The following is a 115,343-nucleotide window of genomic DNA, read 5'->3' on the forward strand; positions in this document are numbered from 1 at the left end:
GTTAGCGCCGCAGCGCAGAGTGAGATCGATGACATGCTGGAGATTTCCTCCGCCTCCGGTGATAATCCGCACTCGGGGCATTAGACAGAGCAAGCCGGCAGCGGGACCCGCTGCCGGCCTCTTTATTTATATAACAAGTAAGAAGGCATAACCGTTTCCACTTGGGTATAATGAATGCACGAACTACTAACCAGTCCACGAAAAGGGTGAACGGCTTGTCCAAATCTCAAATACTTATAGTAGACGACGAATGGAATATGCGGAATTTGCTGCGTATATATCTGCTGAACGAGGGCTTCACCACCAGGGAAGCGGCCACGGGGCAGGAAGCCATCCGTATGGCGGGGCAGCATGAGTTTGATCTGATTCTGCTCGATGTGATGATGCCTGACATGGATGGCTGGCAGGTCTGCCGTGTGATCCGGGAGCAGAGTCATATCCCCATCCTGATGCTTACCGCGCGTTCGGAGATTAAGGATAAGGTGCAGGGTCTTGGCATCGGCGCAGATGATTATCTGACCAAGCCGTTTGAGCCGGAGGAGCTGCTGGCCCGGATACATTCGCTGCTTCGCCGTTCTGCACTGACGCAGTCACTGGCGCCCCGGGAAGAAGTACTGGAGTACCCCGATTTGCGGATTTACCCGGAGGCACGCGAGGTGCGTGTGCAGGGCCAGAACGTTGATTTTACGTTAAAAGAGTTCGATCTCCTGGTCTTGCTGGCGCGCAGCGGACAACGGGTATTCACCCGCGATGAGCTGGTCGAACGGCTGTGGGGCAACGATTACGGCGGTGAAACCCGGGTCATCGACACCCACATCAAGAATATCCGCGAAAAGATGCAGAGAGCGGGCCTGGCGTATAATCCGGTGCAAACGGTATGGGGCCTCGGATATAAATTCCAGGTGACGGGTAGTCCGGATGAAACATAATATCATCGGCTCCAAGCTTGGGCTGGTCATTATGTCCGTATTCCTGATCGTGCTGCTGTCGCTGGGCATGGTGATCGACAGGATGTTCACCAGCTTCTATTACAACGAAATGCAGACGGAAACGGAGGAGCTGGCCTCCCATTTCACGGTCATGGCCCAGTCCAAGGAGTCCACGACCAGCCAGATGATGACGACGTTTGCTGAATTCTCCAATGTTAGTATATTTAACATTCTTCCTGATGGCCGTACGAATCTGCATTCAGGCGTTCACGATTCTGCGGACCGGGCGTTCATCCGGACCGGGGATCTTACAGACATTTTTACCGGCAAAACAGTCAGCTTCCTGTACAAAGATCCAGCGGGGCACCGGTATTTCGTCACAGGACAACCTATCACAGGAGAGGATGGGGTCAGTTCGGCGTTGTATGTAATGTCCTCTACCACGAGTATGGAAGAATCGCTGGCTTCGGTGCGCAATATTCTGCTGCTCGCGGGGATTGGCGCGTTCCTTTTGGCGCTCGGCATCACCTGGATCATTGCCGTGGTCCTGTCCCGTCCGCTTCTGCAGATGCAGAGAGCCACCCGCAAGATCGCCGCCGGTGAACTGGAGACACGCCTTACCATCCGCGGCAAGGATGAGATTGGTTTCCTCGCAGGAGCCATTAACGATCTGGCCGTTGACCTGCAGCGTTACAGGGATACCCGCCAGGAATTTCTGGCCAATATCTCGCATGAGCTGCGGACACCGATTACTTATCTGCAGGGGTATGCCAAGGTAGTGAAGAGCGGGTTATATGAGACGGAGGAAGAGAAGGGGCTGTATCTCGACATCATCGATCAGGAAGCGCACCGGCTGCAGCACCTGGTCGATGACTTGTTCGAGCTGGCGAAGATGGAAGAGGGCAGAATTCCGCTGAACCTGGAACAGGTCAATCTCAGACAGATCGTGGATCAGGCGGTCCGCAGGGTGGAATTACCGGCGAAGGAGAAAGGTCTGCTGCTGACAGCTTCGTACGATGACGGGCAGGAGGTAAGAGTATTAGGCGATGGCAAACGGATGGAGCAAATCGTGATGAATCTGCTGGAGAATGCTGTCCGCTATACCGAAAAGGGACAGATCAGGGTGAATCTAAGATTCACTCCGGTCTCAGCAATATTTGTTGTAGAGGATACGGGAATCGGTATTCCGGAGGCGGAGCTTCCCTTTATTTTTGACCGGTTTTACCGGGTAGAGAAATCCCGCTCGCGGCAATACGGAGGCTCCGGCCTCGGACTTTCCATTGTGAATAAGCTGGTCGAGCTGCTCGGCGGTACGATTGTGTTTACAAGTAAGGTGGGCGCAGGAACACGCTGTGAGGTTGCTTTTAAGAGATAACTAAGAATGTTTTAGACTTATACCTTGCAGGATGTAATCCCAATTCGCATAATCATTCATATCACCGGGCACTTCCAGAACGCAGACATTGCCGATGCCCCATTCCGCTTCTCTTGTTGCACTAAGGCCGGGTATAGGATTAAGGATGAGGATTGTGAATTTCTTGTTGTTTAAAAGTTTTGATAATATCATATGCAGCTCCAGCACCTGTTCAGCGCTTGCAAACCATCTGACAAATAAACTATCGTCGCTGCTGAGCAGACTGTTCCAGAACCGGCCGATCCGGTATTCCAGCTTCAGCCTGTAAGCGGGATAGGAAGCGCTCCAGCCCTGACCTGTAATAATCGGGAAATCGTGGGCGGAGATGATGTTATACAAAGAGTCTCGTATGAAATAAGATGGTGACAGATTGTTCCTGGAATGATCCAAATACACGGGATCTCCATCATCCAGTAAAAAATGGGTCTCATCCAGCGGATGCAGATTTTTGAAATCCATAAAGTTCCTGAACTCATTCTTTAGAAGCCGGTTAATGTCGGTCAGTGAATACGAAATCATCCAATCTAGAGGCATTGAGAATTTCCGAAGGCCGTATCTCTTCAGGTTAATTGCTGGCGCACAAGATGAACCTAAGCTGACGATCAGTCCATAGTCCTTTTTGACGTCTTGTAATTTCATGAATTCACCCATCTCTATCCAGTCTCCATCGTTAGTAAATCATATACGCGATGCTCCGGGATTGATTGGACGGATGAGACAAAATTCAGCGGCGCACATGCTTCGGATAGCTGAGAGGCGACCTCTTTCTGCCGGGTTTGTGCGTAATGAACAAAAAGGTGCCCGGGCAGCTATTTCTATAGCCTCCCCGGACACCTGTCAATCTTTTATATACTTAGGTGACTCAACTCTTAGTGGTTCATTCCAGCCATTCCGCCCATAATTTCTGGATTCACCATCCCGAAGATCATGGCGATGTGGGCAACAACGAGGAAGCCGCTGATCAGCAGGAAATGCAGCTTAAGCTTGCTCTCTTCACTGCGTTTGCGGGCGATGAGACCGAGATCCAGCAGGGCCAGAGGCAGCAGGAAGATGACTCCGCTCAGATAAAAGCTTACCGCAACCACATCCACCCAGGTGTGCCATTCACCATTTGCGGTGAGCGGGATGAAGGCGGTAGGGAACAAGTACAGGAAAACTCCGGTGAAATAAAGTCCGGCAAGAATGCTGCATACCCGGTTGAACGCTCGGAGCGGCCCGTTCAGCTTCTTGGTGAACAGAATAATAAACTCCGTAACCGTAATCGTCTCGGCAAAAATCACGGGAATCGCCATAAAAAGAATCAGATTCCACGGCTGATTGTCCGCCAGCAGGGACATATAATGCGTCATGTTCATGTTACATCCTCCAGGTTCAAATATAGCTTACATAGTGATGTTAGTAGATAAGTGTGTGGAAAGTATGAAGAAAGGAAGGTATGATGGACAAAGTTAAACAGGAAGGGAGCACGAATTTGAAGTGAAGGACGCGTTGCATCATATCTTATTTGATCTGGACGGCACATTAACCGACCCCAAAGAAGGCATCACCAAGTGCGTGGAATATGCGCTAAATAAATTAGATATTGAGGTGGAGCATTCCGACCTGCTGATCCCGTATATCGGGCCGCCGCTCTATGATTCTTTTGTTCACATCCAGGGTCTGACACATGAAGCTGCCCTGCAAGGTGTGGACTTCTACCGGGAGCGTTACCGGACGCTCGGCATGTTCGAGAACAGTGTGATTCCAGGGGTTCCGGAGTTACTGGAGAACCTGCGGAATCAGGGGTTCAGCCTGTATGTGGCGACATCCAAACCCACGGTCTTTGCTGAGGAAATTCTCCGCCATTACAAGCTGGATCACTTCTTCAGGTTCACCGCTGGCAGCAATCTGGACGGGACACGCTCGAAGAAGCGCGAGGTGATCCAGTATGTGCTGGACCAGAATGATATTCCTGCCACACAGGCGCTGATGATCGGGGACCGGGAGCATGATATTATCGGGGCGAAGGCCTGCGGTGTGCCCTCCATTGGCGTGTTATTCGGCTACGGTTCGGAGGAGGAGTTATCGGCTGCCGGAGCGGATTATATTGCTGCTACGGTTGAAGAAGCAGATATGATTATTTCGCGGATTTCCAGTGAATGATATTAACGGATAGACTGCCGGGGGACAGCGGCATTCAACTATTTTTTCACCGCAGTATTGACTTTTAGCGAAGGCATTCTGTATTATGTAACCAGCAACACCATATCTAAGGCAATGACCAGAGACAGGATATCCTCCCAGGACTGACCAGAGAGAGAAGTGCAAGGTGAGAGCTTCTTACAGAGACCAGCCGGATGTTACCCCTTTGCAGCCGTGACACTGAACCCTCCTGCTGTTAGTGAGGCTGTAAATGCCACCGCCCCATCCCCGTTAACGGATGCCATGAGGATTGTGCTTATCACGTTTCCGCCGAACAGCCGGGGGTCCGTAGATACATAGTCGAATTAGGGTGGAACCACGAGCTTAGACGCACTCGTCCCTTTCCGGGATGAGATGCGTTTTTTTGCGTTCAAATCACACTAACAGAAACCTGAAGAAATGGAGGCCACAATCATGGAGATTCAAGTGAAACTGCCGGATGGAACAATTAGGAGGTATTCGCGTAACACCACAGTTGCGCAGGTTGCGGAGTCAATCAGTGCCAGTCTGAAGAAGAATGCGGTAGCCGGTAAAATCGACGGCAGGCTCGTTGACCTTGATCACCCGGTTGAACAGGATAGCCTCGTTGAAATTATAATGGCGGACAGCAGTGAGGGTCTAATGATCCACAGACATAGTACTGCTCATCTGATGGCCCAGGCTGTCAAACGGATCTACGGGGATCAGAATGTTAAATTGGGTATCGGTCCGGTCATAGAGGATGGATTCTATTACGATATTGATATAGCACGGCCGTTGTCCGTAGAGGATTTGGGTGCGATTGAGCGGGAAATGGAGAAGATAATCGGAGAAAATCTGCCGATTCTGCGCCGGGTTGTCAGCAGAAGTGAAGCGATGGAACGGTTCCGGCAGCTGGAGGAGCCCCTTAAGCTTGAACTGCTCCGTGACCTGCCGGAGGATGCAGTGATCAGCTTGTATGAGCAAGGTGAATTCACTGATCTGTGCCGGGGGCCGCATTTGCCGTCTACTGGGCGGATCAAGGCCTTCAAGCTGCTTAGCGTAGCGGGAGCCTACTGGCGCGGGGATTCAGATAATCAGGTGCTCCAGCGGATATACGGAACTTCATTCTTCAAGAAATCCCAGCTGGAGGAGCATCTCCACATGCTGGAGGAAGCGAAGAAGCGTGACCACCGCAAGCTGGGCAAGGAACTTGGGTTGTTCATGTTCTCCGAAGAAGCGCCGGGCATGCCGTTCTATCTGCCGAAGGGCATGATCATCCGTACAGAGCTGGAGAACTTCTCGCGTGAATTGCAGAGGTATAGTGGTTACGATGAGGTCCGCTCACCCCTGATGATGAACAGAAGGCTATGGGAGCAATCCGGACACTGGGATCATTATAAAGACGAGATGTATTTCACAAAAGTGGATGAAACAGATTTTGCGCTCAAACCGATGAACTGCCCCGGACATATGCTGATCTACAAGAACAGCCTTCGTTCCTACCGGGAGCTGCCGATCCGGATTGCTGAATATGGCCAGGTCCACCGCCATGAATTCTCAGGGGCGCTGAATGGAATGATGCGCGTCCGCACTTTTTGCCAGGATGATGCCCACCTGTTTGTCCTGCCGGAACAGATTGAGGATGAAATTAGCCGGGTGCTGGAGCTCATTGATCAGATGTACAAAGTATTCGGTTTCGAGTACAAGGTGGAGCTGTCCACACGTCCGGATGATTATATGGGGGCTGAAGAACTCTGGGATCAGGCGGAGCTGTCGCTCGAACGCGTGCTGAAGAACAACGGGATCGAGTATCGGCTGAACGAGGGGGATGGCGCTTTTTACGGGCCAAAGATCGATTTCCATGTCCTTGATGCCTTGAAAAGAAGCTGGCAATGCGGTACAATCCAGCTGGATTTCCAAATGCCGGAGAAGTTCGATCTGACTTATATTGGTGAAGATAACGGAAAGCACCGTCCGGTAGTCATTCACCGTGCTGTATTTGGCTCCATTGACCGGTTCATGGGCATTCTTACAGAGCACTTCAGCGGAGCATTTCCGCTGTGGCTGTCTCCCGTGCAAGTCAAGCTGCTGCCTGTATCCGGGGTTCATGCTGATTATGCCTTCGAGGTTAAAAAGCAGCTGCAGGCGGCCGGACTGCGGGTTGAGCTGGATGCGCGGGATGAGAAGCTGGGCTACAAAATCCGTGCAGCGCAGCTGGAGAAGGTGCCTTATATGCTCGTACTCGGAGATCAAGAACAGAACAACGGTACAGTTTCCGTACGAGGCCGTGCGGAGAGTACACAAATACCGCTCAGCGTGCAGGAATTCATTCAGCTGCTGGCCGGCCAAATCGCAGAGCGGAAATAAATTGCTTCATTAAATAGGTAGCCAAAAAATAGGTAGTCAAAGGTCTGGAGGGCTGATACATGATTTCGAAGAATGCTGAGCAACTGGAGGGTGGCGTGATCAGGCTTGTGCCACTGATGGAAGAGCATAAGCCAGAGCTGGTTAAGGTGCTGAACGATCCGCTGATCTGGGAATATACCTGGAGAAGGATCAGTACAGAAGAGCAGGTAGGACAATTGATAGACGCGGCATTGGTGAACAAGGCTAAAGGTACGGATATCCCTTTTGTCATCATTGAGCAGGCTTCCGGCCGGATTGCCGGCACTACACGGATCATGCATCTGGACCGGACGCACCGCAATGCAGAGATCGGCTGCACCTGGATTTCGCCGGATTACTGGAGAACAGCTGTGAACACAGAGTCTAAGTTGCTGCTTCTGCAATACTGCTTCGAGGCACTCGAATTAATCCGCGTTAACTTCTCTATTGTCAGTACCAACCTTCGGTCGCAGCGGGCGGTTGAACGGATTGGCGCTGTCCGGGAAGGCGTGCTGCGCAAGCAGCGCCTCACCTCTGACGGCATGGTTATGGATAATGCGCTGTACAGTATCATTGATGACGAGTGGCCTGCGGTGAAGGCTAATCTTGATTATCTTTTGAATGTGAAATATAAGTAGCTGCATCCATCCGGGTGCCCAAGCGAAACTTAGAGGGGTCCCATCGCGGGCTCCTCTATTATTTTTTGCAAATAGCCAGATCTGAGAAACATTGATATAATAGAAAGACATGAGGATAGAAACATACATTCCCCAATATATCGTTTATCGTAATCCTAGCCCATACTTCACCCTTCGGGGCAGATGTGGGTTTATGTTATGTTGTGAGGTAAATTATGAAGTGATGGCGAGGTTGGCTGGAGCATGAACTGGAATGATTTTGGAGAACGGAATAAACGGCTGAACCCCCTATGGAGTCTGGGGGCAGGTATGAATCTCGGCGAGCTTCAGCCTTATAAGGAAATGATTGCTCTAAGCGTGCTGCTGCAGGTCTATTATCTGGAGCTGGAATCGAATGAACAGAGATCCAGGGAGGACCTGGTCGAATTGACGTGGAACTCGCTTGAACGCTTCGGCATCGCGAAGCTTGGCAGTCCGGAATCGGTGGAACGGCTGGTGGACGGGCTGCTGTGGAGCGGAGGCGGCGGGGATTTCGAGGCGAACTATTACGATGATCAGTCCCGTCAGATGGCGGTGCAGAAATACAAATATTTCACAGTGGATGAAGATGCTACCCGGACCAGCTGGGAAGAGAACAGGACCACAATCTACCGGCTCTCCGAATATGCGATGGAGCTGATCTTCATGAGCCATGAGATCATTGACGAATTTCAGATCAGCATCAAGCTGCTCGAGATTCAGATGCATATCAAGCATGGGCGGGTAACCCGGGCGATGCAGGATGTGAACGAACTCATCTCCCGGGTGCGGAAAATGACGCAGCAGCAGCAGGAATACCGCAATGCGCTGCGCCGCAATCCGAAGCATATCTTCAGCGAATATGGCGCCCAGCGGCACCAGCGGCTGGAGGAGATTCACCAGCAATTTGACGAAGAACGCAAGCATTTCGATAATATTCACCGCTCGCTGGCCCGGCTGGCCAATGATGAGAAGGATGTCATCGACTTCAATGAGCTGCGGCTGCTCTCCGAACGGGTCGAGCTCTCCCGTCGGGTGCATGATGAGCTTGCCGAAGTTGTACTTAGCATTTTTGAAGCGGAAACCAATCTCAGGCTCAACTTCCCGGAGCTGTTCTGGGGTGCCGCCGGCTTCAACTTCCGTACCCATGTCTGGGAGGAATGGGTGAAGCCGGAAGGGCTGCCGGATGGAGACAGCATGGAAACCCTGATCAGCGGACTCTTCTCTCCCAGCCAAGACTTTATTTATCCGCTGGCCTGGGCCTGGGAAGAGCAGGATGTCGGCTTCCTGCCTGACGAATTGCCGGACGACCCGGATGAATCCGGGGAGGAGGAGGAACTCCACTATGTCCCCAAAAGCATACCGTGGACCGAGGTATCTGAGCTTTGGCTGCCGGTCTTCGCCGGACTGGCAGAACAAGGAAGCTTTACATTCTCGGCTGAGGCTTTCACGGAGGATGAACAGCGGCGCTGGGCGGTTACTCCCAATGCGGTGGACCTGTGGGTTCAATTTTTCCATACCGAAATTAAGGTGCAGGAGCAGGAAGCGGAAGGTCACGGCGGGGCCGATGAATGTCAGAAGCTGATTGGGCGTCTGATCGCGGACCACCCGGAGCTTGAGACCTTGCGGGGCAAAGTGCTGCAGACCAGGATTGCTAACGGGCAGCAGGACAGCATCCGCTGGCCCGGCCTGGAGATCAGTCCTTATACCATTACTATAGTAGAGAAGTGAGATGATTCTGCATGAGTTATTCGTTAGAGCAAGTACAACAGGCTTCACGGCTGTTCTTCGACCTGCTTCGCCGCAAGGTGATATCACTTGATGATCCCGCTGCTGCTGAATGCCTGCAGGATACCATTGCTTATGATGCCTTACAATATGTAGCCAAGGAAGCCGGCTGCCGGATTATGAATTCGGGGCATCGTCTGCACCTGCTCGTGAGTCCAATGGGTTCCGGCTTTGCCAGCAACTTCACACAGCTGCGCAATAAATATTCCCGCATCGAACGCAAGACGCATCTGCATATCATCAACGTAATTATTCTGGTGTTCCTGGCTGAGATGGATCAGGATGAGCAGCATTTCAAGCCGGGTCAGGACAGCATGTCCTACATACAGCTCTCGGATCAGGTATCAGCCCTGTTCCAGACATGGCTGGACATGGACGAAGACGGCAGCTTCAGCAAGCAGTGGCGGCTGGATATCCAGGCGATGCACAAAGTATGGAGCAGCCTGTATATGCAGACCAAAAGCCAGGAGGAGGGCGATTCGCTGACCCGCGGCGCCGGTTCACGGATCGGCCTGATCCATGAGGGGATGAAGCTGCTGGAGGAAGAGCATCTGGTGTTCATCTCCGAGAATGAGAAGCGGATTTTCCCGAGGGAAGAGCTGTATGAGCGGATGCGTTATCTCTATCATGATGTGGACCGCTATAAGGAGCTGAAGGCCCTGATTGGCCGGACACTCAGCGAGAAGGAGGAGGAAGCCCATGCCGCGCATTGAGCGAATCCGCATCGCCGGACTTAAATATGAGAAGATGCTGAAGAAATATGAGGATATGATCCTCGACCTGTGCAATGAGGAAGGCCCGTCCAACACGCTGATTACGCTGATGAACGGCGGGGGAAAGGGAGTACTGCTGCAGTCGATATTCCAGCTGCTGATGCCCAAGGCTGCCTGGGGTAAAGATAATGAGAACCAGGTAGAAGCCTTCTTCCATAATCACAAAAAACAGCTGAAGCCCTATACGTTCCACGTTGCCATCGAATGGCGGCTGGACGAGCCGGAACGGACGGAGTACATAACGACCGGAATCGCAATGACTGCCCAGAACTCGATGGATCAGCTGGAGATCAAAGTAGATTATCTGCTCTATGCACTGCTCAATTATGATGAGAATGCGGAGCTTACATTGTCTACCTTGCCGCTCTATGATCACGAGCTGAACACTCCAGCCAGCTTTGAAGCGATTCAGCAATTTGTCCGTGAACGGCGTAATGAGATCGTTGCGTATGGCAGCCACAGCTCGGATCTGAAGAAATATTATGCTTTTCTGGCGGACCGGGATATCCATATTGATGAATGGCGGAATATGCGGAGAATCAACGGTGAAGAGGGCGGAATTAAAGGTTATTTCCAGAAGAATGATGCTTTCACCAACCATAATCTGTTCGAGAAGCTGATCATTCCGGAAATCGGGTCCAGTCTGAGCGGCAGCATGCGCGAGGATGAAGGCTCGCTTCAGCGGATGTTCATAGATTCCGCTACGGTTGCACAGCGGCTGCCGATGCTGGAGCAGAGAGAGCGGGCTTTTGCCGAATTCACTTCACTTGCCGCCCCGCTCTACGAGGCTGTCAAGCAGGGGACGGAGGCTGACCGCAGCTTTCAGGAGACCGAATTGTTCGGGCGGCAGCTGTACACGGTGATCTATGATGAGCTGAAGAATGCCGAAGACAAACGCCGCAAAACTGCGGATGAGCTGGCCGGGCATTATCAGGAAGCGAAGCAGCTGAAATTTGAGACGGATAATCTGAAATATCTGAAGCTCAAGGAAGAGCGTGACCGCAAGCAGGATGATTTCAAAGCGGTCTCGGATAATCAGGCGCGGGCTAAGCAGCGCCTGGAGGAATCCAAGATCAAGGAAAAGGATCTTGAGGTTGCCCATTATCTAGCCAGACGCAGACTGCAGATCCGCCAGATGGAGCAGTGGCAGAAGGAAATTGAAGCCATCGAAGGCTCCCTTGCGATGAAGGAGCGCCAAGAGGTCATTCAAGCGGCCAAGCAGGAGCTTCGCCGGCAGTGGGATGAGGTCTACCGGCTGTGGCAAACGCGAATACTGTTCTTCAGCGGCCGCCAGCAGGCACTGGGTGCAGAAGAGACCGTTCTGCGCAAAGGACGGGAGGCATTCCTGCTTGAACTCGGCGGACTTGAGGGCAAGATTCATGAATTGACGGCGCTCATCCGCCAGTATACCGAAGATCTGGGGGTGTTCGCTTCCCGCCACGGGCAGGAGGCTGCCCATTCCCCGGCAGCCGCCCTTCAGCGCACGCTGATTGCAGCCAGAAGCATTGCCGAGAATATCATTGCCCTGAACGAGCAGCGCCAGTCCGCAGAAGAAGAGAAGCTTGCTCTGCATACCAGACATACACGGCTGACTGAGAAGCTGCTGGGGGCTGCAAGCCAGGCGGAGGAGCTTACGGAACGGATTGAAGCCCAGATGGGCAAGGAATCACAGCTCTGGTCACAGCTTGTAGTCCTGCTGGAAATGTATGAAGAACATCAGCAGCTCGGGACGACAGCATTGTTCGAGGCCAAATCACTTATCCAGGAACGGTTCATCCGCAGACTGGATGATGCCGAGCAGCAGACGAAGCGGCTTAGACGGGAATACTATAATCAGCTGCTGGATGTAGAGCTGCAGCAGGAAGCCTATTGGCTGCCTAATAATGATATCCTGATAGTGAAGGATGCCCTGGATGCCCTGAAGATCAGCTCCATGATCGGTAGTGCATATCTGAACGACCAGTCTTACCTGGTCCGTGAAGAGGAGCTGGAACGTCACCCGCTGCTGCCTTACGGGCTGATTGTAACGAAGCGTGAATCGGCTAAGCTTCAGCCTGAGCTGCTCCAGGAGCTTCTGCTCAAGTCGCCTGTCCCGGTCTTCGTGCGTGAGGAAATGGCGGATGCCACAGGAGCTTCATTCCTGCTGCTCTCCCATCAGGGGCCACAGATGGTGCTGCAGCCGGAGCGTTTCCTGGACTGGAAGCAAGGGATCGCCTCCCGGCTCAAAGAGCGGGAAGAAGAGCTGCAGGATGCGGAAGGGTATCTGGCGAAGCTGAAATCAGCCAGACAGGAGTATGACCGGCTGCTCCAGAGTGAACACACCGTAAGTCTGCGGGCCAGACAGAAGGTATTAGAGACCCTGCAGCAGGAGCTTGGCAAGAGTCTGAATGAGTTGAACGCTGAAATGTCGCTGAATGAAGAGACTCTATCCGGAATTTCCAGAGACCTGGCTGTCAGTGAGGCCGAGAAAACCGAGCATGAGGCCAGGGCAGCGTCGCTGCGTGAGTGGGCGGAGCGTAGCCGGAAGCAGGAGCAGGATTACAAGGACAAACAAAAGTCAGTTGAATTGAAGACAGGCTTAAGCAAAGAGATTGCCGTTAAGGAACAACAGCTGGCACATTTAAAGGCAGATATGGACAGCCTCGCCCTGCAGCGTGAGAAATGGCTGGGAGAAGCTAAATATTCCTTGTTCCCGCGTTTGCAGAACTGGTTCCCGGAAATTCACTTCCCAAGTGAACATGGCGAAGCTGCACAAGATACTGTGCAGGAGGAAACAGTGCCGGATGAGGCTGTACAGGATAAGCTGCTGCAGCTGCTGAGTACCGTGGAAAGTCTGCAGCAGTCCCTCAGCCAGAATGAGCTGGAAATCCGCACACGGGCTGCCCAGATCAAAGCGGCAGGTCAACAGCTGGTTGAACTGGAAGCAGCTGTGCAGCAGGTTGATGCCGGATGGCCGTCCGCACCTGAACCGGCTGATTCACCGGAGGTTATTCAGTCGGCCAGAACGCGGCAGAAGAGTGACACGGGAATTCTCGATGAGGATTATCAGCATATCCGTGATTCCTACATCCGTTGTATGGCGGAGCTGGATAACCTGCAGAAGGAGCTGGGCAAATCCGAGAAGGCCATCAAGGAGAAGCACGAGCGTGCTGTGGAGCTCTGGCATGAGCCGCTGGGCCAGAAGGAAGAAGAGCTCAGTGCGCGGTTCCGCGAGAATGAGCATCTGCTGAGTACCTGCAAGCAGGCGCTTGCATCTATGGATATTTGGCTGCAGACCCTCTCCAATCAGAGCAAGGTCATGGATACTCATGTGGAGAGCCGCATGCCGCTGCGGGATGTGCCCGAAGACGTGCAGCTGGATGTGCGGGAGAACTGTGAGCAACTGGTTGCAGACTGGCTGCTGCGCAGCAAGGAGAGCCGCAGCCAGCGTGCGGAGATCTCGCGCAAAGTCAAAGAAGAGAAGACAACACTCAGCGGCAGATTAGCCAAGTCCGGCTGGAACGTTGAGCTGGAGACCAAAATTCAGGATCGCCTGAACACAGTTCACTGGGATGATTTCTCGATTGCACTGCAGGTACTGGACTCCATGCTCCAGAGCTCACGTGATCAGATTGAGAGTATCCGCAGTGACAAGGAAGATATGGAGCTGTCGCGCAAGCTGTGGGTAGGACGTGCCGCGAAACGGGTCGTGCAGATTACCGACATTCTCAAGCGGATGGAACGCCGGATGATCATTCATAATGAGAACGGGCATGCCTTCCCGCTGGTCCGGCTGAATTACAAGAATATTACTGTTCCGAGAACGACAGATGACATCGAACCGCTGGTCAGTGAGTATTTCAACCGCTGCATCAGCAGCCTGCTGGAGAAGTTCCCGAAGATCGAACAGGTTCCGGCTTCCGCAGTCAGAGAGCTGATTAATGACGGGCGGATGGTGTATGCCGCACTGCAGAACCGCTTCCCGGTGCTACAGGTATATAAACCGGTCACCGAGAATTATTTCCTCTACGCAGCACCGGAAGAGTACCATTACTCGGATTGGGAGGTCATTAACCGCGGGGCGCTGGATGAGGCCGTCGGCAGCGGCGGTCAACGCCAGTCGGTTCAGCTGCTGGTGGCGATGATGATTATGACCCACAAGCGCGTCAACCGTGAGAATAAAGGCTGGACAGTCTTCCTGTACGATAATCCGTTTGGTGAAATGGTCTCCAATAACGTGCTTGATCCGGTATTCGAGATTTCCAAGGCGCTGAAGTTCCAGTGGCTGATCGTTACGCCGCCGGAGCTGGTGAAGAATGATGTCAGCATCCGCTTCGGCGTGTACTGGCAGCTGTATTTTGGCGGGGATAAAGGAGATGCACTGGATTCAACTCTGATCAAGGGCGGGCGTAAGCTTGTCCCTGCCTCATTGTTCTAGCAACAATCCAAATCATATAGATGGGTGGTATTCTGATAATGATGAATCTTAAGTCGACAACGAAGTTAGCTAAGGGTGTAGAAATGCCTTGGTTTGGTCTGGGAGTGTTCAAGGTCCAGGAAGGTCAAGAGGTTGTGGATTCTGTCAAAGCAGCAATTAAAGCCGGATACAGAAGCATTGATACAGCAACTGTGTATGGTAATGAAGAGGGAGTCGGCCAGGCGATCCGTGAATCCGGAGTTGCCCGCGATGAACTGTTCATCACCACCAAGGTATGGAATAACGATCAGGGGTATGATTCTACGCTGGCGGCATTTGACCTGAGTCTCAGCAAACTGGGATTGGACTATGTAGATCTGTATCTGGTGCATTGGCCGATCCGAGCCAAATATAAAGACACCTGGCGGGCGCTTGAGAAGCTGTATGCGGATGGCAAAGTCCGGGCGATTGGTGTTTCGAACTTCCAGATAGATCATTTGGAAGATCTTTTAACTGAAGCCAAGGTGAAGCCGATGGTTAACCAGGTGGAACTGCATCCGCTGCTTAGCCAGCTTGAGCTTCGTGAGTTTTGCCGGGCGCAGGGCATTCAGATTGAAGCGTGGGCTCCGCTGGCCCAAGGCCATCTGCTGGACAATGAAGTGATTGCTGAAATTGCGGAACGCCATAACAAAACGCTGCCTCAGGTCATCCTGCGCTGGGATCTGCAGAACGGCATTGTGACGATTCCAAAGTCGGTCAAGGAAGAGCGGATTATCGCGAATGCCGATATCTTTAATTTCGAGCTGTCAGAGGATGAAATCAGCCGCATTAATGCGCTGAACAACAACCAGCGTTTTGGATCGCATCCGGACAGATTTAACAACGAGTAACCTCCGGGCAGTCTCTTTTGAATATTTACTAGATTCGGACATAAGTATAAGGGGAATGGAACTATATCCCATTGTGTGCTTAACCGATATAGTAGAGTAGAGATATGAGAGCCGGAGGGGTATTAATGTATGGGAAAACTTTAAAAACTGCGCTTATCGCTATCCTGATGATCCTGCTACTGCTGCCGCTGGCGCCAAGCCGCACGGAGGCGGCTGTTCCGGCACATTCGGAGTCCTTTTATGTGAATGACTTCGCGGAAGTCATTGATCAGAAAACAGAGAATTATATGGTCAATTATGGCGTGAAGCTGCATCAGCAGACCGGTGCACAGGTTGTACTGGTAACAGTGGATTCTACAGGCGTATCATCGATGGAAGATTACGCGACTTCGCTGTTCAATGCATGGGGAGTCGGCTCGGCGGATAAGAACAACGGAGTCCTGCTGCTGCTCTCCACCCAGGATGATGATTACTGGGCGGTACCGGGCAAAGGTCTGGAGGATACACTGAACGACAATGTGTTATCTCAGATTCTCTCGGAGTCACTGGAGCCGGATTTCGCGGCGAAGAACTATAGCGCTGGTGCGCGCAAAACCTATGGTTCATTAATTCAGGAGCTTGGCGGAATCTATTCGGAGCAGGTCGGCTCCAAGAACTATGTCGCAGACAATGCCGGAGTCTTCAAGCAGGTAACGAAGGATTATCTCAACCAGTCCAGCAACCGCTATGCGGCAACGACAGGCAGCGGGATCTATGTAGTGACTGTCAAGAATTCAGGAGATACAAGCCTGCAGGATTATACGTATGCGAAGTTCGCCGGCGTAGCAGCTGGACCTAGAGATGTAATGCTGGTGCTTGATATCGGCGGAGATAATTATCATGTCCTTCAGGGTAAGGATATCGACAATCTGTTGACTAATGATATGATCGGCGGGATTCTGGATACTGCGCTTGAACCGAAATTTGCGGCAAAAGATTACGCCGGCGGGGCAACTGCTACGGCGAATGCCTTCTACAACTTTTTCCTGGCTAGAGCGGATCATAGCCAACAGTCTGCAGTTCAAAGCGCTGAGTCTGCGGAGGTAAACACGTTGCCGGCAGCGGTCAGCCCTTCGAAAGTGCCGGTGCGCACGTATCCGGCCTCTACTTATGATCCGCTGGACAAGCGGCCGGTTCCCCGCTTAGACGGAACTGCTGTAGTTCTTTGTTTTCTTATATTGGTGTGGGGGTTCAGTGTATCCGCCTCGCGCCGCAACCGGAATATTGCCCGGTACGGAATCGGAATTAACCCGTATCACCCAAGCAATATAGAGCGCTATGGTGTTTGGACGGGGCAGCCGGATTATGGCATCAGGCGTAGAAGCTATAACCAAAGAAGCCATAACCAAAGAAGCTATAACCAGCGGCCTCAACCCCGGAGCTCATCGTCCCGCAAAGAATCACGGAGCAGCTTCTGGGGCAGTAATTCGGGAGGCAGAGGTTCAACAAGCGGTGGCGGCTCGGGCCGCTCTTCCTCCTCCAGCAGAGAAACGAATCATGGGGGCGGAGGCTTCTCAAGCGGAGGCGGAGCAGGGCGTTCATCCTCCTCCAGCAGAGAAACCAGTCATGGCTCAGGCGGATCTTCAAGCGGAGGCGGCTCAGGCCGTCAATCCTCGGGATCTTCCAGCAGCAGCGGTGTGGGCCGCCACTCCTCAGGTTCTTCAGGAGGCGGCAATTCCGGCGGAGGCGGCAACGCAAGTGGCGGCGGTGGTGTAGGCAGACACCGGTAATCTGTTCTTTTCAATTCTTATATCTGTAATAGTCTGACTAGAGACAGCACAAATACAACGGCAGCGCCTCCCCTTTTGCGGGCTGGCCTGCCATTTTTTTTGCTTCATACATAAGTACAACCGGAATGGAACTATATACCATAATGTGCGTAACCGATATAGTATAGAAGAGATATAACTAGCGGAGGGGTACGAATGAATCGTAAAAGTATACTAGCAGCGTTTACCGTCATCCTGATGATCCTGCTTCTGCTGCCGCCAAGCCGGATGGAGGCAGCTGTTCCCGCTCATTCGGAGTCCTTTTATGTGAATGACTTCGCGGGCGTAATTGATCAGAAGACAGAGAATTATATGGTCAATTACGGCGTGAAGCTGCATCAGCAGACTGGTGCTCAAGTTGTGCTGGTGACGGTGAATACTACGAACGGAACACCGATGGAAGAGTATGCGACCTCGCTGTTCAATGCATGGGGAGTCGGTTCGGCAGATAAGAATAACGGAGTCCTGCTGCTGCTCTCCACCCAGGATGATGATTACTGGGCGGTTCCGGGCGAAGGCCTGGAGGATACGCTCAACGACAATGTGTTATCCCGGATTCTATCGGAGTCGCTGGAGCCGGATTTTGCCAAGAAGGATTACAGTGCTGGCGCGCGCAAAACCTATGGTGCGTTAATTCAGAGCCTTGGCGGAATCTATTCGGAGACTGTCGGCACCAAAAACTATGTATCGGATAATGCCGGGGTCTTCAAACAAGTTACGAAGGATTATCTGAACCAGTCCAGCAACCGTTATGCGGCAACGACCGGAAGCGGGATCTATGTAGTGACAATCAAGAATTCTGGTGATAAAAGCCTGCAGGATTATACCTATGCGAAATTCGCCGGTGTAGCCGCAGGGCCTAAAGATGTGATGCTGGTGCTCGATATCGGCGGAGATAATTATCATGTACTTCAGGGCAAGGCGATTGAAGGGACCTTCACCAATGAACGCATTGGCGGAATACTGGACGCGGTGCTTGAACCCGAATTTGCCGCAAAAGATTACGCCGGAGGGGCAACCGCCACGGCGAATGCCTTCTACAGCTTCTTCCTGGCCAGAGCAGATGCCAGCCAGGATGCTGCGGCGCAGAGCAGTAAGTCTGCCGCTGCAGCAGGCACCAAATCACCTGTGAAATCGAACATTAACAGTAAACCGAAACCCGTCAGCGTATCTACAGGATTAAAGATTATGGGAGTGTATCTGATAATCATTGCTTTATTCAGTCTTGCTGCATCCGGCCGCAACCGTTTAATTGCCCGTTTCGGATCACGGCTTAATCCGTTCAACCAGCAGAATATGAACCGCCTCGTTACCAGGTTCGGCTCAGGTTCTACAATGAGACAGAGGCGGCACCGCCGTCATGAGCGGCATCGGAGCGAAGCCTTGAATCACAGCAGTTCGCAGAGCAGCTTCTGGGGTAGCAATGAGGGAGGCGGCGGTTCATCAAGCGGAGGCGGAGTAGGGCGTTATTCCTCTTACGAGGATGAAAATGAGGGGGACGGCGGTTCTACCAATGGTGGTGGAGCGGGGCGTTATTCTTCCTATGATGACGATGACGATAATAATTCCGGCGGAGGCGGCAGTGCAAGCGGCGGAGGCGGTGTAGGCAGACACCGGTGATTGGCTGGAGCTGTAGACTAACGGTTTGATCAAGGTTTACAGATCGACTCTCAAGGTGCCCAGCATCTTGACGAACTTCGGATCGTGATAGGATAAGAAAAGGCTGTCCCGCGTATCGAGGGCGGTAATTTGTCCGATGTCCTCCGCGCTCAACTCAAAATCGAAAATATTGAAGTTCTCCGCGATCCGCTCTTTTCTCACTGATTTTGGAATCACAACGATACCACGCTGAACAAGCCAGCGCAGCACGACCTGGGCGACGGACTTGTTGTGTTTCTCAGCAATTGAAGCCAGTACTTCGTTGCCGAACATGTTGCCCAGTCCTTCAGCGAACGGTGCCCACGACTGGTGCTGCACGCCCTGATCCTTCATAAAAGCAGCGCTCTCGGCCTGCTGGTAGAACGGGTGCGTTTCGATCTGGTTGACAGCGGGCACGATTTCGTTATGCACAATGAGGTCCATCAGACGGTCGGGCAGGAAGTTGCTGACACCGATCGCCCTGATCTTGTTTTCGCGGTACAATTCTTCCATCGCACGCCAAGCGCCGTAGTAATCCCCGAACGGCTGGTGAATAAGGTATAGATCGAGATAGTCCAGCTGCAGCTTATTCAAGGATTTGGCGAACGCCAGCTTGGCACTCTCGTAGCCGGCATCCTGAACCCAAAGCTTGGTCGTGATGAACAGCTCCTCACGCTTCACGCCGCTACGCTTGATTGCGCGTCCGACCGCTTCTTCGTTGAGGTAACCGGCCGCTGTGTCAATGAGGCGGTATCCCGCCATCAGAGCTTCATATACGGCGTTCTCGCATTCTCCGGCATCCGGGATTTGGTAGACACCAAAACCGATGATCGGCATTTGCACACCATTGTTTAAGGTTACATTTAGCATTATAATTCCTCCCAGTATTCAGATGTATAACAGCAAACGGTATGTATCCCGAAGTAGGATATTGAAGCGGGGATTCCACTTCCATCCGAGTTGCATTACAATAAGCCTATCGCCTTCGTGTAACACGAAGTCAAGCGGTCTTATCATTTTTTTCAAGGAGGATCACACATGCATTCGGTCAAAGAAGCCGCCCAGATTACAGGACTCACGGAGCACGCTGTACGCTTTTACACGGATAAAGGGCTGGTGCCCAGCGTACAGCGAAACCAGAATAATATCCGGCTGTTCGATGAAGAATCGATCAACTGGCTGCATGGCGTCAGATGTCTCAAGCAATCCGGGATGCCGATTGAAGTTATCAAAATATACATTGAGCTCTGTCTCGAAGGAGATTCGACCCTACCGCAACGAAGTGAACTCATAATGAAGCATAAAGAAGCAGCGCTCATTAAGCTTGAAGAAGCCAAACGGCATATAGCCCATCTGGAACAAAAAACTGCCCTATATCAGGACATTCTGGAGCACGGTGCACCAGATACGACCAATCCCCGCAACTGGGCGGAAATTCAGCATATGCATGCTGACGTATTTTACTCGCCCGCTGTCCGGAAGGCGTGAGATGCTCCGAATCGGAGGAGAAGCAAACATGAGAAAACTCGTATTGTTCATGTATGTGTCGCTGGACGGGGATGCGTCGGATTCGTGTTCCACTTAGCTTGACAATTCGCCGGCATGAAAAAACTCCCCATACGGTAGACAGGTTGTATGATCTCATCTGCCTACCTTATGGGGAGCCTATCACTAGTTATTAAGCTGGATACTTTTGCGTATTAGGCTTTACTGTGAAGAGTAACCTGGTAACCGTCCGGGTCGGCAAATGTAAAGGTTCGTCCGAAGGGTCCGTCTATGGGTGCGGATGTAATTGTTACGCCTGCTGCAATAAGCTTGTCGTGGATGTCTTGCGTATCAGGGGCATGAAGCCACAGAGCGACACCAAGTCCAGGTTGGGTACCTGCACCGAGTTCTGTTCCTGGCATTAGATCACGAAGAGCAAATGCAATAGGCTTGGTATCAAAGACCACAGCATGAGGTGGTCCCGCCTGAGAGCGGACCAGTCCCAGATAGTTTTGATAGAATTCCGCAGAGCCTTCAAGATTGCTCACCTGAAGTGAAATGAAGTCGGGTCCAATTGCTGACATAATAATGTCCTCCTGTTTATGTTATTAGAATAATCATCTGACTCGCCATCGCCTCAAAATCAGCATTTGCAAATCTTCAATGCACTATTCGTATGTCTTGATTATACAAGCCCCCTACTGCCAACAGCATGTCAGTAGCGTTCTTTCATTTTTTCGATTTCTTCTCTTATCCGGTTTTTGAAGGATTCAGGTTCAGTGACTACTACATCTGCCCCCCATCCAAGCATCCAACTCAGCAATTCTTCCGGCTCGCGGACACGAAAGGTGACATGGTAACCGTCCTCTTTAGATTCGGCAGTCTCCATATAATAGTTGTTGGCTTCTTCAACTTTATCGGTGATGTCTGGATTAAAAATGACGCAGACCCGTATGCTGCGGGTATCCTTCGGCCGGTAGGACTCAAGGTTGAAGTTATCGGGAGTCTGAAACGTATCCTCAGTCACGGTAAGGTCACTGATCCGGGAGACCCGAAAATGGCGGATATCCTCCCTTAGGTCGCAGAAAGCAAGTAACAGCCAGCCATTCTGCTCATCATGTGCCAATCCGTATGGAGATACAGTTCGCACATTTACCCGGTTTCCATCAGCTTCAGCCACCCGCTTGTGATAGGTGAAACGAATTTTCTTGCCCTCCAGCATGGCTTCACGAATGATTCCCAAGTTTATTTTCTCCCGGACCATTACGGCCATTTCATCCTTTTGGAGCAACCGGATGCTTCCTTGTATTCGGGTTGTCTCCTCACGGATGGGCCGGGAAAGAATGGCTTCTATTTTTCTGCGGGAAGAACGGGCACTATTGCGATAAGTCGGATCAAAACGTTTCTCTATGAATTCAGCTCCAAGAAGAAGTGATACTGCCTCTTCTGTGGTAAAACTGATGGGTGGAAGAAAATAGCCTTCCATCAAAGAGTATCCTAATCCTGTCTCACCGATGACGGGAACACCCGCTTCACTCAGAGCCTGCATATCACGATAGATCGTTCTTACACTAACCCCTAAGACCTCTGCTAATTCATCAGCTGTCTGCAATTTGCTTCGCTGTAGTTCCATCACAATTGATAAAAGACGCTCTGTTTTATTCAATGGAAGCTGCACTCCCTTGCTTAGAATTCAATCGTTGATCATATCTTTCGTGGTTTCAAAATAACGTATGAGAGTTTCTACACATCTAATTGCTGCATTCTGATTGATTCCTATCCATGAGCAGAAAATAACAGATAATGGGCAGAGAATTGACCAAACTGAAACTTTTAAACTTTTATATTGGTCTATTATGAGATATGTGAGTTTATAGAAGTATACAACAAAAGGTTTGTTTAGGGAGGATATCAAGAAGTGAATTCTTCATCATTACCGCAACGTTCCACTGTCCGCAAGAAGAAAAAACCGGCCCGCAAGCGCAAGAAAAGGGGCTTTTTCCGCACAGTCTTCAGAGTATTTATGTTCTGCTTCATCTTACTGATTGTAGCCGGAGGCTGGCTCTATCTTGCGCCGTCTGCCCAGAACACCCGCTATTTGATAGCGGATACGCTAATTACGACACAACACCGGTATATGGCCAAATATATTATTGGTGAAGATGAGCTCAAGAACCGCGTCAGCGAATATACAGAACGGTTTCAGGAGATGGGCAACGAGGTGGACACCCATGTGATTGAACCGGATCCCGTGGTAGAGGAAGATAAAGATAAACCTCTGGTCGAGATTGAAAAGGTGAATGGCAGCGGGTACACAGGTTATGTGATGATTGTTAACGATCCGAAGAAGGTTCGCCTCGGTGTACCTAATAAGATCGGTTCAGGGGAAAAGGTATCCAGTATGGTGGCGCGGACAGGGGCAATCGCCGGGGTGAACGGCGGAGGCTTCGCCGACCCGAACTGGAAAGGTAATGGCTTCAAGCCGATCGGGCTGGTCGTCTCGCAAGGGAAGCTGTACTATAACGGACTTGGCGGCAAGAAGTCTACGCAGATTGTGGGTCTCGATAAAGAAGGCAAAATGATTGCCGGAAATTACACGTTAGATGAGCTGAGCAAGATGGGTGTGCAGGAGGCGGTTACTTTTCAGCCGCGGATTATCGTGAATGGCAAAGGCCAGATCAAGAATGCCGCTGAAGGCTGGGGGATCGCCCCAAGAACGGCTATGGGCCAGCGGGCGGACGGTGCACTGATCTTCGTGGTCATTGACGGGCGGCAGCCGGGCTACAGCATCGGGGCGAACCTGTATGATGTGCAGCAGGTTATGCTGAAGCAGGGTGCAGTGATCGCAGCCAATCTGGACGGGGGATCATCCACTGTACTGGTGAAGGACAACGAGATTCTTAACAAGCCTTCTTCACAATACGGGGAGCGTTATCTGCCTACGGCATTCCTGGTGTTTGAGAATCCCGAGCAGGCGGATATCAAGAACATCTGGGAAGGACTTGATCCGTCCAAAATCGATGCAGGCAAGAAGCGGACCCAATAACTTCAGTTTTTCACGCTGCATAATCCCTAGTAGATTGGGCGCGGCAAGGTGTGATAGGATAACTATTAAATTCTTATTTGTAACATAGGTGAATTCCTTGATCAGAGGGGGAACAGGTTTGACATTGCAGCAGCTCCGCTACGCAATTGAGATTGCGAACAGCGGCTCTATGAACGAAGCGGCCAAAAGGCTATTTGTGTCACAGCCCAGCCTCTCGAATGCTATCAAGGAGCTGGAGAGCGAGCTTGGCATTACAATCTTCGAACGCAACAACCGCGGGATCAGCATCTCGGCGGAAGGTATGGAGTTTCTGGGCTATGCCCGGCAGATTATTGAACAAACGGAGTTTATGGAGAACCGCTATACCGGCAAGAAACGCAGTCCGATCTACTTTTCGGTATCAACGCAGCACTATGCTTTTGTTACGGACGCATTTGTGAAGCTGATGAAGGAGAGTAAGATAGCGGAATACAATTTCAGCCTGCGGGAGACGCAGACCTATGAGATTATTGAGGATGTGCGTACCCTGCGCAGCGATATTGGTATTCTGTATATCAATGAAAGTAACTATAAGGTAATGAACAAGCTGTTCAGCGACGGGAACCTGAAGTTTACACCGCTGTTCAATACGAATCCGCATGTATATGTGCGGGCAGGACATGTGCTGGCCGGCAAAGAAAGAATCACTATTGATGATATTCTTGCGTTTCCTTATATTACTTTTGAGCAGGGGGATAACAATTCACTGCACTTCTCGGAGGAAATGCTTAGCTTCACGCAGATTGAGAAGAATATTAAAGTTACCGACCGCGCCACACTGACTCATCTGCTGCTCGGAAGCGACTCGTATACGGTAGGCACAGGGATTATGGCCTCTGAGCTGAATGACGCGGGACTGGTCACTATTCCTTTTGACAGCAAAGAGGTGTTCTCTGTCGGCTGGATTGCCCACAAGGACCGTAAACCGAGCGAGATTATGTCGGGGTATATTAACATTCTGAATGATCTGGTGTCGGATAATTATTTCGAGCTTGAATCATTCTTACTTTAACAGCAGGAGGGACGTATGAGTAGTCCAGTTATCGGATCGACAAGAAATGCACCGCCCTTTCGCTATGACATTGTCGGAAGCTTCCTGCGGCCAGAAGCGCTCAAAGCTGCGCGCAGCCTGCATGCCCAAGGTACCATGACCGCCGGGGAATTGCGTGAGGTGGAGAACATAGAGATTGCCAAGCTGCTCCAGCAGCAGAAATCCCTGGGGCTGCATGCCGTAACCGATGGCGAGTTCCGCCGCTCCTGGTGGCATCTTGATTTCTTCTTCGGGGTACAGGGGACGCAGAAGATCACGCTCGGGCCGGCCGGCAGCTCCAAGGAACCGGTGAACCGGGCAGAGAGCTTCAAGATTACCGGTAAAATCGCATTCGGCGACCATCCTATGGTGGCAGACTTCAGCAGTTTGCAGCAGATGGCCGGAGATACGCTTGCCAAAATGACCATTCCCTCACCGGCGCTGTTTCATTTCGTGCAGGATTATAACGGAAACGAGGTCTACTCGGATGCCGCAACGCTGTATGGAGATATCATCCGGGTGTACCGGGATGCGATACAGGCCTTCTATGATGCCGGCTGCCGGTATCTGCAGCTGGATGATACCACGTGGGGAACACTTTGCAGCGGCAAACACCGGGCGCATCTGCGCAGCAGAGGCGTCGATCCCGACCAGCTGGCGAAGGACTATGTCCGGCTGATTAATGAGAGCATCGCTGCCCGCCCTGCGGATATGACGATTGCGCTGCATGTGTGCAGAGGTAATCTCCGCTCGACCTGGTTTGCTGCCGGGGGCTACGGGCCGGTTGCCGAAGAGCTGTTCGCTGGCGCCGAAGTGGACGCGTTCTTCCTGGAGTATGACAATGAACGTTCCGGTGATTTCGAACCGTTGCGCTTCATCCGTGGGCAGTTCGTCGTTCTGGGACTGGTCACCACCAAGCATGGCGGCCTAGAGAACAAAGAGCAGCTCAAAGCCCGGATCGCCGAAGCGGCAGAATATGTGGATATTAATCAGCTCTGTCTCAGCACCCAATGCGGCTTCGCCTCCTCCGAGGAAGGGAATATCCTGACCGAAGAAGAGCAGTGGGACAAGCTGCGGCTGGTGATTGAGACGGCGGATGAGGTTTGGGTGTAGAAGGTATATGCTGCATAGAGAGCGGGGTTGTACGAAGGGTTGACCTGCTCTCTTTTTTGAGGGGATATATAAGATATATGCTTCGCCAGGACCTGATGGGATGGGGGGTTGACCACCACCTTGGGCCAAGCACCACGCGCCGGGATGAGGACGCGGAATTAGTTGGATTTTATCCACTTGCTTTCACTAATACTTCAGAAATGGGGAAATTAAGATACGTTTTTCCACTTGCTTATCGTGCGAGGCGTTACCCTAACTGCTTCCACACCGGCATCTCCCCAAGGGGGGGACTGTTCCCGGTTAATGCTTTGTTATTGACAGAACCCTCCCTCCCGCAGTACACTTGCAAATAATTACTTACATACACACAAGCGATGAAGAGAAGAGTAGGCAGGCGGCAGCGTTCACAGAGAGCTCCAGAGTGGTGAAAGGGGGCAGCGAAGCGTCTGATCTGAAAAAAGTCTCTGAGCTGCATACGAAATTGGGCACAGCCCCAAGGATGCTATGCCGGGATCTCCCGTTACAGAGATAGGGTATAAGCGTAATGGCCGTACCCGAAGAGGCGGGCCTGGCAACATGTCCGCGAACAGAGGTGGTACCACGAAGCTTATTCAAGCTCTCGTCCTCAAGATAACAATCTTGAGGGCGGGAGCTTTTTTGCGTTCCCGGGCGGCCGGGCGTCGTGCCAAGTCAAACAGGCTCCACATGAACTCCATACTAACAGTAGAGGTGATTTGCCAATGCATTGGGCAGAAAAAATTGCAGGCCAGTTAATAGAAAACCATCCGGAGCGTCAGACTTTTGTATGTGCATCGGGGATCAGTCCGTCCGGATCGGTCCATATCGGAAATTTCCGCGAGATTGTGACCACTTCGTTCGTAGCCAAAGCGCTGCGGCGGGCGGGGAAGGAGGTACGGTTCATTTTCTCGTGGGATGACTTTGACCGGTTCCGCAAGGTTCCGAAACATGTGGACCCCGCGTTCGGACAATACATAGGGCTGCCGTATTCGCAGGTTCCCTGTCCGGATGGCTGCCATACTTCGTACGCGGCACATTTCGAGGCGGAGTTTGAGCAGGCGCTGCAGGCGTTTGAGATCGAGCCTGAATTCATCTATCAGAGCCGGGAATACCAGTCACACCGCTATAATCCGGCAATCCTGCATGCCCTGCGCCACCGGGAAGAAATCTACGATATTCTGATGTCGTTCAAAACAGGCGAGAGCTCTGCGGAAGAGCGGGCAGCTTTTTATCCGGTGAACGTATACTGCGGACGGTGCGGAAAAGATGCGACAACGATTCACAGCTTCGATGACAGCGCAGAGACCGTGGTGTACAGCTGTAAGTGCGGTCATGCCGATACCATATGTGTTCCTGAGGCTGACAACCTGAAGCTGCACTGGAAAATCGACTGGCCGATGCGCTGGAACATGGAGCAGGTGGTGTTTGAGCCTGGAGGACGTGATCACTCCTCTGAAACTGGAAGCTATAATGTGGCCGCAGTAATCTCGGAGCGGATCTTCGGCAACCCGCCGCCTATGTATGAGCCCTATGAATTTATCAGCATTAAAGGCAGCTACTCCAAAATGTCCAGCTCTTCCGGGCATAATTACACACCCGATGATCTGCTGAACATATATGCCCCGGAGAATATCCTGTTCCTGTTCGCCAAATACCAGCCGAATGCGGCTTTTCATATTGGATTGGATGAGGATGTGCTGCGCAATTATGCGGAGTTCGAGCGATATGCTGCTGCAGTTCATGCCGGAACATTAACGGGTGATCTAGCGGATGCGCTGAAGTTATCGTTGCTTAGCGGCTCTAACGGAACGTCCCCGAGCTTCAATCAGGTGTCCAGTCTGCTGCCATTAATCAACTTCGACCGGGAACTGCTCCGGGATATTCTCACCAAGAATGGGGAGAAGGCAGATGAGCATCAGCTTCTGCTGACGGCGGACCGGGCGGAGCACTGGATCAGAAACTGGATGCCGCACAAGCTGATTACGGTCAATTCTTCGCCGAACTTAGCCTATTATCATTCACTGGACGCGGCAGAACTGAAATGGCTGCGCACCCTCTGCAGTCTGCTAAGAAACTGTGAGCTGGACGAAATGCAGAGAATGACCCAGATCTACGCCATCTGTCATCATGAGGACAAAAAAACGATGCGGACTCAGCAAAAAAGGCTGTTCACCATTATCTATCAGCTGGTTCTGAGTGCGGATGAAGGCCCGCGTCTGCCGATGCTTATTCAGGCTGCGGGGACGGACCAGATGCTGTCTTTACTGGATTTATGAATGGAGCCGGACGGCCCTTTACGGGATATATCGAACAGAGGTATAATATACAGGACTGTTTTTAATCAAATGTTGGAAAGCGAGCGGTAACGATATGGGTCGTAAGTGGAATAATATTAAGGAAAAGAAAGCATCCAAGGATGCCAATACAAGTAAGGTCTACGCCAAGTTCGGTGTAGAAATCTATGTTGTCGCTAAGAAGGGTGAACCTGATCCGGAATCCAACCGTGCACTGAAGGTGGTTCTGGAACGCGCCAAAACTTACAATGTGCCGAAGGCGATTATCGACCGTGCACTTGAAAAAGCAAAAGGCAGCGGCGACGAAAACTACGTGGAGCTGCGTTATGAAGGCTTCGGTCCAAGCGGTTCGATGATCGTGGTCGATGCGCTGACGAATAACGTTAACCGTACAGCTCCGCTGGTACGCTCCACCTTCAGCAAGAATGGCGGCAATATGGGTGTCAGCGGCTCGGTAACGTATATGTTCGATCCGACAGCTGTAATCGGTGTGGAAGGCAAAACTGCGGATGAAGTGATGGAGCTGCTGATTGAAGCAGACCTGGATGTCCGTGATGTGCTGGAAGAGGATGAAGCAGTGATCGTGTATGCCGAACCCGACCAGTTCCACGCTGTACAGGAAGCTTTCCGCGGCGCAGGCATTACGGAATTCACCGTTGCCGAGCTGACTCTGCTTCCACAGAATTATGTGGCCCTGCCTGAAGATGCACAGGCGCAGTTCGAGAAGCTGATTGACGCTCTCGAAGAACTGGACGATGTGCAGCAGGTCTACCACAACGTAGATTCGGAAGAATAGAATAAGCTGCTTTGCTAAGCGGACAAGCCTATTTCGGGCTTGTCCGCTTTTTTACTTCTGCCATGCTGTGTGTATATTCTGTACCGATCTTTGCCAAAATAAACCGAACCGAGTAGCACACTACTTAGAGGAGGCTATACAGTGGCAGAGTATACAGAACCGGATAAGAATCTGGTCAATACCGTCAAGGAGCTTGATCAGGACCCGGTCACCAGCCAGGAAGCGCAGCAAATGGAACAGAAGAAGAGTGACATCCGCAAGGAATCCCTGAGGGATGACAAAACGACCTATAAGAAAAATGAGCAGAATACGTATAAATGATTTGTTCCTGTTAATGTATCAGGGGCCAAGCGGGCGGTGAGGGCAACCTCACCGCTTTTTTGGCTTTCAATTAAGTAGACAGTACCATTCCCGTCTGACAAAGCTCACGCTGATATGATATAGTCGATGATATATACAAACTAATGTTCCCGTGTATTAATTGGCTGAACTAATAGGAGGAATTACGAAATGGAACCTTTCCGGTTGTTGAGTGTAGTCCATGTATTTCTGATCAAAGACGGGCAAATATTGCTGCTGAGGCGCTTGAACACAGGACATCATGATGGAGAATACGGTCTGCCTGCGGGCAAGCTGGATGGAGGAGAAGAGCTTCATTCCGCCGCCATCCGTGAAGTCCGGGAAGAATGCGGTGCTGTTATCGCTCCATCAGACCTTGAAATGCTCGGAGCGATGCATATCTGGACTTCCGGTAATGAACGGATTGATTTCTTCTTCAAAGCGGAGCATTGGAGTGGTGAGATTAGCAACACCGAGCCTGATAAATGCGACGATCTGCGCTGGTTCCCGCTGGATGATCTTCCTGATAACATGATTTCTTATGTAAAGGAAGCCTGGAGCAAGTTCAGGGAGGATGTCTGGTTTGCTTCACATGGCTGGGAATAACAGCAGCCGGAAGTCTAATAAATTCACCGTATTGACCTCCGAAGAATACTTTTCCGCATCCCTGTAAATAGTATAACAACAGATATTTTCAGCGGGACAGGCAGGTGGGCAAGGAATGGTAGACATTAAGAAGCGCAAGGAGGCAGGTGCAGACAGCTCAGCTGTTGCGCCGTCGCTAGAGGATATCCTGCAGCGGGCAGGGAAGTCGCAGGACTTCCACCAGTTTAGCCCGTTTGAAGGCGAGGCTTACATTCAGGTCAGCTACTACAAGTCCATGGTGGATGAGCAGAAGCTGACCTTAAGCCTGTTACCTGCTCTCCAGCAGAACAGAGCTGCACTTAGTCATCCTCATGATATGAAAGAGATTCTTCCGTTTGATGATATGCTTCTGACCAATGACCCCCGCGAAATTGAGAGCAAGTTATGTACGGGGTATTTGCTGCTTCAATTCAGTGCCGCCACCGACGCCGAATGCCTGCTTGTTAACATCAGGAATGATACACTGGGTCAGCGGACCAGCAATGATACGGAGAATGAATTCAGTGTAGTCGGCCCCAAAGCCGGATTCGTCGAGAACCTGGACACCAACCTGCATCTGCTGCGGCAGCAGATGCCTGTTCCCGAGCTGATATTCAGAGAACTTACGATGGGTTCGATATCGAAGACCAGAGTTGCATACGTCTATCTGGACGGTGTCACCAACCCGCAGCTGATTGAAACGGTGGAGCAGCGGCTGACCAGCATTGATTTTGAGATCTTTTTTGACAGCTCGCAGATTGACCAGCTCATCGCCGATAAATCCAACACGCCATTCCCGCTGTTTCTCTCGACGGAACGGATTGACCGGGTTGCTTTTGCCATATCGTCAGGACAAGTAGCCATCTTCTCAAACGGCTCCCCCTACGGGGTTACCGGGCCCTCGAACTTTCTGGATTTCTTCATCTCGCCCGAGGACTATTATCTGCCCTGGATATTGGGCTCGTTCTTCCGCCTGATCCGCATCATAAGCGTAATCTTCTCTATCTTCGCTGCTCCGCTGTATGTGGCTGTGCTGACCTATCATTTCGAAGTACTGCCGGACAGCATCCTTGGACCGCTGATTATGTCAAGGCTGCATGTGCCGCTGCCTCCGGTTATGGAGGTTATCTTCCTGGAGATTACCATTGAACTGCTGCGCGAAGCCGGTGCACGGCTGCCGACCAAGATCGGCCAGACGCTGGGGATTGTCGGGGGGATTGTGATCGGGGAAGCTTCAGTCCGGGCGGCGCTTACCAGTAATATCCTGATCATTATCGTCGCCTTCTCCGCACTGGCCTCATTCACCACTCCGATCTTCAAAATGGCCAATACGATCCGGCTGCTGCGCTTTCCGTTTATTATTCTGGCGGCATTATTCGGCGGACTGGGGCTGATTGCCGGTTTCTTCTTACTGCTGGGCCATTTACTGAGGCTTAAATCGCTGGGAATGCCTTATCTTGTGCCGTTATTCCCGTTCAGGACAGGGAATCTGCAGGATAGTATCTTTCGCGCCTCGTTTCAGTATCTGCATACCCGCAGCAAATTCTTAAGACCGCTGAAGCTGAGCCGCTACAAGCCAAGCGCAGACAAGGAAGATATCGATGATGAATAAGCTGCTTCTCCGCAGGGTCTTATGCTGCCTCCTGCTGCTTGCACTGCCGGTAGTGACACTGTCCGGCTGCAATAACAGCCGGATTGTCGATCATATTAATATGGTGACCGTGCTGGGGTTCGACCGGGACAAATCTGAGCTGGTGGGGACGGCACTCTATCAGGATTATGACCATGAAGGGAAGATTGAAATCCTGGAGGGTAAGGGCCAGGCGGTTAATTTAATGCTCGATGCAATCAATATGAAGTCCTCCCAGCCGATCGATCTGGGCAAGCTGTGTCTGCTCGTATTCAGCAAAGAGTTCGCGGAGGCAGGCATTGAGCATATTATCAAAACCTTCTGCCGCGATCCGCTGCTCAGCAGTAATCTGGTAATTGCCATCGCCGACGGGTCTTCGGCAGACATGTTCAAGGATCTGAAAGGCAAAGGCAGCGAATGGCTTCCCTATTTTCTGCTGGAACAGAATGTGAAGTCAGGCAATGCCCCATTTTCCAATATGGGAATCTTTCTGTATGATTTCTATGGACAAGGCAGAGACGCATTCGTCCCATACTTCAGCAAAGACGGGAAGGGCAATATCGAGATCAAAGGGATGGGCATCTTCCGGCAGGATAAGCTTAAGCTGATTCTCAACCCCCGGGAATCTCTGCTGCTCAAAATGCTCGGCGGCAGCTATGAAGGCGGGAACATGGCAGTTAACCTGCGAAACAGCAGCAGTGAAGGAGTGTCGACTCTATCACTGATCAAAGGTAAGGTGAGGCCTGCCGTCACCAGAGCGAAGGGGACAACAACGATCACGTATCATGAATATATTGACGCGACTGTGCGGGATTACCCGGCCTGGCTCCAGATCCGCAGCGAAGACCATTATAATCTTCTGAGAACACAGCTGGAAGAGCAGATTGAACAGGAGTCGCTTCAGCTTTTGCACAAGTTTCAGAGGAATGGTGTCGACCCGCTGGGGAGCGGTGACCTGATCAGAGCCCACACCCGCAAGCCGTTTGAGGAAGAAAAGTTCTACGCGGGGGAATACGGCAGCCTGAAGTTTCGGGTAGTGCCGCATATTCTGCTTCATGAATCTTGGATTGGAGAATAACAGAGCGGCAGGTGAGCGGGGCGAATGGGCGTTAAAGTCAAAGAAAGTCTGCAGGTGTCACCTTATCTGCTATGGTTCCTTGTGCATGGCTCGCAGACCGGAGTCGGCATGTTATCCTTTCAGCGCAAAGTCGCCGGAGGAGCCGGGCAGGATGCCTGGGTGTCCTTGCTGCTCGTGGGCCTGCTGTTTCATCTGCTGCTCTGGATGATGTTCAAGCTGCTCAGCTACTCTGAAGGCGGGGATATCCTCTCCTTGCACCGGGAGTACTTTGGCAAATGGGCAGCAGTGATGATTGCGGGCTGGTTCTATGTCTACGGCCTGCTGGTGGTTGCTGTGCAGATAAAGTCCTATGGCGAGATTATCCAGGTGTGGATTTTCCCTGATCAGCCATTATGGGTGATTACGGCTTTAATTCTGCTCGTGTGCGCTTATATAGTCTCTGGCGGCTTCCGTACCGTTACGGGGATAAGCTTCTTTGGGGTGATCATCCCCAGCTTTTTGGTGCTTTCGCTGTATTTCCCGCTGAAGTATGCCCACTGGAATAATTTCCTGCCCATGCTGAACCATGATACGGGTGATTATCTGTTGTCTGCCCGGCATACCCTATATATTTATTTAGGGGCTGAGTTCATCCTGCTATACCTGCCTTTCATCAAAAACCCCAAACAAGCCCAGAAGTGGGCTCACCTTGGCATTGCACATACCACCTTCATCTACTTAATCGTTCTTGTTGTAACCTTCGCGTACTTTAATCTGCAGCTGCTCCAGCATACGGTCTGGCCTACACTGATTCTCTCCAAAATCATCCGCCTGTTCTTCCTCTACCGCTTCGATTACGTCTATGTGTTCACCTGGTTTATCGTGATTGTGCCCACATGCTGCATCATCCTGTGGTCTATTGTCCATGCCATGAAGCAAATAAGCGGCCGGCCGGCAAGATTATGGCTGTGGATTTCGGTTCTGATTGTGGGTGTTATAGTTCAGCTGGAACGGAGTCCGGTAAGTCTGCAAAAGCTTGAAGCCGTTACTGCGGCAGCCGGTTCGCTGTTCATCCTTTGTTATCTGCCGCTGCTCTTTGTCTGGATTAGTATAATCAGAGCTTATAAGCGGCGTTTGACCAAATAAACTGAGCCGGCGCAATTTCACAAATCTATGGTGCATCCCGCCAAAATTGTGTATGCTGAATGAAGTTTACTGAAAACAAATGTAAAGTACATAGCAGGAGGATTTCCGCAGGATGGAAGATTGGACGATTGGCATGGTGGCAGTATTGGTGCTTTGCGGTTTTTTGGCTGGATTAATTGACTCTGTGGTAGGCGGGGGAGGACTGATTGCAATTCCTGCACTGCTGTCTGTAGGGATTCCGCTTCCTCTGCTCCTGGGCAGCAGCAAATTAGCCGGGTCCATGTGCTCGCTGACCAGTACGGCCTCTTTCGTGCGCTCCGGCAAGATCAATTTCAAGCTGGTCAGAACACTGATTCCGTTGTCCATTATAGGTGCGGTGGCCGGTACACTTACCGTCCGCCAGGTGCCATCAGAGTTTCTGAAGCCGCTGGTCATTGTGATGCTGATAGTGATAACGGTCTATACTTTGTTCAAAAAAGCCTGGGGGGACGTATCCACCTTCTCCGGCAGCAATGGCAGAACACGGCTGATCGGGATTACCGCGGCACTGGTCATAGGCTTCTACGATGGCTTCTTCGGACCGGGAACCGGATCTTTTCTGATCTTTGCTTTTCTGATGATGGGCTTCGAATTTGTTACGGCCGCCGGCAATGCCAAAATGCTGAATTTCGCCAGCAATATCACGAGTCTGCTTACGTTTATAGCCCTTGGCTCTGTCAGCTATACCCATGGGCTGATTCTGGGCATTCCGATGGTGATCGGAGCTATTGTCGGCTCCAGGATAGCCATCCGCAAAGGAGCGGCTTACATCCGCCCGCTATTCATAACAGTCACTGTCATATTGATCGGCAAGCAGATATGGGATACGATGCATTAAGTACATATATTGGAGTGGATGAGATGGAGATCAGGATCATACAGAAAGAAGAAGCATGGAAACTGAGGCATGAAGTGATGTGGCCCGAGCGTGAGCCGGATTACATCAAGCTGGCGGATGATGAGCTGGGCGTGCATTACGGGCTGTATCTGGCAGAGCAGCTGGTGTCAGTGTTATCCCTGTTCATTAATGGTACCGAAGCGCAGTTCCGCAAGTTTGCTACGCTGGAGCTGGAGCAGGGTCTGGGCTACGGCAGCAGACTGCTGCAGACCGTGCTGAAAGAAGCAGAGCAGGCAGGGGTACAGCGGATCTACTGCAACGCAAGAACCTACAAAGCAGGCTTCTACAAGAAGTTCGGCATGCAGGCTACAGAAGAAGTGTTCAGCAAAGGCGGCAAGGACTACGTTGTAATGGAACGGTTCTTCGGTCCTGATGAAGCTGCGAACGGAGGAGCCTAACCATGACTAAGAAGCTGTACTATGATTCGGCCTACTTGAATGAATGGAGTACAACCATAAGCGGTTCCGTTGAACGTGAAGACGGGATCTATGTGACGCTTGCAGAGACAGCCTTCTATCCCCATGGCGGCGGACAGCCTTGTGATACAGGGTACATAGGTGAACTTCCGGTACTGGATGTAGTGCTGGAAGATAATGAGGTGCTTCATAAGGTAGCGCAGCTCCCTGATCAGGCTGAAGTCAATTGCAGGCTCGACTGGAACCGGAGATTTGACCATATGCAGCAGCACAGCGGACAGCATTTGCTGTCGGCGGTCTTCCGTGATTTGTATCAGGCCATGACTCTGAGCTTCCATCTCGGCAGTGACTATGCCACGATTGATATCGGGCTGCCGGAGCTGTCTGCTGCGCAGATGGCGGAGGCTGAACAGGAGGTCAACCGGCAGATTTACCTGAACCGGAGCATTGTCAGCTACTTCGTAACAGCAGAAGAGATGGCCAGGCTGCCGCTTGTGAAGCTGCCTAAGGTGACAGAGGATATCCGGATTGTGGAGATTGAAGGTGTTGAACATAATGCCTGCGGGGGGACGCATGTAGCTTCAACAGGAGCCATCGGCATGATCAAGCTGCTGCGGTCTGAGAAGCAGAAGGGCAATATCCGGATTACCTTCAAATGCGGAAGCCGTGCACTGGATGAATTCAATGATAATGTACGTATTCTGGGGCAGCTGTCAGCCAGATTCAACACCGGTAAGGACGAAATTATCGACCGGATAGAGAAATGGGAGCATGAGCAGAAGCTGGTGCAGACTGAACTGGCTGCGCTTAAGGAACAGAATGATATCTATCTGGCCCGGGAGCTAATATCCGCACTGGAACCCGGCAGCGGACTGATTACACATATTTCTGATACCCGACCGCTTAAGGATTTGCAGAGTCTGGCTGTGAAGCTTACGGCGCTGACCGACCTTCCTGTTCTGTTGCTGAGCGCGGTGGAGAATAAGGTGGTACTCGCCCACAGCGGATCTGCGGATCTGTCCTGCGGGGCCTTCTTCAAAGCCCATCTCAGTGAATACCAGGGCAAAGGCGGAGGCAGCGATAAGCTGGCCCAGGCCGGCTTCCCGGCTTGGGAAGCAGCAGTGGCGTTTTATGATTTTGCCCAAAAACAATTCTAATTTCAAGTACAAAAGGCCGCGGATCGCGGCCTTTTGTGTAATCGGAGAACGGGAATGCGGATTTAATGTTATAATCACCTCTGTGTGTGGATAGATGAAATCTGATGTTATGAACCAGAGGGGCGATAGGTTTGAGTGTAATACGTATGGAGAACGTGACTAAGAAATATGAGGATACATTGATCTTCAGAGATATCTATTTCCGTGTAAGCAAAGGCGAACGCATAGGTCTAATCGGACGCAATGGTGCAGGTAAATCAACGGTGTTCAAGCTGATCATGGGACAAGAACAGCCTACAGCCGGGAACGTGGAGCTGGACCCGAAGGTTAAGATCAGTTACTTTTCCCAATTCTCGGAGCTATCCGGGTCCTTGTCTGTTCAACAGGAGCTGGAACTGTGCTTCGGGCAGGTGACGCTTATCGAACAGGAGCTGCATCAGATTGGGGAACAGCTTGGGCAAGTAACGGATGATAACCAGATGAATACCCTGTTAGAACGGCAAGCGGAGCTTTTTGAACAGATGGATCATTTGGATGGCTGGAATGTCTCGGTGGAGATTAATACGGTGCTCACTAAACTGGGATTTGATGAGAGATCACGGCATCAGCCTGTAGAGGAGTTATCAGGAGGGTGGCGGAACCGCGCGGCACTGGCCAAGGTCTTAATTGAGGTACCCGATGTCGTATTGCTCGATGAACCTACCAACTTTTTGGATATGGAAGGAATCGTATGGCTCGAGCAATGGCTGCACCGTTTCACCGGGGCAATGCTTCTGGTCTCTCATGACCGGCAGTTTATTGACAGGGTAGTTACACGGACCATAGAGATCGAGAATTATCATTTTCAGGAGTACGAAGGCAATTATACCGATTATGTTCAAAAAAAGAAGATGCGCAAAAAGGTACTCGACCGTCAGTTTGAATGGGAAGAAGAGCTTCTGCTTATGGAGTCTGAAGCCATTGATACCCGGGGCCGTAAAAAGTCTCCCAAAGACCGCCTGTCGCGCAAGCTGACGGAGATCAAAAAGCGGGTGGAGCCGCATCCGGTGAATGTCCTGATTACCGATATTTATAGCAATTTGCGTTTTCCGGACAAGCTTGCTGAAGTGAAGGGGATTGGCCAGACGTATGATGGCCGGACCATCTTCCAGAACATTAGCTTCGACATCCAAAAGGAAGACCGGATGGTCATAGTCGGCCCTAACGGAAGCGGGAAATCGACGCTAATCAAGGTGTTGACGGGTCAGGAGGAGCCGGATTCCGGGGTTGTGACCTGGGAGAGAGGTGTCAGTTACGCGTATTTCAATCGTATGTGGGACGAGCTTGATCCTAAAGATACAGTAAGTCATGCGGTTAATGTGTATGGTCTGGGACTCGATGCGCCGCGGAAAAAAGTGAACAAATTCCTGTCTATGCTGCAATTCTCGGAAGTGGATTTGAGTAAAAGGATCGGACATCTATCCGGCGGCCAGCAGGCCAGAGTAGCGTTAGCTAAGTGCCTTCTCTCCGGTGCTGCTGTGATCATCCTGGATGAGCCTACCAATCATCTGGACCTGACCAGTATTCAAGTCATGGAGCAGGTACTCATTCATTTTCCCGGAGCGGTAGTTACGGTCAGCCATGACCGGTTCTTTATTGATAAAATAGCGACGAAGATGCTTACCTTTGACCCGGAATCGGGGATCTCGGAGCAGGACGTTTAAGGAAGAAGTAATTAGAGAGCTATGGATTATTCCGTAGCTCTTTTTGTGCAGACTTCTTTTGCAGCGACTTAAGGATTATTTAATAATTGACCCGCTATACTCAGGACAGAGCTTGACGAAAGGAGAACAACATCGTGTTCCTGAAAATACTTAAAAAAGATCTGCGGCGTAAAAAAGTGATGAATACCGTTCTATTGGTACTCATTATTCTGGCTTCAACGCTCGTAGCAAGCAGCTCCAGCCTGATGTATTCGACGTCCAGCGCCCTTACCAGCTTCATTAGCAAAAGTAAAGTGGCTGATCTTAACGTTACACTGGCTAACAAACCCGAATATGCGGCGGACATCCGGCAGTGGCTGGAAAATGAGAAGAAAGTGGAAGCCGTCTATACGCAACAACAAATTGCAGTGCAGCCGAATCAGATCGGGATGCCTGAGGGCCGTACGGTTTTTTCCGGAAATACCAGCTTTGTGCTGTCCACTGTGCCGGACCAGGTAAATCTGATTTATAGTGAAGACAATGAGCTTTATAGCCTTCGGCAAGGGGAAATGGGGCTTCCGGTCAGCCTGATGCTGGCCAGCGGCGTCCAGGCAGGGGAGCAGATTTCGCTCACGAATGGCGGGGTAACAAGAAACTATACCGTCAAAGGTTATTTTAAGGATGCATTTATGGGTGCAGATTTGCTGGGCCTGAAGCGGATTATGCTCTCAGCTGAGGATTTTGCCGAAATCGGGCATTCTCTGCCTCAGGATACATTAATGATCCTATGGAGTTTCATTGCAGCCCCAGGCGTAGCCTCGTCAGAAGTGTCCAACTCGTTCGCTGGCGCAGATCTGCCTGTTAACTTTGAGGTCGACAAGTCGCTGGTTTCCATGACCTATATGACCGACCGGATCATCTCCGCCATGATGTTTGCGATTAGTCTGTTCCTGATCTTCATTGCTTTCCTTACCCTGCGGTTCACGATTGTCTCTACACTGCAGGATGAGTACAAGGAGATCGGTGTGATGAAAGCGATTGGTTTCCAGAATCAGGCGATCAAACAGCTCTATTTAACCAAATATATGGGGCTTGCTTGTCTTGGCGGCGCCGCCGGACTGGGGATCAGTATCCCGCTTACCGCACTGATGTCGCGCAAAACTTCGCAGTACTTAATTATGCCAGGCGGAAGCATCCGCATCATTATTTCCATACTCAGCACAGTGGCGATTATAGGCTTTATCCTGCTGTTCTGCCTGCTCTGCATGCGAAAGATCAATAAGGCTTCGGCAATCGATGCGATCCGGCAAGGGCAAACCGGCGAACGCTTCAAGGCTTCCCGCAGAATTCATTTACATAAAAGCCGCTTCCTGCCTACGGCATTCTTCCTTGCACTGAGCGATGTGCTGAACCGGCTCAAAAGCTATACCTCGCTTATTCTAACGCTAATCTTAAGTACAGCCATCATTCTGATTCCGGTGAATTTGACCAATACAATTGTTTCTCCTGCGTTTCTTGAGTATTTTGGAACGGTTGAAGCGGATTTCTATACCGCAACTGTGGTCGGGGATAAGACCACTCAAGAGATTCAGCAGGAGAAGGCAGATATCAGCCGGAGAATGAAGGAACAAGGCATTGACGTGTCGCTTGCGGCGAATTACGCATTGGGGACCAAATATATTTCTGACGACGGGCAGGAGAACCGGAGAATTAACGGACAGAAGAATGACTTCGATGAATCCGTTCCATTCCTGGAGGGGACTGCGCCTATTCTGAAGAATGAAATTGCTGTTACAACCATTATGAGTGAGAAATACGGCAAGCAGGTTGGCGACAATATCACATTTGAGATTGATGGTGTACGTAGCACTTTTATCATTACCGGATTGTTCCAAAGTATCTCTAACGAGGGCTATGCGGTCTGGATTGCACGGGATTACAACCCGCAAGTGATAGGCGCTTATCTGTTCTCCGGAACAATCAATGCCCCGGCGGACCTGAAGGCAGAGATGATTAAGGAAATCCAAAGTCAGTACAGTGAGCTGAATATCAAGACGGCACTGGAAATGCTGGGTGAAATCACAGGCGGATTCATGAGCCAGCTGCGAAGCATTAATGCACTGCTGACTGCAATTATCTGCATCATTACATTATTCATTACCAGTCTGTTCGTCAGGCTGATGATTACTAAGGAAGTACACGGCATTGCAGTGATGAAAAGCATCGGCTTCACGAATTCAGCCATCCGGCTGTGGCAGGTACTGCGCATTCTGATTATCATGGCTGCCTCATTAATCCTTGGGGTGATTGCAGCGAATACCCTTGGAGGACGTCTGCTTGGGATCATCTTCCGGATCTTCGGCCTGACGAAGCTGGAGCTTACGATCGTCCCGCTTCAGGTCTTTCTGTTCTATCCGCTCCTGATGCTTGCTGTCGTCATGCTGGCGGTATACTCCAGCTGCGGACAAATCAGGCGCGTGCAGATCTGGAATATGAATAAAGAATGAGTGAGTATTAGCGAACTGCAAACAACTACCCAAGGAGGAATACAGCATGACAGCAGTACTTGAAGTAACCAATCTATGTAAAACCTATATCGTTAATAAAAGCCAGAATAATGTCCTGCGCAATATTAATCTTACGCTTCATGAAGGAGAGTTCGTGTCCGTAATGGGGCCGTCCGGCTCAGGTAAATCGACACTGCTCTACACGGTCAGCGGGATGGACCAGCTTACGGCGGGAGAAGTGGTTTTTGACGGGCAGAGCCTCTCGCAGCTCTCCGAGAAGGGGATGGCTGAGCTGCGGCTGCATAAGATGGGTTTTATCTTTCAGCAGATGCATATGCTGAGCAATCTGTCCGTTTATGATAATATCATTCTATCGGGCTATCAAGCGTTATCCGGGAAGGGAAGCGGGCGCAGCCGCAGTGATGTCAATCAATACGCCGATGCGCTAATGCGGAAGCTGAACATTATTGAAACTGCGGCGCATGACATTACGGAGGTATCCGGGGGACAGCTGCAGCGGGCCTGTATATGCCGGGCGCTGATTAATGAGCCGGCGATGCTGTTTGCCGATGAGCCGACAGGTGCGCTTAACTCAAAAGCTGCGCAGGAAGTAATGAATGAGCTGTGCCGGATCAACCGTGAAGGGACCACACTGATGATTGTGACCCATGATGTGAAGGTCGCCGCACAGAGCGATAAAGTATTATATATGGTGGATGGCAATATTCAGGGCGAGCATGTCCTGGGCAAATATTCGCCGGAGCAGGGTTCGAGGGAACGTGAGCGCAGCCTGACGGGCTGGCTGATGGAGATGGGCTGGTAACAAGCAGCAGGGGGAGATAGCCGTGGCGGATATTCTGATCATTGAAGACAATGCGGAGCTGGCGGAGGTGATCAAGGATTTTTTGCAGGTGGAGGGATATTCTGTATTCATTGCAGCCTCCGGGGAAGAGGGACTGGCATATCTGGAAGTGCATGCGGTTAAGCTGCTGCTGCTTGATATTATGCTGCCGGAGCTTGACGGCTTCGCCGTCTGCAGACTCGCCAGGGAGAAGTTCAATTTGCCGATTCTGATTATGAGCGCACGCCATGGGGATGACAATAAGATTATTGGTCTGGAGCTGGGTGCAGATGACTATCTGGAGAAGCCTTTTTCGGTCAACCTGCTGACAGCCAAGGTCAAAGCGCATCTGCGGCGCAGCTATGAGATGAACGATGATAAGCAGCTGCTGGCTGATGGAGACCTTACAGTTAACCGGACCTCGATGATGGTATATAGAGGCGGGCAGCAGCTCGGGATGACGGCCAAGGAATATGAGCTGCTGGTGCTGCTGATGAATAACAAGGGAAAGGCTCTGCGCAAAGAGTGGCTGTTCCAGCAGGTATGGGGGGCAGACAGCTTCAGTGAGCCTTCGACGCTGACTGTACATATGAATAAGCTGCGGGACAAAATCGAACTGAACCCCAAAGAGCCGAGGCGGATTGTAACCGTCTGGGGGGTAGGGTACAAGTATGAAGGCATATAACAAACTGATTATCTGGACAATACTCGCCGGGTTCATCGTGATTGCCATTCTGAATGCATATGTATCCTACCGGGAAACACGGGAGCCCGGCAAAGCTTACCGGGTGGAGATCAACCGGATCATTGAGCAGGTGCAGCGCAGGGTGCGGCCGGAAGAGATTATACTTACTCCGGGAGATTATACATACGTTAACGGCTTAAGCTGGATAGATCAGGGGGCGGAAGCACAGGCTGTTGAGCGGTTTTTTGCCGGAATAGGTGTAGCGGATTCATACGAATTCACGGTCAAACCTGTCTATCTGGAGCAGCAGCTGACAGGGTATTTAAGGTTCTCATACCGGTTGCCCGGTGCGGATCACAGCGTATTCCTAATCCTGAATGTGTTCCTGCTGGCGGCGCTTGGGGCTGTAACTGTTCTGCTGTTCTATATCCGGAAGCAGATCCTGCAGCCGTTTCACACCTTACAGGAGTTTCCTTATGAGTTGTCCAGAGGCCAATTAAATACAGGCATGAAGGAGCACCGGAGCCGGTTCTTCGGCCGTTTCGTATGGGGGCTGGACCTGCTGCGGCAGACACTGAATGCCCAGAAGCAGACCAATCTCCGCCTGGAAAAAGACCGCCAGACGCTCGTCGCCGCCCTGTCACATGAACTCAAAACACCAGTCGCTACAATCAGGCTATACGCCAGTGCTCTGGACGGTAGCCTCTATGACAGCGAAGAGAAACGCCAAGTTGCCGCCAGACTGATCGGCCAGAAAGCGGAGCAGATGGAGCAGCTGATCGGGGATATTATCACGGCCTCGGTCTCCTCCCTGCAGGAGATGGAGGTCGTGCCGGGAGAGTTCTACATCAGTGAGTTGATCCGGAAGATTGTCCCGGGTCATAAAGAACGGCTGGAGCTGCTGAAGATAGAGCTGAAGGTGGGGCCTTATCAGGACAAGCTGCTGCTGGGTGATCTGGATAGGCTGCTTGAAGTACTTAATAATCTTATCGAGAATGCGATAAAATACGGCGATGGCGGTAAGGTCAGCATGACCTTCCGGGAAGAGGATTACCGCCAGCTCATCGTCATTGAGAATTCAGGCGAGCCGCTATTGCCGGGCGAGCTGCCCTATATCTTCACCAGCTTCTGGCGCGGCTCCAATGCGGACGGGAAGCCGGGCAACGGTCTCGGCCTATTCATCTGCAAGCAGCTGCTGGTGAAGATGGGCGGCGACATCTTCGCGGAGCCGCTGGAGCATGGAATGCGGTTTGTGCTGGTGCTGCGGTATTGAACCAATAAGACCTGATCAGCGGCGGATAGCCGGATCAGGTCTTTTGGCGTGCGGGCGTGTACAGGCTATGAGCTTACCCGGCGCAAGCCGTAAGCCGGTTATGCCATCAGCAATACGGAGGAAGCTTTGATAATTGCGGTAACAGGAGAGCCTTCCTTCAGTTCCAAATCGCGCAGCGCTTCTACTGAGATAATAGAGGTGAGCTTCTGGCCTCCGGTATCCACCACAACCTTCGCATTGACTTGTCCCTCTTCAATCGACACTACAGTTCCTTCAAACTGGTTTCTGGCGCTGATCTTCATGATTTCACGTTCCTTTCATGTATGGAGTGTATAGATTCTATTTAGTGGTTCTGGATGTTTGCTAATTAGAGAGATTTAATACTGAATATATCTAAACAATACTAAATATATAGATAATCCACAAGTGAATTGCTACCATTGTCGACAAATAGCATAATAGAGTATTATTGTAAACGGAAACATGGAGTGTATTGGAGGTTTAATGCGATGATTGAGCTGAAGGTAGTGGATTATCCTGCGGCTGAAGTTTTTTTTGCCGATAAGAAGCAGCATATTCCCGCATTGTCAGTCTTGCAGGGGAATTATCCCGGACGGGTATTTGCCGATGATGCAGCTGCACCATCCCTTGCCGTGGTATGGGCTACGGGGAGATGGATGTATGCTGCCGGAGATATCAGTACAGAGCTGAACAGGATGAAACTGACAGCATTTTTGCAGACCCAAGTGATTCCCGGCTGCAAGCGTCGGCAGGAGAACTGGTTCGAGATATACACGGATGATTGCGCGGCATGGACGGCGTTATTTAAACCTGGATATGCCGGACTGAAGGTATTCAGACATATGGAATCTGTGTATGAGTTCAATCGTGCGAGGTTCAATCCGCCTGGGAGCAAGGTTGCGGAAGACGCTTCAGGCAGCGGCGTGACCGTTGACTACGTGGAATATCCGGTTCTGGAGAATCAGGAAGAGGATATGTCCGGCATGTATAACCGGTTTGGCAGCCTGACAACCACCGGAGCTGTGGTGAAGGTAGAGGGTCAGGCAGTCTCTGTCTGTAAGAATAACGGCTTCACCGTTAACAACAGATATTTCATTGATGTGGATACATACTCAGAAGCTGAGCGAGGCAAAGGGCATGGAACGCTAGCCGCACAGTCACTGATTAGTTATTACCTGGACAGAGGCCAGCTTCCGTTGTGGGAAACCACACATGAGAATACCGCGTCACACAGGCTGGCATTGAAGCTGGGATTCGAGCCTGTGGAGAGTTATCCGGTGTTTGCTTTTGTAATGGAGAGCCAGGAGCTTAAACTTCAGTCACCGGGGTAATATACAATATAATCCAGTTGCAGGAGGAGAGTATTATGAGAACTTTTGGCAGAGGGATGTTGTATTCCATTATCGTGGTAGTCTTTTCGAGAAATGAGGACCGTTCTACCGGATAGAGCTATAATGTTGTACCGGGATATAGTGAAAGACTGTGCTCCGTTATAATGGAGGCGGTCTTTTTTATTGTAAGCAATTCTATGTTGCATTTGGGTAAGAAAGCCAGTGTTGTACGGAGCGGACTGAGAGGATCCTATTTTGTGAGAAAACCGCCTTTTGAGGATGAAGCGGACTGAGATTCCGTTATTTAGTTAAATCGTGCCCGAAATGCATAGTATCTAGTAATATAAGCGATTCTGAGTCCGATGGGTCAGCAAATCATCCTATTCTGCTCAAATAAGGGAATCTCAGTCCGCGTCAGAGGTAGATGGACTTGAAGCCCCCCGCCTAAACGGACTAGTATGCAATCTGCGATTAAGCATGGTGCGGTATAGCGATACCGAGACTGGACCTTCTCGCGCAAACCATTCATAATAATAAGGTCACTTGTTAACGGTTCCATAGGGTTCATTACACTAACTACACTCATAAACGGAGGTTCTACGATGAAATACCGCAAGCTGGGAAATACAGGTTTGTCAGTAAGTGAAGTCAGCTTTGGAACTTGGGCAATCGGCGGGGACTGGGGCAGCAGCAGGGATGAAGACGGGCTTAAGGGCTTACAGCTGGCTATGGAGCAGGGCGTTAATTTCTTTGATACTGCCGATGTATACGGCTCCGGGCATGCGGAAGAGCTGCTGGCCAAGGCAACCAAAGGCAAGCAGGATGAGATACATATTGCTACGAAATTCTGCCGTGCCGGTGATATTCATGATCCGGAGAATTACTCTGCGCGCAGAATAAGCGAATATTGTGAACAGAGCCTGCGGCGGCTGGAAAGGGAAGCGATTGATCTGTATCAAGTTCACTGTCCGCCTATGGAAATTCTGCGGGATGGCAGTGTCTTCGGGGCCCTTGACCAATTGAAGGCCGAAGGTAAAATCCGCCACTACGGCGTAAGTGTAGAAACGATAGAGGAAGGACTGCTCTGCCTTGAATATCCGGGAGTAGAGGCGCTTCAGGTGATCTTCAATCTGTTCCGCCAGCAGCCGGCGCTGGAGTTATTACCGCGTGCGGCTGTCCGCGGCGCAGGGATCTTGGTGCGACTGCCGCTGGCCAGCGGTCTGCTGACCGGCAAGTTCAAGGAGACCAGTACCTTCCAGGAGAACGACCACCGCAGCTTCAACGCGAACGGCGAGCAATTCAATGTTGGTGAGACCTTCGCCGGACTTCCGTTTGTTACCGGAGTGGAACTGGCCCGCAAGCTGGAGTGGATTGCTGAAGGACGCGGCAATATGGCCAGAGCGTCCATGCGCTGGATTCTGGACCATCCGGCCGTCAGCTGTGTAATTCCGGGGTTCAAGAATGAAGCTCAGGTAGCGGATAATCTCGCTACACTTGAAGTCCCTTCCTATAGTTCAGCTGACATGGAGCGCCTGAGCGCATTCTATCAGTCCGAGGTTGTTCCGCATATCCGTGGAGGTGTGTAGCCGCACCTTATGAACAATATAACCGTCGGACTGCTTGCACATGTAGATGCCGGCAAGACGACCTTCGCAGAGCAGCTGCTCTACCATACCGAAGCGATCCGCAGCCGTGGCCGGGTGGATCATCAGGATACCTTCATGGATACCCACGAGATTGAAAAAGCGCGCGGTATCACTGTTTTTGCCGATCAGGCGGAATTTGTATATAAGGATTCGCGATATTTCCTGCTGGATACCCCGGGCCATGTTGATTTCTCTCCAGAGATGGAGCGCTGTCTGCAGGTGCTGGATTATGCGGTGGTCATCCTCAGTGCGGTGGAAGGCGTAGAGAGTCATACGGAAACCGTGTGGCAGCTGCTGCGCCGGCATAACATTCCCACCCTGTTCTTCATTAACAAAACCGACCGTGCCGGTGCGGACCCGCAGCGTGTACTGGAAGAGATCCGGCAGCAGCTCAGCGGCAATGCCTTCCTGCTGCCGCAGCAGCCGGGAGAAGCGTTAACCGATGAGCTGAGAGCATTTATAGCGGAGCGTGATGACGCGCTGCTGGAAATGTATCTGGAAGGAGCACTGCCTGACAACGTCTGCCGCAGTGCACTGCCTGACATGTTGAAACGGGGCGACATTTTTCCTTGTATGCAGGGCTCCGCATTGCTTGATCAAGGGATGGACGGGTTCCTGGAGGTTCTGAACGCGTTAACCTTCACGGAGTACGATCATGAGCTGCCATTTGCGGGGAGAGTCTATAAGATCCGCCACGATGACAAAGGTACGCGTATCACCTACATCAAGGCTCTACAGGGAGTACTGAAGAACAGGGACAACTTAATGTATGGACATGGACCGGAACGTGTATCGGCGCGGGTTACCGGAATCCGCAAATACAACGGCACCAAATATATTTCCGCCGATTGGGCTGCCGCAGGGGAGCTGTTCGCGGTTGTAGGACTTACTGAAGCCCTGCCGGGTGAGGGCGTTGGTGAACTGACGGACTCACAGGAAAGCGGCCTAATTCCTACGCTGAAATCCAAAGTCCTTTTTGAACCGCCGGTACACCTGAAAGAACTGATGAATGCCTTTGGACAGCTGGGTGCGGAAGATCCTTCGCTCAATGTTAGCTGGGATGAAGAGCTGCAGGAGCTGCATATTCATGTGATGGGCGGAATTCAGCTGGAGATTCTGGAGCAGATCATGGCTGAACGTTTCCGGATCCGGATTGCTTTTGGGCCGCCGGAGATTCTCTACAAGGAGACGATCACTGGCACCGTCTACGGCTACGGACATTTCGAACCGCTTGGCCACTACGCTGAGGTTCATCTGAAGCTGGAGGCGGGGGATCGCGGCAGCGGTATTACCTTCATCAACAGCTGTCACCCGGATGATCTGGCCGTGGGCTATCAGCATCAGATTGAGCAGCATTTGCTGGAGAGCAGCCATCACGGCCTGCTGATCGGGTCACCGCTGACTGACCTCAAGATCACCCTGCTTAGCGGCAGAGCGCATAATAAGCATACGAGCGGCGGAGATTTCCGTGAAGCAGCTTACCGGGCCTTACGCCAGGGGCTGGAGCAGGCCGTGAATCTGCTGCTGGAGCCGGTCTATGACCTGAAGCTCCGGATAGATTCAGACTACGTGGGCAAAGTAATGAGTGATATCCAGCAGGCCAGCGGGAGCTTCAACCCTCCTGAGATTACGGAGTCCAAGGCTGTCATTACCGGTACGGTTCCAGTGGCAAGCTTCATGAATTATGGGGTGAGACTGGCTTCCTTGACCCAGGGCAAGGGTTCGCTGTCGCTTAGAGTCGCGGGTTATCAGCCGTGTCATCAGACCGAAACAGTGGTTCAGCAGCGGAATTATAATAAAAATGCCGATCCGGCGTACTCTTCAACCTCAATCTTCTGCTCCAAAGGCCAGGCGTACCCGGTACCCTGGGAAGAGGCAGAGCAGCATATGCATATTAAAGTACGATGAAGAAAGGTGCAGACGGACAATGACTGAAGTAATTGATAAGATTGCCTGGATATATTTCGTGGACGGTAAGGTGCTCGGCGCGCGTTCCAAAGGAAAGGACACCTATTATTTCCCCGGAGGCAAACGGGAGTCTGGTGAGAGTGATGCACAGACATTGATCCGGGAGATCGAAGAGGAATTATCTGTTCAGATCATACCGGAGACCATTGCGGAATTCGGAAGCTTTGAAGCTCCCGCGCATGGCAAAGCAGAAGGCGTTTCCGTCCGGATGACCTGCCTGACCGCAGAGTTCACGGGTGAACTGAGCCCGGCTTCCGAAATCGAGGAATTGGCCTGGTTAACCTATGAAGACAAAGCGCGCGTGTCAGCTGTCAGTGTGATGATTATGGACAAGCTGAAGGAAATGAAGCTGCTCTCCTAAACCATACAGTTATAAGCCCGTTTTGAGCCGGAAATCCGGTTTGAAATGGGCTTTTTATCGCTTTACCGGCTGCTTTCGGGCAGCCGTCCGCAGACACTTTTACAATTCAGGACATATGTCCTTCCCGAATCCGGCAAACTGGCTTTTAATTAAGGCAGACAGTATATAGAGGAGAGAGACAGATGAAGGGGATAATTTTCGCATTTATAGGCGGGGCCTGCATTACGCTGCAAGGGGTAGCGAATGCAAGAATCAGCCAGGATATTGGTACGTGGCAGGCAGCGACGATCACGCAGTTCACCGGGTTCCTGATGGCGCTGGTCATTGCGCTGATCGTACGGGACGGGAAGAAACACGGCTTCCGTAAGGTTAAGCCGTTGTATCTGATCGGCGGCGGATTTGCCGCATTCGTTATTTTCAGTGAGGTTACGGCGATTCAGAGCATCGGTGTCACCTTAACCATCTCTGCTTTGCTGATTGCCCAGCTGTGCCTGACTTTTGTCATCGACATCAAGGGCTGGTTCGGGGTAGCCAAGCAGAAGATGAAGCTACCGCAGTTTATCGGGATCGGGATGATGATCCTGGGTGTGGTTGTGCTGAAGTTCTGATGATTAGGTCAAGCGAAGGTGAACCTGTGCGGTGAAGGAAATTCAAGATCCCGGTCGGCTGCAGGCATATCTGCAGAAGCACCAGCTCGATTACATTTTCAAAGAGCCGCTTAAGCCGCTCCTGTCGCTGCTAAGCTACGATCCGGGGGAGCATATTTGTTCCAAAGGAGACCCTTCAAGCACACTCTATGTGCTGGTCAAGGGGAAGCTTAAGATTTACACGACCTCGGCAGAGGGCAGAACACTAATCATCTCATTCAAAACACCGCTGGAGCTTATCGGCGATGTTGAATATATTCAGGGTACGGAAATGCTAAATACGGTAGAAGCAGTGTCACCGGTTCACATGATTGCGGTGCCGTACCGCTGGCTGAATAAATATGCGAAGGATCATCCGCCGCTGCTGCATTTTATGCTGGAGATCATCACTCAGAAGTTCTACCGGAAGTCCAGCTTCCTCAGTCTTAATCTGATGCATCCGGTGGATGTGCGGCTGGCCAGCTACCTGCTGTCCATCTCCTACGACGAATCCGATCCGCAATTTACCGGCCAGCTGAATACGATTAATCTGGTGGATACCGCGAATTTCATCGGCACCAGCTACAGGCATTTGAACAGAGTGATCCGGAAGTTCTGCCAGGAAGGGCTAACCGAGCGCAGCTCCGGGGCAATTATCGTCAAGGACAGGGAAGGGCTCTCAGCTCTGGCCAGCCGCAATATTTACGAATAAACCCAGGCAATAAGGCAATACAAATCAGCATATAAGGGAGCAACAGATATGTTAGCAGGAATACTACTCGCGCTGATCGCGGGTGCACTGGTTAGTCTACAGAATATTTTCAATGCCAAGGTCAATGAGCATACAGGCTCCTGGACAACCACCACACTGGTGCTGGGCATGGGGTTCGCAGCTTCACTGATTATGGGGCTGATTATGGAAGGGAAGAACATGTTCACGCTGCAGCATATGCAGCCCTGGTACTGGTTCAGCGGTATGATCGGTGTAGGCGTCGTCATCTGTCTGGTCCAGGCGACCCGGATTCTTGGCGCAACGTATGCCATCTCGATCGTCCTGACTGCGCAGCTCGGCTTCGCCTTATTATGGGATTCCCTGGGCTGGCTGGGGCTGGAGAAGGTTCCGTTCTCGTTTAACCAGCTAATCGGCGTGCTCATCATCGTTGGAGGCATTCTGGTGTTCAAATTAGGCGGCAAAAGCGATTCTAAAGACTCCGCCGGAGCCATCGAGCGCCGCAGTGCGCTGCATACGGATTAAATTAAATGTAAGGCGCGCACCGTTTAAATACGGACTGCGTGCTTTTTTTTCGACAGATAAGAATATATTTGCTTCACACTAGCTGAAAAGATGCTGTCCTTATAGGGACGGGTAAGCTGCCGTTTCAGGAGAGATGCGGATAAGTGGAGGGCTTGCTAAGAACGGGTACTGGTGGGGCTGGTGGAGTTGGTGGTGCTGGTGGAGCTGGTAGTGCTGGTGTGTTGGTGGTACTGGAACTGAATCTGGCGATGGTGATGTTCGAATAAGTGAAGAAGCGGACTGACATTCCCTTATTTCATGTAAAAAGCTTCTATTGGTGCGTACGCGGACCGAGATTCCGTTATCCTGTACATTCGGACATAAAATAAGCGTGTTTCGGACACTTAACGGAATCTGAGTCCGCGTGTCATGCGATTTCGCCACAATTGCTGAAATAACGGAATCTCAGTCCTCGACATTAGCGAATGCGTCGTGTAGAACCCCGGTATGCTACCGCAGAAAAAGTGCCTGATTGCCGGTACTCCCGCAAAGCAAAGCAACACGATGCTGCAGCCCGGCGCTTAAGCGCGCTAATAGCAGACCGCAATACGGTCTGCCGCCCCTATATACGCCTGCAAAGCAGGCTACACCTGCCCGAGAGAGGCTGCTGTGCTGCCTTGCATCGCGCTTTTCCATTTCGCATACGTGTTCCACGCCTGGCCGTTGTCCAGCAGATGCTTGCAGGTATAGACGCCTTCCTCAATAGAGTTGACCCTGCCGGCGGCATGGAGCCTGGCTGCACCATTCAGCAGTGTCTGATTATAGAACGCCAGATGTCCGCCGCCCTGCAGCACTTCCTCGGCGGTACGCAGCTGTCTTTCAGCTGTCCAATCGACCTCCGGAACGGGCACTTCCAGTCCGAGCGACTCCGGATCAATGATATCCAGCTCCGCCGCTCCATCCTGAATGCGGTATACGCGGTTCGGCCGGTCGATATACAGATCCTCCGAGCCTTCCACGCCTTGAACAACCAGTCCCCGCTGATAGCCGAGCTTCACAATCAGCCGGGAGATCCGGTCGAATACCGTATTATGAAAAATGCCGAAGACGATATAAGGTGAACAGGAATAATCAATCAGCTTCTCGGCTGTGTTGAATATCGTACGCAGCCCAATGTCTTCACGCAGGCCGCGCAGAGCACCCAGCGGCGGGCACCACTGCTCCGATTTCGCAAACAGCACACCGCTGGCCTCCGCCGCCTCAATGGCGGCACTGCGGCTCAGACCGGCAATATCAATTCCGGATGCATGAATGATATCCTGCAGCGTAATTCCCCACTTCGGAGGCAAGCCTGCGGAGCCATGCAGGGTAACCGGCAGACCGGCGGCAGACAGCAGGAAGGCAGTAGGGAACGTGGCGATGAAGGAATGAACCCTGCCGTCATAGGGTCCGGCACAATCGATCCCCTGTTGGACAGGTTCCCGTGAGGCATATTTGCGGCAGACCGCGACGAAGGCTTCCAGCTCTTCCAGGCTCTCCAGCTTCATGCGTTCGGCGATCAGGAACGCGCCAATCTGCACCGGAGAAGCAGTCTGTCCGAGAATAGCTTCTGCCGCATATTCCGCTTCCCCGTAGCTTAAATCCTTGGCACCGCGTTTGCCGCGGGCCACTTCTTTCAGAATATTAATCATATGGAAGTCTCCTTAAGTTTGATCCTGCAGCATCTGGTACACCTTGACGATGGAAGTAGCGACATCGACCATCCGTTTCCGTTCGTTCATGGCCTGCTTCCGCAGCAGGTCGTAAGCTTCAGATTCGCTGATGTTCCTGGCTTTGGAGAGAATACCTTTGGCCATGTCGATCCATTTACGCTCCTCAAGCCGGGATAACAGCTGTTCCCGTTCCTTGAGCCATTGCTGGCGCTCGAAGCATTGCCTGGAGCTGAAGTGAAGAATCCAGTGGATCTCCTGGGGCTGCATCGCCGGAGACAATATTCCGTCCACCATAATATCATCTCCACAGGCAGAGACGGATAACGTTGCGGTCCGCGGGGTACACCACCAGAGTACCGGGGCAACCTTGTGCTGAACCAGAATACTTCTCCAATAGCTGATCTCAGTAACGGGGAGATGGAGAATGAAGGCATCCGTGTCACCGATCAGCGGAAAGACCTGATCTTCCGAAGCAGCCGTCCCGATCACATAACCGCAGGAACTGAGGATACTGTCAGGAGTTGGGGAGGAGCGTTCTTCTGCGGAATTCTCTGTTCTGCCCGGATCTATAACTAACAGGGAATGCATAGTTGACGACGCTCCTTTTACATATAATAAGGGGATAAGTCTGCACACCAGTGCAGAATAAGTACAGTCGGAATAAAGATGATGTAATATTATATAACACAGTTCAGGTAATTTTGTCGATGAATTAAAATAATAAAATTTTATATGTCATAATTATTGACGTAATTAGGATGGCTGTAGTATAGTCGTTTTAACAAATTCATCAATTCTGCGAATACAACGATGTATTCGGTTGAAGCGGCAATGGCGCCTGCTTTCACTTAAATCGCAACGGAAGAAGTATGTTTCCGGGCGGAGTGAAGCGGGCTATTTCTGTTGTTTACCTGGAGAGGAGAGAGATACATGTCAGCAATTCGCAAAAAACTGATATTAGTCGGTAACGGAATGGCGGGGGTACGGGCGATTGAGCATCTGCTCAAATTAGCGCCGGAGGCTTATGACATTACAATCTTTGGTTCGGAGCCGCATCCGAATTATAACCGGATCATGTTATCTTCTGTTCTTGCAGGCGGTGCAAGCCTTGATGAGATCGTAATCAACGACCTGGAGTGGTACCGGAGCTTCAATATTCAGCTGTATACGGGACACACCGTAACCTCCATTGATCCTGTAGAGCGCAAGGTCCATACGGATAAAGGAATTACTGCAAGTTATGATGAGCTGATTCTGGCAACCGGCTCCAACCCCTTCATGCTGCCGATCCCAGGTGCCGAGAAGGAGGGCGTCATTGCCTTCCGGGATATCAAGGATACACAAATCATGCAGGAGGTATCGCAAAAATATGGCAAAGCGCTGGTGATCGGCGGCGGTCTCCTCGGACTGGAGGCGGCAAGAGGGCTGCTGCATCTGGGGATGGAGGTATCGGTAGTCCACATCCATGAATATATTATGGAGCGCCAGCTGGACGAGTCCGCCTCCGTAATGCTGCGCAAGGAACTGGAAGCCCAGGGAATGAAGTTCCTGCTGAAGAAGCAGTCTGAAGCGGTTCTTGGCAAAAAGCGGGTCAAAGGCCTTTTGTTCGCAGATGGCAGCATTGAAGACGCGGATCTGATTGTGATGGCTGTCGGCATCAAGCCGAATGTAGAGCTTGCCCGCAGCAGCGGGATTGAAGTCAACCGCGGAATCATCGTAAATGACTATATGGAGAGCAGCCTGCCCGGCATCTATGCCGTCGGGGAGTGCGCGGAACACCGGGGTATTGCCTACGGGCTAGTGGCTCCGCTATATGAACAGGGGGCTGTCCTGGCTAAAAGGCTGGCAGGTGTACCAACAGAAGGCTACGCCGGTTCGGTTACCTCTACCAAGCTGAAAGTATCCGGCGTCGATGTGTTCTCGGCAGGACAATTCACCGAACAGCCCGGCACCAAGGCGCTGCGGTTCCAGGATGAAACCGATGGTGTGTATAAGAAGCTGGTCATTCACGGTGATAAACTGATTGGAGCCGTGCTGTTCGGAGATACAGGTGACGGGGCGCAGTTATTCTCGATGATTAAGAAGGGCGAGAATATTAAAGGGAGAGAGAAAGAGCTGCTGCTCGGAATATCTGCTGATGCGCTGGCGCCCAAAGGGAACCGGCTTGAAGGAATGGCAGATGATGAGATCATCTGCGGCTGCAATGGAGTCTCGAAAGGGGCGATTGCCGAGGCGATTACCTCCGGCGGCTGTACCAGTGTAGGGCAGATCAAAGCATGCACCAAAGCCTCGGCTTCCTGCGGCGGCTGCAAGCCGCTGGTGGAAGGACTGCTGCAGCTATATGCCGGCGAGGCTGCCGTAACGGTCAAAGAAGGAATCTGCGGTTGCACCACGCTCGGGCGGGATGAGATCGTCGCCGAAATCAAGCGGATGAAGCTGATGACCGTCAAGGAGGTCATGAATGTCCTGGAGTGGGGCAATGAAGAAGGCTGCGCCAAATGCCGGCCTTCCCTGAACTACTATCTGGGGATGCTCTATCCTGAAGAATATATTGATGAGAATGAATCGAGATTCACCAATGAGCGCTACCATGCCAATATCCAAAAGGACGGTACGTACTCCGTGGTGCCGAGAATCTACGGCGGTGTCACCTCTCCGGCTGAACTGATCAAGATTGCCCAGGTTGCGGTGAAGTTCGAGGTGCCGCTGGTCAAGTTCACCGGCGGACAACGGCTCGATCTGCTTGGGGTGAAGAAGGAGGACCTGCCGAAGATGTGGGAAGAGCTGGATATGCCCTCCGGCCATGCCTACGGCAAGACACTGCGGACAGTGAAAACCTGTGTCGGCTCCACCTATTGCCGGTTCGGCACGCAGGATGCCCTTGGAATGGGTATCCGGCTGGAACAGGCTTTTGAACGGCTGAACACACCGGGCAAAGTGAAGCTGGCTGTATCCGGATGTCCGCGCAACTGTGCGGAAGCGACAATTAAGGACTTCGGAGTCGTAGCCATTGACGGCGGCTGGGAGCTGCATATCGGCGGTAACGGCGGCGTTCATGTCCGGGCCACGGAGCTGCTCTGCGTGGTGAAGACCGATGATGAGGTGATGGAGTGGGCCAGTGCGTTCCTGCAATATTACCGTGAGAATGCCGGGTGGAATGAACGGACTGCCCAGTGGGTGGAACGTGTCGGGCTTGACAGCATCAAGCAGGCGCTGGAGTCCCGCGAGGCACGATTGGCGCTGCAGGAGAGAATTCAGAAGACGCTTAGTCTTACCACCGATCCATGGAAGCAAATTGTGAATACACCGGAGCTGCGCAAAAATTTCGAACCGATCTCCTTGCCGGAGACAGTCTAAGGGGGCTTACAAATGACAATGACCAAGATGCTCATTGGTAACTTGAACGATATTGACATCAAGGGATCGCGTAAGTTACGGGTGGGAAATACCGAGATTGCCTTGTTCCGGTTAAGCAGCGGGGAGGTGCTGGCAGTGGAGAATAAATGCCCGCATAAAGGCGGAGTCTTATCCGAAGGAATGGTCTGCGGTTCCAAGGTGCATTGTCCGCTCCATGACTGGCGGATCGATCTCCATAGCGGTGACGTGCAGGCACCCGATACAGGGCATGTGACAACCTATGAGGTGGAGGTTGATCACACCAGCGGCAGCTTGTACCTAACGATATAATTCATCCGAGCATATAAGGGGGATTCCTAATGGACTATGTCAAACCAAGTGAAGTATTGGCCTCAATGATTGAAGCCGGCAAGACCAAAGCGGAACTGGGCATTATGCAGCTGATTGTCCGCGGCAGCCTTGGGGGTGCCATACTGGCCTGTGCCACAACGCTGGCCTTTACCGCCACCGCCCAGACCAAGATCCCGATGGTTGGTGCACTTCTGTTTCCTGTAGGCTTTGTGATGATCATTCTGCTTGGGCTAGAACTCGTCACCGGCAGCTTTGCCCTGGTCCCGCTGGCTGTGCTGGAGAAGCGGACAACAATAAAACGGATGCTGGGCAATTTCTTCTGGGTTATTATCGGGCATCTGATTGGATGCGCAGTATACGCAGCTCTGTATGGACTCACAATTACGAAGATGGGGACGGATATGTCGAACCCGCTGATCCAGACATTAATTACGACCAGTGAGGCTAAGACTACAGCGTACAAGAGCATGGGGGCTGAGGGGATGACCCTTGTCTTCATCAAAGCCATGCTCTGCAACTGGATGGTTACGCTGGGTGCGGTAATGGCTATGACCTCGAAGTCCACATCCGGTAAAATCTTCGCCATGTGGCTGCCGATCCTGACCTTCTTCGGGCAAGGCTTCGAGCATACGGTTGTCAACTTCTTCGTTATTCCTGCCGGAATGATGCTTGGCGCGAATGTCAGCTTCGCGGACTGGTGGATCTGGAACGGCATTCCCGTTCTGATCGGCAATTTCGCCGGAGGCCTGCTGTTCACGGGCATTCTTCTCTATCTGTCGCAAAAAAGCTTCAAACCCGGAGCCTCTTCTGAAGCCGGATTGACGCCGGGACGCGATACAGTGATCTCAGCCACAGCCGCCCTGGAGAAAAGCCTATGAAGCGGGGCAGCATATCCATTGTCGGTGCAGGCCCCGGTGATCCCGAGCTGATTACAGTCAAGGCACTGCGGCGTATTCAGAGTGCAGATGTGATTCTGTATGACCGCCTGGTGAATGAAGAGCTGCTGGGCTATGCCAAAAGCGATGTTCTGCGCATCTACTGCGGCAAAGCGCCCGGACTTCACTCGATGCCGCAGGAATCCACCCAGCAGCTGATGATCAACTATGCTGCAGCCGGATGTCACGTGGTACGCCTGAAAGGCGGAGACCCGTTTGTCTTCGGACGCGGCGGAGAGGAAGCGCTGGAAGCCGCTGCAGCGGGAATCCCATACGAAGTGATTCCCGGGATCACCTCGGCGGTCGGCGCAGCCGCTTCTGCCGGAATCCCGCTGACCCATCGCGGATTGGCGGCTTCATTCGCTATCGTGACCGGCAGCCGCTGCCATGATCAGGACTCTCCGGTACGATGGGATGCACTTGCCCATAGTGTAGACACCCTTGTCATCTATATGGGAGTCAGCAAACTGGGCGAGATTTGTGATCAGCTTCTTAAGCATGGCAAAGACCCGCTGACACCTATTGCCCTGATTGAGAACGGGACAACAGTGCGCGAACGGACAGTGACCGGAACGCTCGGCAGTATCGGCAAACTGGCAGCGGCGATGAGAATCAGTAATCCGGCCATCATCATTATTGGCGAAGTGGTTAAGGTAAGAGAGGAACTGCTCAGCTTGGAAAAGACAGTGCGCTCACAGATCGGCTAGGATATAGTATAATCCCTAATCAGGCGTTGATATGTCCCAAGCACAGGCTTGGGCACGTCAACGCCTGATTATATGTTATATTAATGTCATACCCAAAGTGACTGCTATCACAGAAGTCCGGGCAAAATACACACTATACTGGACACCTGATCGAATTCGCAGGCATTTTGCCCTACAAAGGAGAGAAATATCTGATGCAAATACAACTAAACCCGCTCACCGAAGAACGGCTTGCGCAGAGCCTTGCCGGCCAGCCCGGGCAATTCAAAATGTTCTATGATACAGAGGATTGCGGCTGCAATGGCGTGCTGGTCATCCGGATTGTAAACGGGCCTTCCCCGACGGATATCGTATTCCAAACCGAACCCTTCACTTTTCTGTGTGACCGGCAGCAGGAATCCCTATTCGATGATGTGATGCGTCTGGAAGCAGAGGCAGGCTACCCAGCCTACAAACTGACAAGCGATTCTACCTTGTTCGGCAGTAATATCAGGGTGCAGGATGCACGCAACTAACAACGGTATGTAATAAGGCCATCAACCGTGAATAACGGGAGATGGCCTTTCTTTTGAAGCAGGGCAGACTCTTAATAAGCAGTCCATCCGCCATCGGCCGTTACCACCGTTCCATTAATAAAGCTTGCTTCGTCTGAGCCGAGGAACAGGGCAAGCTGCGCGATTTCCTCCGGTTTGCCTGTGCGCGGATTAAGAGCCAATCCCGGCTGCGTACGTCCCATCCCGAATTCATTAATATGCGTCATGGTAGATCCGATATTGGTCTCCACCCCGCCCGGAGCAATCGCATTGCAGCGGATGCCCTGAGGAGCATACATGAATCCGGTATTCTTGGTGAATCCGACAACCGCATGCTTGGAGGCTGTGTAAGCTGCACCTGCCCGGGCACCAAAAAGTCCGCCTGCGGATGCTACGTTAATGATCACCCCTTGCTGTTTAGCCAAGAAGATAGGGAGTACTTTACGTGTAGCACGCATTACGGATGTAGTATTGACGGCAAAGATGCGGTTCCAGCTGTCATCCTCAATGTCACCTGCCGGTTCAAAGTTATCCATAATCCCTGCGTTGTTCACCAGGATATCTACGGTTCCGTAGGTTTTTACTGTAGTGTCGATCAGGTTCTGGATATCAGATTCATCAGCAACATTGGCTTTCACCGCGAGGGCTTCACCGCCGCCGGACTTAATCTCCCCGGCCACCGTCTCCGCAGCCTCCAAGTGAATATCCGCCACTACTACCTTAGCGCCTTCTTTGGCATAGAGAGCCGCAATCGCCTTGCCCATCCCGGATGCCGCCCCGGTCACTATTGCCACTTTGTTCTGAAGTCTCACATGTACGCCTCCCGCTTGAATTATACTTTGTCTGGTCTAGTATCATTTGATCCATGGGGTTTTATACGCCGGGTTGACGCTATACTTCGTGAAGGCTTACCATATAGGCTATATGAACGGAAAGAGGATGAAGTACATGATCATGATCGGACTGGATATCGGAACCACCTCAATTTCCGGATTGCTCTACGATCTGGAGACACGAACCGTCCTGCATACGATTACTGAGGAACAAACAAGTAAACCATCCAGCCCGAATCATGAATGGGAACGTCTGCAGGAGCCGGGGATTATTCTGCAGCAGGTTGAACGTATCCTTGGTCTCCTGCTGTCAAGGGAGCCGGAAGCAGCAGGAATCGGCCTGACCGGGCAGATGCACGGGATTGTATATATAGACCAGAGCGGCAATCCTCTGGGCCCGCTCTATACCTGGCAGGATGGGAGAGGCGGCCAGCCTTGCGTGGAGGACAGCAGTTACACTTATGCGCAGAAGCTAAGTCGACTTGCCGGATATCATATAGCTCCAGGCTACGGACTGGCCACTCACTATTATAATTTGCAGCATCAGCTGGTGCCTGAGCACACAGTCCATTTCTGCACGATTGCGGATTACATCGCGATGAGGCTGGCGAACAGCGCAGTACCTCTAATTGATGCAACGCAGGCGTCCGGCATCGGGGGCTTCAATATACAGACAGGTGATTTTGATCAAATAGCGCTCATTAAGGCTGGAATCGACGGTGCAATATTGCCGCAGGTCGTCCCTTCCGGGACTGCAATCGGTACAACACTTCAGGGAATACCGGTGTATACTTCGCTCGGTGACAATCAGGCCAGCTTCCTGGGCAGTGTGCCGCAGCCCGCCGGTTCATTGCTGCTGAACATCGGTACGGGCAGCCAGCTATCGGCCTGGCTTCCTGAATACAACCCTGCTCCATCAGCAATGGAGGTGCGCCCTTATCCGGGCGGTGGAGTACTTATGGTAGGTGCTGCGCTTAGCGGCGGCAGATCCTATGCTCTGCTGGAAGGCTTCTTCCGGCAGCTGATCACAGCTTACACAGGAGAAGCACCTGCAGATATCTATTCTCTGCTGGCTCAGTTGCTTACGGAAGAGCCAGCAGATGGTATGACTGCCGGACTAAAGGTAAATACACAGTTTCTAGGTACAAGAGCAGAGCCGGACAAGCGCGGCAGCATCGAAGGGATCTCACTGGATAACTTCACACCTGCCGGACTGGCCCATGCTTTTCTCCAGGGGATGATTGATGAACTGTACAGCTTCCTTAAGGAGCTGGAGCAGCAGAGGGCGAAGGAGTTCACCCGCCTCATAGGTTCCGGTAATGCCTTGCGGAGTAATCCGGTGTTGTGTACGAAGGCTGAGGCAACGTTCGGTTTGCCGCTTACGCTTGGCGTGCAAGCAGAAGAGGCTGCTATAGGCGCGGCGCTCTGTGCCGCTGTGGGCAGCGGGTTGATCTCCAGTTTCGGGGAAGCCGGAGCTTTTCTTGGAGACTATTATCATTGACAAAATATATTATTTATGCTATAATTTACATATTAAAAGTTTGCCTATATAATGAGATTCTCCCGGCCGGGGGAATCTTATTTTTTTATGGGAGGATACACGTTTGAAGCAGAATGAGTCCAGTTTAACTTGCAAAGTAGCAGCGTTTGGCCGAGCCTATCACAGTAAATATGACACACCTAAGATTTTCGATGATTATTTGGCCCAAGACTTGATTTCAGCGCAGGAGTTTTCAGACATCAGCAAGAATATGGTGCAGGGCATCACTTTTTTCAACACAGACATTGCAAATCAACATCAGGATGATCCAGACGCCATTCTGAAATGGATTACACATGTACAGCTGTCTCCGACCCCGCTCGCGCGTGCTGCTTACTGTGAGGCCCTATTGCTGCATGAGCTAACCTTAGGACTGAAGCAGTATGTCATCCTTGGAGCCGGACTTGATACCTTTGGCTACCGTCATCCTGAATTGAAAGACCAGCTGGAGATATTTGAAGTGGACTATCCGGCTACACAGGAGTTCAAGCAGCAGCGGCTCAGTGACGCCGGGCTGGAGATTCCGGTCAATCTTCACTTTGTACCCATGGACTTCACCAGGGAATTCTCTTCTTCCAATCTGATTGGGCAAGGGTTTGATTCACAAGCCAAGACCTTCTTCAGCCTGCTGGGTGTTTCCTACTACCTCACGAAAGAGGAGAATGCCAGACTGATTACTGAAGTATTCGCCGGTCTCCCGGCAGGCAGCTCTATCGTATTTGATTATGCGGATGAGCGGCTTTTTGAAGAGAAGGGACTGTCCGGCCGGGTAGAAAAGATGCTACAGATGGCTGCCGTCAGCGGTGAGCCGATGCAATCCTGCTTCGCTTATCATGAACTGGAGCAGCTGCTGGAGCAAGCAGGCCTGCTGATTTATGAGCACTTGTCCCCGGCGGAGATCAATGACAGGTTCTTCAGCAACCGGAGTGATGCTTTGACCGCTTTTGAGACGATTCATTATATTCATGCGATAAAACAATAATAATTATCCGAATTACAAAGGAACCTCTCATTCTATTATTATAGGCGGGAGGTTCTTTTCGATAAGAAATGCGGAGGAAGATGACTCTCCGTAAATAAAAGCTTCCATAGCCGCAGCAGCTACGTTCCTGTCAGGATGGGAATTATCGATCTGTGCCACATGGGAAGCCGGAAGCGGCCATGCCACGGTGCGGCTGCCCAGGGAAGCGCTGAACTCATCCCAGTGTGCGAACTTCCAGGCATCCAGCGGGGACTGTCTGCCCTCAAGCCGTTCACGGAACGTTGCCGCATCAGGAAGACTGACCATCACAACTTTGACCTCGACCTCCGCCAGTGTACGTCCGATGCGCGACAGTTCACGCCCGATCCACTCCGGGTCGGCGGCCTCCTTGGTGAAGGGACCTACGACGAATATATCGCTTTGCAGGCCGATATTGTCCAGTGCAGCGTCCATTGTAATCCGGTACCCCAGGTCCCGGCATAAGCTTTTATATTCATCCGAATCCCTGTCATCGGGGTCCAGTCCATGCATAGTCATGATCGCGGTAGCTGCCGGACGCAGCAGAATATCCATATCGAATACAGAGGCCGGGCGCCGGGCTGCTATGGTTTTGGCGAGTGTTGTTTTGCCGGCCCCGCCCGGACCGAGGAAAAATACAAGTTTGTTCATTAGACGCTCTCCTTGAAATGTGCAGCATTCTCTTGCAGCTCGCGGATGAAGCGCTTGGTCGCTGCACACATGTATTTTTCTTTGCGGAACACAACGCCTATCCGGCGTGTCGGCGAAGGATTAATAATCGGAAGCACCCGTACAGAATCCTTCTGCAGATGCTCCATTAAGCTGCGGGGCAGAACCGTACAGCCCATGCCGCTCTCCACCATATGGACAAGTGCCTCTATCGTGGTCATCTCCAGAAAAGGCTTAATTGTGAATCCTAATGATTCACTGTAGTCATTCAACAGCTGCCGGATGAAGAAGTTGTCCGGCAGGAGAACGAGCGGAAGCTCCGCAAGCTGCTTCATAGGGATGCCGTCCTGCCAGGCTTCATACGCAGGTTCCAGGGGGGCGACCAGGCATAATTCCTCCATGAACAGCGGAATGCTATCCAGCTCCGGGTCCTCCGGTGGAAGGAAGAGGATACCCAGATCCAGCTGATTCATCAGCAGGCCCTCTCTGATCTGGCTGGTAGGCAGCCCAAGGATGGACAGCCGGATATTCGGATACTCCTTGTGGAACCGGATAACCGCAGGAGAGATCAGGTAGCTCTCCACAGTATAAAGACAGCCAACGGATAGCGCACCGCGTTCCAGCCCGTGGAGCTCGTCGATCGCATTTTTGGATTGATTCAATTCGTAGAAGATATTTTGGCTGTGATGCTTGAGTATTTTGCCCGCTTCGGTCAATGCGATCTTCTTGCCGATCCGGTCGAACAGCGGGGTGCCGACCTCATACTCCAGATTCCGGATCTGCTGGCTAAGCGAAGGCTGCGATATCCGGACCTTGTCCGCTGCGCGGGTAAAATGCATTTCTTCACACACGGCCAAGAAATACTCCAGCTGCTTCATTTCCATGAGGATTCACTTCATTCCTTTGTTTAATTTGCATTGGCTGAAACTATGATAATGATAGCCTATTCTGAATAGAAAAAGCACCTGCCATTCTCTAAAATAAGAGTTGTCAGAAACAACAAAACTTAGAAAAGAGGAATTACAATGGCAAAAGCGGTGTTTTATCATGCAGGCTGTCCGGTATGTGTAGATGCGGAGCAGATGATTCTGAACTATCTGGACCCGGCCAAAACCGAAATCGAAGTCGTGAATTTCGGCACGGATACCTCCCGGATTGAAGAAGCTGAGCTGGCAGGAGTGAAATCCGTTCCGGCACTTGTTCTGGATGGATGGGTCTATCATATTAATTTCGGAGCCAGCATGGAGGATGTTAAAAAGTAATCAAAGTATAATCTTTTAGATATTGAGCTGCAAACACATCCTATTCCACAGGTATGAAGGGATGTGTTTGCGGCTTTTTTGTGAGTTGATGGAGTAGGAAGTCTGCTGTTATGATAAAGTGTATAGGATAACGGGACATAGCCCGGAAGAATGGCGGGAGGCTTAACAGAATGATGAATATCAGATACATAGAGCGCGGAGATAATGCGGCTATTGAAGGGATTATCCGGGAATGTCTGATTGAATTCGGGGGCAACCGTGACGGTCTCGCCTGGGCTGATGACAGTATGCATGACCTATACACCTATTACAATAGTGCTGCGAACAGGGCTTACTGGATTGTTGAAGAAGATGGGGAGGTGCTTGGCGGCTGCGGAATTGCACCATTTGATGAGGAGAACGGGATCTGCGAGCTGCAGAAAATGTATCTGTCATCCGCCATCCGCGGCCAGGGAGCTGCTGCAGATCTATTAGGGACGGCACTGGAATTCGCCAGGCAGCATTACAGCGGATGTTATCTGGAGACGCTGCAGACCATGCAGGCCGCAGGCCGTTTCTATCTCAAACATGGTTTCGGGCTGCTGGATGCTCCGCTTGCCGGTTCAGAGCATTATGCCTGCGACGCCTGGTATATCAAAGAGTTGTCTTAGAAATTTAAACCATTGTATCCACAATCCTTCCTTGAAGATTCAGGGAGGATTATTTTTATTGTATAGGAAATTACGATATGCGTCTGTTGTGTATAAGTTTCTCTGGAATTTGAAGCAGGTCCGTCTGAAGGACGAATGTGTTTTTGTATCCGGAATTCCACAGAATCCCCAGAAGTCGGAGGCTTGGAAAATCAAAGGGATAAATCCCTCTGAATCCGCTGAAAGTGGGCGGCAGGTAGGAATGAGGGGCAAAAGTGCCCCTGAATCCGCCAAAAGTGGGCGGCAGGCAGGAATGAGGGGCAGAAGTGCCCCTGAATCCGCCAAAAGTGGGCGGCAGGTAGGAATGAGGGGCAAAAGTGCCCCTGAATCCGCCAAAAGGGGGCGGCAGGTAGGAATGAGGGGCAAAAGTGCCCCTAAATCCGCCAAAAGTGGGCGGCAGGTAGGAATGAGGGGCAAAAGTGCCCTTGAATCCGCCAAAAGCGGGCGGCAGGTAGGAATGAGGGGCAAAAGTGCCCCTGAATCCGCCAAAAGGGGGCGGCAGGCGGGAATGAAGAGCATTAGTGCCCCTGAATCCGCCAAAAGCTCCGAAAGTGGGCGGCAGGCGGGAATGAGGGGCAAAAGTGCCCCTAAATCCGCCGAAAGTGGGCGGCAGGCGGGAATGAGGGGCAAAAGTGCCCCTGAATCCGCCAAAAGTGGGCGGCAGGCAAAAATGAAGAGCATTAGTGCACTCGATTTCACCAGGTTCTGCCCCGGAAGGAAGTAGTCAGAATAGAGCAATGTGAGATGGGCTTAAAATCTACATCAGCTGCACAGGCTGCATAGCTTCGGCTGATTCACCCGTTAGGGTGATTTTGTTCTTTTTCAAATTACGCTTCCTTGTGATAAATGACTCTGACAAAAGCTCTCCATTTTGAAATAGTGTATGTACACGATAAATACAACAGGAGGAGAATAATCTATGACAACAGCCGGAGACCCTTCTTCACCCATTATCCGCTGTTCTAGTGTCTGCAGCTGTATTAATCTGCGGAGGGCTTCCTCAGCAGTCACAGGAATATATGACGGATTTCTGTCTTCAAGCGGTTTAAATATCAGCCAGTTTTCTTTACTGAAGCATATTTACTCCCTAGGACCGGCAAGTGTCAGCGACCTGGCGCTTGAGATGAGACTGGACCGGACCACTATTGTCCGCAATCTCAAGGCACTGGAACAGATTGGATATGTGGAGGATATTTCTGCGCAGGGAAGCCGGAACCGCCTGCTGATCCTGTCGGAGAGCGGGAAAGTGAAATATATAGCTGCCGGGAACCAATGGGAGCAGGCGCAGAGTTTTTTGCAGGAGGCATTGGGCGATGAAGATATGAAAGTACTTACTACCCTTTTATCCAAAGTGGAGAAACTGATGGCCTGAGCATAACCTCGACTCTTGGTTCATCAATCTTTACGCAGTAATGACGCAACAGCAGTTGCTTATCGCCATTTCGTGTATGTACACGATAACGTCCAGACAGAAAGAGTACACTCAAGAGGAGGGAAGACCATGCACCCAGACAGTGCTGCAATTAATGAAAGAGCGGAAGAGGAACAGAAGCAGCTCATTATTGAAGTGATGAAAGCCTTTGTTAAGGAGAGCCCACTAAACTGGTCAGATGTACTTCAGGGACCTTATTATGATGAGCCTATCATTCAATTTGCTTCAGCTGACGATCCTTTATTTGAGGAGTATAAAAGCATTATTGGTCCCGGCCATGCAACGCCAAAAGAGGTAATAGAGCGTTCATTCGGTTCAGGGACCTATAATGGCGGTTCGGTGATCAGCATAGTGCTGCCCATTCATGAATCCATCAGGAAGGCCAATCGTCAGCAGAAGGATAGAGCTTCACGGGAGTGGGCCCTGCTGCGTACGTTCGGGGATGAATATTTCTTGAAGGCGGCCCGCATTCATCTGACGGATTATTTAAAAAACCTTGGCCGACTTGCGGCTGCGCCGCTGGATACGGATTGGTACGGGATCTCCAGTACAGAAACGGGCCCGATCTCTAATTGGTCCGAACGTCATGTTGCTTATGCTGCCGGGCTGGGCACCTTCAGTCTTAATGATGGATTCATTTCGGAGAAGGGAATTGCCATACGGCTGCTGTCGGTAGTAACGGATTTGCAGTTACCGTCTGATCCAAGATCTGCGGCTAGTCATACGGGAAATTGTTTGTTATGCAGCAAAGGGAACTGTGGCGTCTGCATTACCCGCTGCCCGGTGCAGGCGATCAGCACAAACGGCCATGACAAAATCGCCTGCATGAAATTTGTGTATGGCCAGAATTCACGGGAGTGGGCGGCCCAGAGTGGTGGAGAGGCTACATCAGGAGCTGGCTGCGGATTATGCCAGACCAAGGTGCCCTGTGAGAGCAGAAATCCGATGCGAAATACTAAGTGAAGTACACGAAGCACTTCCCTGGCGGAGGTGCTTTTTTGTCTATTCAGGATGTTTCGGGCTGACCCGCTGCTGCAAATCATCACGATCATTGAATCGCCTATCTTTTCCGTAGAATTAGCTATTATAGATTGCACTGCGTTAAAACTATAATGAGTGTGTATTGCAGTGAGAGGGGGCTGGGCAGAACTATCGCAAGCCGGTTGAGTAGAGGCAATATCAGTAGAGTGGCACCTTCACGTTGGAAGCGAATGATGGATTGGTAAGGATTTATTTTTTTGTAATCGCTATCATTCTAGTACTTCAGAAAATTCTAGGTGCCGTTCTAACATCAGATTAAGGAGGATTATAATGCGCAACAAGTATGTCGTATGGTCGCTTGTAGTAACGCTGCTAATCTCAACTCTGTTTATGGCCGCCGGACCGCTGACACATTCGTCTGCAGCGGGCGGACAGAATCTGACACTTAACAAAACCATTACTTCCAGCGGTCAATCGCAAACGTATACGCCGGATAACGTTAAAGACAGTAACCAGAGCACCTATTGGGAAAGCGCGAATGATGCTTTTCCCCAATGGATTCAGGTTGATCTGGGCGGACTCACCAGTATTGACCAGCTCGTGCTGAAGATTCCTGCAGGCTGGGAGACACGCACGCAGACGCTGGCCGTACAAGGGAGTACGAACGGTTCCACATTTACAGATATCGTGGCTTCGGCAGCGTATGTATTTAATCCATCGGCTGCTGGCAACAGTGTCACGATTAACTTTGCAGCAGCCAGTACACGTTATGTGCGCCTGCTCGTAACCGCGAACACCGGATGGCCGGCAGCCCAGTTCTCTGAGCTTGAAATTTACGGCTCCAGCAGCCCAACGGCCACGCCTGCAGTCACTCCTGCTGCAACTCCGGTTCCGGCCGGTACCTATGAAGCAGAATCTGCTGCACTCTCCGGCGGGGCGAAAGTGAACACAGATCATGCGGGTTACTCCGGTACGGGTTTTGTTGACGGTTATCTGACCCAAGGACCGGCAACTACCTTCACGGTGAGTGTAGCTGCAGCGGGTTCGCGGAATGTTACGCTGAAGTACGCTAACGCGAGCGGAAGCGATAAGATCCTCAGCATCTATGTGAACGGAGTCAAAATCCGCCAGTCCACCTTGCCGAATCTGGCAAACTGGGATACCTGGAGCACGAAGGCCGAGCTCCTGACGCTGAACTCCGGCAGTAATACCATCGCCTACAAATATGATGCCGGTGATACGGGTAACGTCAATCTGGATCAGATTGTAGTAGCGGCAGCAGTGACCGCCACGCCGACACCTTCACCTACAACAGCTCCTACAACGGCTCCATCACCAACACCCGTACCTACGGCTACGGTGGCGCCTACTTCCACAACTACACCTGCGCCTACCGCAACCCCAGTTCCGACGGCATCGCCAACACCGACAGCCACACCGGTGCCCACACCAACGGTGTCCCCTGGAGGGAACATCGCTATTGGTAAGGCAATCAGCGCATCCTCCAGCACACAGAATTTCGTTGCCGGTAATGCCAACGATAACAATACGGCTACTTACTGGGAAGGAGGCGGTAATCCAAGTTCGCTCACGCTTGATCTCGGCGCCAATCATAACATCACTTCGATTGTACTGAAGCTGAACCCGGCCACGGAATGGGGGGCACGGACTCAGAATATTCAAGTACTAGGACATAATCAGAGCACGACAACCTTCAGCAATCTGGTCTCCGCTCAGGCGTATACGTTTAACCCAGCCAGCGGAAATACGGTGACCATTCCCGTTACGGCAACCGTCAAGCGTGTCCAGATCAATATTGCTTCCAATTCAGGTGCCCCTGCGGGACAGATTGCCGAGTTCCAGGTCTATGGAACACCTGCACCGAACCCGGACCTGACGATTACAGGCATGTCATGGACTCCGGCTTCTCCCGTTGAGACGAATGAGATTACATTGAATGCCATCGTGAAGAATAGCGGCAGTGCCGCAGCAGCGGCCACGACAGTCAATTTCTATCTGAACAATGAGCTGGCAGGCTCGGCCCCGGTAGCCGCTCTGGCAGCGGGTGCTTCGGCAACCGTGTCATTGAATGCCGGTACCCGAACAGCTGCGACCTATCCGCTCAGTGCCAAGGTAGATGAGACTAATCAGATCATTGAACAGAATGACAGCAACAACAGCTACAGCAGTCCTTCATCACTTGTTGTTGCTCCTGTATCAAGCTCTGACCTTGTAGGTACGACATCCTGGACACCGGGCAATCCGGTAGCTGGTAATAGCGTATCCTTTGCAGTCAATCTCAAGAATCAGGGGACGATTGCTTCCGCAGGAGGTGCACATGGAATCACAGTAGTATTGAAGAATTCAGCTGGCTCCACCGTGCAGACCTTCACCGGATCCTACAGCGGAGCGATTGCTGCCGGTGCTTCTGTGAATGTCTCCATCCCGGGGACATGGAGCGCTGTCAACGGCAATTACACCGTCACCACAACAATTACTGCAGATGCGAATGAAGTTACGACCAAGCAGGCTAATAATGTGAATACCGTTAATCTGGTTGTATATGCCCTGCGCGGAGCAAGCGTGCCCTATGCCCGCTACGATACGCAGGATGCGACCCGTGGCGGATCTGCTGCACTGAAATCTGCTCCAAACTTCGATCAGACGCTGATTGCTTCAGAAGCATCGGGCCAGAGTTACGTAACACTTCCTTCGAATGGCTCTTATGCCCAGTGGACCGTCCGTTCAGGTCAAGGCGGCGCTGGGGTCACGATGAGATTCACCATGCCGGATTCGGCAGACGGTATGGGTCTTACCGGAGCGCTGGATGTATACGTAAACGGCACCAAAGCCAAAACCATCCCGCTTACTTCCTATTACTCCTGGCAATATTTCTCCGGCGACCAGCCTGGTGATGCACCAAGTGCCGGACGTCCGCTGTTCCGCTTCGACGAAGTACACTGGAAGATGGATACACCGCTCCAGCCCGGCGATACGATCCGTATTCAGAAGAATAACGGGGACAGTCTGGAATACGGTGTAGACTTCCTGGAAATCGAGCCAGTACCGGCGGCAATCGCCCGTCCGGCCAACTCGGTATCGGTAACCGATTACGGTGCAGTTGCGGGTGATGGACAGGATGATCTTGCAGCCTTCAACAGTGCAGTAACAGCAGCAGTCACAGGCGGCAAATCGCTCTATATTCCAGCCGGAACCTTCAATCTAAGCAGCATGTGGGTGATTGGCTCTGTCAGCAATATGATCAATAACTTTACGGTTACTGGTGCTGGTTACTGGCATACCAACCTGCAGTTCACCAATCCTAATGCTGCGGGCGGCGGGATCTCGCTCCGCATCCTGGGTAAGCTTGATTTCAGCAATGTCTATATGAACTCGAACCTGAGATCGCGTTACAACCAGAATGCCATCTACAAAGGCTTCATGGATAACTTCGGCAATAACTCTATTATCCATGATGTCTGGGTAGAGCATTTTGAATGCGGCATGTGGGTGGGGGATTATGCACGGACGCCGGCAATCTTCGCGAACAATCTGCTTGTGGAGAACAGCCGTATCCGCAACAACCTGGCTGACGGTATTAACTACTCCCAGGGTACCAGCAACTCGACCGTCCGCAACACCAATGTGCGCAATAACGGAGACGATGGTCTGGCCGTGTGGCCGAGCAACACTTTCGGTGCTCCGGATGGGGTGAATAATACCTTCTCATACAACACCATTGAGAATAACTGGCGTGCAGGCGGGATTGCCTTCTTCGGAGGCAGCGGCCATAAGGCGGATCATAACTACATTATCGACACGGTAGGCGGTTCCGGCATCCGTCTGAACACGACCTTCCCGGGTGCTCATTTCAACAACAACACGGGCATTCTTTTCTCGGATACCACGATTATCAACAGCGGCACCAGCCGTGACTTGTATGACGGGGAGCGCGGCGCGATTGACCTCGAAGCTTCGAGTGACCCGATCAAGAACGTAACGTTCACTAACATCGATATCATCAACACCCAGCGCGATGCGATCCAGTTCGGATACGGAGGCGGATTCTCCAATATCGTATTCAACAACATCAACATTAACGGCACAGGGCTCGATGGAGTAACGACCTCACGCTTCTCCGGCGCCCATAAGGGAGCTGCGATCTACACGTATACCGGCAACGGCTCGGCTACATTCAACAACCTGACTACCAGCAATATTGCTTATCCAAGCCTGTATTATATTCAGACCGGCTTTGGGCTGCTGATACAGTAGACAGGGATAGTAAGGGGAGGGGCTCAAGCGGGCTCCTCTTTTTTTTATTGAATATAATTCATGATCTTCGATAAATTACGACAGCGTAATATCTGCCCTCCATGCTATCCTATTACTAATACATAATGGCTTTACAAAGGGGAAACGTTGATGAAAAGGTTGCTTCATATCATTTTGGCAGTAGGTTTAATGATGAGTGTAACGCTCACGGGAGGGACGGGCAGTTCATCTGCTGCACAAGCTAATAAGGTATTGCGTATTGGTCTGGGAAGTCTTCCAGAGGTACTGGACCCGGCAGTAATTGCAGATGACAGTTCAGTTACGGTTGTTAAAGGATTGTTCGAAGGCTTGGTCCGCCTGAATGCTGCTGGCCAGGCTGTGCCTGCAATTGCGAAAGCATGGACCCTATCGAATGATGGACTAACGTATACTTTTACCCTTCGTTCGAATGCGAAATGGAGTAATGGGCAGCAGGTGGTGGCTTCGGACTTCGAGTATGCCTGGAAGCGGGCACTCGCTCCGGAAGCAAAGCATGTCTACGCTTTTAATATGTACATGATTAATAATGCGCAGAACTACAACGAGGGAATTCTCAAGGATGCTGCCAAAATCGGCGTAAAGGCATTGAGTAAAACTACTCTTCAAGTCACATTAAAGGAGAAGACCTCCTATTTCATCCAGCTGCTCGCGGAGAGCATCTATCTGCCGGTTTACGCTAAGACCGCAAAGGCCAACAGCCAATGGGCAACAGATATTAAATCTATGGTGACCAATGGTCCCTTTAAGCTGAAGCAGTGGTCCTACAAAGAAATTATTCTAGGTGAAAATCCGGATTATTATGCGGCCAAAGAAATCAAGCTGTCTGAAGTACGCCTGCTTCTGCCAAAAGCCGGAACCGCAAATCCGACGGCTGCTTTCGTCAATAAAGAAGTGGATTGGGTTGGAGGCGGAGGACAAGAGCTTCTGGATTCATCTTCTATAGATTACAGAACCTCTAAGCTTACTTATGAAGCGCCTTATGCATCTAATTATTACTATCAATTCAATCTGAATAAGGCTCCTTTCAAGAATCTGAAAATACGTAAGGCTTTGGCTATGGCCGTTGACCGCGAAGGCCTGCGTTACGGCACTCCTGCGTTTGGAGTTGTTCCACCAAGTATTCACGGGGCCAAGCTGAACTTCCGGACAGAGATGTCTGACAAAGCCTATTTTAAAGAAGATGCTGCAATGGCCAAGGCGCTGCTGGAAGAAGGGCTGCGTGAAGAAGGTTTGACTACCCTTCCAGAATTTACAATTATTATGAATGATGAAGGCGACCATGCTTCCATTGGAGAAGCCATCATTTCGGATTGGAAGGAGAAGCTTGGCATTCAGGCAAGCATTGAGGTGCAGAGCTGGCCGGAGCTGATAGATAACCGGGTGAATCAGAATTTCTCGGTGGCTAGAGCTGGTTGGGGCGCTGATTTCAATGATCCGGCATCTATGCTGGAGCTATTCACCTCCTGGAGTCCGGATAATGATTCAGGCTGGAGCGATGAATGGTATGACGCTTATATAAAGGAAGCCCGGCAAACGGCAGATCCTGTTATACGCATGCAAATCTATACGAAAGCTGAAAAAATGCTTATCGACCAAATGGTGATTCTCCCGCTGTTTTATTGTGTTTCCGGTGTACTGCATAATCCTTCAATCCAAAATGTATACGTCGACTACGACGGGTCTATAGCTTTTACAAGAGGGTTTTGGATGTGAATCTATACAGGAGCTCGGTATCTTACCGCAGCTCTTTTTTTTGCACCTGAATGCATCGGCAAGACAAGGCATGAATAGAAGTGGTAAAATTTACTCAACTGATTTCAACAGGAGGCAAATGATGATGCGGATTGAACCTAGAGAGCTCAGCTACAAAGCATTCCCTGCATCGGAAGCGACAGCGGCGGGGATGAAAGTACTGCCTATGAATCCTGACGCGGTCTATTGCACGGTGCTGCACAATCATACCTATTGCGAGAGGGGCGGTCGGCCCCTGCATATGCATCTGATATTACCGTCACAGCATGAACGTCCGGATGCAACCTGGCCGCTGCTGGTGTTCGTGCAAGGTTCAGCATGGAGACAGCAGCATCTGGATGCGAATCTCGCGCCGCTGTCCTGGATATCCAGACAAGGCTATGCTGTTGCAATCGTGGAATACCGCCCGTCAGACCTGGCGCCGTTCCCCGCACAGATCCAGGATGCCAAGACAGCTATACGGTATCTCCGGAAGAATGCCGGGCAGTTTAATATTGATCCGGAGCAAATCGTAATTTGGGGAGACTCCTCCGGCGGTCATACGGCGGTGATGACGGGGATAACTCCGCATGACAAGGAGCTCGATACGGATGTGTACGACGGATTATCCTGCGAAGTCAAGGGTATCATCGACTACTACGGTCCTGCAGATATTACCCGGATGAATGAGGCGCACTCTACGATGGACCATGCCGGAGCAGATTCTCCCGAAGGTCTGTTGATCGGAGGTCTGAATGTACTGGAGAATCCGGTGCAGGCGGAACCAACCATTATTATGAATCATATTTCGCAGGAAGTGGATATTCCGCCTATCCTAATGATTCATGGCAATAAGGATCGTCTGGTTCCTTTTGAGCAAAGTGTGCTGCTGTACAACGACCTGAAGCAAAAGGGCAAGGATGTTGAGTTCTACAAAATAGAGGGAGCCGATCATGGCGGCCCGGACTTCTGGTCTGATGAAGTGCTCGGTATTATCCAAGCTTTTATTACAAGACTATAAAGGGCGGTTTAGATATGAAACTACTATCCTATATTCAAGAGGGCGTCACCCGGCTGGGAGTACATACGGAAGCTGGCATACTGGATGTTGAACATGCTTTGACAGCATCTGGTTACCTGAAAGGAACAAGCTCCGTAACACTGCAGGATGTAATTGCCGGAGGGCCGGAAATGCTATCGCACCTTAAAGGACTTGCCCGGCAGGCAGTAAGGGAATTAACTGTGCCAGAATCAGATACCGTAGTTCTGCTCGACGAATCCACGCTGCAGATTGCCCCCTGTGTTCCCAGTCCCGGCAAAATCATTTGTGTCGGACTCAATTACCGCAAGCATGCAGAAGAAACGAAAGCTCCTATACCGCAGACGCCAATTCTGTTCAGCAAATTCAATAACGCGCTGGCAGCTCATCTGGAGCCGGTACCGCTGCCTGCTGCCTCGCAGAAAGTAGACTATGAGGCCGAGCTCGTAATCGTGATGGGCCGGACGGCCCGGAATGTCTCCAGGGAGGAAGCCTATAAGTACGTTTATGGATACTGCTGCGGCAATGACCTCTCCGCCCGCGATCTGCAGATGCGGACCCAGCAGTGGCTCCTGGGCAAAACCTGTGATAAATTCGCTCCGGTCGGCCCTTATCTCGTAACTGCGGATGAAGTGGGGGACCCGAACCAGCTTGCGATTTCGTGTACTGTTAACGGCGAGCTTCGCCAGTCATCCAATACAGCCGATATGATCTTTAAGTGTGATGAGATTATCAGCTATATTTCACAGCATTTCACACTGGAGCCGGGAGATATGATTATGACAGGTACTCCGGAAGGCGTTATGCTGGGGTATCCGCCGGAGCAGCAGGTATATCTGCAAGCCGGGGATACAGTAACCGTAGAGATCGAGAAGCTGGGACGGTTGACGAATACGATGACAATTTAGTATGGACTAATCTTCCGGTTGAATACTATACGGGCATGATGAGGTCATGAGCGGATAACGCTTGTGGCCTTTTTAACATGCCGGAAGGGACACAATAATAAGTAGCAAGTCTTCACTAATCGTTCAAGATCAAGCAGTATCCAGACAGACAACGGGGCATATCTATGTTAATATATGATGTGAATGAATATTAAAATATTCATTCACAAAGATTCGAAATGAAAGTAGGATCTCATCACTACTCTGGAGGGACAGTCATGAAGAAAGTCACCGCAATCATTGGTAATCAGCAAAAGCATGCCACGTACAGGGCAGTCTGCGAATTTGAAGCTCAGCTAAGGACATACGGGGAGATTGAGTTTGAGTACATTTTCCTGAAGGATTACAGGCTTGAGTTCTGCCGGGGCTGCAAGGTCTGCTTCAGTAAAGGCGAAGAATTCTGTCCGCTCAAAGATGACAGGGATGTGCTGATCGGGAAGATGGAGAACTCCGACGGCGTTATTATGGCCACTCCGAATTATGCATTCCATGTATCGGCATCGATGAAGAATCTGCTGGACCGGCTGGCTTATGTATTCCATCGGCCGCAGTTCTTCGGCAAGACCTATACAGCGGTCGTCAACCAGGGCATTCACGGCGGCAAGGGTATCGTCAAATATCTTAGCAGTATGGGGGAGAATCTGGGCTTCCAGGTAACCCGTGGCTGTGTGCTTCATACGATGGAGCCGATAACACAAGCTGCCCAGGTGAAAAATTCACAGGAAATCCGCAAGGCCGCCGCCAGATTCTACAAAGGGCTTATGCGTTCGTCACCTCCGGTGCCCACGTTGTTCAGACTGATGCTGTTCCGCTTGTCCCGGACCAGTATTCATAACATGCTGGATGACAAGTCCAAAGATTACCGTCATTACAAGGATAACGGCTGGTTTGAGTCGGCTTATTATTATAAAGTTCCTTTGGGCCTCTTCAAAAGACTGGCCGGACGCCTATTTGATCGGATCGGTCGAAGAATGGCTAAGAACGCTAAATAATGAATGAATAAGATAATATTCATTCACAGAGAATGGGGGGATTGAAGTGAAACCAAAGTGGAAACGCAACCTGCTCATTATGTGCATTTCTGTAATTATTATTGTATTGGTTGGACTTGCTGCAGGCTGGCTGTTCACGGAGAAAGAGCGGCGTGAAGCCCGGAATGTTCAAATCGGTGAAGTGGATTTCAAACAGCTGCATGCAGGCAATTATGTGGGTGAATACGCAGGCGGGATGTATAAATGGAGGGCGAATACGGTTCAGGTAACTATTGCAGCGCAGAAAGTAACAGCGATTAAGCTACTGGAGCACGCGGAGAATCAGCCTGCGGCTTCTACGGAGGAGCTGTTCGGCAGAGTGATCCAGGCTCAATCGCTGCAGGTAGACAGTATCAGCGGCGCTACGCTTACGAGCAAGGCTTATCTCAAAGCGATAGAAGATGCACTTGATCAAGCACAGCGGTAACAAGCATCAACCAGTGCTCGGGATCGCTGACTTGGCTGAGGCTGCTTCAATAATGTCAATTAAGAAGCTTCCGCCGCCGGGACGATACGGGTTCGGGCCGGGGCTTTGGCCGGAGCAGCGAAGCGGCTTTTGAACAAATGAATCATGAAGGACAGGATGACAATCGAAAGAACGGAGTAGATCCCCTTGAACAGCCCGATGGAGTAGTACGACCCGGCGATGATCAGACCGTCTAGCACGAACATAACTTTCCCCGGATTCCAGCCGAACTTTTTATGGAAAATTAGAGCCAGGATATTGCTCCCGCCCAGCGATGAGCCGTTCAGGAACAAGTAGGACATCCCGAGACCCATGACAGAGCCGCCGATTGCTGCTCCGAACCAGCCCGGAAGTACGAATTCAGGCAAGCGGGCAGCCGCAGCTGACATCAAGCTTAACGCGGAGACAGCGAACAGCGTGGATACGGTGAATTTCCAGCCCATTTTGAACAGGGACAGCACGTAAAAGGGGATGTTGACCAGAAGATACGTAATGGAGAAAGAAGTACCCAGCCAATAGGATAAACTGAGCGACAAGCCCACGGTTCCACCGGTGATGATCTCGGAATGCTTGAGGACAAGTACACCAATGCTCACGATAAGTGTGCCCAGCAGCACCTTGAGGATTTGCAGTATTCCTTGTTGTAATCTCCGGTTGGCCCGGATTTTTCTTGGCTCAGTGAATTCCAGTTGAATTGTATTCATGTCAGGTTTACTCACTCCATCTCTATATTGAATCATTGTTATGATTATAAAGGGAGTTCGGAAATCCGGCAAAAACATGCATTGCTGCGCGTCCGCTTGTGCGCGTATATCCTTTAAAAGGATAAAGTGACGCTTGATATAGTTGGCTTTTCGGATTTTTATATTGAGCTGGCAGTGCTGTCTTGTCGCCAATTCTTGAAACAGAGGCTATTATTAAATAAGAACATACATGTTATATTTACTAACTTCTGATTCTTCTTAGATCAGAGCATCATGAATTTTACTCACAAAAAAGAGCTATGCCTCCTGCAATAGCAGAGGGAATAGCTCTTCAAGATTCACGCGAGAAATCAGCTGTTCAGCAGCTCGGATTTCTTCCGGTCGAATTCCTCTTGCGTAATTGCGCCCATATCGAGCAGCTGCTTGAATTTCAGCAGTTCATCCGCGGCACTAAATTGCTCCGGTCTTGCAGCAGCTGTAGCTGCCGGCTCTGGCTTCGAATCAAACCCTAAGTCAAAAAATTCGCCTTCAATTACATTAATCTCCGAATCTGCAACCGCACGCTGTACCTTATCCCTGTCCTGCGCCAGCTGAGCTTCCGAATAATGATCGCAAGCATCGTACAAAGCTTCCCGCAGGCGGTGCCCCATAGGCTTCATGGAGAAATAGGTCATCCCGCCGGAGAGAAGTCCGCCCAGAACAGGTATGAACTTGGATGCGCCTTGGGCAAAGGTTTTCTTGGTGATTTTAATCCCGATATAAGAAGAGATTTTCTTCAGCAGCGGGTAATACATCGTCTGGGCCAAGTCTTGCCGGGTCTGCTCATTCAGCAGCTGCCGGGAATTAGGTGCGTTCAGAATGCGCAGCATCGGAGCAGAGCCGGCCACTCCGAACATCACTCCCAGATATAACGTAAGCTCACGGCTAACCTGCTCCGAATCCGGGGTGTTGCCTTGCCACAGATCCGCGCCTCCATACAGGTAGGCTAATTCCTGGGACAAGCGCATCGCTACGCCAAAAAACTGCAGGGTGTCTGCCGGAATGGTCGCCGCCATGGCTAATCCTCCCGGAAGTCCGGCTGCTGTGGAGGCTGCAGTACTTAAGATAGTACGCTTTTCAATTAGCGTCTTGGCTAGTTTGTCAATGACCGATAGGCTGATCCCGGCCTCAAGCGGTCCTCTTTCCAGAATGGTACTCATATTTCCATAAGTATCATATTTGGCAAACTGCTGAGCAAGGAATTCACTCCGGTCTACCTGTACCCCGGGAAGCTTCACTGCACCAGCCAAAATCATCTCCATTGTCCCTTGCCCGGATTGCTGTTCGTTTGTCATCTCAGATCTCCTTAGAATCGGTATGTTGAAATTTGCTACTCTACAATATTCGGCACCGCCTGCGGATCACCTCCTAAATACTGCCATCCCTCCCCTCATCTTAATGCAATCTTAATGCCACAGCCAATTCCATAATGTCATGCTGATTGTGCACATGCTATACTGACGCTATCATTAAGAGTACGAACGCACGGCATGATGCCCATATAGGAAGGAACCATTCGAATGGCAGGATACACAACGGCTGAGAAGCAGCGGGGCAGGCTGAAAATATTCTTCGGATACGCACCCGGGGCAGGCAAGACCTGTGCTATGCTCTATGCCGCCCATGAAGAACAAAAGGAAGGTATTCAGGTGGCCGCAGGCTTTATCGAGTCTCATAACAGAGCAGATACGGCGGAGCTGCTGTCAGGGCTTGAGCGTCTTCCACCGCTGGAAATATCTATTCACGGGGAAATAGTCCGGGAGTTTGACATTGACCTCGCGATCCGCAGAAGGCCGGAGCTGATCCTGGTCGATGATCTCGCCCACACCAATGCTCCGGGAGGCCGCCACAAAAGAAGATATCAGGATGTGGAGGAGCTGCTGCGGGCTGGAATTAACGTATACACCACGGTAAATGTGGAACATATAGAGAGTCTGACCGATGTCGTGACCTCCATAACGGGTATTCCTGTGCTGGAGCGCATTCCAGACAGCGTATTTGACCGTGCGGATCTGGTGGAGTTTGTTGATGTCGGACCCGGCGATCTGATAGACCGTTTAAAAAAGGGCCGGATATACCCGGATGAACAGCTGCAGCAGAAGCATGCCGGTTTCTTTATTCCCGAAAAGCTGATTGCCCTGCGGGAAATTGCACTGCGTTATACAGCTGACCAGCTGAACAGAATTGCCGTACAGCTCGGGGAGAAGGCGGCCAGTGCTACCTTTTATACGAAGGATCATATACTGGTCTGCCTGTCCTCGGCAATCTCCAGCAAGAAGGTGATCCGCACTGCGGCCAGAATGGCCGACGCCCTGCATGGAACGTTCACAGCACTGTATGTGGAAACGTCGAGGACAAAAGAATTAACCGCCAAGAACAAGGCAGAGCTGCGTGAGAATCTGAGACTGGCTGAGCAGCTCGGGGCACAGGTCGCGACCGTATATGGGGAGGATGTTCCCGGACAAATTGCCGAATACGCCAAAACAAGCCGGGTCTCCAAGATCGTTCTGGGACGTTCGCAGCACAAAACCCGCTGGCCGGCCAAATCTAACATTGTCGACAAGCTGACGGCGTCCGCTCCGAATATTGATATTTACATTATTCCGGATAATGGGCCTTCCTTGTACAAAAAATTCCCGCAATATGCCAAATCTCCGCTTCTGACGCTGGCTGATACAGGCAAAACTATAGGCATCCTGGCGGTTTGTACTTTAATCGGGTTGTGGTTCAAGCATCTCGGCTTCAGTGAAGCTAATATCATTACCGTATATATTCTTGGTGTTCTGCTGGATGCGATGGTTACAAAAGGGCGGCTGTACAGCGGGGTTACTTCGATTTTGAGTGTGCTTGTCTTTAATTATTTCTTTACTGCGCCTTTTTTCTCTCTGCAGGCCTATGACTCCGGTTACCCGGTGACTTTTCTGGTAATGTTCTCAGCCTCGTTCATTACGAGCACATTGACTTTGCGGGTGAAGGAGCAGGCCAGGGAGTCGGCGCAAAAGGCTTACCGTACCGAAGTTCTGCTCGAGACAAGCCGGAAGCTGCAGCAGGCCAAGGATACCCCGGCAATCATCAACGAAACGGCACTGCAGATGGTCAAGCTGCTGGACCGGAGCATTATTGTCTATGAGGTGGTAGAGGGGGAGCTTGCCGAACCGCTGATTTTTGCCAAGGAGGAAGCTGCAGTTGATCCCCAGAGCTATATCTTCGATGATGAACGCAAGGTTGCGGAGTGGGTGCTGCAGAATAATAAACGGGCAGGAGCTTCTACAGATACGTTCTCGGCAGCTCATTGTCTGTATCATGCAGTGCGCGGAGGGGATACGGTCTTTGCGGTGGCGGGCATCGTAATGGAGCAGGAGGAACCGCTGGAGGTTTTTGAGAAAAGCCTGATGATTGCCATGCTGGGTGAATGTGCCCTTGCCCTGGAGAAAGATAAGCTGAATGAAAAGCAAAAGGAAATCTCTCTGCAAATCCAGCAGGAACAGCTGCGTACCAATCTGCTGCGGGGCATTTCACATGATCTGCGCACACCGCTTACGAGTATTTCCGGCAATGCGGGCATCCTGATCGGCAATTCGATGGTCCTGAATGAAGAGCAGAAGAAGGAACTGTATAACGATATCTACGATGATTCCATGTGGCTGATCAATCTGGTGGAGAATCTGCTGTCCATTACCCGGATCGATAACGGCGCCCTTCACCTCAATTTTCAGGCGGAGCTGCTGGAGGAAGTGATAGCCGAAGCGCTGCTGCATGTAAACCGCAATAAGGATGAGCATCACATTGAGATCCGGCTGGAGGATGAGCTGCTCATGGCCAGAATGGATTCACGGCTGATTATTCAGGTCATCATCAATCTGGTGGATAACGCGATCAAATATACTCAATCCGGGTCACATATAACGGTATCCGCCAGACGCGAGGCGGGCTGGGTAGTGGTGGAGGTTGCTGATGATGGCCCCGGCATTTCAGCTGAAGCCAAAGCCAAGGTGTTCGAGATGTTCTACACGGCAGACAACGTGCGCGGCGACGGCAGGCGCGGATTAGGCCTAGGGCTGGCACTCTGCAAGTCGATTATCCACGCCCATGGCGGCAATATTGAATTACGAGATCACGCACCGCAGGGGACGGTATTCAGCTTCACCCTGCAGGCAGAAGAGGTGAATGTCCATGAATAAACCTTTGATACTTGTGGTAGAGGATGACAAACCTATCCGCAAGCTGATTACGACAACACTGGAGACCCAAGGCTATAAATATCATACGGCTGAGACAGGGGAAGCTTCGATTCTGGAGGCCGTGTCCAGTCAGCCGGATATCATGATTCTGGATTTGGGACTGCCCGATATGGACGGTGTCGATATTATCCGGAAGGTCCGGGCCTGGTCCAATATTCCGATTATTGTGGTCAGTGCGCGCAGTGAAGACCGGGACAAGATTGAAGCGCTCGATGCGGGGGCAGATGATTATCTGACCAAGCCGTTTAGCGTGGAGGAGCTGCTGGCCAGGCTGCGGGTCAGTCTGCGCCGGATCCGGGGGGACAGCGAGAAGCTGATGAAGGATTCGTCTGTTTTTACCAACGGGAACTTACGGATCGATTACTCGGCAGGCTGTGTCTGGCTGGAGGATGACGAAATCCATCTGACACCGATTGAATATAAGCTGCTGTGCCTACTGGCCAAGAATGTGGGTAAGGTATTGACCCATAATTACATCCTGCATGAAATCTGGGGCAGCCATACGTATGATATTCCGGCACTGCGTGTATTTATGGCTACGCTCCGGAAGAAGATCGAGAGTACACCCTCACAGCCGAAAATTATCCAGACACATATTGGTGTCGGTTACCGGATGCTCCAGGCGGGAGATGACAGCAAGGTGATCTGAACGGGCTGGCGGAATTCGCACAGCATTGCTTGTCAAATACTTCGATAACCATGTCCTTAACGGACATGGTTATTTGTCGTTCCAGCTATGGAGGCGGCTACCTGGAGCGGTTGCGCTACCGGCATTTTAACGAAATCTTAATTCGCTGAAGCAAACCCTAATCCTGAACTAATGGCGGGAGTGGTAAGCTGAACCGGAAGTGAAACACAGAAGAAAGAAGGCAATATTCATGGATCTGATGTTTAGAAATATCGGTCTGCTCACGGTCATAACAACATTACTGGTGCTGATCAAAAAGAGATACGACTGGATCGGCCTGCAGCAGGAAGGCTGCTATGAGAACTGTGATGTATATAAAGCAGCGGACCGGTTCGCTAATGGAGCGTCTCCAGAGGAGGTCAGGGTGATTCTCGCAGATAGCTTTGAGTTCGATCCGAAGGGGACGGAACAGATTCTTGCCCGGGCGCTGCCCCGCAGAATGGAACCGGACGGGGGCCATCAGGCTTTTATCCAGGCGGTCAATCAGGTGCTGGGTGAGGATATTTACCGCTCTTAATGTCATCTTAATACGCCTGCTGAAACCCTAACCCTGAACTAACGGGAGAAATGTTACGCTAGACCGGAAGTTACAAGAGAGAGATTCTTATAAATTCGGATGAGGAGTGGCAAAGACAATGATGGATGTGTATATGACGGTGGCCTTGGCAGCGGTATTCGCTTTGTTCTACGCATTTGTGCAATGGTGCGGTCATGTAGTGGATGAACAAGGGGGGAATGAGTGATGGCGGTAGTCCTTGCGGCAACGTTACTCCTGTTTCTGTATCTGGTTTATGCTTTGATTCATCCGGAGAAATTTTAAAAAGGGGGCTGTATAAAAAGATCTAAAAATCAGTGTCAAAAAGGTTAGTCGTGACTGCGTGAATATTTGGACTTCCGGCCGCTGTTGTCATCAGATTTCTTGATTTATACCGCTGATCGCGGTGGAAATCCGCTGACAAAGGCGTACGCATTCGCTCCTACAGTTCCAAATATCCCCTCCGTCTCTTTACCTTATAACGTTGATTTTTAATCTATTGATACAGTATGGAGAGAGAGTAGGCAAGAAAGAAATGAAGGTTAGTTTGTATATTGAGGAGGGTCATCCGTGGGTATTGTGCAAATTATAGCAGTCATTCTAATTCTGGTGCTGCTGGTGAAACCGGCAGGAACTTATCTATATCATGTATTCTCAGGTGAACCGAACCGGACAGACCGGATCTTCGGCGGAACGGAGAGAGGTATTTACCGTCTGATCGGGCTGAAGCAGCGGGGCGGGATGTCCTGGAAGAAATATGCGGTCAGCTTTATTGTAACGAATATAGCCCTGGTAACATTCAGTTACATCCTTCTGCGGCTGCAGAAGGGGCTTCCGCTCAACCCGGGCGGGATTGGCAATATGGAAGAGACGCTCACCTTCAATACGGTGATCAGCTTCATCACCAATACGAATCTTCAGCATTACAGCGGAGAGACAGGCGTGTCCTACTTCTCGCAGATGGCTGTAATGACGATGCTGATGTTCACTTCGGCGGCCAGCGGATTCTCGGTAGCTGTCGCTTTTGTCAGAGGGATTACAGGACGCAGCTCGGTGGGGAACTTCTTCGAAGACTTCGTCAAAGCGCATATCCGGGTCTTCATTCCGCTCGCGCTGCTTGTAACACTGGCGCTCGTTGGTCTTCATGTGCCGCAGACACTGAAACCTGCACTAGAGGTTACGACGCTAGAGGGGCAGAGCCAGCAGATTGCGATCGGGCCGATTGCCTCTCTGGAATCCATTAAGCATATCGGAACGAACGGCGGGGGCTTCTTCGGAGCGAACTCGGCGCATCCTTTTGAGAACCCCAGTCCGCTGAGCAATGTGCTGGAGATTCTCTCCATGTGGCTGCTGCCCGCTTCCCTGCCGTACATGTACGGGAAGTTTGCCAAGAACAAACGCCAGGGCTGGATGATTTTTGGTGCGATGATGACGTTGTTCGTGGTGCTGCTGGGACTGAATTATGCTGCTGAAAGTGCGGGTAATCCGGCGGTTAACGCGATGGGCATTGATGCCTCGCAAGGCAGTATGGAAGGTAAAGAGGTGCGGTTCGGGATTGCGCAGTCCGCTCTGTTCACAACAGTTACTACAGCCGCCACAACCGGCAGTGTGAATAATATGCATGATACGCTGACGCCGCTCGGCAGCATTACGCCTTTAACGCTGATGATGCTGAATAATGTGTTTGGCGGTAAAGGTGTCGGGCTGGTCAATATGCTGATGTATGCAATACTCGGCGTCTTCCTATGCGGGCTGATGGTTGGCCGGACGCCAGAATTCCTCGGGCGGAAGATTGAGGCGAGGGAAATGAAGCTGATTGCCATTGCCATTCTGATTCATCCGCTGATTATTCTGGTTCCGACCGCCGCTGCTTTTCTGACCGACCTTGGTCAGGGGAGTATCAGCAACCCCGGATTCCACGGGATGACTCAGGTTCTGTATGAATATGTGTCCTCTGCAGCCAATAACGGCTCTGGCTTTGAAGGACTGGCCGATAATACCTCCTTCTGGAATATCACAACGGGTATCGTCATGCTGCTGGGCCGGTATGTCTCGATTATCGCCATGCTGGCGGTTGCAGGTTCACTGCTGCGTAAGAAGCCGGTGCCGGAGACGATTGGTACCTTCCGTACGGATAACGGACTGTTCACCGGAATACTGATTGGTACGGTGCTGATTATCGGCGCGCTGACCTTCTTGCCGGTCATTGTCCTCGGTCCAATTGCAGAATATTTGACTTTACGGTAGGGAGAGGGAGAGAAGAGAATGAGTACTGTACAAAGAAAAAAACTGCTGACAGGTCCTATCCTTCTAAGTGCGGCCAAGGACAGTGTAGTGAAGCTTAATCCGGTAACGTTAATGAAGAATCCGGTCATGTTCGTGGTTGAGGTCGGCACGGTAATCGTACTGCTTATGGTGCTGGCACCAGGCTACTTCAATGCGGAGCATTCGGTAGGTTTCAATATTTCGGTATTCTTCATCCTGCTGTTCACGGTGTTGTTCGCTAACTTCGCGGAAGCACTGGCTGAGGGGCGCGGCAAAGCGCAAGCCGATTCGCTGAAAAAAACGAAGCAGGACATTACAGCCAATAAGCTGGCTGGATCAGCGATCAAGCAGGTTCCGGCTTCCGAGCTGCGCAAAGGCGACGTTGTTCTCGTCAGTCAGGGGGAAATGATTCCCGGTGACGGTGAGGTGATTGAAGGTTTGGCCTCTGTAGATGAATCGGCGATCACGGGGGAATCGGCGCCGGTCATTAAGGAAGCTGGCGGGGACTTCGGCTCAGTTACAGGCGGCACCCGCGTAGTCAGCGATCAGATCAAGTTGCGGATTACGAGTGATCCGGGCGAATCCTTCCTGGACCGGATGATCTCGCTGGTTGAAGGGGCGAAACGACAGAAAACACCGAATGAAATTGCCCTGAACACGCTTCTGATCAGCTTGACGATTATATTCCTGATCGTTGTAGTTACGCTGCGTCCAATAGCTGATTACATCGGCGTTCAGCTGGAGATCCCTGTGATGATTGCTCTCCTGGTCTGTCTGATCCCGACTACGATCGGCGGACTGCTGTCAGCCATCGGGATTGCCGGGATGGACCGTGTTACCCAGTTCAATGTGCTGGCAATGTCCGGTAAAGCGGTGGAAGCCGCCGGGGATATCAACACAATGATCCTTGATAAAACCGGGACGATCACCTTCGGCAACCGGATGGCGAGCGAATTCGTCACGGTAGGCGGTGAGTCAGGAACTGAGTTGGCCGCCTGGGCGGCAGTCAGCTCGCTGAAGGATGAAACCCCGGAAGGACGCTCCGTACTGGAGCTGTCCAAGAAGCTGGAGCTCAGCTATGACGGCAGTCTTGCCGAAGGCGGAGCATTCGTCGAGTTCAAGGCTGAGACCCGGATGAGCGGTATCGATCTGCACGACGGACGCCTGGTGCGTAAGGGAGCCGTAGATTCCGTGAAGAAATGGGTGCTGTCCCAGGGCGGTGCAGTACCGGCTGATCTGGACAGCAACTCGGATGCGATTGCCCGGTTAGGCGGCACACCGCTTGCGGTTGCAGTAGATAACCGGATCTACGGGCTGATCTATCTGAAGGACACGGTTAAACCCGGCATGAAGGAACGCTTCGATGAACTGCGCAGCATGGGGATCAAGACCATCATGTGCACAGGCGATAATCCGCTGACGGCGGCTACCATTGCCCGTGAAGCCGGAGTCGATGACTTCATTGCCGAGAGTACACCGGAGGACAAGATCGCGGTTATCCGCCGCGAGCAGAATGAAGGCAAGCTGGTAGCTATGACCGGTGATGGAACCAACGATGCGCCTGCATTGGCTCAAGCCGATGTGGGGCTGGCGATGAACAGCGGCACGACCGCTGCCAAGGAAGCCGCGAATATGGTCGATCTGGATTCTGATCCCTCCAAAATCATTGAGGTTGTAGCAATCGGGAAGCAGCTGCTTATGACCCGTGGGGCGCTGACTACCTTCAGTATCGCTAACGATATTGCCAAGTATTTCGCGATTATCCCGGCGATGTTCACACTGGCGATTCCGGAGATGGAAGCCCTCAATGTGATGGGACTCGGCTCTCCAAGCTCCGCCATAATCTCGGCGCTGATCTTCAACGCCATCATTATCCCGCTGCTGATTCCGCTAGCTATGCGCGGTGTCTCCTATAAGCCGATGAGCTCTACGAAGCTGCTCGCACGGAATATTGTCATCTACGGGCTTGGCGGCGTCGTTGTTCCGTTCGCAGGGATCAAGCTGATTGATATGATCGTTAGGATTTGGATTTAGTGAACGTTAGAAATGGCATTGATACAATATATGATGATAGTAACGGAGGGGGATTTTGGAACTGTAGGAGCGAATGCGTACGCCTTTGTCACCGGATTTCCACTGCGAACAGCAGTACAGATCAAGAAATCTGGGGACAACAGCGGCCGGAAGTCCAAATATTCACCGGAGTTACGACCAACATTCTAATTGGGACAATCTCAATTTCAAGTATACAAGCACACGATTGAATTCTTAAGGAGGCAATACCATCATGGCCAATTCCAATAAAGAGACTGCCGAAGAGCAGCAGTCACCTTCAAAAGCTGCCTATATCTTCACAATTATACGGCTAAGCGCAGTATTCATTGTACTCTGCGGAATCATATATCCGCTGGCGTCCACCGCTCTCGCCCAAGTGCTAATGCCTTCGCAGGCGAACGGGAGCCTGCTGAAGAATTCAGCGGGGCAGGTGGTCGGTTCCACACTGATCGGGCAAAATTTCACGGATCAGGCATTGTTCCAGAGCCGTGTATCCAGCATTGAGTATAAGGCTGAAGCCTCGGGTTCGAACAACTATGGACCATCAAATCCTGATATGCTGCAGCGCACAAGCGATTCAATTACCCAATGGAAGCTGGATAATCCCGGTGTACCCGTTAGTGAGCTGCCTATTGATCTGGTCACGAACTCCGGTTCAGGTCTCGATCCGCATATTACACCGGCAGCTGCGATTGTGCAGATTCCCAGAATCAGCAATCTGAGCGGAATTCCTCCAGAGACACTTACAGCCTTGGTGTCTGAGTATACTGAAGGTAGGGATCTGGGACTGTTCGGTGAAAAGCGTGTCAATGTACTGAAGCTGAATCTGGCATTAACGGAACTCAAAGCGAAGTAATACCGGTCTGAACCCTGCCCGTAAGCTATACGGACAGGGTCATTTCCGGTTAGTGCCGCAGGAAAGGAGGTTAACTTATGGCACCATATAAACGCAAGTCACCGGAGGAAATCCTCTATTCCATCTATCAGCTGCAGCGGGGGCGGCTGAAGATTATTATCGGCTCGGTCAGCGGATCGGGCAAAACCTACCATATGCTGGAGGAAGGCAAGCTGCTGAAGCATCAGGGCATCGACGTAGTGATCAGTGCGGTATCAACCATGGGCCGGGCGGAAACCGTTCAGCAGCTTGGCGATTTGGAACGGGTTCCCAGCATCCACTGGTGGAAGGACGGGAAGGAAGAGAAGGATCTTCCGCTGGAAGCATTGCTGGAGCGTAATCCCGAGGTGCTGCTGGTCGATGGCCTGGCGCACCGCAACCGTGAAGGCGCCCGGTTCCCGACACGGCTGGAGGACATCCGTTATCTGATGGATCAGGGGATCAGCGTGATTACTACCATTAATGTCTATGAGCTTGCCGGTATGGGTGAGAGAATCTATGAGATGACCGGTATCCGTGCGGAAGACACCGTACCGCTGAATACACTGGAATTCGCGGATGAGGTACGGCTGATCGATGTCTCTCCGGAAACGATTCTGAAGCGGATGGAGGAAGGGGTGCTTGGAGAAGGGGCTCATCCCGCCCTCTCCCGCCGGGGGAATCTTGGCGTGCTCCGCGAGCTGTCTCTGCGGCTGATGGCGGAAGGGGTCAATGATTCGCTGGAGAAACACCGGGAAGCCGAGGGGCTGATCGGACCTTCCGGTGCAACGGAGCGGATTCTTGTCTCTGCGCAGTATCACTGGAATGGGTCACTCTATATCCGGAGGGGGCAGCAAATTGCCAAACGGCTGAACGGTGACCTGATTATTGTTACATTTCTCGTGCGCGGCCGCCCGCTGACCAAGGATCAGCAGGTCTTCAAGCGTTCCATTCTCAAGCTGACGGAACGGATCAATGCCAGGTTTGAAGAGTTAGAGTTGCTCCGCTTGAGGCTGCTTCCTTCGCTGCTCGTGCGTTATGCAATTCAGAATAATGTCACACGGATAGTCATGGGCCATTCGCAGAAAAGCCGCTGGCAGGAGAAGTGGCATGGCTCCATCGCCAGCCGTGTCCTGCGGCGGACGAGGAACATCGATGTGTTCCTGATGGCAGACCGCGCTGAACGGGACGGGGAGCGGATTCTGCCGGTCCGCTCGGCCCCTAAGGGAACAGAGGAGCCCTTCCACCGCTTAACCAGCCAGGAGCTGGAGCAGCGGATTGAGAAGATCCGCCGTGGTACCTTCAAGGTCTATATCGGCGCAGCCCCAGGCGTGGGCAAAACCTACAAAATGCTGCAGGAAGGCAATCTGCTGCTGAACAGAGGGATTGATGTTGTAGTCGGTCTGCTGGAAACTCACGGCAGGCTGGAAACGAAGGGGCAGGTGGGCGGATTAACGATGATCCCCAGAGCACAGATCCACTACCAGTCTGCTGAACTTACGGAGATGGATACGGAGGCGATCCTTGCCCGGCATCCCGAGGTGGTGCTGGTGGATGAGCTTGCCCATACCAATGTTCCCGGAAGCCAGACCAAGAAACGTTATGAGGATGTAATCAGGCTGCTGGAGAACGGGATCTCCGTCATTACCACAGTCAATGTGCAGCATCTGGAGAGCTTGAATGATGCCGTGGAACAGTTAACGGGAGTGCGTGTCCGCGAGACTGTGCCGGATGCGATCCTGCGTATGGCGAGTGAGGTGGAGCTCATCGACGTTACCCCGCAGATGCTGCAGCAGCGGATGCGGGAAGGGAAGATTTACGCTGCCGAGAAGGTCAATCAGGCGCTGGAGTCTTTCTTCAAGATCGGCAATCTGATCGCGCTGCGTGAGCTGGCTCTGCGCGAAATTGCCGATGATGTGGATGAACGTCTGGAAGCGTGGGACCGCGAGCCCTCCCTCCGGGGTCCCTGGAGCAGACGGGAAGTGATCTTCGTCTGTGTGGACACCGGCCCGCAGGCCGAACGGTTAATCCGCCGCGGCTTCCGCATAGCGCACCGCCTGAAGGCTGAGTGGCATGTGCATTATGTTCATTGTACCCGCATACGGACAATAGAAGAGCAGAAGCGGCTTGATACGCTGAAGCATCTGACGGAGCGGCTGGGCGGCGTTATGGATATTACCGAGGCCGTCAGCCGCAAGCATCTGCATAAGCATCTGCTGCAGCGGATGAATGAAATGCAGACGACACAGCTAATCATCGGCCAGTCGCGCAGGCCTCTATGGCGTGCGTTGTTCAAAGAAAGCTTCGTCCATTACCTGCTCCGGCATGCCCGGCATATGGATATGCTGATCGTCGCGGTTCACACCCCGATTGTAGAATGAAGAAGATCCGCCGGGCCTGGGCTCAAGCTTATTAATAGACAATCACCTGCCCAATGTTCATAAATGTACAGACATGCCCGCATTGGCAATTGCGCAACATCCCCTCTGCTGATAATCTAATGAACAGATGTTTAGAAAAGAACAAATGTTTGAAGATGAGAGGGGATTAATATGCGGATATTAGTTATTGGAGCAGGTGTACTCGGCAGTTATTTGGCACATGTGCTGGTGCGGGGCGGCAATGACGTAACGGTGCTCGCCCGGGCGAAGAGAGCGGCTCAGCTGCGGCAGGACGGACTGGTGATCCGGCATTATTTTCAGCGTAAAACGACTGTAGATCAGGTGAAGGTCATTTCTGAACTGCGGACGGATGATATCTATGATCTGATCTTCGTAGTGATGAAGTATAATGACTTCCCGGCGGTGCTGCCGATTCTGGCGGACAACCTGAGCACCAATATTGTTCTGGTCGGCAATAACGGAGATACTCACGGCATGCAGCGTTTCTTCAAGGAGAACAGCCGGACTCCACAGAATATAGTGTTCGGGTTTCAGCTTAGCGGGGGGCTCCGGGAGAAGAACGGCCGTGTGATCAGCATTCGTATGGGCGTTCAAATGGTGCTGGGCAGCCTGGAAGGGGAGGTTCCCTTCAAGCCCGAGCTTGCACAGGCCTTCCGGCAGACGAAATACAAGCTTGATTATCCGGAGGATATCAACGCATGGCTGCTGAGCCATATTGTTCCAATTGTAGCTATCACTTCAGTCAGTTATCTTCATAACGGCGACTTGGCAAAAGCAACAAAGGATAACGCCCGCTGGAAACAAGCCGTTGCGTTGATCGATGAAGGGTTCAGCGTGCTTGACAAGCTTGGCATTAAGACAAATCCGGCAGCACTTGTCAAAGGGGCTAAGCGGCATCCAACGATGCTCTACCAAGGAATGAAGTTTGTTCATAAATTGCCTTTCATGAAGCTGGTGGACGGCTCCTTCAGCGAGATTTCCGCGCTCTATCAAGCGTTTGAGCCGCTTAAACAGCAAGCGGGTCTGTCCACTCCAGCCTGGGATGATTTCAAGCAGCAAACGTTCACCAAATATGCCCTGGAGCAGAAATGACGAACCAATTTGTAACGGATACCGTATAATTGCACTAATCAGAAACAACTCATTAAGAGACCGCTGCTGCGGACCTTTATGAGTTGTTTTTGTTATGCTGCTTGACAATCCCCTGAATAAGGGTATACATTTGTATACAAGTAATATTCGTATACATATGTATACAACAGAAGGAGGAGAGTATCATGCGCGAAGGAAAACATGAACATAAAGGGCACAAAGAGCACAGAGAGAACTGTGGCCATCCCCATGATGACGGCAAGAGGAATTTCCAGAGCGCCCAAACCTTTCGCCGCGGCCGGGCGATTGCTTTTCTGGACCGGCTCCATGTCAAACGCTCTACCTTAATGCAGCAGCTGGACCAGCCGGAATTCGAAGCTATCAGACAGGTGATCAGCGGTGAGCTGAAAGCGACGGATGGAATCATCCAGGAATTCATCCAGGCCTTCGAGCTGCGTGAAGTACTGGCAGAACAAGAGAATACAACTGAAGGAGTGGACATAAACCATGACAATCATTGATACTATCCAGACCCGCAGAACAATTAAGGCTTTCAAACCTGACGCTATCAGCGAGAATGAGCTGAACACATGGCTGGAGGCGGCGAGCTATGCCCCAAATCACCGGATGAACGAGCCCTGGGAGCTGCTGTTTATTGGCCCGGAGACAAGAGCAGCACTGAACCATAAGACAGATTTCGGCGGTGCTCCATTGTTAATTGGCATTCTCTCCAAGCCAGCCGCCAGCCCGATGGAACGCGATGAGAACGTTATGGCCGTCTCCTGCTATATTCAGAATTTCATGCTGGTTGCCCATGAAGCAGGCGCAGGTGTGTTCTGGTCGTCCCTGGGCGCTTCGGTCCGGGGCCGTGAGATTCTAGGCGTGCCGCAGGAGCATGATGTGATTGCTGTACTCGCTGTGGGTTATCCGGCGGAAATCCCTGCTGCCAAGCAGAGAACGCCAATTGCTGATAAAATCACATACTTGCCGTAAACGGACGACTGATGAGATGAAGGTGACCTGAATGTGGAAACTCAGGGGGTTCATGAAGCCGTACGTACTCTGGTGCGTGCTCGCCCCGCTGTTAATGGTAGTTGAGGTTGTTATGGACCTGCTGCAGCCGGCGCTGATGGCCAGCATCGTAGACAAGGGCCTGATGATGAATGATTTGCCGCATATTATTTCGACAGGCGGGATCATGCTTGGGGTTGCCATCGTAGGTATGGTCGGCGGTGTAGGCTGTACTGTTTTTTCAAGTATCGCTTCACAGAATTTCGGAAATGATCTGCGGATCAAGCTGTTTGAGCATATCCAGACCTTCTCTAACCGGAATCTGGACCGGCTGAAGACCGGATCGCTGATCACCCGTTTAACGAATGATGTGGTGCAGCTGCAGACTTTCATGCAGATGATATTACGGATGTTTGTACGGTCTCCACTGCTGCTGATCGGCAGTCTGGTGATGGCGATCCGGATCAGCCCTTCGCTGGCGCTAATCCTGCTGGCTGCAGTCCCGCTGCTGTTCATTCTGCTATACGTGCTGATTCGTCTATCTTTTCCTTTGTTTGCTAGAATGCAGGAGAAGCTGGATGGGGTAAGCAATGTGCTGCAGGAGAACCTGTCCGGCATCCGCGTAATCAAGGCTTTTGTCCGCGCGGGGCATGAGCAGAAGCGGTTCGATGCCGCTAACACAGACTATACCAATACCGGAATTAGAGCCATTCGCCTAATGGCGCTCAACATGCCGCTGATGATGCTTATCCTGAACGCAAGTATTATTGCCGTCCTCTGGTTCGGCGGTCTGCAGAACTGGAGCGGCAAGCTGCCTGTGGGTGAACTGATCGCATTCATTAACTATGTAACCCAGCTGCTGATGTCCATGATGATGCTGAGCAATATGCTCGCGTTCGTATCACGGGCTAAGGTGTCAGGTGACCGGGTGAATGAAGTGTTCGCAACCACAAGCGAGATTACTGAAGCTCCTTCGGCGAATAGTGATGTAATTACGCATGGACGGATCGAATTCAACCATGTCTCGTTCGCCTATAACCGGGCAGATGAGAATCTTGTGCTGGAGGATATCAGCTTTGTTGCGAATCCCGGTGAGACAGTTGCTATTCTGGGGGCTACCGGTGCCGGCAAATCGACTCTGGTCAGCCTGATTCCACGGTTCTACGAGGTGTTGTCCGGAGCTATTGCCATTGACGGAACAGACATCCGGCAGATTGGCATTGATCATCTGCGCAGCCGGATCGGCTTCGTAATGCAGCAGTCGCTGCTGTTCAGCGGCAGCATCAGGGACAATATCCGCTACGGCCGTCCGGAAGCAACAGATGCAGAGGTAGAGCAGGCAGCTATAGCCGCCGAAGCACATGGATTTATCAATACGCTGCCGCAAGGCTATGATACCTTGCTCGGGCAGCGCGGCGTTAATCTGTCCGGCGGACAGAAGCAGCGGCTGTCCATCGCGCGTGCGCTGCTGATTCAGCCCGCCGTTCTGATTATGGATGACAGCACCAGTGCGCTGGATGCGGTAACGGATGCGCGGATTCGTCTGCTTTTGAAGACTCAGCTGCGGAACTGCACCATAGTGATGATTGCCCAGCGTGTATCATCAATTATCGATGCGGACCGGATCCTGATCCTGGAGAATGGCCGGATTGCTGCCCAGGGCACCCATAAAGAACTGATGGCAGGCAGCGAGATTTACCGGGATATCCGGGAGTCGCAGCTGAAGGGAGAGGAGGAGCCTTATGTCCAATCATCCTAATCAGGCACAGGCACCTGTTCGACCAGGCGGATTCGGCGGGGGGCCACCCGGCGGCCGCGGGGCTGTGGTGCCGAAGGTTCGAGCGAAGAACCGCATGGCTACGATCAAACGTATCTGGTCCTATCTGAACCGTCAGCGTACGGGACTCATTATGGTCTATATATTTACAATACTTAACGCCGTAGTAGCACTAATCGGGCCTTACCTGCTCGGAAAAGCGATAGACTCGGCAATCATTCCCCATGATTATGGGCTGCTCGTCCGGTTCTGCATCATGCTGGGCGGTGTTTACCTGCTAGGCAGCGCCGTCTCCTGGGTGCAGGCCTATGTAATGACTTCCGTGTCACAGAGAACGGTGTTCGAGCTGCGGCGTGATCTGTTCGCTAAATATCAGGAGCTGCCTATAGGCTTCTTCGATACGCGTGCCAATGGCGAGCTGATGAGCCGGGCAACTAATGACATCGACAACGTATCGAACTCATTGAATCAAAGTGTTACCCAGCTGCTGAACAGTCTCATCACATTAAGCGGCTCGCTGGTCATTATGCTGATGCTGAATGTTCCGCTGACGGTAATCGCATTGGTGACAATCCCGCTGGTCCTGCTGGCCAGCCGTAAGATTACAGGCTTGAGCCGGATCTATTTCAAGAATCAGCAGCAGTATCTGGGTGAACTCAACGGCTTCATTGAAGAAGCGATCAGCGGCCAGAAGGTGATTAAGCAGTACCGCAGAGAAGAAGCTGAAACGGCAAGATTCCGCGGAATGAGCAGTGAACTCAATAAGGTCAGCATTAAGGCGCAGATTGTATCCGGACTGGTCGGTCCGGTCATGAACCTGATTAACAATCTGGATTTCGCGCTGATTGCCAGTGTGGGCGGTTGGATGGCATTTAAAGGGCTGGCTACGGTCGGGGTTATTGTCAGTATGCTGAACTACGCTAAGCAGTTCAGCCGGCCGATATCCGAGCTTGCGAACCAGTACAATCTGATCCAGTCGGCAATTGCCGGAGCGGAGCGTGTATTCGAAGTGATGGATATGCCTTCGGAGTACACCGGCGAGCAGCCGCAAGAGCTGCAACGGGTGCACGGGGAAGTGATTTTCCGTGATGTCGTCTTCGGCTATCAGGCAGATGCTCCGATACTGAACGGTGTAAGCTTCGAAGCGAAGCCTGGCGAGAAGATCGCACTCGTCGGCCCGACCGGGGCAGGGAAGACCACTATTGTTAACCTGCTGACCCGCTTCTACGAAATTAACAGCGGGGAGCTGCTGATCGACGGGCGAGATATCCGCGAGCTGAACAAAAATGAGCTGCGCAGCCAGTTAGGCATGGTACTGCAGGATGCGCATGTATTCTCAGGAACAATTCGTGAGAATATCCGGTTCGGCCGTCTGGACGCTAGCGACCGTGAGGTTGAAGAAGCCGCGAGCCTGGCTAACGTCAGCGGGTTCATCGCAAGATTGCCGCAGGGATATGATACGATGCTGGGTACGGAAGGAACGACACTCAGCCACGGCCAGCGCCAGCTGCTGACGATTGCCCGTGCCATCCTTGCCGATCCGGCTATCCTTATTCTCGATGAGGCAACCAGCAGCGTCGATACCCGGACTGAAATGCATATCCAGCAGGCGATGCGGACCCTGATGAAGGGCCGGACCAGCTTCGTGATTGCCCACAGGCTCAGCACGATCCAGGATGCGGACCGGATTCTCGTCATCCAGGGCGGCCAGATCGCCGAGCAGGGCAGCCACGAGCAGCTGCTTGCCCTTAAAGGTGTATACCATGAGCTGTATAACAGCCAGTTCAAGCATGCGGTTCAGGCAGGGTAAGGCAGCAACAGTACATTTGAATAGTTACTTTTCAGGAGGGCAGCGCAATGCGCTGCTTCTTTTTTTGGGGAAATATGAATCAGGGCACATAAAGGACATAACACTCGACTATGCTGAGTGGTATAAACGGGCGGAAAGCGGGGACTACATTGAAGAAAAAATTGCTGCTCGTCGAGGATGAGCTGCGTATCCGTGAACTGGTATCGGATTATTTCATCCAGAACGGCTGGGAAGTGCGCGAAGCCGACAACGGACAGGATGCGCTCCTCTGGTTCGATTCACTTCTGCCGGATCTGCTGATTCTGGATATCATGATGCCCAAGCTGAATGGATTTGAGGTCTGCCGGGAAATCCGCAAGCAATCAGCGATCCCCATTATTCTGCTGACCGCCAAGTCTGCAGATGACGACAAAATATACGGCTTTGAATTAGGTGCAGATGATTATGTAACCAAGCCCTTCAGTCCTAAAGTACTGGTGGCCCGGGCAAATGCGCTGATGAAACGGGCCCAAGGCATTCATCTGCCGGATTCGGGCATTGTGAAGTTTGGGTCGGCGATCTTCAACACGCTGGCACACCGCCTGGAGGTAGAGGGTGCAGAAGTCGAGCTTACCCCGAAGGAATATGATCTCTTATGGCTGCTGATCCGCAATAAGGGGATTGTGATTTCCCGGGATACGATCCTCAGCCGGGTCTGGGGAATTGAATTTGAAGGAGACTCCCGTGTCGTGGATAGCCATATCAAGAAACTGCGCAGCAAGCTGGGTTATGAGTCCCGCTATATCCGTACGGTCATCGGTACAGGGTACAGGTTTGAGGTTGAGGAATGAGAAGACGCGGAATTACCTTTAAGCTGTTTGTGATGACCGTGATCTTTTTTGTATGTTTTTACGGGATGGTGATCTTGAGCCAGTTGCTGTTCTTCGACAGCTTCTACCAGAGCCAGAAGGAGAACAGGGTGGAAAAGCATCTTAAGAGCTTCGGGACGGGCTATACAGAAGAATCCTGGGGGCGGAGCCGTACTTCCCGCGAACTGGTCCGCTTCATGCTGCGCAATAAGACTCAAATGGTCATTCTGAAGCTGGATGGCCGAATGAAGTCTGAGGATCCGTTCCGGATGAAGGTGATGGATGAAGCGGGCAAGATTCAGGTGATTCCGATGTCCCTGTTCATGAACGAGTACGGAGATCCGCTTAGGGCAGCCAATCTCAAGGAAAATGATCAAGTCACCGTCCTGGGAGAACGTCTTGAGGAAGACAATGACCCCGGGAATCTGATCTATCCGCTCACGATTACGAAGCAAGGCGGACCGCAGATCGGCGAGGAGCCTGAAGACGGGATGAGCACTATTTCCGGGACAATTACTGAACTTGTATTACCGGATCTGAAAGTCTGGAACCCGCGGCAGGGCATCCTCTTCGAGGCCTTGGAGGACTGGTTTCCTCTGACTCTTGACCAGAACGAAGAACTACGTAATCTGAACATAGTGAAAGAGGAGTGGACCGCTCCCTGGAGCGGCATCCGGAATTCTATCATCATCCTTCCGGTCAAGCAGGCGAACGGGGAAGTGGAGCTCTTATTCACGGTCACCTCCCTGCAGGATGTTAAGGATTCGAATGTGGCGCTGCGCTGGTTCTTTTTATATCTGGGGATCGGTGGGTTTGTTCTGATACTGGTCCTGTCGCTGTTCTATTCCAAGATGGTTACCCGTCCGCTGATTAAGCTCAATAATATCGCCAAACGGATGGTGTCGCTCGATTTCACAGGTCATTCTTCGATCCGTCAAAAGGATGAGCTGGGCAGCTTGTCCAAAAGCATGTTCACTTTGTCGCAAAGTCTGGATGCTGCACTGGGTGAGCTTCGTGAGGCGAATCAGCAGCTGGTTGAGGATATGGAGCAGAAGAAGAAAATGGAGCAGATGCAGCAGGACTTTTTTGCGAGCGCCTCTCACGAATTGAAGACTCCGCTCAGTATTATCAAGGGATTCGCCGAAGGTCTGGAGGATGGGGTAAGCGCCGGCAAACAGGATCATTATATCAAGGTCATTATCGAGGAAGCCGACAAGATGGAGTTTCTCGTCAAAGATATGCTCGATTTAGCCAAGCTGGAGTCCGGAACCATCAAACTCCGCAAAAGCTCCTTCATGCTGAGTGAAATGACGGAGAAGGTGACGGACAAGCTGATACATTCACTCGGTGACAAGCAGCTGAATGTGGTTATTATTCCTGCGAACGAGCGGCCGCTTTATGCCGATGCGTCCTGGATTGGGCAGGTAATCAGCAACCTGCTGACCAATGCGATCAGACATGCGGAGCATGGCAGTACAATAACCGTTGCCGTGGAGGGTCAAGAGAAATCACTTTCATTCAACATACACAATAAGGGTGAGAATATTCCCGAGGATCAGCTGGAGCAGATCTGGGAGCGCTTCTACCGGGCGGAGGCTTCACGCAGCCGTTTGACAGGGGGAACCGGACTCGGGCTGTCGATTACGAAGCAGATACTCGATATGCACGGCTGCCGGTATGCAGTGATAAACACAACGGACGGCGTCTGTTTTAGTGTGACCTTTGAAGGCTGAACGGACTTATTACTACCTGTCAAGAATTCTTATATTTTGAGAAAGGAGTGAAACAGCATGAAATGGAACTGGCTGCCTTCAATGTGCACACTGGGAAACCTGGGACTTGGATCAGTTTCCTTGCTTTTCACCATTCAAGAACGTTATAATCTCGCCTTACTAATGATACTGCTTGCGGCAATATGTGATGTCATGGACGGATTACTGGCTAGAATACTCAATTGTACCAGCGATTTCGGCAAACAACTGGACTCTCTGGCAGATATTATTTCCTTTGGACTTGCTCCTACCTTCCTCATATTGCTGTACAGGCTGGAGAATATGCAGTGGCTTGGACCTGTTGCAGCGATTGCATTCCTGATCTGCGGGGCGCTGCGCCTGGCCAGATTTAATCTGTCTGCGCCTTCGAAGGGGTTCACGGGGATGCCAATTACGGCTGCAGGCGTTATTTTATCAATGATTGCATTGGTGGATGAACGGATGAAGCCGGAGCTGGTCATCGCCGTAATGGGGCTGCTGTCACTGCTCATGGTAAGCCGGATTCCATTCCCGTCGTTCAAAAAATTCGTCAACAGGAAGTGATGCCTTATGCCCTGGATCATGGAGATGATCTCGCAATACGGATATATAGCTATATTTGCACTGCTCGCGCTGGGACTTCTTGGACTCCCGGTTCCCGATGAGCTGCTGATGCTGTTCGTGGGCTATCTGTCTTCGACAATGGTGCTGGATTTCTCAGTTTCGGTGCTGGTGTGCTTCATCGGCTCAATAACAGGTATGCTGATCAGCTATACGATCGGTCTGAGACTCGGGCAGCCGGTGGTAGACAAATACGGGAAGTGGATAGGGCTTACGCCGAAGCGGTTCGCGAGTGTGAAACGATGGTTCTTCCGGTTCGGCAACTGGACGGTCTTCATCGCTTATTTCGTCCCGGGCCTCAGACATGTTACGAGCTATATCTCCGGAATCAGTGCAATGTCTTTCAGGAAATATCTGGTTGTCACCGTTGCCGGTGCATTTATCTGGTCGCTTCTGTTTGTTTCTATCGGGTATCTGGTGGGTGCAAGGTTATCCTTTGCGTAGCTTTGCATGGTTTTGCAATGACCGGAGCGGGCAGGGTATGATGATAGCTATAGGTAATAAACTTTTATAATCAAAGAAGATATTACTATGGTTAAACCTTCTATTATATACTGTAAAAAACATCCACTTATTGCCGTGTGTGCATTGCATTAGGTGAGAAGCTATAGTGATCTGAGGAGGGAATACCGTAATGCCGGAAACACAAGAAATAGTCATTGAAGAATACGTGCCTGCCAAACATGCCGCGTCCATTGCCGAGATGTGGAATCGGAGCTTTGAGAGCTGGGGCGGGGACAATACTTACCGGACAGAGGAAAGTGTACTCCGTGAACACGAGAACAGCACGCTGCTCAAGGTATTTCTGGCCGTTGCGGGCGGAGAGGTTATCGGATATTGCAGCTTCTCCCACTACAAAGAGGATACAGGCGCGCTTTATATTCCACTGCTCAACGTCAGACCGGATTTCCATGGACGTAAGGTTGGCAAGAGACTGGTAAGACAAGCTGTCGAGGAGACCATCCGGCTTGGCTGGCCCCGGCTTGATTTGTACACCTGGGCAGGGAACGTCAAGGCGGTTCCTACCTATAAGAAAAGCGGTTTTTTCTGGGAGAAACGGGACGATACCACCCACCTGATGAACTTTATCCCTTCAGTGCTGCAGACCGGAGCGGTGAAGTCTTATTTCGGGAAGATCGACTGGTATAACGACAGCATCCGCGAGATCAACGTTCAGCCTGACGGCCAGGGGGATAACGGATTTGACTATTTTACATATGAATGGCTGAAAGACGGCCTGCAGCTGAAAATGCAGTATGAGCGGAGCGGCCGCGGCCTGCGCCTGATTGAGACGGAGGATTACCGGATACAGGCAACGATTCCTGACCGGCATGAGCTGCCTTTTGGAGCCCGATACCCCATTGTCTATGAAGCTGTGAATAAGAGCGGAAAGCCTTTGGCTCTGGAGATTAAGGGCATAAGCAATCCGCAAATCAGCTTTGAGCTGAACGGAGCGCAGGAGATTGAATCCGAGGCAAGGATCGAAGGCAGCTTCTTCATCCATCCGGCAGAAGAGGAACAGAGTATCTATCAGACCCATCCGGTCGTTGAGGCCGAACTGCTCATTAATGGCCTGCCTGCCGTATTCAAACTCGGGGTTGAACCCAAATTCCCGGTCAAAGTACAGCTGCAGCTGCCGGACAGAATAGCTTATATAGGCGAAGAGCTTGAAATTGATGTGATTATCGAAAATGAATACAACGCAGATACGGTGTTCGTCTTCGACCTGCCTGATGATGCTATACTCGCTTTCGGGCAGTCTGCACTTAAAGTCGAAGTTCCGGCAAAGGGCCGGAGAACGGTTACTGTACAAGCGCGGCTGCAAGCCTACGGCATTTGGCATCATAATGTGAAGATCCTTAATGGGGGCAGCAGTCCGGAGGAGGCCGCTTCATTAATTCACCAGCAGGAGATGAGCCTGGTCTTCCCTGGGGCAGATGCTGCCTTTGGCGGCAAAACGGAGAAGGAATGGATCATCAGCAGCGGAAGATATTCGGCAGTCCTGGAGAAATCCGGCAATACGCTGAAGCTATATGACGGCCGTAAAAATGTCGTTAGCCTGCCTTATCCGAAGTTCGGTCTGCCGTATACCAATGAGTTCAAGAAGGCATCGCCTATTGAAGTGCAGTATGATACAGATGATGGAGCCATTGTGCTTGAAGCCGTCTATGAACTTACAGCAAGAAAGGGCATGCTGCTGACCATGGTGGTGAAACTGAACAGCAATGGGCTCATCTCCCGGCATTTCAGGATTCATAACCCGCTGGACACGGATCAGGAGGAAGAATTGGTCCTCAAGGACAGCTTCGAGTTCAGCCTTAGGGGAGGCGTTATTCCTTATAACGGCAAGTATCTGGATTTAAAATCAGGTGTAGAGGCTTCCAGCCCGGACTACTGGGATGTGCAGAAGTTCACAGAGAACTGGATGTTCGCTTCACATGGGGCAATCTCGCGGGGAATCAGCTGGCCGGCAGAATTAGAGCTTATCCAGGAGTCGTGGCTGCATGCAGTTGAGCATTCGCTGGGCCGGATTCCGGCTGGAGGCAAGCTGGAGACAGCTCCACTGCGGATTGCGCTGGGAACCTGGAACACCTGGCAGGATTTCCGTTCGTTCGCACTGCAATGCAGCAACACACGCGATCTGAATGCTGCACAACAACTGGAAGTGAAGCTTAATCAGGGTAACCCGTTCATCAGCGGTCCGCTTACACTCTCCATTCTGGAGCAGAAGAAGAGTTATTTGGACGGAGAGATTACTGTTTCTTCTTGTGCAGGCAGCATTGAGGAGACATCAATTGCGGTACAAGGTGAACACAAGCTCTCGGAAATCAGCCTTACGCTGACCCGTTCATCAGGCTCTGAGCCCGATCTCCTTACGCTGCAGCTGGATATGGATATTTATGAGAGCTCCAGAGCTTTCCTTGTCCTTCCTGTGTCGGATCAGGTTATCCGCCGTCAGACGCTGGAGATTGAGCAGTCTCAGGTGCTTGCCGTAGACAACGGAATTCTGCGGATACAGGCCAGCAGCGATTTTGCTCCGGGATTATTCTCGCTGGAGTATCGGGGACAGGAATGGCTGGATTCCTCTTTTCCACAGCCCATAGCTAAATCCTGGTGGAATCCCTGGGTGGGTGGGATTTTAACTTCGATCACTGACATGTCATTACGCAGCTTCATGGAGGAGCCGCGGACCGCTGAGTTCGCTGAGCTCATGGACGATAAGGGTAACCGCTGGTCGGGCATACGCATGAGCGTTACCATTCAGCAGAATGATAAGTACAAAGGACTTATCCTGCATCAATATTTCATGATGCTTCCGGGTGTGCCTGTGCTTGCCTCTACTGTACACATTGAACAGAATACAGGCACGCCGTTATATCCGCTCGAGCTTGAAACCTCGTCCCATTACCGTGCGGCCGCTGACCTTAAGGACAGCAGAGGGTATCTGAAGAACAGCAGTGGTGAAGAGCTGGTGTATAAGGCAGGAAGAGTCCAACTGGGGGTTAGAAGTACTAACGGAATCCTTCAAGTGGGCTCCACAGAACGTAAACAGCGCCTGACTCTAGTTACTGCACCGGATATTACTTCTACAGCCTTAATGGCCAACACTCATGCGGCACTGTCATATGCCATAGACCCGCTGTATCTTCAAGACGGGGAAGAGCGGTTCAGCAAGCCACAATTCTATCTTATCTCGGATCTGAAGATTCCTGAGCAGGCCTACGCCGATCTGCTGACAATCCGCTTCAACAAATGAGCTGAAGAAAGGAAGCACCCATGAAAATCATTGACGCACATGTGCATTATTCGAATATTGATACCTTTCACGAGACAGCCCGGACTTTAGCGCATATCGATTATACCGGCAAAGGACTCCTGGAGGAGTTCCGCCGTTCCGGTGTTGTCGCGGGAGTCGGTATGGGCGTAACGGAGACGGCCGCAGGTAGCTTTCCGGATTCCGAAGCGCTTAATCCCATGCTGCTTGATCTTAGCGGGACACTTCCTGACAATTTGTTTACCTGTGTTGGAATTAATCCGCTGACCCTCCGTCTGGACGGGCAGCTGGAGGCGCTGGAACAATCGCTGCAACAGAAGGATGTCGTTGGAATCAAGCTCTATGCCGGCTATTACCACTTCAATGTGGGGGATGAGATCTACGATCCGGTCTACAAGCTGGCCTCTGCTTACGGACTGCCGGTCGTTATTCATGGAGGACTAACTTACTCTGACCGGGGACTGTTGAAATATTCGCATCCGCTGTCTATGGAAGAGACGTTCCTGAAGCACCGGGATATTACCTTTATGCTCTGCCATCTGGGCGATCCCTGGGTTATGGACACAGCGGCGCTTTTGGAGAAGAATCCGAATCTCTATACCGACCTGTCCGGCTGGATCGTCGGAGACCAGGCCAAGGTGGACCGTCTGCTGACCGAGCAGACCTACACCGATCATTTCCGCCGGGCGATTGTATTCGCCGAGAAATATGACCGGCTCGTCTTCGGTACCGACTGGCCGCTGGTTCCGCTGGATGCCTACATTACATTCGTGAAGCATCTGATCCCGGAAGCGCACTGGGAGGATGTCTTCTATAATAATGCACTCCGCGTGTTCCCTAAGCTGGAGGAGCGGATTAGAGAACTGGATTTGGCGGAGGCGTAAACGATGCACAGAATTTCTGACGAAGATGCTTATAAGTATGGCATTGAAACCAGACATGATCTTATGGATAGCGGTGAGCGCAGATTCAGATTAATCTGCTCAACCGACGGAAGCTCCTATTGCCGGACGGTAGCCTCTGAGAAAGGTGCCTGGCAGAGCAGTCATTATCATAAATCCGTCTCTGAGATCTACGTCGTGCAGTCCGGCTGGATGGTCTATGCGGAACTAAAAGAAGAAGATTTCAAGCTTCGCGTATTACGTGAAGGAGAAACTGTCTCGTTTGCGCCTTTCGTGCATCATAATATTTATTTGTCCACCGAGGCAGTCATCCATACGATTAAATACGGCAAATCAGAGGACAACGACTGGTACGCCTCCCCGGAGCTGGATAATCTGACACAACACCTCTCTTCGGAAGCACTTTTATCTATCTGAAACTTAGAACAGTGATCCCCTCTAACCGGGGAATTACTGTTCTTTTTTGTTTTTGCGTGAAATGGGTTGGGGCCAGGGTTTACTCCCGCCTGATGCTTGATGAGGCAACCTGTGCTAAGCTGTTAAGGGTCAGACTTGCCGAAATATAATTATTCCTGCAGATGGAGGGTTAGTATCATGCCTCATGTTAAAGTTAAAGATCTGGAATTGTTTTATGAAAAAATGGGTAGCGGAGATCCGGTTATTTTTCTGCACAGCAGTTATTCGCGCGGGTTATTGGCCTTTTCTAGTCAAATTCTGGATTTCCAAAATAAGTACACTTGTTATTATCCTGATTTACGCGGACATGGCAGAACCAGGTGTAAAAGTCTCGAATGGTCTACGCCTCAGCTGGCGGATGATATCGCAGCCTTCATGGATAGAATGAGTATTGAAAAAGCGCATCTGATCGGCTACAGCATGGGTGCAAATGTCGGACTGTACCTCGCAGTAAATGATCCGGCAAGAGTTGCTACACTAACTACAATTGGAACCGGCGGATTCTGCAATCCGGCTGGTGCTGAAGACTTTGAGCCGGAGCGTCTGCTGGAGCTTGAGCAACAGGGCATCATCCGTCAGATGAAAGAGAGGCATGAAGAAGCACATCTAGGGAATTGGCAGGAATTCATGCGGCAATCAGCTACTGACTGGCGTAGATATCCGGACCTGAGCGAAGCACAGTTAAGCAGTATCGGCTGTCCGGTTCTAATCATTGCAGGAGAGCACGATACATACGCTACAGCGGATAAGATCATTCAGCTAGTCTCGCTGATCAAAGGATCACAATGCCTGATCGTCCCGGGTGCCGGCCACCCGCCGCATATGGGAAGGGAACAGCCGGTGCTGGTGAACGATACGATCCTTGAATTTCTCGCAAAGAATTCTAACCTCAAGTGAAAGGGCTGTACATATCTTATGAAGAAAGTCATCGTAATTGGAGCAGGGATTCTCGGGGCATCTACAGCCTACCAGCTGACAACAATGGGGGCAGAGGTGCTGATTGTCGACCGTAAAGATCAAGGACAAGCCACGGATGCGGCCGCAGGCATCATCTGTCCCTGGCTGTCCCAGCGGCGCAATCAGACCTGGTACCGGCTGGCAAAGGCTGGTGCAAGATATTATCCTCAGCTGATCGCGGAACTTGAGCATGCAGGCGAAACCCATTCGGGCTATGCCCGGGTAGGTGCGCTTAGTATTCATACGGATGCGGGCAAGCTGGACAAAATAGAAGAGCGGGCGCGTCAGCGGCTGGCGGATGCACCGGAAATCGGAGAAATTACGCGGCTTACGGCTGAAGAAACCCGTGAACGGTTCCCGCTGCTTGCTGAAGGGTATGCCTCTGTTCATATCAGCGGGGCTGCCAGGGTAGATGGACGCGCCCTGCGGGATGCGTTACTTCACGCTGCGCAGCAGCAGGGTGCCACCAGAATTGCCGGAGATGCGGCGCTTCAATATGAGCCAGGCCGGGTGACCGGGGTTACTGTAGGTGCAGAGTGTTACCCGGCGGATGAAGTTATTGTGTGCGCAGGCGCCTGGGCGAACCCGCTGCTACAGCCGCTTGGCATTGATTTCAAAGTCAGCTACCAAAAAGGGCAAATCCTGCACTTGCAGGTTTCCGGCCATCAGGATACTGAAGCATGGCCTGTAGTCATCCCGCCGAGTGATCAATATCTGCTCGCGTTTGACCAGCAGCATATTGTAATCGGGGCAACTCATGAGAATGATATAAAAGGATATAATACCAGAGTGACCGCTGGCGGCATGCAGGAGATTCTGAATAAGGGGCTGGAGGTGGCACCTGAACTGGCAAACAGCACTTTGGGTGAAGTGAGGGTAGGATTCCGCCCGTTTACACCAGGCTTCCTCCCGGTCTTAGGTGCTGTTCCTGGATGGAAAGGGGTTCTCGCAGCCAATGGACTGGGAGCTTCCGGACTCACGATGGGCCCGTTTATCGGCAGCCAGCTGGCGAAGCTGGCACTAGGAAGAGAGACCGATATGGATATTAGTGATTATGACCTCCAGGCGGCGATGGAGAGCAGATGATTACGAATTCATTTCCTGCAATGGAAGGATTAGATTCAATTCTGCCGCTCCATTGAACTTTTGTTTGACAGAAGAAGATGTGTAATCCATAATACAATCCATACTAAACATATATGATTTATAGAGGAAGGGTGGATCACACGTGACCAAGTTAAAGGCTACATTTAGAAAAACGATTGGAATGGGGACACTGACAGTAATGTTTGTAATGCTTCTGGCAGGCTGCTCCGGTTCTAACAACAATGCGGACACCAGTAATGGCGCTCAGGCAAGTGCGAGTCCAGCCGCAACGGAAAGCACAAGCCCAGCAGAACCTGCTGCAGGAGGTACTTTTACCTATGGCCGGCCGGCTTCCGTAACCTCGTTTGATCTGCATAACCAGATCACCTCCAATAATGCGTTTGCGATTGATAAAGTGTTTGAATCTTTGGTCGCTTTTGACAGCAAGGGTGAAATTAAGGACTTTCTTGCAGAGTCACACACGATCAGCGAAGATGGCTTAACGTATACCTTCGTATTGCGTGACGGTCTGAAGTTCTCGAATGGAACGCCAGTCACAGCAGAGGATGCCGTGTTCTCCCTGAATCGTCATTTGACGGTTGAAGGTCCGCTGGCGATCTCCGCGACGGTAGAATCCTTCAAGGCACAGGATGACAAGACGCTGGTAATTAAGCTAAAAGAACCCTACACACCGTTCATCTCTGAGCTGTCCAACTTCTCCAATGGTATCATCCCGAATAATTTCGGCGGCGTCAGCGAAGAAGAGTTCTTCAAGAAGCCGGTAGGCACGGGCCCTTTCGTAGTTGAAAGCTGGGACCCTGCTGGTGATGTTACCTTCACCAAGAACACAAACTACTGGCAGGAAGGCAAGCCTTATATCGATAAGCTTGTCTATAAATTGATTGAAGACGACAGTCAGGCGATCAACCAGCTGAAGGCAGGAGAAGTGGATGCAGTAGAAGCGCTGTCCCTTCAGAATGCAGGTGAGATTAAGGACGGCACAGATACTACTGTCGTAACGAACGGCAGCTGGGTGACGGAGCAATTGTTCTTCAACACGCTGGATGAGCATTTCTCCGATGTGCATGTCCGCCGTGCACTGGCGCTGGCGCTGGACCGTGACGGTCTGACCAAAGCATTAACCTTCGGATATGCACAGACCGCCAATTCTTTGCTGCCGACAACGATTCCATACAACGCCAATGATACCCTTAAGTCATTGAACTTCGATGCCGCCGCAGCCAAGGAAGAGCTTGCCAAATCTGCATTCCCTAACGGATTCTCAACCAAGCTGCTGATCGCTTCCGGCAACAGCACAAGAGCCCAGGAAGCACAGATTATTCAGGCAGCAGGTCAGACCATCGGAATTAAGATTGAGATTGAATCCGTTGAACTGGCTACCTTCCGTGAACGCTTCTTCGCCTATGATTTCGCGGCGATGCTGAACAGCGGTCAAGCCGACTCTCCGGAAGCGAACTCGATCCTGGCGTTCCAGACCGATCCGGAAGGCTTCAGCAAATCGTACTGGACGCATTACACGAACGATAATGTAACCAAGCTGCTGTATGGGGGCCAAAAAACAGCCGACGGCGATGCCCGCGCAGCCATCTACACCGAGCTGCTGCAGACGCTTGCAGATGAAGTGCCTTACATTCCGCTCTACTACCCGGATATCCTGATTGGTGCCCGTTCTTCGGTGGATGGACTGGTTGTTCTGCCTAACGGCAGTATCCGTCTGGAAGATGTGCGCGTAAGCAAATGATGAATTCCAGGCGAACCTTAACCGGTGCGCAAGGAAACAATGGTTCTTACAAGTGGCTGGGGATAGCACTTGTAAGAGCCTTAATTGTTATCCTCTGCGTGATGACGGCAGTCTTTTTCCTCATACGTATTGTACCCGGCGACCCTGCCAAAATGATTCTCGGAGAATACAGTACACCCGAAGCGCTTAAGAATATGCATCACACCCTGGGGCTGGATCTCCCGCTATGGGAACAATTCATCCGGTTTATGAAGACCTTGTTCACGCAAGGGGATACCGGTAACTCGATTATTATGGGCACCTCGGCACGAGAGCTGATTATGCAGCGGGCTCCTGTAACTTTGCTGCTTATCCTGATTGCCTGTGTGCTTGCAATTATTACTGCACTTCTGCTCGCTACTGCCGCAGCCACACATAAGGATAAACTGCTGGATCATCTGATCCGCATCTTTCCTGCGATCACTCTCGGTATGCCAATCTTCTGGGTTGGCATCCTTTTGATTCTGCTCTTTAGTGTCCGGCTGGGCTGGTTCCCTGTCGGGGGAGTAGGCGAAGGCTTCACAGGGACGCTGCGAAGCTTGGCGCTGCCGGCGATAACGGTTGCTTTTTCACAGATTCCTACGCTGGTCCGCTCGCTCAGGGCGCAAATGCTGGAGGTACTTGAATCCGACTTTGTCGTCACGCTGAGAGCATCGGGCATACCTTCCAGAGTTATTCTGTTTAAGCATGTCCTGCGCAACTCTGCGCTCCCGACACTGATGCTGCTGGGAGTCAACATCTCTTATCTCATCGGGGGTACGCTTGTCGTCGAGCAGGTATTCGGCATCAAAGGGATCGGCAGCCTGCTGTTCACTTCAATTTCGAATCGGGATTTCCCTGTCATCCAAGGAATAGCCCTTTATTGCGCGCTATCTGTAGTGATCATCAGTCTGCTGATTGAAATCATCTCCTGGTGGCTGGATCCCAGAACGAAGGGGAAACAATGACAACTACAACGCCAGATATACAATTGCCAGAGGGCAAGAAGCAAGTAAACGGGCTGAGACGGATATGGAATACCCCATCCCTGCTGATCGGAATCATTATGTTTGCAGTGCTTATTCTGCTGGCTCTGTTCATCCCTTACTTAAGTCCGTATCATCCGACGGAGCAGAATTTGAGCGCCTTCCTGCAGCCGCCGTCTTCCACCCACTGGCTGGGTACCGATCAGCTGGGGCGTGATTTGTTTACCAGACTGATCTATGCAGCGCGGACGGATCTGACTATCATGGTTCTGGCGGAGATCATTCCGTTCTGTACCGGTGTCTTACTGGGAATGCTGTCAGGGTATTACGGCAAATGGACCGATAGAATTATTGCACTGATTACAGATACATTTATCGCTTTCCCGTTCTATCTGATCGTAATTATTGTGGCCTTCGCCAGCGGTGCCGGGGAGCGGGGGATTTATATCACCTTCATTCTCGTGGGCTGGATTGTATTCGCCCGTGTGGTCAGAGGTCTTAGCGCATCCTTCCGGGAACAGGAATGGGTGGCTTCTGCCCAGACCCTGGGACTGCCCGGCAGCCGCATTATTCTGCGCCATCTCCTGCCTAATGTATTGCCGCAAGCCGTTGTCGTGCTGATGACGGATATGGTCGGACTGCTTGTAGCCATTGTTACACTGGGTTATCTGGGTATCGGTATCGCACCGCCTACACCGGACTGGGGGACAATGATCTCAGACGGACAACCCTTCATTACCACCGCCTGGTGGCTGTCAGCAGTTCCGGGATTCGCCGTGGTATATACGGGGATAGCGTTGTCTCTGTTAGGGGATGGCCTGGCCGATATTTGGAGGAAAAAATAATGTCAACTGAGCCTGTGCTTGAAGTAGAATCACTGACACTTGCAGCCAAGTCGAAAGAAATTCTCGTCAATAATATCAGCTTCTCGCTTGCACGCGGGGAGAGTCTCGGGCTGGTAGGGGAATCGGGCTCCGGCAAGTCGCTTACACTGCGGGCAATCCTTGGTCTCCTTCCTCGTGGTGTGGAGCAGACCGGAGGGGCCGTACGGAGTAAGGTAAGCAGTGCCATGGTATTCCAAGACCCGAGAGGGGCACTGGACCCGCTCTGTCCGGTTGTGAAGCAGCTGGCAGAAGTCGTGTATTACAGACAACAGGTCAGCCGGAGAGCTGCACGGACGATTGCCTTGGAACTGCTTGAAAGACTGGGTCTTCCGGATTCTTTGAGAAAAAAAGACCGCTATCCCAGCCAGCTGTCAGGCGGCCAGTGTCAGCGTGTTGTTATCGCATTGGCTCTTGCCTGTAAGCCCGGCATTCTGCTCTGTGATGAGCCGACAACCGCCCTGGATGTCACCGTTCAGCGGCAGATCATCGACACGATCACCAGTCTGCAGCATGAACTCGGTTTCGCAATGGTCTTCGTCACCCATAATCTGGCGATTGCCGCTAACCTCTGCTCCAGATTGTATGTCATGAAGCAGGGGCAGATAGTCGAGCACGGCGAGACGCTTAGTCTATTGCAGCATCCGGCTGATCCCTATACGCAGATGCTGATCGATTCGGTGCTTCCGTTGCCGGAGCTTGAGCTTGAAGGGAGCAGACAATAATGGATTTAGCTTTGCAGGTGCGGGATTTAACGGTCCGTTACGGCGGATTTACCGCGCTCGACCATATTCAGCTGGATTTGGAGCAGCATACGACGCTTGGACTTGTCGGAGAGTCCGGTTCAGGAAAGTCTACGCTGGCGCGGGTCATTGCCGGGCTGATCGCTCCGGATGAGGGGCAGATTCTGCTGGGTTCCCAGGAATTGCGCAAGAAGAGAAGCAGAGAGCAGCATAAAAAGATTCAGATGATCTTTCAGAATCCGGATGCCTCGCTGAATCCCAAGCATTCTATCCGGCAGATTCTGTCTGAAGCCCTGCTGTTTCACCGGATTGTCGACCGTTCCCAAGTGGAGACAAGAAGTAAAGAGCTGCTTAGCCGGGTGCAGCTGGAAGCCAGGTCGCTGGACAAATATCCGCATGAATTCTCCGGCGGCCAGCGCCAGCGGATTGCCATTGCACGCGCTCTAAGTGTGGAGCCGAGTCTGCTGATCGCCGATGAGCCGACAAGTGCACTCGATGTATCCGTGCAGCGTAGCGTGTTGGAGCTGTTCCACACGCTCAAGGCTGAGCTTAATCTGACCGTGTTATTCATTTCTCACGATCTCGGGGTTATTCATGCGGTCAGCGATACTGTTGCCGTCATGCGGCAGGGGAAGCTGGTAGAGATCAATACCAAGGATCAATTCTTCGTCCGTCCGGAGCATGAATATAGCCGCGAGCTGTTATCAGCGGTTCCGAAGATGCCACAATGACACAATTACATCAGGAGGTCTATATGAACCGAGAAGCACAAGGATTTGTCCCGCTGTCCCTGTCAGAGTTCAAAACATTAACAGGACAGCTCTCTGATCTCTTATCCACCCAGTACCCTCCAGTGATCATTCCGGGGGAAGCCATATTAGGCATTGAAGCGGTAGCTGCAGGAATTGCTGCACCCAGCCGGACCATTCTAAATGTTGTGACTGGCCCTTACGGCAGTTTGTTTGGACAATGGCTGGAGCGCGGCGGAGCGACGGTGATTGAAGTGAAAGTTTCCTTTGATGAAGTCATTACTGTGGAAGAGGTTGCGTCTGCGGTTGAGCGGTATCATCCGGTTGCTATTTCTTTCGTACAGGCAGAAGTTGTTACAGGCGGCTCAAACCCTGCGAAGGAAATCTTCGAGCTTGCACGCAAGCATAATCTCATTACGGTAACGGATTCCGTATCAGCAGTAGGCGGAGAGGCTCTGTTAGTCGATGAGTGGTCCGTAGACTTTGCCGTGATGGGTGCGCAAAAAGCGCTCGCCGGACCTAACGGCGTCAGCGCAGTCAGCATTTCACCACGCGGCTGGGCCTTCCTGGAGTCGAATGAAAGAGCGCCCCGCAATTCCATTCTATCCTTGCTCGATCTGAAGCCGGCACCGGACGGCACGCCGCCGCTTCGCGTCCCGCCAAATATTCCAACACTGGAGGCCAGAGCTCTGATCGTAGCCTTGACGACTGTTGCCGATGAGGGACTGGTTCAAGTGATTAAGCGCCATGAAATTGCAGCAGCTTCTGCCATAGCGGGGATCACAGCTCTGGGTCTTGAACCCTGGCAGAAGAACAGCCGGCATTATTCCACATTGACGACCACGGTTCGGGTGAACGGGGAGCAGAAGCTGCTGATCAAGCAGCCTATCGGCATCGTGGCTCCCGGAGACGGCGAATTATCCGGCCAGCTGCTGCGGATTAACCATTTCGGGGCAAATGCCAGCCGGGAAGGTGTTGAAGGCGCAGTGCGGACGCTTGCCGGATTACTGAAGCAGGATGCAGAGCAGGCAGTACAAGCTGTCCGTCAGGTTTGGGGTGAAGCCCTATGATTCTCAAGCATCCGCAATTCCAGGCGTACAGCGGTATCCATATCGCAGGTATCGAAGGCAAACCGTTCGATATTGAAATTCAGAATGGCCGGTTTACTTCGGTTAAGGAAGCCGAACCGCAGCATGTACAGGCGGAACAACCTCAGCAGAAGCTATGGATCAGTCCGGGTATCATTGATCTGCATACGCACCTGGCCTGGACCGATTTCGATCATGCCGACCAGCTGAACCGGGACAGCCGGGAGGTTGAAGTGATGCAGGCAGAAGCCTTCGCAGCCACCTTAAGGACTGGCGTAACTACGGCGCGTGATGCCGGCGGCATTCTGCCAAGCACCATCCGTCATCTCGTGAAGTATTATCAGCAGCCGCTCCGGGTGCAGACCAGCAGTGAAATGCTGGGCGCAGCGGATGCCAAGGGAGTTAAGCATCTGGAGGGCCGACTGGCAGAGATCTACGCTACCGGAGCAGGCTGGATCAAAATCATGGCAACAGGGGGTCTAGGCGCGCCTACCGAGAAGGTAACGGAGCCGAACTTCTCTGAGGAAGAGTTCGCCTTCATCGTCCGTCATGCACACGCGAACCGGAAGAAGGTTCTGGTACATACCTGGGGCGGCGTGACAATTGACTGGTCCATCCAGGCCGGAGTGGAGTCCATTGAGCATGGGATGTTCCTGACCTGGGATCAGGCTGGCCGACTGGCCGAGTCCGGCGTAGCCTTCGTGCCGACAACTTCGATCTACCGGATCGCAGCTGACCCCAAAGGTGTGCTGGCGCTGAATCCGGTCATCTGTGAACGGGCCGCCCGTGCAGCCGATGCTCATGCCACGGCCATTGGATATGCCAAGCGGGCGGGAATACGTCTTGGATTCGGTACAGATTATGCTACTCCTTCACTGCATGGCTACAACCTGCAGGAATTCGATACGCTGTTCGATTACGGCCTGAACCGGGCAGAAGCATGGAAGTCCGCTACGCAAGACGCAGCAGAGATCCTTGGAAGCGGTCATGAGCTGGGGCGGATTGCCAAGGGCTACATTGCTGATGCGGTCATCTATGCTGCCGATCCCTATCAGGCACAGAATGCAGATCAGCTGCGGAAGAGCATCATCTCGGTGGTTACCGGGGCGGATGAAGCAGATCTGATCCAGACCCATTGATCGTACTCTGCATGCTAAGGATTGTCCCGTTTAACCATTCTATGGTTTAGGGTCAGTCCTTTTTCGCGTTCATTGCTGAAAATAATCCTTGACCTGGAACGCATTACATAAATTATAGTTCAGAGGAACATTACACAAGGGGGCTGGGGATTCATGAGTCAGAGCAGCAGAAAAATAGTCTTCATCGACATTGACGGAACACTTCTCACTGAGAATGGAATCATACCGGAATCGGCGCAGCAGGCGTGCAGACAGGCGAGGGAGAACGGGCATTTGCTCTACCTGTGTACCGGCCGCTCGAAGGCTGAGATCTATGACTCCATCTGGAATATTGGCTTCGACGGCTTAATTGGAGCAGCAGGAGGGTATGTAGAGAACGGCAATGAAATGCTTTATCACAAAAAAGTGACTCCGGAAAACGCCAAACATCTGGTCGATTATTTTCACGCCAATGAGGTGGATTTTATTCTGGAATCCAACACTGCCCTATACGGAAGCCGGAATTTACAGCCGCATCTGGAACGCAGAATTTATGGTGATCTGCTGAATGATCCTGCAGCGCAGGAGAGAAAACGGCTGTCCCCGCATCCTTATATCGCAACACTGACCTATGGGAACGAAGAATTATATTTGGATGATGTCAACAAAATTTGTTTTCTGGAGAGCAGTCTGCCCTTTCATCAGATCCGGGAGGCATTCGAAGGAAGGTTCACAGCACTCCAGAGTTCTATCCCCCTGTTTGGAGAGAACAGCGGGGAGCTGATGATTCCGGGTGTCCACAAGGCTTCGGCCATTGCCGATGTACTGAAGCACCTGGACATTCCGCGTGAAGACAGTATGGCGCTTGGCGATGGGCTTAATGATCTGGAGATGCTGGAATATGTCCAGGTGGGGGTTGCTATGGGTAATGCCAGAGAGCAGCTCAAAGAGATTGCCGATGATATCACCGACCACATTGAGGAAGACGGACTGTATAACTGTTTCCTGAAATACGGCCTGATCTCAGCTTAAATAGACACTGTATGCATACGGACCGGGTTGATATCCAATAAAGCACATGGTAAAATGCACTTAATTAAACGATTGGAGTTGAATAGTATAGTGTAGGATTCTCTTGCGGTATTAAACAATAAAACAGCTTTATAGTACATGATCTTAAGAATGGCTACATTTTCATTCATAAGTTCATCTTATAAGGGCGTTATTTCGTGCGCGCGTTTTATTCTTTATATGCAAGAAGGGTCTGCATCTTTTCACTCAATCAATATATCCTTATTCAAGTCCGTCCGGGCTGAATTTGCTGTATTTATTTGAGCTGTAAGAAGATAACCTTCTTGCAGCTTTTATTATTTTGTACAGGAGGATATTGTATGTCATTAATCAATGTGAGCAATCTGACGTTTGCCTATGAGGGCACTTACGATAATATTTTTGAGCATGTGAATTTCCAGCTGGATACCGATTGGAAACTGGGCTTCACCGGGCGCAACGGCCGGGGCAAAACCACCTTCCTGAACCTGCTGCTCGGCAAATATGAATACAGCGGGACGATATCCGCACAAGTAAGCTTTGAATACTTCCCATTTTCGGTTGCGGACCCCACAAGTCAGACCCTGGATGTAATCAGTGAAATTGACCCGGAATATATACACTGGAAATTAATACGGGAGCTGAACCTGCTGAAGGTAGCGGAGGATGTGCTGTACCGGCCTTTCAATTCATTGTCGAACGGAGAACAGACGAAGGTGCTGCTGGCTGCTCTTTTTATCAAGGAAAACAGCTTCCTGCTCATCGATGAACCCACCAACCATCTGGACATGAAGGCTCGTAAGCTGGTCAGTGACTATCTCAGCACGAAGAGCGGCTATATTCTGGTCTCCCATGACAGAGCCTTCTTAGACAACTGTGTAGACCATATCCTGTCGATCAACAAGACCAATATTGAGATCCAGAAGGGGAACTTCAGCAGCTGGTGGGAGAATAAGACGAGGCAGGATAACTTCGAGCTGGCGGAAGACGAGAAGCTGCGGCGGGACATTAAGCGGTTATCGGCTTCCTCCAAACGGACGGGCGGCTGGGCCCATGAGGTAGAGAAGTCCAAGAACGGCACCCGGAACTCCGGCTCCAAATTAGATAAGGGCTATGTCGGTCACAAGGCTGCAAAAATGATGAAACGCTCGAAATCGATCCAGCAGCGGCAGGAATCTGCGATCACCGAGAAATCCAAGCTGCTGCGGAACATTGAAAGCTCGGACAGTCTGGAAATATCACAGCTTCCGTATCATAAGCAACAGCTGGCCGAGCTGGATGAAGTTTCGGTCTTTTACGGGGACAAAAGTGTTTGTTCAGAGGTGAGCTTCACGATTGAGCAGGGCGACCGGATTGCACTCACCGGCAGCAACGGCTCCGGGAAATCGAGTATTCTCAAGTTGATCTGC

General features: G+C 51.5%; 99 protein-coding genes (2 of these 99 only partly in view). 86 read left to right on the plus strand and 13 right to left on the minus strand.

Going from position 1 to position 115,343, the window contains the following annotated elements:
* From GC101_RS24670 to GC101_RS24680, 3 genes are all read left to right on the plus strand, one after another.
* A protein-coding gene (locus tag GC101_RS24670) for a cell wall-binding repeat-containing protein (protein WP_171719419.1) crosses the window boundary here: on the plus strand, window positions 1–84 show its final stretch. It extends 1,107 nt beyond the left edge of the window; 84 of the gene's 1,191 nt are visible here — the last part of the coding sequence; its start codon lies beyond the left edge, outside the window; the stop codon is at window positions 82–84.
* A 131-nt stretch (window positions 85–215) separates the two neighbouring features.
* Window positions 216–929, plus strand: a complete 714-nt coding sequence (locus tag GC101_RS24675; protein ID WP_246354491.1) for a response regulator transcription factor — start codon at window positions 216–218, stop codon at window positions 927–929.
* On the plus strand, window positions 919–2,304 hold the full coding sequence (locus GC101_RS24680) for a sensor histidine kinase (RefSeq protein ID WP_171719421.1): 1,386 nt from the start codon (window positions 919–921) through the stop codon (window positions 2,302–2,304). The genes GC101_RS24675 and GC101_RS24680 overlap by 11 nt, the downstream gene beginning before the upstream one ends.
* Here the strand turns inward: GC101_RS24680 and GC101_RS24685 are convergent, their stop codons facing one another.
* Window positions 2,305–2,982, minus strand: a complete 678-nt coding sequence (locus GC101_RS24685; protein WP_171719422.1) for a DUF1796 family putative cysteine peptidase — start codon at window positions 2,980–2,982, stop codon at window positions 2,305–2,307.
* 230 nt (window positions 2,983–3,212) lie between these two features.
* Window positions 3,213–3,698 (minus strand): DUF6803 family protein, encoded by a 486-nt coding sequence (locus GC101_RS24690; RefSeq protein ID WP_042137086.1) that lies wholly within the window; start codon window positions 3,696–3,698, stop codon window positions 3,213–3,215.
* Window positions 3,699–3,819: 121 nt separating this feature from the next.
* Here GC101_RS24690 and GC101_RS24695 point away from each other — a divergent pair, with 121 nt between their 5' ends.
* The 9 genes from GC101_RS24695 to GC101_RS24735 all read left to right on the plus strand — a co-directional run bounded on the left by GC101_RS24695 (window position 3,820) and on the right by GC101_RS24735 (window position 18,801).
* The gene (locus tag GC101_RS24695) at window positions 3,820–4,485 is read left to right on the plus strand and encodes an HAD-IA family hydrolase (RefSeq protein WP_171719423.1); all 666 of its coding nucleotides are present in this window, start codon (window positions 3,820–3,822) and stop codon (window positions 4,483–4,485) included.
* 453 nt (window positions 4,486–4,938) lie between these two features.
* Window positions 4,939–6,852 (plus strand): threonine--tRNA ligase, encoded by a 1,914-nt coding sequence (thrS, locus tag GC101_RS24700; protein WP_171719424.1) that lies wholly within the window; start codon window positions 4,939–4,941, stop codon window positions 6,850–6,852.
* Window positions 6,853–6,911: 59 nt separating this feature from the next.
* Window positions 6,912–7,508 carry a GNAT family N-acetyltransferase gene (locus GC101_RS24705; RefSeq protein WP_171719425.1) on the plus strand — a complete coding sequence of 199 codons (597 nt, stop codon included), beginning with the start codon at window positions 6,912–6,914 and terminating at the stop codon, window positions 7,506–7,508.
* Window positions 7,509–7,751: 243 nt separating this feature from the next.
* The gene (locus GC101_RS24710; RefSeq protein WP_171719426.1) at window positions 7,752–9,257 is read left to right on the plus strand and encodes a hypothetical protein; all 1,506 of its coding nucleotides are present in this window, start codon (window positions 7,752–7,754) and stop codon (window positions 9,255–9,257) included.
* 11 nt (window positions 9,258–9,268) lie between these two features.
* Entirely contained in the window at window positions 9,269–10,027 is a 759-nt protein-coding gene (locus GC101_RS24715; protein ID WP_171719427.1) for a DUF6063 family protein, read from the plus strand.
* On the plus strand, window positions 10,014–14,504 hold the full coding sequence (locus GC101_RS24720) for a coiled-coil domain-containing protein (protein ID WP_171719428.1): 4,491 nt from the start codon (window positions 10,014–10,016) through the stop codon (window positions 14,502–14,504). Before GC101_RS24715 ends, GC101_RS24720 begins: the two co-directional genes overlap by 14 nt.
* A gap of 35 nt (window positions 14,505–14,539) precedes the next feature.
* On the plus strand, window positions 14,540–15,373 hold the full coding sequence (locus GC101_RS24725) for an aldo/keto reductase (protein ID WP_171719657.1): 834 nt from the start codon (window positions 14,540–14,542) through the stop codon (window positions 15,371–15,373).
* Window positions 15,374–15,498: 125 nt separating this feature from the next.
* Window positions 15,499–17,142: a TPM domain-containing protein gene (locus tag GC101_RS24730; RefSeq protein WP_171719429.1), complete on the plus strand. Its 1,644-nt coding sequence runs from the start codon at window positions 15,499–15,501 to the stop codon at window positions 17,140–17,142.
* 195 nt (window positions 17,143–17,337) lie between these two features.
* Window positions 17,338–18,801 carry a TPM domain-containing protein gene (locus tag GC101_RS24735; RefSeq protein ID WP_171719430.1) on the plus strand — a complete coding sequence of 488 codons (1,464 nt, stop codon included), beginning with the start codon at window positions 17,338–17,340 and terminating at the stop codon, window positions 18,799–18,801.
* A gap of 36 nt (window positions 18,802–18,837) precedes the next feature.
* On the opposite strand, the gene GC101_RS24740 is transcribed toward GC101_RS24735, so the two are convergent.
* Entirely contained in the window at window positions 18,838–19,689 is an 852-nt protein-coding gene (locus GC101_RS24740) for an aldo/keto reductase (RefSeq protein ID WP_171719431.1), read from the minus strand.
* Between the two features lie 168 nt (window positions 19,690–19,857).
* Here GC101_RS24740 and GC101_RS24745 point away from each other — a divergent pair, with 168 nt between their 5' ends.
* A complete protein-coding gene (locus tag GC101_RS24745; RefSeq protein WP_171719432.1) occupies window positions 19,858–20,307 on the plus strand; it encodes a MerR family transcriptional regulator in 450 nt (149 codons plus the stop codon).
* Window positions 20,308–20,519: 212 nt separating this feature from the next.
* Here GC101_RS24745 and GC101_RS24750 read toward each other — a convergent pair whose 3' ends face one another.
* Both GC101_RS24750 and GC101_RS24755 read right to left on the minus strand, forming a co-directional pair.
* Complete coding sequence (locus tag GC101_RS24750) at window positions 20,520–20,888, minus strand: VOC family protein (RefSeq protein WP_171719433.1); 369 nt, start codon at window positions 20,886–20,888, stop codon at window positions 20,520–20,522.
* Between the two features lie 131 nt (window positions 20,889–21,019).
* Window positions 21,020–21,970: a helix-turn-helix transcriptional regulator gene (locus tag GC101_RS24755; protein WP_171719434.1), complete on the minus strand. Its 951-nt coding sequence runs from the start codon at window positions 21,968–21,970 to the stop codon at window positions 21,020–21,022.
* Between the two features lie 252 nt (window positions 21,971–22,222).
* On the opposite strand from GC101_RS24755, the gene GC101_RS24760 reads away from it, so the two are divergent.
* The 18 genes from GC101_RS24760 (at window position 22,223) to GC101_RS24845 (ending at window position 42,934) form a co-directional block, all read left to right on the plus strand.
* On the plus strand, window positions 22,223–23,350 hold the full coding sequence (locus GC101_RS24760) for a phosphodiester glycosidase family protein (RefSeq protein WP_171719435.1): 1,128 nt from the start codon (window positions 22,223–22,225) through the stop codon (window positions 23,348–23,350).
* A 118-nt stretch (window positions 23,351–23,468) separates the two neighbouring features.
* On the plus strand, window positions 23,469–24,401 hold the full coding sequence (locus GC101_RS24765; RefSeq protein WP_039291538.1) for a LysR family transcriptional regulator: 933 nt from the start codon (window positions 23,469–23,471) through the stop codon (window positions 24,399–24,401).
* A gap of 15 nt (window positions 24,402–24,416) precedes the next feature.
* A complete protein-coding gene (locus GC101_RS24770; RefSeq protein WP_171719436.1) occupies window positions 24,417–25,532 on the plus strand; it encodes a 5-methyltetrahydropteroyltriglutamate--homocysteine S-methyltransferase in 1,116 nt (371 codons plus the stop codon).
* A 740-nt stretch (window positions 25,533–26,272) separates the two neighbouring features.
* Window positions 26,273–27,826, plus strand: coding sequence for a lysine--tRNA ligase (lysS, locus tag GC101_RS24775; protein WP_171719437.1), 1,554 nt, complete (start codon window positions 26,273–26,275; stop codon window positions 27,824–27,826).
* A 94-nt stretch (window positions 27,827–27,920) separates the two neighbouring features.
* A complete protein-coding gene (locus GC101_RS24780) occupies window positions 27,921–28,640 on the plus strand; it encodes a YebC/PmpR family DNA-binding transcriptional regulator (RefSeq protein WP_039291545.1) in 720 nt (239 codons plus the stop codon).
* A gap of 141 nt (window positions 28,641–28,781) precedes the next feature.
* Window positions 28,782–28,961 carry a hypothetical protein gene (locus tag GC101_RS24785; RefSeq protein ID WP_171719438.1) on the plus strand — a complete coding sequence of 60 codons (180 nt, stop codon included), beginning with the start codon at window positions 28,782–28,784 and terminating at the stop codon, window positions 28,959–28,961.
* A 189-nt stretch (window positions 28,962–29,150) separates the two neighbouring features.
* On the plus strand, window positions 29,151–29,585 hold the full coding sequence (locus GC101_RS24790) for an NUDIX hydrolase (RefSeq protein WP_171719439.1): 435 nt from the start codon (window positions 29,151–29,153) through the stop codon (window positions 29,583–29,585).
* 115 nt (window positions 29,586–29,700) lie between these two features.
* Window positions 29,701–31,215, plus strand: coding sequence for a spore germination protein (locus GC101_RS24795; RefSeq protein ID WP_171719440.1), 1,515 nt, complete (start codon window positions 29,701–29,703; stop codon window positions 31,213–31,215).
* The gene (locus GC101_RS24800) at window positions 31,205–32,311 is read left to right on the plus strand and encodes a Ger(x)C family spore germination protein (RefSeq protein ID WP_171719441.1); all 1,107 of its coding nucleotides are present in this window, start codon (window positions 31,205–31,207) and stop codon (window positions 32,309–32,311) included. The genes GC101_RS24795 and GC101_RS24800 overlap by 11 nt, the downstream gene beginning before the upstream one ends.
* A gap of 24 nt (window positions 32,312–32,335) precedes the next feature.
* Window positions 32,336–33,436: a GerAB/ArcD/ProY family transporter gene (locus tag GC101_RS24805; RefSeq protein WP_171719442.1), complete on the plus strand. Its 1,101-nt coding sequence runs from the start codon at window positions 32,336–32,338 to the stop codon at window positions 33,434–33,436.
* Window positions 33,437–33,548: 112 nt separating this feature from the next.
* Window positions 33,549–34,313 (plus strand): TSUP family transporter, encoded by a 765-nt coding sequence (locus GC101_RS24810; RefSeq protein WP_171719443.1) that lies wholly within the window; start codon window positions 33,549–33,551, stop codon window positions 34,311–34,313.
* 23 nt (window positions 34,314–34,336) lie between these two features.
* Complete coding sequence (locus GC101_RS24815; RefSeq protein ID WP_171719444.1) at window positions 34,337–34,771, plus strand: GNAT family N-acetyltransferase; 435 nt, start codon at window positions 34,337–34,339, stop codon at window positions 34,769–34,771.
* Between the two features lie 2 nt (window positions 34,772–34,773).
* Window positions 34,774–35,946, plus strand: a complete 1,173-nt coding sequence (locus tag GC101_RS24820; RefSeq protein ID WP_171719445.1) for an alanyl-tRNA editing protein — start codon at window positions 34,774–34,776, stop codon at window positions 35,944–35,946.
* Between the two features lie 131 nt (window positions 35,947–36,077).
* Window positions 36,078–37,649 carry an ABC-F family ATP-binding cassette domain-containing protein gene (locus GC101_RS24825; RefSeq protein WP_171719446.1) on the plus strand — a complete coding sequence of 524 codons (1,572 nt, stop codon included), beginning with the start codon at window positions 36,078–36,080 and terminating at the stop codon, window positions 37,647–37,649.
* 134 nt (window positions 37,650–37,783) lie between these two features.
* On the plus strand, window positions 37,784–40,135 hold the full coding sequence (locus GC101_RS24830) for an FtsX-like permease family protein (RefSeq protein WP_171719447.1): 2,352 nt from the start codon (window positions 37,784–37,786) through the stop codon (window positions 40,133–40,135).
* A gap of 46 nt (window positions 40,136–40,181) precedes the next feature.
* On the plus strand, window positions 40,182–40,958 hold the full coding sequence (locus GC101_RS24835; protein ID WP_171719448.1) for an ABC transporter ATP-binding protein: 777 nt from the start codon (window positions 40,182–40,184) through the stop codon (window positions 40,956–40,958).
* A 22-nt stretch (window positions 40,959–40,980) separates the two neighbouring features.
* On the plus strand, window positions 40,981–41,661 hold the full coding sequence (locus tag GC101_RS24840; protein WP_171719449.1) for a response regulator: 681 nt from the start codon (window positions 40,981–40,983) through the stop codon (window positions 41,659–41,661).
* The gene (locus GC101_RS24845; protein WP_171719450.1) at window positions 41,648–42,934 is read left to right on the plus strand and encodes a sensor histidine kinase; all 1,287 of its coding nucleotides are present in this window, start codon (window positions 41,648–41,650) and stop codon (window positions 42,932–42,934) included. The genes GC101_RS24840 and GC101_RS24845 overlap by 14 nt, the downstream gene beginning before the upstream one ends.
* Window positions 42,935–43,032: 98 nt before the next feature.
* On the opposite strand, the gene GC101_RS24850 is transcribed toward GC101_RS24845, so the two are convergent.
* Entirely contained in the window at window positions 43,033–43,236 is a 204-nt protein-coding gene (locus GC101_RS24850) for a TOBE domain-containing protein (protein WP_171719451.1), read from the minus strand.
* Between the two features lie 207 nt (window positions 43,237–43,443).
* On the opposite strand from GC101_RS24850, the gene GC101_RS24855 reads away from it, so the two are divergent.
* The 7 genes from GC101_RS24855 to GC101_RS24885 all read left to right on the plus strand — a co-directional run bounded on the left by GC101_RS24855 (window position 43,444) and on the right by GC101_RS24885 (window position 50,142).
* The gene (locus GC101_RS24855) at window positions 43,444–44,286 is read left to right on the plus strand and encodes a GNAT family N-acetyltransferase (protein ID WP_171719452.1); all 843 of its coding nucleotides are present in this window, start codon (window positions 43,444–43,446) and stop codon (window positions 44,284–44,286) included.
* A 602-nt stretch (window positions 44,287–44,888) separates the two neighbouring features.
* Window positions 44,889–45,872: an aldo/keto reductase gene (locus tag GC101_RS24860; RefSeq protein WP_171719453.1), complete on the plus strand. Its 984-nt coding sequence runs from the start codon at window positions 44,889–44,891 to the stop codon at window positions 45,870–45,872.
* Window positions 45,873–45,881: 9 nt separating this feature from the next.
* Window positions 45,882–47,840, plus strand: a complete 1,959-nt coding sequence (locus GC101_RS24865) for an elongation factor G (RefSeq protein ID WP_171719454.1) — start codon at window positions 45,882–45,884, stop codon at window positions 47,838–47,840.
* Between the two features lie 19 nt (window positions 47,841–47,859).
* A complete protein-coding gene (locus GC101_RS24870) occupies window positions 47,860–48,261 on the plus strand; it encodes an NUDIX hydrolase (RefSeq protein ID WP_171719455.1) in 402 nt (133 codons plus the stop codon).
* A 182-nt stretch (window positions 48,262–48,443) separates the two neighbouring features.
* Window positions 48,444–48,869, plus strand: coding sequence for a DMT family transporter (locus GC101_RS24875; RefSeq protein WP_171719456.1), 426 nt, complete (start codon window positions 48,444–48,446; stop codon window positions 48,867–48,869).
* Window positions 48,870–48,900: 31 nt separating this feature from the next.
* Window positions 48,901–49,599 (plus strand): cyclic nucleotide-binding domain-containing protein, encoded by a 699-nt coding sequence (locus GC101_RS24880; RefSeq protein ID WP_171719457.1) that lies wholly within the window; start codon window positions 48,901–48,903, stop codon window positions 49,597–49,599.
* 48 nt (window positions 49,600–49,647) lie between these two features.
* A complete protein-coding gene (locus tag GC101_RS24885; RefSeq protein WP_042137149.1) occupies window positions 49,648–50,142 on the plus strand; it encodes a DMT family transporter in 495 nt (164 codons plus the stop codon).
* A 623-nt stretch (window positions 50,143–50,765) separates the two neighbouring features.
* Here GC101_RS24885 and GC101_RS24890 read toward each other — a convergent pair.
* Both GC101_RS24890 and GC101_RS24895 read right to left on the minus strand, forming a co-directional pair.
* Window positions 50,766–51,812, minus strand: a complete 1,047-nt coding sequence (locus GC101_RS24890; RefSeq protein WP_076248296.1) for an anthranilate phosphoribosyltransferase — start codon at window positions 51,810–51,812, stop codon at window positions 50,766–50,768.
* Between the two features lie 12 nt (window positions 51,813–51,824).
* Window positions 51,825–52,421, minus strand: coding sequence for an ANTAR domain-containing response regulator (locus GC101_RS24895; protein WP_039291592.1), 597 nt, complete (start codon window positions 52,419–52,421; stop codon window positions 51,825–51,827).
* Between the two features lie 342 nt (window positions 52,422–52,763).
* Between GC101_RS24895 and nirB the strand changes: the two genes are divergently transcribed.
* From nirB to GC101_RS24920, 5 genes are all read left to right on the plus strand, one after another.
* Window positions 52,764–55,190 carry a nitrite reductase large subunit NirB gene (gene nirB, locus GC101_RS24900; protein WP_171719458.1) on the plus strand — a complete coding sequence of 809 codons (2,427 nt, stop codon included), beginning with the start codon at window positions 52,764–52,766 and terminating at the stop codon, window positions 55,188–55,190.
* 18 nt (window positions 55,191–55,208) lie between these two features.
* Window positions 55,209–55,520, plus strand: a complete 312-nt coding sequence (nirD, locus tag GC101_RS24905; protein ID WP_039291804.1) for a nitrite reductase small subunit NirD — start codon at window positions 55,209–55,211, stop codon at window positions 55,518–55,520.
* Between the two features lie 29 nt (window positions 55,521–55,549).
* Window positions 55,550–56,419 carry a formate/nitrite transporter family protein gene (locus GC101_RS24910; RefSeq protein ID WP_171719459.1) on the plus strand — a complete coding sequence of 290 codons (870 nt, stop codon included), beginning with the start codon at window positions 55,550–55,552 and terminating at the stop codon, window positions 56,417–56,419.
* Window positions 56,416–57,183: a uroporphyrinogen-III C-methyltransferase gene (gene cobA / locus GC101_RS24915; RefSeq protein WP_171719460.1), complete on the plus strand. Its 768-nt coding sequence runs from the start codon at window positions 56,416–56,418 to the stop codon at window positions 57,181–57,183. Before GC101_RS24910 ends, cobA begins: the two co-directional genes overlap by 4 nt.
* Before the next feature lie 194 nt (window positions 57,184–57,377).
* Window positions 57,378–57,698: an iron-sulfur cluster biosynthesis family protein gene (locus GC101_RS24920; protein ID WP_171719461.1), complete on the plus strand. Its 321-nt coding sequence runs from the start codon at window positions 57,378–57,380 to the stop codon at window positions 57,696–57,698.
* Window positions 57,699–57,769: 71 nt separating this feature from the next.
* On the opposite strand, the gene GC101_RS24925 is transcribed toward GC101_RS24920, so the two are convergent.
* Window positions 57,770–58,528 carry a glucose 1-dehydrogenase gene (locus tag GC101_RS24925; protein WP_171719462.1) on the minus strand — a complete coding sequence of 253 codons (759 nt, stop codon included), beginning with the start codon at window positions 58,526–58,528 and terminating at the stop codon, window positions 57,770–57,772.
* A 136-nt stretch (window positions 58,529–58,664) separates the two neighbouring features.
* On the opposite strand from GC101_RS24925, the gene GC101_RS24930 reads away from it, so the two are divergent.
* Entirely contained in the window at window positions 58,665–60,050 is a 1,386-nt protein-coding gene (locus GC101_RS24930) for a sedoheptulokinase (RefSeq protein ID WP_171719463.1), read from the plus strand.
* Window positions 60,051–60,153: 103 nt separating this feature from the next.
* Complete coding sequence (locus GC101_RS24935; protein WP_171719464.1) at window positions 60,154–61,071, plus strand: class I SAM-dependent methyltransferase; 918 nt, start codon at window positions 60,154–60,156, stop codon at window positions 61,069–61,071.
* A 27-nt stretch (window positions 61,072–61,098) separates the two neighbouring features.
* On the opposite strand, the gene GC101_RS24940 is transcribed toward GC101_RS24935, so the two are convergent.
* Entirely contained in the window at window positions 61,099–61,740 is a 642-nt protein-coding gene (locus GC101_RS24940; RefSeq protein ID WP_171719465.1) for a P-loop nucleotide/nucleoside kinase family protein, read from the minus strand.
* Window positions 61,740–62,642, minus strand: coding sequence for a LysR substrate-binding domain-containing protein (locus GC101_RS24945; protein ID WP_171719466.1), 903 nt, complete (start codon window positions 62,640–62,642; stop codon window positions 61,740–61,742). Before GC101_RS24945 ends, GC101_RS24940 begins: the two co-directional genes overlap by 1 nt.
* A gap of 141 nt (window positions 62,643–62,783) precedes the next feature.
* On the opposite strand from GC101_RS24945, the gene GC101_RS24950 reads away from it, so the two are divergent.
* From GC101_RS24950 to GC101_RS24995, 10 genes are all read left to right on the plus strand, one after another.
* Window positions 62,784–63,020, plus strand: coding sequence for a thioredoxin family protein (locus GC101_RS24950; RefSeq protein ID WP_171719467.1), 237 nt, complete (start codon window positions 62,784–62,786; stop codon window positions 63,018–63,020).
* A 170-nt stretch (window positions 63,021–63,190) separates the two neighbouring features.
* Window positions 63,191–63,670 (plus strand): GNAT family N-acetyltransferase, encoded by a 480-nt coding sequence (locus tag GC101_RS24955; RefSeq protein ID WP_246354494.1) that lies wholly within the window; start codon window positions 63,191–63,193, stop codon window positions 63,668–63,670.
* A 958-nt stretch (window positions 63,671–64,628) separates the two neighbouring features.
* A complete protein-coding gene (locus tag GC101_RS24960; protein WP_171719468.1) occupies window positions 64,629–65,081 on the plus strand; it encodes a MarR family winged helix-turn-helix transcriptional regulator in 453 nt (150 codons plus the stop codon).
* A 129-nt stretch (window positions 65,082–65,210) separates the two neighbouring features.
* A complete protein-coding gene (locus tag GC101_RS24965; RefSeq protein ID WP_171719469.1) occupies window positions 65,211–66,104 on the plus strand; it encodes a (Fe-S)-binding protein in 894 nt (297 codons plus the stop codon).
* Window positions 66,105–66,452: 348 nt separating this feature from the next.
* Window positions 66,453–70,397: a galactose-binding domain-containing protein gene (locus GC101_RS24970; RefSeq protein WP_171719470.1), complete on the plus strand. Its 3,945-nt coding sequence runs from the start codon at window positions 66,453–66,455 to the stop codon at window positions 70,395–70,397.
* Window positions 70,398–70,547: 150 nt separating this feature from the next.
* Window positions 70,548–72,149, plus strand: a complete 1,602-nt coding sequence (locus tag GC101_RS24975; protein WP_171719471.1) for a peptide ABC transporter substrate-binding protein — start codon at window positions 70,548–70,550, stop codon at window positions 72,147–72,149.
* 118 nt (window positions 72,150–72,267) lie between these two features.
* Window positions 72,268–73,188 carry an alpha/beta hydrolase gene (locus tag GC101_RS24980; RefSeq protein ID WP_171719472.1) on the plus strand — a complete coding sequence of 307 codons (921 nt, stop codon included), beginning with the start codon at window positions 72,268–72,270 and terminating at the stop codon, window positions 73,186–73,188.
* A 14-nt stretch (window positions 73,189–73,202) separates the two neighbouring features.
* Window positions 73,203–74,114 carry a fumarylacetoacetate hydrolase family protein gene (locus tag GC101_RS24985; protein WP_171719473.1) on the plus strand — a complete coding sequence of 304 codons (912 nt, stop codon included), beginning with the start codon at window positions 73,203–73,205 and terminating at the stop codon, window positions 74,112–74,114.
* 257 nt (window positions 74,115–74,371) lie between these two features.
* A complete protein-coding gene (locus GC101_RS24990) occupies window positions 74,372–75,145 on the plus strand; it encodes a flavodoxin family protein (RefSeq protein ID WP_171719474.1) in 774 nt (257 codons plus the stop codon).
* A 46-nt stretch (window positions 75,146–75,191) separates the two neighbouring features.
* Window positions 75,192–75,611, plus strand: a complete 420-nt coding sequence (locus GC101_RS24995) for an FMN-binding protein (protein ID WP_171719475.1) — start codon at window positions 75,192–75,194, stop codon at window positions 75,609–75,611.
* A 59-nt stretch (window positions 75,612–75,670) separates the two neighbouring features.
* Here GC101_RS24995 and GC101_RS25000 read toward each other — a convergent pair whose 3' ends face one another.
* On the minus strand, window positions 75,671–76,354 hold the full coding sequence (locus GC101_RS25000) for a YitT family protein (RefSeq protein WP_246354495.1): 684 nt from the start codon (window positions 76,352–76,354) through the stop codon (window positions 75,671–75,673).
* 350 nt (window positions 76,355–76,704) lie between these two features.
* On the minus strand, window positions 76,705–77,688 hold the full coding sequence (locus tag GC101_RS25005; protein ID WP_171719476.1) for an SHOCT domain-containing protein: 984 nt from the start codon (window positions 77,686–77,688) through the stop codon (window positions 76,705–76,707).
* Between the two features lie 225 nt (window positions 77,689–77,913).
* Between GC101_RS25005 and GC101_RS25010 the strand changes: the two genes are divergently transcribed.
* From GC101_RS25010 to abc-f, 31 genes are all read left to right on the plus strand, one after another.
* Window positions 77,914–80,574, plus strand: coding sequence for a sensor histidine kinase (locus GC101_RS25010; RefSeq protein ID WP_171719477.1), 2,661 nt, complete (start codon window positions 77,914–77,916; stop codon window positions 80,572–80,574).
* On the plus strand, window positions 80,567–81,283 hold the full coding sequence (locus GC101_RS25015) for a response regulator (RefSeq protein WP_042137193.1): 717 nt from the start codon (window positions 80,567–80,569) through the stop codon (window positions 81,281–81,283). The genes GC101_RS25010 and GC101_RS25015 overlap by 8 nt, the downstream gene beginning before the upstream one ends.
* 229 nt (window positions 81,284–81,512) lie before the next feature.
* On the plus strand, window positions 81,513–81,839 hold the full coding sequence (locus GC101_RS25020) for a hypothetical protein (protein WP_171719478.1): 327 nt from the start codon (window positions 81,513–81,515) through the stop codon (window positions 81,837–81,839).
* A gap of 225 nt (window positions 81,840–82,064) precedes the next feature.
* Window positions 82,065–82,142: a K(+)-transporting ATPase subunit F gene (kdpF, locus tag GC101_RS36965; RefSeq protein ID WP_144026137.1), complete on the plus strand. Its 78-nt coding sequence runs from the start codon at window positions 82,065–82,067 to the stop codon at window positions 82,140–82,142.
* Between the two features lie 285 nt (window positions 82,143–82,427).
* Complete coding sequence (gene kdpA, locus GC101_RS25030) at window positions 82,428–84,104, plus strand: potassium-transporting ATPase subunit KdpA (protein WP_171719479.1); 1,677 nt, start codon at window positions 82,428–82,430, stop codon at window positions 84,102–84,104.
* Window positions 84,105–84,122: 18 nt separating this feature from the next.
* Window positions 84,123–86,156, plus strand: a complete 2,034-nt coding sequence (gene kdpB, locus GC101_RS25035) for a potassium-transporting ATPase subunit KdpB (protein ID WP_171719480.1) — start codon at window positions 84,123–84,125, stop codon at window positions 86,154–86,156.
* 253 nt (window positions 86,157–86,409) lie between these two features.
* Entirely contained in the window at window positions 86,410–87,033 is a 624-nt protein-coding gene (gene kdpC, locus GC101_RS25040; protein WP_171719481.1) for a potassium-transporting ATPase subunit KdpC, read from the plus strand.
* 77 nt (window positions 87,034–87,110) lie between these two features.
* Window positions 87,111–89,432, plus strand: a complete 2,322-nt coding sequence (locus tag GC101_RS25045) for a universal stress protein (RefSeq protein ID WP_171719482.1) — start codon at window positions 87,111–87,113, stop codon at window positions 89,430–89,432.
* Window positions 89,433–89,603: 171 nt separating this feature from the next.
* A complete protein-coding gene (locus tag GC101_RS25050) occupies window positions 89,604–90,545 on the plus strand; it encodes a ketopantoate reductase family protein (RefSeq protein ID WP_171719483.1) in 942 nt (313 codons plus the stop codon).
* A 185-nt stretch (window positions 90,546–90,730) separates the two neighbouring features.
* Window positions 90,731–91,066 (plus strand): hypothetical protein, encoded by a 336-nt coding sequence (locus GC101_RS25055; RefSeq protein ID WP_076245963.1) that lies wholly within the window; start codon window positions 90,731–90,733, stop codon window positions 91,064–91,066.
* Window positions 91,053–91,538, plus strand: a complete 486-nt coding sequence (locus tag GC101_RS25060) for a nitroreductase family protein (RefSeq protein WP_171719484.1) — start codon at window positions 91,053–91,055, stop codon at window positions 91,536–91,538. Before GC101_RS25055 ends, GC101_RS25060 begins: the two co-directional genes overlap by 14 nt.
* 31 nt (window positions 91,539–91,569) lie before the next feature.
* Window positions 91,570–93,315, plus strand: coding sequence for an ABC transporter ATP-binding protein (locus GC101_RS25065; RefSeq protein ID WP_171719485.1), 1,746 nt, complete (start codon window positions 91,570–91,572; stop codon window positions 93,313–93,315).
* Window positions 93,299–95,143 (plus strand): ABC transporter ATP-binding protein, encoded by a 1,845-nt coding sequence (locus tag GC101_RS25070; protein WP_171719486.1) that lies wholly within the window; start codon window positions 93,299–93,301, stop codon window positions 95,141–95,143. The genes GC101_RS25065 and GC101_RS25070 overlap by 17 nt, the downstream gene beginning before the upstream one ends.
* 149 nt (window positions 95,144–95,292) lie before the next feature.
* Window positions 95,293–95,973, plus strand: a complete 681-nt coding sequence (locus GC101_RS25075; protein WP_171719487.1) for a response regulator transcription factor — start codon at window positions 95,293–95,295, stop codon at window positions 95,971–95,973.
* Complete coding sequence (locus tag GC101_RS25080; protein WP_171719488.1) at window positions 95,970–97,724, plus strand: sensor histidine kinase; 1,755 nt, start codon at window positions 95,970–95,972, stop codon at window positions 97,722–97,724. The genes GC101_RS25075 and GC101_RS25080 overlap by 4 nt, the downstream gene beginning before the upstream one ends.
* 57 nt (window positions 97,725–97,781) lie before the next feature.
* Window positions 97,782–98,306, plus strand: a complete 525-nt coding sequence (gene pssA, locus GC101_RS25085; RefSeq protein ID WP_171719489.1) for a CDP-diacylglycerol--serine O-phosphatidyltransferase — start codon at window positions 97,782–97,784, stop codon at window positions 98,304–98,306.
* A 6-nt stretch (window positions 98,307–98,312) separates the two neighbouring features.
* On the plus strand, window positions 98,313–98,807 hold the full coding sequence (locus tag GC101_RS25090; protein ID WP_042236387.1) for a DedA family protein: 495 nt from the start codon (window positions 98,313–98,315) through the stop codon (window positions 98,805–98,807).
* A gap of 190 nt (window positions 98,808–98,997) precedes the next feature.
* The gene (locus tag GC101_RS25095) at window positions 98,998–102,120 is read left to right on the plus strand and encodes a GNAT family N-acetyltransferase (RefSeq protein WP_171719490.1); all 3,123 of its coding nucleotides are present in this window, start codon (window positions 98,998–99,000) and stop codon (window positions 102,118–102,120) included.
* Window positions 102,121–102,140: 20 nt separating this feature from the next.
* Window positions 102,141–103,022 (plus strand): amidohydrolase family protein, encoded by an 882-nt coding sequence (locus tag GC101_RS25100; protein ID WP_171719491.1) that lies wholly within the window; start codon window positions 102,141–102,143, stop codon window positions 103,020–103,022.
* Between the two features lie 3 nt (window positions 103,023–103,025).
* Window positions 103,026–103,457, plus strand: coding sequence for a cupin domain-containing protein (locus GC101_RS25105; protein ID WP_171719492.1), 432 nt, complete (start codon window positions 103,026–103,028; stop codon window positions 103,455–103,457).
* Window positions 103,458–103,634: 177 nt separating this feature from the next.
* Complete coding sequence (locus GC101_RS25110; RefSeq protein ID WP_171719493.1) at window positions 103,635–104,393, plus strand: alpha/beta fold hydrolase; 759 nt, start codon at window positions 103,635–103,637, stop codon at window positions 104,391–104,393.
* Between the two features lie 18 nt (window positions 104,394–104,411).
* Window positions 104,412–105,539, plus strand: coding sequence for an NAD(P)/FAD-dependent oxidoreductase (locus tag GC101_RS25115; RefSeq protein ID WP_171719494.1), 1,128 nt, complete (start codon window positions 104,412–104,414; stop codon window positions 105,537–105,539).
* A gap of 142 nt (window positions 105,540–105,681) precedes the next feature.
* Window positions 105,682–107,301, plus strand: coding sequence for an ABC transporter substrate-binding protein (locus tag GC101_RS25120; protein WP_171719495.1), 1,620 nt, complete (start codon window positions 105,682–105,684; stop codon window positions 107,299–107,301).
* Window positions 107,298–108,287: an ABC transporter permease gene (locus GC101_RS25125; protein WP_246354496.1), complete on the plus strand. Its 990-nt coding sequence runs from the start codon at window positions 107,298–107,300 to the stop codon at window positions 108,285–108,287. The genes GC101_RS25120 and GC101_RS25125 overlap by 4 nt, the downstream gene beginning before the upstream one ends.
* Window positions 108,284–109,150 carry an ABC transporter permease gene (locus tag GC101_RS25130; protein ID WP_081956529.1) on the plus strand — a complete coding sequence of 289 codons (867 nt, stop codon included), beginning with the start codon at window positions 108,284–108,286 and terminating at the stop codon, window positions 109,148–109,150. Before GC101_RS25125 ends, GC101_RS25130 begins: the two co-directional genes overlap by 4 nt.
* On the plus strand, window positions 109,150–109,911 hold the full coding sequence (locus GC101_RS25135; protein ID WP_171719496.1) for an ABC transporter ATP-binding protein: 762 nt from the start codon (window positions 109,150–109,152) through the stop codon (window positions 109,909–109,911). Before GC101_RS25130 ends, GC101_RS25135 begins: the two co-directional genes overlap by 1 nt.
* Window positions 109,911–110,660: an ABC transporter ATP-binding protein gene (locus GC101_RS25140; RefSeq protein WP_171719497.1), complete on the plus strand. Its 750-nt coding sequence runs from the start codon at window positions 109,911–109,913 to the stop codon at window positions 110,658–110,660. The genes GC101_RS25135 and GC101_RS25140 overlap by 1 nt, the downstream gene beginning before the upstream one ends.
* A 23-nt stretch (window positions 110,661–110,683) precedes the next feature.
* The gene (locus GC101_RS25145) at window positions 110,684–111,748 is read left to right on the plus strand and encodes an aminotransferase class V-fold PLP-dependent enzyme (protein ID WP_171719498.1); all 1,065 of its coding nucleotides are present in this window, start codon (window positions 110,684–110,686) and stop codon (window positions 111,746–111,748) included.
* Complete coding sequence (locus GC101_RS25150; protein WP_171719499.1) at window positions 111,745–112,905, plus strand: amidohydrolase family protein; 1,161 nt, start codon at window positions 111,745–111,747, stop codon at window positions 112,903–112,905. The genes GC101_RS25145 and GC101_RS25150 overlap by 4 nt, the downstream gene beginning before the upstream one ends.
* Before the next feature lie 153 nt (window positions 112,906–113,058).
* The gene (locus GC101_RS25155) at window positions 113,059–113,916 is read left to right on the plus strand and encodes a Cof-type HAD-IIB family hydrolase (protein WP_171719500.1); all 858 of its coding nucleotides are present in this window, start codon (window positions 113,059–113,061) and stop codon (window positions 113,914–113,916) included.
* Between the two features lie 359 nt (window positions 113,917–114,275).
* A protein-coding gene (gene abc-f, locus GC101_RS25160) for a ribosomal protection-like ABC-F family protein (protein WP_171719501.1) crosses the window boundary here: on the plus strand, window positions 114,276–115,343 show its 5' portion. 414 nt of this gene lie beyond the right edge of the window; the window shows 1,068 of its 1,482 coding nt (coding positions 1–1,068); its start codon is at window positions 114,276–114,278; the stop codon falls past the right edge of the window.

Origin of the sequence: Paenibacillus phytohabitans, assembly GCF_013141775.1 — a bacterium.
GTDB lineage: Bacteria > Bacillota > Bacilli > Paenibacillales > Paenibacillaceae > Paenibacillus_AQ > Paenibacillus_AQ phytohabitans.

Bases quoted from the DNA above. Each gene is read 5' to 3' on its own strand.
- GC101_RS24705 (WP_171719425.1), top strand. From the start codon at position 6,912: ATGATTTCGAAGAATGCTGAGCAACTGGAGGGTGGCGTGATCAGGCTT.
- GC101_RS24835 (WP_171719448.1), top strand. From the start codon at position 40,182: ATGACAGCAGTACTTGAAGTAACCAATCTATGTAAAACCTATATCGTT.
- GC101_RS24845 (WP_171719450.1), top strand. From the start codon at position 41,648: ATGAAGGCATATAACAAACTGATTATCTGGACAATACTCGCCGGGTTC.
- nirB (WP_171719458.1), top strand. From the start codon at position 52,764: ATGTCAGCAATTCGCAAAAAACTGATATTAGTCGGTAACGGAATGGCG.
- GC101_RS24920 (WP_171719461.1), top strand. From the start codon at position 57,378: ATGCAAATACAACTAAACCCGCTCACCGAAGAACGGCTTGCGCAGAGC.
- nirD (WP_039291804.1), top strand. From the start codon at position 55,209: ATGACCAAGATGCTCATTGGTAACTTGAACGATATTGACATCAAGGGA.
- GC101_RS24740 (WP_171719431.1), bottom strand. From the start codon at position 19,689: ATGCTAAATGTAACCTTAAACAATGGTGTGCAAATGCCGATCATCGGT.
- GC101_RS24890 (WP_076248296.1), bottom strand. From the start codon at position 51,812: ATGATTAATATTCTGAAAGAAGTGGCCCGCGGCAAACGCGGTGCCAAG.
- GC101_RS24965 (WP_171719469.1), top strand. From the start codon at position 65,211: ATGCACCCAGACAGTGCTGCAATTAATGAAAGAGCGGAAGAGGAACAG.
- GC101_RS24855 (WP_171719452.1), top strand. From the start codon at position 43,444: ATGATTGAGCTGAAGGTAGTGGATTATCCTGCGGCTGAAGTTTTTTTT.
- kdpF (WP_144026137.1), top strand. From the start codon at position 82,065: ATGGCGGTAGTCCTTGCGGCAACGTTACTCCTGTTTCTGTATCTGGTT.
- thrS (WP_171719424.1), top strand. From the start codon at position 4,939: ATGGAGATTCAAGTGAAACTGCCGGATGGAACAATTAGGAGGTATTCG.
- GC101_RS25050 (WP_171719483.1), top strand. From the start codon at position 89,604: ATGCGGATATTAGTTATTGGAGCAGGTGTACTCGGCAGTTATTTGGCA.
- kdpC (WP_171719481.1), top strand. From the start codon at position 86,410: ATGGCCAATTCCAATAAAGAGACTGCCGAAGAGCAGCAGTCACCTTCA.
- GC101_RS24895 (WP_039291592.1), bottom strand. From the start codon at position 52,421: ATGCATTCCCTGTTAGTTATAGATCCGGGCAGAACAGAGAATTCCGCA.
- GC101_RS24980 (WP_171719472.1), top strand. From the start codon at position 72,268: ATGATGATGCGGATTGAACCTAGAGAGCTCAGCTACAAAGCATTCCCT.
- GC101_RS25110 (WP_171719493.1), top strand. From the start codon at position 103,635: ATGCCTCATGTTAAAGTTAAAGATCTGGAATTGTTTTATGAAAAAATG.
- GC101_RS24865 (WP_171719454.1), top strand. From the start codon at position 45,882: ATGAACAATATAACCGTCGGACTGCTTGCACATGTAGATGCCGGCAAG.
- GC101_RS24690 (WP_042137086.1), bottom strand. From the start codon at position 3,698: ATGAACATGACGCATTATATGTCCCTGCTGGCGGACAATCAGCCGTGG.
- GC101_RS24790 (WP_171719439.1), top strand. From the start codon at position 29,151: ATGGAACCTTTCCGGTTGTTGAGTGTAGTCCATGTATTTCTGATCAAA.
- GC101_RS24715 (WP_171719427.1), top strand. From the start codon at position 9,269: ATGAGTTATTCGTTAGAGCAAGTACAACAGGCTTCACGGCTGTTCTTC.
- GC101_RS24985 (WP_171719473.1), top strand. From the start codon at position 73,203: ATGAAACTACTATCCTATATTCAAGAGGGCGTCACCCGGCTGGGAGTA.
- GC101_RS24870 (WP_171719455.1), top strand. From the start codon at position 47,860: ATGACTGAAGTAATTGATAAGATTGCCTGGATATATTTCGTGGACGGT.
- GC101_RS24975 (WP_171719471.1), top strand. From the start codon at position 70,548: ATGAAAAGGTTGCTTCATATCATTTTGGCAGTAGGTTTAATGATGAGT.
- GC101_RS25010 (WP_171719477.1), top strand. From the start codon at position 77,914: ATGGCAGGATACACAACGGCTGAGAAGCAGCGGGGCAGGCTGAAAATA.
- lysS (WP_171719437.1), top strand. From the start codon at position 26,273: ATGCATTGGGCAGAAAAAATTGCAGGCCAGTTAATAGAAAACCATCCG.
- GC101_RS25115 (WP_171719494.1), top strand. From the start codon at position 104,412: ATGAAGAAAGTCATCGTAATTGGAGCAGGGATTCTCGGGGCATCTACA.
- GC101_RS25005 (WP_171719476.1), bottom strand. From the start codon at position 77,688: ATGACAAACGAACAGCAATCCGGGCAAGGGACAATGGAGATGATTTTG.
- GC101_RS24810 (WP_171719443.1), top strand. From the start codon at position 33,549: ATGGAAGATTGGACGATTGGCATGGTGGCAGTATTGGTGCTTTGCGGT.
- GC101_RS24850 (WP_171719451.1), bottom strand. From the start codon at position 43,236: ATGAAGATCAGCGCCAGAAACCAGTTTGAAGGAACTGTAGTGTCGATT.
- GC101_RS24930 (WP_171719463.1), top strand. From the start codon at position 58,665: ATGATCATGATCGGACTGGATATCGGAACCACCTCAATTTCCGGATTG.
- kdpB (WP_171719480.1), top strand. From the start codon at position 84,123: ATGAGTACTGTACAAAGAAAAAAACTGCTGACAGGTCCTATCCTTCTA.
- GC101_RS24720 (WP_171719428.1), top strand. From the start codon at position 10,014: ATGCCGCGCATTGAGCGAATCCGCATCGCCGGACTTAAATATGAGAAG.
- GC101_RS24820 (WP_171719445.1), top strand. From the start codon at position 34,774: ATGACTAAGAAGCTGTACTATGATTCGGCCTACTTGAATGAATGGAGT.
- GC101_RS24945 (WP_171719466.1), bottom strand. From the start codon at position 62,642: ATGGAAATGAAGCAGCTGGAGTATTTCTTGGCCGTGTGTGAAGAAATG.
- GC101_RS24970 (WP_171719470.1), top strand. From the start codon at position 66,453: ATGCGCAACAAGTATGTCGTATGGTCGCTTGTAGTAACGCTGCTAATC.
- GC101_RS24780 (WP_039291545.1), top strand. From the start codon at position 27,921: ATGGGTCGTAAGTGGAATAATATTAAGGAAAAGAAAGCATCCAAGGAT.
- GC101_RS24875 (WP_171719456.1), top strand. From the start codon at position 48,444: ATGAAGGGGATAATTTTCGCATTTATAGGCGGGGCCTGCATTACGCTG.
- GC101_RS24815 (WP_171719444.1), top strand. From the start codon at position 34,337: ATGGAGATCAGGATCATACAGAAAGAAGAAGCATGGAAACTGAGGCAT.
- GC101_RS25000 (WP_246354495.1), bottom strand. From the start codon at position 76,354: ATGAATACAATTCAACTGGAATTCACTGAGCCAAGAAAAATCCGGGCC.
- GC101_RS25090 (WP_042236387.1), top strand. From the start codon at position 98,313: ATGCCCTGGATCATGGAGATGATCTCGCAATACGGATATATAGCTATA.
- GC101_RS25155 (WP_171719500.1), top strand. From the start codon at position 113,059: ATGAGTCAGAGCAGCAGAAAAATAGTCTTCATCGACATTGACGGAACA.
- GC101_RS24750 (WP_171719433.1), bottom strand. From the start codon at position 20,888: ATGTCAGCAATTGGACCCGACTTCATTTCACTTCAGGTGAGCAATCTT.
- GC101_RS24955 (WP_246354494.1), top strand. From the start codon at position 63,191: ATGATGAATATCAGATACATAGAGCGCGGAGATAATGCGGCTATTGAA.
- GC101_RS25140 (WP_171719497.1), top strand. From the start codon at position 109,911: ATGGATTTAGCTTTGCAGGTGCGGGATTTAACGGTCCGTTACGGCGGA.
- GC101_RS25105 (WP_171719492.1), top strand. From the start codon at position 103,026: ATGCACAGAATTTCTGACGAAGATGCTTATAAGTATGGCATTGAAACC.
- GC101_RS25070 (WP_171719486.1), top strand. From the start codon at position 93,299: ATGTCCAATCATCCTAATCAGGCACAGGCACCTGTTCGACCAGGCGGA.
- GC101_RS24990 (WP_171719474.1), top strand. From the start codon at position 74,372: ATGAAGAAAGTCACCGCAATCATTGGTAATCAGCAAAAGCATGCCACG.
- GC101_RS24885 (WP_042137149.1), top strand. From the start codon at position 49,648: ATGTTAGCAGGAATACTACTCGCGCTGATCGCGGGTGCACTGGTTAGT.
- GC101_RS24710 (WP_171719426.1), top strand. From the start codon at position 7,752: ATGAACTGGAATGATTTTGGAGAACGGAATAAACGGCTGAACCCCCTA.
- GC101_RS25045 (WP_171719482.1), top strand. From the start codon at position 87,111: ATGGCACCATATAAACGCAAGTCACCGGAGGAAATCCTCTATTCCATC.
- GC101_RS25130 (WP_081956529.1), top strand. From the start codon at position 108,284: ATGACAACTACAACGCCAGATATACAATTGCCAGAGGGCAAGAAGCAA.
- GC101_RS25020 (WP_171719478.1), top strand. From the start codon at position 81,513: ATGGATCTGATGTTTAGAAATATCGGTCTGCTCACGGTCATAACAACA.
- GC101_RS25135 (WP_171719496.1), top strand. From the start codon at position 109,150: ATGTCAACTGAGCCTGTGCTTGAAGTAGAATCACTGACACTTGCAGCC.
- cobA (WP_171719460.1), top strand. From the start codon at position 56,416: ATGAAGCGGGGCAGCATATCCATTGTCGGTGCAGGCCCCGGTGATCCC.
- GC101_RS25095 (WP_171719490.1), top strand. From the start codon at position 98,998: ATGCCGGAAACACAAGAAATAGTCATTGAAGAATACGTGCCTGCCAAA.
- GC101_RS24795 (WP_171719440.1), top strand. From the start codon at position 29,701: ATGGTAGACATTAAGAAGCGCAAGGAGGCAGGTGCAGACAGCTCAGCT.
- GC101_RS24685 (WP_171719422.1), bottom strand. From the start codon at position 2,982: ATGAAATTACAAGACGTCAAAAAGGACTATGGACTGATCGTCAGCTTA.
- GC101_RS24745 (WP_171719432.1), top strand. From the start codon at position 19,858: ATGCATTCGGTCAAAGAAGCCGCCCAGATTACAGGACTCACGGAGCAC.
- GC101_RS24770 (WP_171719436.1), top strand. From the start codon at position 24,417: ATGAGTAGTCCAGTTATCGGATCGACAAGAAATGCACCGCCCTTTCGC.
- GC101_RS24960 (WP_171719468.1), top strand. From the start codon at position 64,629: ATGACAACAGCCGGAGACCCTTCTTCACCCATTATCCGCTGTTCTAGT.
- GC101_RS24860 (WP_171719453.1), top strand. From the start codon at position 44,889: ATGAAATACCGCAAGCTGGGAAATACAGGTTTGTCAGTAAGTGAAGTC.
- GC101_RS24805 (WP_171719442.1), top strand. From the start codon at position 32,336: ATGGGCGTTAAAGTCAAAGAAAGTCTGCAGGTGTCACCTTATCTGCTA.
- pssA (WP_171719489.1), top strand. From the start codon at position 97,782: ATGAAATGGAACTGGCTGCCTTCAATGTGCACACTGGGAAACCTGGGA.
- GC101_RS25015 (WP_042137193.1), top strand. From the start codon at position 80,567: ATGAATAAACCTTTGATACTTGTGGTAGAGGATGACAAACCTATCCGC.
- GC101_RS24940 (WP_171719465.1), bottom strand. From the start codon at position 61,740: ATGAACAAACTTGTATTTTTCCTCGGTCCGGGCGGGGCCGGCAAAACA.
- GC101_RS24735 (WP_171719430.1), top strand. From the start codon at position 17,338: ATGAATCGTAAAAGTATACTAGCAGCGTTTACCGTCATCCTGATGATC.
- GC101_RS25100 (WP_171719491.1), top strand. From the start codon at position 102,141: ATGAAAATCATTGACGCACATGTGCATTATTCGAATATTGATACCTTT.
- GC101_RS24910 (WP_171719459.1), top strand. From the start codon at position 55,550: ATGGACTATGTCAAACCAAGTGAAGTATTGGCCTCAATGATTGAAGCC.
- GC101_RS25080 (WP_171719488.1), top strand. From the start codon at position 95,970: ATGAGAAGACGCGGAATTACCTTTAAGCTGTTTGTGATGACCGTGATC.
- GC101_RS25150 (WP_171719499.1), top strand. From the start codon at position 111,745: ATGATTCTCAAGCATCCGCAATTCCAGGCGTACAGCGGTATCCATATC.
- GC101_RS24680 (WP_171719421.1), top strand. From the start codon at position 919: ATGAAACATAATATCATCGGCTCCAAGCTTGGGCTGGTCATTATGTCC.
- GC101_RS24730 (WP_171719429.1), top strand. From the start codon at position 15,499: ATGTATGGGAAAACTTTAAAAACTGCGCTTATCGCTATCCTGATGATC.
- GC101_RS25145 (WP_171719498.1), top strand. From the start codon at position 110,684: ATGAACCGAGAAGCACAAGGATTTGTCCCGCTGTCCCTGTCAGAGTTC.
- GC101_RS25125 (WP_246354496.1), top strand. From the start codon at position 107,298: ATGATGAATTCCAGGCGAACCTTAACCGGTGCGCAAGGAAACAATGGT.
- GC101_RS24950 (WP_171719467.1), top strand. From the start codon at position 62,784: ATGGCAAAAGCGGTGTTTTATCATGCAGGCTGTCCGGTATGTGTAGAT.
- GC101_RS25055 (WP_076245963.1), top strand. From the start codon at position 90,731: ATGCGCGAAGGAAAACATGAACATAAAGGGCACAAAGAGCACAGAGAG.
- GC101_RS25065 (WP_171719485.1), top strand. From the start codon at position 91,570: ATGTGGAAACTCAGGGGGTTCATGAAGCCGTACGTACTCTGGTGCGTG.
- GC101_RS25060 (WP_171719484.1), top strand. From the start codon at position 91,053: ATGACAATCATTGATACTATCCAGACCCGCAGAACAATTAAGGCTTTC.
- GC101_RS24800 (WP_171719441.1), top strand. From the start codon at position 31,205: ATGATGAATAAGCTGCTTCTCCGCAGGGTCTTATGCTGCCTCCTGCTG.